The sequence below is a fragment of the Nocardiopsis sp. TRM 82005 genome (assembly GCF_056312425.1).
The window spans coordinates 1-90,349 of sequence record NZ_JBWDTQ010000009.1 but is presented as its reverse complement, the minus strand read 5'-3'; the positions used below and the strand labels follow the sequence as shown (position 1 = coordinate 90,349).

Annotated in this window: 74 protein-coding genes, 1 tRNA gene and 2 pseudogenes; 47 read left to right on the top strand and 30 right to left on the bottom strand. The window is 70.3% G+C overall.

All coding sequences use genetic code 11. The annotated features are described in order from the left end of the window. Positions 1-243 precede the first annotated feature (243 nt). The 5 genes from AC0T5L_RS06530 to AC0T5L_RS06510 form a co-directional block, all read right to left on the bottom strand. Positions 244-1,149 (bottom strand): sugar ABC transporter permease, encoded by a 906-nt coding sequence (locus AC0T5L_RS06530; RefSeq protein ID WP_476164458.1) that lies wholly within the window; start codon positions 1,147-1,149, stop codon positions 244-246. Beyond that, positions 1,149-2,762: an ABC transporter permease subunit gene (locus tag AC0T5L_RS06525; RefSeq protein WP_476164457.1), complete on the bottom strand. Its 1,614-nt coding sequence runs from the start codon at positions 2,760-2,762 to the stop codon at positions 1,149-1,151. The genes AC0T5L_RS06530 and AC0T5L_RS06525 overlap by 1 nt, the downstream gene beginning before the upstream one ends. Positions 2,763-2,764: 2 nt before the next feature. Next, positions 2,765-4,012 carry a sugar ABC transporter substrate-binding protein gene (locus AC0T5L_RS06520; protein ID WP_476164456.1) on the bottom strand — a complete coding sequence of 416 codons (1,248 nt, stop codon included), beginning with the start codon at positions 4,010-4,012 and terminating at the stop codon, positions 2,765-2,767. 262 nt (positions 4,013-4,274) lie between these two features. Beyond that, a complete protein-coding gene (locus tag AC0T5L_RS06515; protein ID WP_476164455.1) occupies positions 4,275-5,150 on the bottom strand; it encodes an extracellular solute-binding protein in 876 nt (291 codons plus the stop codon). 193 nt (positions 5,151-5,343) lie between these two features. Then, positions 5,344-6,945, bottom strand: a complete 1,602-nt coding sequence (locus AC0T5L_RS06510) for a glycoside hydrolase family 13 protein (protein WP_476164454.1) — start codon at positions 6,943-6,945, stop codon at positions 5,344-5,346. Positions 6,946-7,042: 97 nt separating this feature from the next. On the opposite strand from AC0T5L_RS06510, the gene AC0T5L_RS06505 reads away from it, so the two are divergent. Further along, positions 7,043-8,146, top strand: a complete 1,104-nt coding sequence (locus AC0T5L_RS06505; protein ID WP_476164453.1) for a LacI family DNA-binding transcriptional regulator — start codon at positions 7,043-7,045, stop codon at positions 8,144-8,146. Between the two features lie 35 nt (positions 8,147-8,181). Beyond that, positions 8,182-9,414 carry a radical SAM family heme chaperone HemW gene (gene hemW / locus AC0T5L_RS06500; RefSeq protein ID WP_476164452.1) on the top strand — a complete coding sequence of 411 codons (1,233 nt, stop codon included), beginning with the start codon at positions 8,182-8,184 and terminating at the stop codon, positions 9,412-9,414. Positions 9,415-9,483: 69 nt separating this feature from the next. On the opposite strand, the gene AC0T5L_RS06495 is transcribed toward hemW, so the two are convergent. From AC0T5L_RS06495 to AC0T5L_RS06485, 3 genes are all read right to left on the bottom strand, one after another. Next, complete coding sequence (locus AC0T5L_RS06495; RefSeq protein ID WP_476164451.1) at positions 9,484-10,041, bottom strand: DUF4870 domain-containing protein; 558 nt, start codon at positions 10,039-10,041, stop codon at positions 9,484-9,486. 46 nt (positions 10,042-10,087) lie between these two features. Beyond that, entirely contained in the window at positions 10,088-10,417 is a 330-nt protein-coding gene (locus AC0T5L_RS06490) for a DUF4870 domain-containing protein (protein WP_476164471.1), read from the bottom strand. Positions 10,418-11,093: 676 nt separating this feature from the next. Then, positions 11,094-11,969 (bottom strand): DUF3097 domain-containing protein, encoded by an 876-nt coding sequence (locus tag AC0T5L_RS06485; protein WP_476164450.1) that lies wholly within the window; start codon positions 11,967-11,969, stop codon positions 11,094-11,096. 180 nt (positions 11,970-12,149) lie between these two features. On the opposite strand from AC0T5L_RS06485, the gene hrcA reads away from it, so the two are divergent. From hrcA to AC0T5L_RS06470, 3 genes are read left to right on the top strand one after another with little or no spacing between them, the layout of a single operon-like run. Further along, complete coding sequence (gene hrcA, locus AC0T5L_RS06480; RefSeq protein WP_476164470.1) at positions 12,150-13,163, top strand: heat-inducible transcriptional repressor HrcA; 1,014 nt, start codon at positions 12,150-12,152, stop codon at positions 13,161-13,163. A gap of 4 nt (positions 13,164-13,167) precedes the next feature. Beyond that, positions 13,168-14,313: a molecular chaperone DnaJ gene (gene dnaJ / locus AC0T5L_RS06475; RefSeq protein ID WP_476164449.1), complete on the top strand. Its 1,146-nt coding sequence runs from the start codon at positions 13,168-13,170 to the stop codon at positions 14,311-14,313. After that, positions 14,310-15,047 carry a 16S rRNA (uracil(1498)-N(3))-methyltransferase gene (locus AC0T5L_RS06470; protein WP_476164448.1) on the top strand — a complete coding sequence of 246 codons (738 nt, stop codon included), beginning with the start codon at positions 14,310-14,312 and terminating at the stop codon, positions 15,045-15,047. Before dnaJ ends, AC0T5L_RS06470 begins: the two co-directional genes overlap by 4 nt. 103 nt (positions 15,048-15,150) lie before the next feature. On the opposite strand, the gene AC0T5L_RS06465 is transcribed toward AC0T5L_RS06470, so the two are convergent. Together AC0T5L_RS06465 and AC0T5L_RS06460 are read right to left on the bottom strand one after the other, a co-directional pair. Continuing rightward, the gene (locus AC0T5L_RS06465; protein WP_476164447.1) at positions 15,151-15,924 is read right to left on the bottom strand and encodes a hypothetical protein; all 774 of its coding nucleotides are present in this window, start codon (positions 15,922-15,924) and stop codon (positions 15,151-15,153) included. Further along, positions 15,921-16,451, bottom strand: coding sequence for a SigE family RNA polymerase sigma factor (locus tag AC0T5L_RS06460; protein WP_476164469.1), 531 nt, complete (start codon positions 16,449-16,451; stop codon positions 15,921-15,923). Before AC0T5L_RS06460 ends, AC0T5L_RS06465 begins: the two co-directional genes overlap by 4 nt. A gap of 320 nt (positions 16,452-16,771) precedes the next feature. Here AC0T5L_RS06460 and AC0T5L_RS06455 point away from each other — a divergent pair, with 320 nt between their 5' ends. The 7 genes and pseudogenes from AC0T5L_RS06455 (at position 16,772) to era (ending at position 22,887) form a co-directional block, all read left to right on the top strand. Next, on the top strand, positions 16,772-17,122 hold the full coding sequence (locus tag AC0T5L_RS06455; protein WP_476164468.1) for a histidine triad nucleotide-binding protein: 351 nt from the start codon (positions 16,772-16,774) through the stop codon (positions 17,120-17,122). A 241-nt stretch (positions 17,123-17,363) separates the two neighbouring features. Further along, a pseudogene (locus tag AC0T5L_RS06450) lies at positions 17,364-18,062 on the top strand (PhoH family protein); the annotation flags it as partial. Positions 18,063-19,124: 1,062 nt separating this feature from the next. Then, positions 19,125-19,544, top strand: a pseudogene (locus AC0T5L_RS06445) (PhoH family protein); the annotation flags it as partial. Positions 19,545-19,685: 141 nt separating this feature from the next. Then, on the top strand, positions 19,686-20,174 hold the full coding sequence (ybeY, locus tag AC0T5L_RS06440) for an rRNA maturation RNase YbeY (protein ID WP_476164446.1): 489 nt from the start codon (positions 19,686-19,688) through the stop codon (positions 20,172-20,174). Beyond that, positions 20,171-21,568: a hemolysin family protein gene (locus AC0T5L_RS06435; RefSeq protein ID WP_476164445.1), complete on the top strand. Its 1,398-nt coding sequence runs from the start codon at positions 20,171-20,173 to the stop codon at positions 21,566-21,568. Before ybeY ends, AC0T5L_RS06435 begins: the two co-directional genes overlap by 4 nt. Next, positions 21,565-21,909 carry a cytidine deaminase gene (locus tag AC0T5L_RS06430; protein ID WP_476164444.1) on the top strand — a complete coding sequence of 115 codons (345 nt, stop codon included), beginning with the start codon at positions 21,565-21,567 and terminating at the stop codon, positions 21,907-21,909. The genes AC0T5L_RS06435 and AC0T5L_RS06430 overlap by 4 nt, the downstream gene beginning before the upstream one ends. A 9-nt stretch (positions 21,910-21,918) precedes the next feature. Next, a complete protein-coding gene (gene era, locus AC0T5L_RS06425) occupies positions 21,919-22,887 on the top strand; it encodes a GTPase Era (RefSeq protein WP_476164443.1) in 969 nt (322 codons plus the stop codon). A gap of 95 nt (positions 22,888-22,982) precedes the next feature. Here the strand turns inward: era and AC0T5L_RS06420 are convergent, their stop codons facing one another. Continuing rightward, entirely contained in the window at positions 22,983-23,717 is a 735-nt protein-coding gene (locus AC0T5L_RS06420; protein WP_476164467.1) for an IclR family transcriptional regulator, read from the bottom strand. A gap of 282 nt (positions 23,718-23,999) precedes the next feature. Between AC0T5L_RS06420 and AC0T5L_RS06415 the strand changes: the two genes are divergently transcribed. Both AC0T5L_RS06415 and allB read left to right on the top strand, forming a co-directional pair. Then, positions 24,000-25,304 carry a DUF6986 family protein gene (locus AC0T5L_RS06415; RefSeq protein WP_476164442.1) on the top strand — a complete coding sequence of 435 codons (1,305 nt, stop codon included), beginning with the start codon at positions 24,000-24,002 and terminating at the stop codon, positions 25,302-25,304. Then, the gene (gene allB, locus AC0T5L_RS06410; protein WP_476164441.1) at positions 25,301-26,650 is read left to right on the top strand and encodes an allantoinase AllB; all 1,350 of its coding nucleotides are present in this window, start codon (positions 25,301-25,303) and stop codon (positions 26,648-26,650) included. The genes AC0T5L_RS06415 and allB overlap by 4 nt, the downstream gene beginning before the upstream one ends. 107 nt (positions 26,651-26,757) lie before the next feature. On the opposite strand, the gene alc is transcribed toward allB, so the two are convergent. The 6 genes from alc to uraD form a co-directional block, all read right to left on the bottom strand. Continuing rightward, positions 26,758-27,885: an allantoicase gene (gene alc, locus AC0T5L_RS06405; protein ID WP_476164440.1), complete on the bottom strand. Its 1,128-nt coding sequence runs from the start codon at positions 27,883-27,885 to the stop codon at positions 26,758-26,760. Between the two features lie 88 nt (positions 27,886-27,973). Further along, complete coding sequence (locus tag AC0T5L_RS06400) at positions 27,974-28,900, bottom strand: LysR family transcriptional regulator (RefSeq protein ID WP_476164439.1); 927 nt, start codon at positions 28,898-28,900, stop codon at positions 27,974-27,976. 137 nt (positions 28,901-29,037) lie between these two features. Further along, positions 29,038-30,549 carry a nucleobase:cation symporter-2 family protein gene (locus AC0T5L_RS06395; protein WP_476164466.1) on the bottom strand — a complete coding sequence of 504 codons (1,512 nt, stop codon included), beginning with the start codon at positions 30,547-30,549 and terminating at the stop codon, positions 29,038-29,040. Positions 30,550-30,765: 216 nt separating this feature from the next. Next, complete coding sequence (pucL, locus tag AC0T5L_RS06390) at positions 30,766-31,662, bottom strand: factor-independent urate hydroxylase (protein WP_476164465.1); 897 nt, start codon at positions 31,660-31,662, stop codon at positions 30,766-30,768. Between the two features lie 187 nt (positions 31,663-31,849). Continuing rightward, the gene (uraH, locus tag AC0T5L_RS06385) at positions 31,850-32,194 is read right to left on the bottom strand and encodes a hydroxyisourate hydrolase (protein ID WP_476164438.1); all 345 of its coding nucleotides are present in this window, start codon (positions 32,192-32,194) and stop codon (positions 31,850-31,852) included. Beyond that, positions 32,191-32,745: a 2-oxo-4-hydroxy-4-carboxy-5-ureidoimidazoline decarboxylase gene (gene uraD, locus AC0T5L_RS06380; protein ID WP_476164437.1), complete on the bottom strand. Its 555-nt coding sequence runs from the start codon at positions 32,743-32,745 to the stop codon at positions 32,191-32,193. The genes uraH and uraD overlap by 4 nt, the downstream gene beginning before the upstream one ends. Positions 32,746-33,134: 389 nt before the next feature. Here uraD and AC0T5L_RS06375 point away from each other — a divergent pair, with 389 nt between their 5' ends. The 4 genes from AC0T5L_RS06375 (at position 33,135) to AC0T5L_RS06360 (ending at position 37,457) form a co-directional block, all read left to right on the top strand. Then, the gene (locus AC0T5L_RS06375; protein WP_476164436.1) at positions 33,135-33,932 is read left to right on the top strand and encodes a hydroxypyruvate isomerase family protein; all 798 of its coding nucleotides are present in this window, start codon (positions 33,135-33,137) and stop codon (positions 33,930-33,932) included. Positions 33,933-34,034: 102 nt separating this feature from the next. Further along, complete coding sequence (locus tag AC0T5L_RS06370) at positions 34,035-34,916, top strand: 2-hydroxy-3-oxopropionate reductase (RefSeq protein WP_476164435.1); 882 nt, start codon at positions 34,035-34,037, stop codon at positions 34,914-34,916. 237 nt (positions 34,917-35,153) lie between these two features. Then, the gene (gene gcl / locus AC0T5L_RS06365) at positions 35,154-36,869 is read left to right on the top strand and encodes a glyoxylate carboligase (RefSeq protein WP_476164434.1); all 1,716 of its coding nucleotides are present in this window, start codon (positions 35,154-35,156) and stop codon (positions 36,867-36,869) included. A 270-nt stretch (positions 36,870-37,139) separates the two neighbouring features. Then, complete coding sequence (locus AC0T5L_RS06360) at positions 37,140-37,457, top strand: hypothetical protein (protein ID WP_476164433.1); 318 nt, start codon at positions 37,140-37,142, stop codon at positions 37,455-37,457. Here the strand turns inward: AC0T5L_RS06360 and AC0T5L_RS06355 are convergent. Beyond that, a complete protein-coding gene (locus AC0T5L_RS06355) occupies positions 37,400-38,494 on the bottom strand; it encodes a helix-turn-helix domain-containing protein (RefSeq protein ID WP_476164432.1) in 1,095 nt (364 codons plus the stop codon). The two genes, AC0T5L_RS06360 and AC0T5L_RS06355, sit on opposite strands and share 58 nt — an antisense overlap. Before the next feature lie 563 nt (positions 38,495-39,057). On the opposite strand from AC0T5L_RS06355, the gene leuA reads away from it, so the two are divergent. Continuing rightward, on the top strand, positions 39,058-40,728 hold the full coding sequence (leuA, locus tag AC0T5L_RS06350) for a 2-isopropylmalate synthase (RefSeq protein ID WP_476164431.1): 1,671 nt from the start codon (positions 39,058-39,060) through the stop codon (positions 40,726-40,728). A 90-nt stretch (positions 40,729-40,818) separates the two neighbouring features. Here the strand turns inward: leuA and AC0T5L_RS06345 are convergent, their stop codons facing one another. From AC0T5L_RS06345 to AC0T5L_RS06335, 3 genes are all read right to left on the bottom strand, one after another. Next, the gene (locus AC0T5L_RS06345) at positions 40,819-41,529 is read right to left on the bottom strand and encodes a DUF2625 family protein (protein ID WP_476164430.1); all 711 of its coding nucleotides are present in this window, start codon (positions 41,527-41,529) and stop codon (positions 40,819-40,821) included. 45 nt (positions 41,530-41,574) lie between these two features. Further along, a complete protein-coding gene (locus AC0T5L_RS06340; protein ID WP_476164429.1) occupies positions 41,575-41,727 on the bottom strand; it encodes a hypothetical protein in 153 nt (50 codons plus the stop codon). 77 nt (positions 41,728-41,804) lie between these two features. Next, positions 41,805-42,677 carry a CAP domain-containing protein gene (locus AC0T5L_RS06335; protein ID WP_476164428.1) on the bottom strand — a complete coding sequence of 291 codons (873 nt, stop codon included), beginning with the start codon at positions 42,675-42,677 and terminating at the stop codon, positions 41,805-41,807. 325 nt (positions 42,678-43,002) lie between these two features. On the opposite strand from AC0T5L_RS06335, the gene recO reads away from it, so the two are divergent. From recO to AC0T5L_RS06315, 4 genes are all read left to right on the top strand, one after another. Beyond that, positions 43,003-43,734 (top strand): DNA repair protein RecO, encoded by a 732-nt coding sequence (gene recO, locus AC0T5L_RS06330; protein ID WP_476164427.1) that lies wholly within the window; start codon positions 43,003-43,005, stop codon positions 43,732-43,734. Further along, complete coding sequence (locus tag AC0T5L_RS06325; RefSeq protein WP_476164426.1) at positions 43,731-44,552, top strand: isoprenyl transferase; 822 nt, start codon at positions 43,731-43,733, stop codon at positions 44,550-44,552. Before recO ends, AC0T5L_RS06325 begins: the two co-directional genes overlap by 4 nt. Before the next feature lie 38 nt (positions 44,553-44,590). Next, the gene (locus AC0T5L_RS06320; RefSeq protein ID WP_476164464.1) at positions 44,591-45,352 is read left to right on the top strand and encodes an SGNH/GDSL hydrolase family protein; all 762 of its coding nucleotides are present in this window, start codon (positions 44,591-44,593) and stop codon (positions 45,350-45,352) included. Between the two features lie 106 nt (positions 45,353-45,458). After that, positions 45,459-46,262 (top strand): SGNH/GDSL hydrolase family protein, encoded by an 804-nt coding sequence (locus AC0T5L_RS06315; RefSeq protein WP_476164463.1) that lies wholly within the window; start codon positions 45,459-45,461, stop codon positions 46,260-46,262. Positions 46,263-46,372: 110 nt separating this feature from the next. Here AC0T5L_RS06315 and AC0T5L_RS06310 read toward each other — a convergent pair whose 3' ends face one another. The 4 genes from AC0T5L_RS06310 to AC0T5L_RS06295 form a co-directional block, all read right to left on the bottom strand. Then, the gene (locus AC0T5L_RS06310) at positions 46,373-46,744 is read right to left on the bottom strand and encodes a Fur family transcriptional regulator (protein ID WP_476164425.1); all 372 of its coding nucleotides are present in this window, start codon (positions 46,742-46,744) and stop codon (positions 46,373-46,375) included. Continuing rightward, positions 46,741-47,640: a metal ABC transporter permease gene (locus AC0T5L_RS06305; RefSeq protein ID WP_476164424.1), complete on the bottom strand. Its 900-nt coding sequence runs from the start codon at positions 47,638-47,640 to the stop codon at positions 46,741-46,743. The genes AC0T5L_RS06310 and AC0T5L_RS06305 overlap by 4 nt, the downstream gene beginning before the upstream one ends. Next, the gene (locus tag AC0T5L_RS06300; protein ID WP_476164423.1) at positions 47,633-48,472 is read right to left on the bottom strand and encodes a metal ABC transporter ATP-binding protein; all 840 of its coding nucleotides are present in this window, start codon (positions 48,470-48,472) and stop codon (positions 47,633-47,635) included. Before AC0T5L_RS06300 ends, AC0T5L_RS06305 begins: the two co-directional genes overlap by 8 nt. Positions 48,473-48,590: 118 nt before the next feature. After that, positions 48,591-48,962, bottom strand: coding sequence for a DUF6703 family protein (locus AC0T5L_RS06295; RefSeq protein ID WP_476164422.1), 372 nt, complete (start codon positions 48,960-48,962; stop codon positions 48,591-48,593). Between the two features lie 339 nt (positions 48,963-49,301). On the opposite strand from AC0T5L_RS06295, the gene AC0T5L_RS06290 reads away from it, so the two are divergent. The 3 genes from AC0T5L_RS06290 (at position 49,302) to AC0T5L_RS06280 (ending at position 54,959) form a co-directional block, all read left to right on the top strand. Beyond that, complete coding sequence (locus AC0T5L_RS06290; protein WP_476164421.1) at positions 49,302-52,991, top strand: CDP-glycerol glycerophosphotransferase family protein; 3,690 nt, start codon at positions 49,302-49,304, stop codon at positions 52,989-52,991. Positions 52,992-53,090: 99 nt separating this feature from the next. Next, on the top strand, positions 53,091-53,387 hold the full coding sequence (locus AC0T5L_RS06285) for an antibiotic biosynthesis monooxygenase family protein (RefSeq protein ID WP_476164420.1): 297 nt from the start codon (positions 53,091-53,093) through the stop codon (positions 53,385-53,387). A gap of 183 nt (positions 53,388-53,570) precedes the next feature. Beyond that, the gene (locus AC0T5L_RS06280; RefSeq protein ID WP_476164419.1) at positions 53,571-54,959 is read left to right on the top strand and encodes a glycine--tRNA ligase; all 1,389 of its coding nucleotides are present in this window, start codon (positions 53,571-53,573) and stop codon (positions 54,957-54,959) included. A gap of 274 nt (positions 54,960-55,233) precedes the next feature. Here AC0T5L_RS06280 and trhA read toward each other — a convergent pair whose 3' ends face one another. Continuing rightward, positions 55,234-55,953 (bottom strand): PAQR family membrane homeostasis protein TrhA, encoded by a 720-nt coding sequence (gene trhA, locus AC0T5L_RS06275; RefSeq protein ID WP_476164418.1) that lies wholly within the window; start codon positions 55,951-55,953, stop codon positions 55,234-55,236. Between the two features lie 420 nt (positions 55,954-56,373). Here trhA and ppdK point away from each other — a divergent pair, with 420 nt between their 5' ends. The 15 genes from ppdK to mmsB all read left to right on the top strand — a co-directional run bounded on the left by ppdK (position 56,374) and on the right by mmsB (position 76,902). After that, positions 56,374-59,070 (top strand): pyruvate, phosphate dikinase, encoded by a 2,697-nt coding sequence (ppdK, locus tag AC0T5L_RS06270; protein ID WP_476164417.1) that lies wholly within the window; start codon positions 56,374-56,376, stop codon positions 59,068-59,070. Between the two features lie 335 nt (positions 59,071-59,405). Continuing rightward, on the top strand, positions 59,406-60,527 hold the full coding sequence (locus tag AC0T5L_RS06265) for a YdcF family protein (RefSeq protein WP_476164416.1): 1,122 nt from the start codon (positions 59,406-59,408) through the stop codon (positions 60,525-60,527). Between the two features lie 62 nt (positions 60,528-60,589). Beyond that, a complete protein-coding gene (locus AC0T5L_RS06260; RefSeq protein ID WP_476164462.1) occupies positions 60,590-61,840 on the top strand; it encodes a deoxyguanosinetriphosphate triphosphohydrolase in 1,251 nt (416 codons plus the stop codon). Between the two features lie 145 nt (positions 61,841-61,985). Then, positions 61,986-63,002, top strand: coding sequence for a LacI family DNA-binding transcriptional regulator (locus AC0T5L_RS06255; protein ID WP_476164461.1), 1,017 nt, complete (start codon positions 61,986-61,988; stop codon positions 63,000-63,002). Positions 63,003-63,120: 118 nt separating this feature from the next. Beyond that, complete coding sequence (araB, locus tag AC0T5L_RS06250; protein ID WP_476164460.1) at positions 63,121-64,797, top strand: ribulokinase; 1,677 nt, start codon at positions 63,121-63,123, stop codon at positions 64,795-64,797. Next, positions 64,794-65,486 carry an L-ribulose-5-phosphate 4-epimerase gene (locus AC0T5L_RS06245; RefSeq protein WP_476164415.1) on the top strand — a complete coding sequence of 231 codons (693 nt, stop codon included), beginning with the start codon at positions 64,794-64,796 and terminating at the stop codon, positions 65,484-65,486. Before araB ends, AC0T5L_RS06245 begins: the two co-directional genes overlap by 4 nt. Positions 65,487-65,495: 9 nt before the next feature. Beyond that, the gene (locus tag AC0T5L_RS06240; RefSeq protein WP_476164414.1) at positions 65,496-66,932 is read left to right on the top strand and encodes an L-fucose/L-arabinose isomerase family protein; all 1,437 of its coding nucleotides are present in this window, start codon (positions 65,496-65,498) and stop codon (positions 66,930-66,932) included. Positions 66,933-67,022: 90 nt separating this feature from the next. After that, on the top strand, positions 67,023-68,357 hold the full coding sequence (locus tag AC0T5L_RS06235) for an extracellular solute-binding protein (RefSeq protein WP_476164413.1): 1,335 nt from the start codon (positions 67,023-67,025) through the stop codon (positions 68,355-68,357). A gap of 11 nt (positions 68,358-68,368) precedes the next feature. Next, a complete protein-coding gene (locus AC0T5L_RS06230; RefSeq protein WP_476164412.1) occupies positions 68,369-69,316 on the top strand; it encodes a carbohydrate ABC transporter permease in 948 nt (315 codons plus the stop codon). Between the two features lie 2 nt (positions 69,317-69,318). Beyond that, positions 69,319-70,209, top strand: coding sequence for a carbohydrate ABC transporter permease (locus AC0T5L_RS06225; protein WP_476164411.1), 891 nt, complete (start codon positions 69,319-69,321; stop codon positions 70,207-70,209). Positions 70,210-70,266: 57 nt separating this feature from the next. Next, positions 70,267-71,328, top strand: a complete 1,062-nt coding sequence (locus AC0T5L_RS06220; protein WP_476164410.1) for an arabinan endo-1,5-alpha-L-arabinosidase — start codon at positions 70,267-70,269, stop codon at positions 71,326-71,328. A gap of 76 nt (positions 71,329-71,404) precedes the next feature. Continuing rightward, positions 71,405-72,928, top strand: a complete 1,524-nt coding sequence (gene arfA, locus AC0T5L_RS06215) for an arabinosylfuranosidase ArfA (protein WP_476164409.1) — start codon at positions 71,405-71,407, stop codon at positions 72,926-72,928. A gap of 28 nt (positions 72,929-72,956) precedes the next feature. Continuing rightward, a complete protein-coding gene (gene chvE / locus AC0T5L_RS06210) occupies positions 72,957-74,048 on the top strand; it encodes a multiple monosaccharide ABC transporter substrate-binding protein (RefSeq protein ID WP_476164408.1) in 1,092 nt (363 codons plus the stop codon). Beyond that, positions 74,045-75,625, top strand: coding sequence for an ATP-binding cassette domain-containing protein (locus AC0T5L_RS06205; protein ID WP_476164407.1), 1,581 nt, complete (start codon positions 74,045-74,047; stop codon positions 75,623-75,625). The genes chvE and AC0T5L_RS06205 overlap by 4 nt, the downstream gene beginning before the upstream one ends. Further along, positions 75,622-76,902 carry a multiple monosaccharide ABC transporter permease gene (mmsB, locus tag AC0T5L_RS06200; protein ID WP_476164406.1) on the top strand — a complete coding sequence of 427 codons (1,281 nt, stop codon included), beginning with the start codon at positions 75,622-75,624 and terminating at the stop codon, positions 76,900-76,902. Before AC0T5L_RS06205 ends, mmsB begins: the two co-directional genes overlap by 4 nt. Before the next feature lie 40 nt (positions 76,903-76,942). Here mmsB and AC0T5L_RS06195 read toward each other — a convergent pair whose 3' ends face one another. Further along, the gene (locus tag AC0T5L_RS06195; RefSeq protein ID WP_476164405.1) at positions 76,943-78,571 is read right to left on the bottom strand and encodes a substrate-binding domain-containing protein; all 1,629 of its coding nucleotides are present in this window, start codon (positions 78,569-78,571) and stop codon (positions 76,943-76,945) included. A 35-nt stretch (positions 78,572-78,606) separates the two neighbouring features. Next, a complete protein-coding gene (locus AC0T5L_RS06190; protein WP_476164404.1) occupies positions 78,607-79,764 on the bottom strand; it encodes a hypothetical protein in 1,158 nt (385 codons plus the stop codon). A 408-nt stretch (positions 79,765-80,172) separates the two neighbouring features. Here AC0T5L_RS06190 and dnaG point away from each other — a divergent pair, with 408 nt between their 5' ends. From dnaG to AC0T5L_RS06170, 4 genes are all read left to right on the top strand, one after another. After that, entirely contained in the window at positions 80,173-82,998 is a 2,826-nt protein-coding gene (dnaG, locus tag AC0T5L_RS06185; protein ID WP_476164403.1) for a DNA primase, read from the top strand. A gap of 104 nt (positions 82,999-83,102) precedes the next feature. Further along, positions 83,103-84,182: an RNA polymerase sigma factor RpoD gene (gene rpoD, locus AC0T5L_RS06180; RefSeq protein ID WP_476164459.1), complete on the top strand. Its 1,080-nt coding sequence runs from the start codon at positions 83,103-83,105 to the stop codon at positions 84,180-84,182. A gap of 179 nt (positions 84,183-84,361) precedes the next feature. After that, the gene (locus AC0T5L_RS06175; RefSeq protein WP_476164402.1) at positions 84,362-85,687 is read left to right on the top strand and encodes a glycoside hydrolase family 18 protein; all 1,326 of its coding nucleotides are present in this window, start codon (positions 84,362-84,364) and stop codon (positions 85,685-85,687) included. A gap of 68 nt (positions 85,688-85,755) precedes the next feature. Next, the gene (locus AC0T5L_RS06170; RefSeq protein WP_476164401.1) at positions 85,756-88,704 is read left to right on the top strand and encodes an FAD-binding and (Fe-S)-binding domain-containing protein; all 2,949 of its coding nucleotides are present in this window, start codon (positions 85,756-85,758) and stop codon (positions 88,702-88,704) included. 22 nt (positions 88,705-88,726) lie between these two features. On the opposite strand, the gene AC0T5L_RS06165 is transcribed toward AC0T5L_RS06170, so the two are convergent. Together AC0T5L_RS06165 and AC0T5L_RS06160 are read right to left on the bottom strand one after the other, a co-directional pair. Continuing rightward, the gene (locus AC0T5L_RS06165; protein ID WP_476164400.1) at positions 88,727-89,248 is read right to left on the bottom strand and encodes a hypothetical protein; all 522 of its coding nucleotides are present in this window, start codon (positions 89,246-89,248) and stop codon (positions 88,727-88,729) included. After that, complete coding sequence (locus tag AC0T5L_RS06160) at positions 89,248-89,586, bottom strand: hypothetical protein (protein WP_476164399.1); 339 nt, start codon at positions 89,584-89,586, stop codon at positions 89,248-89,250. Before AC0T5L_RS06160 ends, AC0T5L_RS06165 begins: the two co-directional genes overlap by 1 nt. A gap of 157 nt (positions 89,587-89,743) precedes the next feature. Between AC0T5L_RS06160 and AC0T5L_RS06155 the strand changes: the two genes are divergently transcribed. Next, positions 89,744-89,816: transfer RNA gene (locus AC0T5L_RS06155), tRNA-Asn, on the top strand. A 176-nt stretch (positions 89,817-89,992) separates the two neighbouring features. After that, entirely contained in the window at positions 89,993-90,271 is a 279-nt protein-coding gene (locus AC0T5L_RS06150; protein WP_476164398.1) for a hypothetical protein, read from the top strand. The last annotated feature ends 78 nt before the right edge of the window (positions 90,272-90,349 follow it).

Below are 90,349 nucleotides of genomic sequence, written 5' to 3'. Positions count from 1 at the left end.
GGTCGGCCTTTGGCCGTAGCTCTTCACGAAGGGCTCGGTCCGCGAAGAACCGGGACCGGGACCTCAGGAAGCACAGCATCCTCGCCTGCGCCTGAGGTCCGCACCCACGCCGTCGCACTCCACCACCCTCGACGGTTGCGGATCATGTGATTCGAGGCGTTCACGGGCCCGGACCACGACGGGGGAGGGGCGCCCCGGCCGGGGCGCCCCTCCCCCGTTCGTATGACGGCCGTGGCCCGCCGCTCAGCCCTTGACCGCTCCGGCGGTCAGACCCTCGGTGATGTAGCGCTGGAGGAACCAGAACACGATGAGGGTGGGCAGGGACAGCATGATCGCGCCGACCGAGAACATCCCGAAGTTGGAGTTGCGTTGGGAGGCCACGATCTGGTAAAGGCCCAGCCCCAGGGTCTTGGCGTCGGTGTCGCGCAGGAACACGCTCGCCATCAGGAACTCGTTGATGGTCGCGATGAACACCAGCAGTGCCACGATCGCGAGCACCGGCGTGACCAGCGGCAGCATGATCCGGAAGAACACCTGTGCGTGCGAGGCCCCGTCCATCTGCGCGGACTCGTCCAGCTCCTTGGGCACGGTGTCGAAGAAGCCCTTCATCAACCACGTGTTGATGCTCAGCGCGCCGCCCAGGTACACCAGCAGCAGCCCCCACCGCGTGTCGAAGCCGATCACCGGGTAGTACTCGCCGAGGTTGGAGAACATCAGGTAGATCGCCACGATCGCCAGGAACTGCGGGAACATCTGGATGACCAGCAGCCCGGTCAGCCCCACCCGGCGTCCCCGGAAACGCATCCGGCTGAACGCGTACGCCGCCAGTGCTGACAGCAGCACCGTCACGGCGGCGTTGGCCACGGCGAAGAACAGCGAGTTCGCGTACCAGGTCACGAACGGCGTGTCGGCGAACAGGTCCCGGGCGTTGTCCAGGCTGGCCCCGGACGGCCACAGCTGGGCGCTGCTCAGGGTGCCCAGCGGGTTGAGCGCGGCCGAGACCACGAACATCACGGGGAAGAGCGCGAAGCCCGCGACCACCCACATGAGCCCGTGGCGCCAGCCCAGGCGGGTGGCCCACAGCCCGAACCGCGTCCCGGTGCTGCGCCGGTAGGGGGTCCGCGCCGTCCCGACGGTCTCCGCTGCCATCAGCCCACCTCCTTGAGTGCCTTGCTCCGCCACAGGCTGGTCACGGAGATCACCGAGACGATCAGGAAGATCATCACCGACAGAGCCGCCGCGTAGCCGTACTGCGCGGTGGCCTCGTTGAACGCCAGCCGGTAGGTGTAGGTGATGAGCAGGTCGGTGGCACCCGCCGTCGAGTTGTCGGAGAAGAGCGGCCCGCCCCTGGTCAGTAGCCACACCGCGTTGAAGTTGTTGAAGTTGAACGCGAACGTCGCCACCAGGATCGGTGTCATCGCCACCATGAGCAGCGGCAGGGTGACGTGCCGGAAGGACTGCCACGGGTTGGCGCCGTCGATCTGCGCCGCCTGCCCCAGCTCGCGGGGGATCGCCTGGAGTGCGCCGGTGGCGACCAGGAACATGTACGGGTATCCCAGCCACACGTTGGCGAGGATGACCGCGGCCCGAGCGCTCCAGGCGTTGCCGAACCAGTCGATCTGTAGGCCGAGCATCCGGTTGATCAGCCCGAAGTCGGTGTTGAACATGTCCCGCCACAGCAGGTACATGGCCAGTGAGCTCATCGCGTAGGGCAGGACCACCAGGATCCGGTAGAACACCTTGCCCCGCATCCTTGGTACGTGCAGGGTCAGCGCGATGGCGAGCCCGACCACGAACACGAGGCCGGTCACGGCCACCGCGAAGACGATGTTCCACGCCAGGATGCTGAAGAAGGACGCCGCGAACGTCGGGTTGAACAGGAAGCGCGCGAAGTTGTCGGCGCCCACGTTGACCTGCCAGCCCTGCGGGAGCCGCTGCCCCTCCTCGCTGTAGAAGGCGCCGCGCTCGTCGTCGGCGGTGTAGACCTCACCGGACTCGGTGTCGGTCACGCAGTCGCACGACTCGTCGTAGACACGCACCGCGTTGCCCTTGAAGGCGGTGGACAGGCCGCTGGAGCGGATACCCGCACCGCTCTCCGTCGGGACCGCGAACTCCTGGAGCTCGCCGCTGCGCTCGTTGACCTCGGCCGGGGTGAGGATCGTGTACCCGAAGGCGTCGGTGACCTTGCCCGTTTCCGGGTCGACCTCGGCACGGTCCAGGTCGCTCAGCCCCTCCTCGGTGCCCGCGTAGGTGTCGCCCTCGGAGTCGGTGAGCAGGAAGACCAGTTCACCCGTTTCCGGGTCGCCGGTGGTGGCGACCGTGAGGTCGTACTCCTCGGAGTCCGCCGCACGCGTCACGGACATGGACTCGATGGCGGAGACCGCCTGCTCCTTGCTTCCGCGGTGACCGTCGCTCATGTTGGTCACCGAGGTGCTCATCGTGTAGAGCACCGGGAAGATCTGGAAGGCCATCAGGAACAGCACACCCGGGACCAGGTACTTGGCCGGCACGGTGCGCTTGGACAGGTACACGTAGTAGACCAGGCCCACCACGGCGACGACCAGCCCGATGCCGAGCCAGTTGCCCGCGATGTAGAGCGGGAGCACGGCCCATACCCCCAGGGCCGTGAACAGGCCCAGCAGGCCGATCTTGACGATCTGCCCCGCCAGGGAGCCGTCGCGGGTGAAGCGGCCGCCGGGTAGGGGCGGACGGGCGGGCGCCCGCGAGGGGGCGCCCGCGCTGTCGGAACCGGAGACTGACACGACTACTCGCCGATCTGCTCGGAGATCGTCTCCGCGGCGGCCTCCAGGGCCTCACGGGGGTCCGCGCCGCCGATGATGTCGGCCTGCGCGACGCCCAGCGGCTGCCAGGTCTCACCCATCTCCGGGATGGACGGCATCGGCATGCCGTCGGCCCCGGCTTCGGCGACCGCGGCGATGTTGGGGTCGTCGGCCGAGACGGATTCGAGCGCCTCGCTCTGGACGGGCGTGCGCGGGTCGATCTCGTACAGGCTGAGGATGAAGTCGGTGTCGGTGACGTAGTTGGTCACGAACTCCTCGGCCAGGGCGGAGTTCTCGCTGCCCTCGGTCACGAAGAACGACTGGTAGCCGATGTAGGGGCTGGCGGGCTCGCCGTCCTCGAAGCCGGGGAAGGAGCTGATCCCGTAGTCGATGCCGGCCTCGTCGGCGTCGGCGATGTTCCACGGCCCCGCGACGAAGAAGGCGGTGTCCTCGTCGAAGAAGAGCGCGCTGTCGTTCTCGAGGCCGATGGAGCGGCGCAGTACGCCCTCGCCGTCCTCACCGTACTCGGCGACCTTCTCCATGGCCTCGACGGACTCATCGGAGTCCACGCCCAGGTCGGCGGGGTCCCAGGTGCCGTTCTCGTCCTGGCCGAAGAGGTAGCCGCCACCGGACGTGAACAGCAGGTTCATCCGGTAGGGGTCGCCCTCCTGGGTGACGGCCATGGACAGGACCTCGTCGACGTCGCCGTCGTCCTTCAGCCCGGTGCCGGTTTCGACCAGCTCCTCGAAGGTCTCCGGGGCGTCCGGGGCCAGTGCGGTGTTGCGCATCAGGAAGAGGTTCTCCTGCGAGTACGGGACACCGAAGAGCTGGTTGTCGAAGGTCATGGCCTCCAGTGAGGTCTCGTCCAGCAGCGCGGCCCGGTCCTGGGGCAGCTCGATGGGCTGGACGGCGCCGTTGCGCACCAGGTTGCCGGTCCAGTCGTGCGCTCCGATGAAGACGTCGGGCGCGTTTCCGGCCTGGTGGGCGTTGAGCACGTCGCCCTGCATGTCCTCGAAGGCGAGGGTGTCGACGTCGACGTCGATGCCGTTGGCCTCGGAGAACTCCTCGGCGGCGGCCTGGATGGCGTCGGCGCGCTCGGGGTCGGACCAGATGACGAGAGCACCCTCGTTCGAGGCTCCGTCACCCTCGTCGGCGCCACCGCCGCTGCACGCGGTCGCCGTCAGTGCGATCGCGGCGATGCCCGCGACCGCTGGTGCGCTGCGGAATCTCATGGTGTCTTCCTTCCGGGAGGCCGTACTGAGGAGGTCGCGCATGCGTTTCGTCGGTGGCCCCGGGCCGGGCATGCGTGGTGATGTGACGCTAGCAATAACTTGCAATCTTTGAAAGACTTTGCGGAGCTCCTGCGTAAAGATGTGGAAACGTAGTGGGAACGGGGGTGTGACCTTCGGCGGTGTGTAGCGGCACGGTGACATCCGGGTGATCATCCGTGTGATGAACAGGAGTTTAGTAACACCATTGAACACACCGTGACGGCTACTCGAACCCAGCCGTGATCCGCTGCTCGGCCTCGGCCAGCGCCGTCGCCGGGTCCGCACCGCCGATGACGTCCGCGCCGGCCTGCCCGAACGGACCCCACACCGCGTCCATCTCGGGGATCGCGGGCATCGGCGTACCGCCCTCTCCGGCGTGCTGGAAGGCCTCCAGGTCCGGGTCCTGCTCCGCCACCTCATCCAAGGCGGCCAGCAGTGCGGGAACCCGCGGATCGGCGTCGTAGAGGGTCACGGAGAACTCCGGGCCGGCCACGAAGTCGGCCGCGAAGTCTTCGGCCAGCCCAGGGATCGAGGCACCCGAGGAGACGAAGAAGGTCTGCACGCCGATCAGCGGGCGGGCCGGACCGCCGTCGGAGAAGGGCGGGACCGGGCTGATCGCGTACGGCACCCCCGCCTCCTTGGCCGCCGCCACGCTCCACGGCCCGGTGACGAGGAACGGTGCCGCACCCGAGGTGAACAGCGCTGTGGCGTTGGCCGCGTCCGTCTCCCGCGTCAGCACCCCCGATCCGGCCTCTCCCAGCTCGGCGAGCCGTTCGAACGCCTCCACGGACTCCGGCGCCGCCACCCTCAGGTCCGAGGGATCGGGATCGCCCGCCTCGTCCTCACCGAACAGGTAGCCGCCCGCCGAGGTGAACAGCGGATGGAGGTGGTAGGCGTCGCCCTCCTGGCCGACCTGTAGGCTCAGCGCCTGTTCGGACCGGCCCGCGTCCACCAGCGACGTTCCGGTCTCGACCAGCTCTTCGAAGGTCTCGGGAGCCTCTGGGACCAGGTCGGTGTTGCGTATCAGCGCCCCACACGCGGCGGACAGCAGGGGAAGAGGGCGGGAGCGGGGGAGAGGGGGCTGCGGAAGGGACCTCAAAGCACGGCCTCCAGGGGATGCGGCGAGGCCACGGCGTTCTCGGAGACGGGAAGGCGCCGCCGGACTGGCGGGGCGGGAGAACGGGCGGCATCGCCGGGCGGGTCGGGAGAGATCGGGAGAGCGGGGAGGAAGGCGTGGGGCGAGGCGGGTGGGGGCGGTACCGGGCACGCGTCCCGGTACCGCCGGAGCGGGGTCAGCCGCGCAACCACACCGTCGTCTCGGCGGGCAGCGCCAGGGTGCCTTCGACCGGCTCGTCGACCGGACCGCTGGCCACGAGCACCTCGCCCGAAGCCGCGAGCTCCACGGCCTCACCGGTGAGGTTGGCCGCCACCCGCACATCGGGTTCGCGCTCGAAGTGCAGCACGCCCGCGGGCGCGTCCAGCCAGGCCATCGACCCGTCGCCGAGTGCGTCCAGCTCCCGGCGCAGGCCCAGCGCCCTGGTGTACAGCTCCAGGGTCGATCCCTCCACGCCGCGCTGGGCGGCGCGCGACAGGGCGCTCCATCCCTCGGGCATCGGCAGCCATGGGAGGCTGCCCTCGGGGCCGAACCCGTACGGTGCGCTCCCGCCCTCCCACGGCAACGGGACCCGGCAGCCGTCACGCCCGCGCTCGGTGCGGCCCGAACGCTCCCACGTCGGGTCCTGCAACGCGTCCTCGGGCAGGTCGGTGACCTCGGGAAGGCCCAGCTCCTCGCCCTGGTACAGGTACACCGATCCGGGCAGCCCCAGCATCATCAGCGTCGCCGCGCGCGCCCGGCGCAGCCCCTGCTCACCACCGCCGAAGCGGGTCACGTGGCGGGTCACGTCGTGGTTGGACAGCACCCACGTGGTGGTCGCGCCCACCGCGCTGTTGGCGGCCAGGGACCCGTCGATGACCTCGCGCAACCGGCCGGCGTCCCACGGCGCGGTCAGGTACTCGAAGTTGAACGCCTGGTGCAGCTCGTCCGGACGCAGGTAGCGGGCCACCCGGTCGGCGTCCTCCACCCACGCCTCCGCCACCAGGGCGCGGTCGCCCGGGTACCCGGCCGCGATCCGCGCCCAGCGGCGGTAGATCTCGTGCACGCCGTCCTGGTCGAAGTAGGGCAGCGAGGTGCTGCCGTCGAGCAGGTCGGCCTTGGCGTCATCGGAGATGTCGGGCAGCTCGGGGTCCTTGACCATGCCGTGCGCGACGTCGATGCGGAAGCCGTCCACGCCCCGGTCCAGCCAGAAGCGCAGCACGTCGTCGAACTCGTCGTGCACCTCCTGGCTCATCCAGTCGAAGTCGGGCTGTTCGGGGTCGAACAGGTGCAGGTACCACTGTTCGGGGGTGCCTTCGGGCCGCTTGAGCCGGGTCCAGGCCGGGCCGCCGAAGATCGACTTCCAGTTGTTGGGCGGCTCCTCGCCGTCGGGCCCCCGGCCGTCCCGGAAGATGTACCGCGAGCGGACGTGGTCGCCGGGCTCGGCGGCCACGGCCTCGCGGAACCACCGGTGGGCGGAGGAGGAGTGGTTGGGCACGACATCGATGATCAGGCGGATGCCCAGCTCGTGGGCCGTGGCGAGGAGGGCGTCGAAGTCCTCCAGGGTGCCGAAACGAGGATCGACGTCGCGGTAGTCGGCCACGTCGTATCCACCGTCGGCCAGTGGAGAGACGTAGAACGGGGTCAGCCAGATCGCGTCCACGCCGAGCTCGGCCAGGTGGGGGAGACGCTCACGGATACCAGCGAGGTCGCCCTCCCCGTCACCGTTGGAGTCGGCGAAGCTGCGCACGTAGATCTGGTAGATGGCCGCGTCACGCCACCAGTGCGACTGAGGCTCCATCAGCGGGGGTCCTTCCCTATGGGCGACTGCAAGTTCTTGCGCAAGATTACCGCCAACTTTCTGCCTTGTGACGCCGATCTCGACTAGAGTTGCCTTTATGGGTCCACGACTTGCCGACATCGCGCGGCACGCAGGCGTCAGCGAGGCGACCGTCTCGCGAGTGCTCAACGACAAGCCGGGCGTTGGCGGCGACACCCGCAAAGCCGTCCTGACCGCGCTGGACGTGCTCGGCTACGAGCGTCCGGCCAGGCTGCGGCAGCGCTCGGCGGGGTTGGTCGGCATGGTCATCCCCGAACTGGAGAACCCGGTCTTTCCGATGTTCGCCCAGGCGGCCGAGGGGGCGCTCGCCCAGCGCGGGTACACGCCCGTGCTGTGCACCCAGACCCCCGGCGGGATAACCGAGGACGAGTACGTGGAGCTACTCCTGGAGCGCAACGTCTCCGGAATCCTCTTCGTCTCCGGGCGCCACGCCGACACCACCGCCTCCCACGAGCGCTACCAGGCCCTGGTCTCCCGCAGGCTCCCGATCGTGCTCGTCAACGGGTTCGCCGACGCCATCCCCGCCGCGTTCATATCCTGCGACGACCGGGAGTCCGGGCGCCTGGCCGTCAACCACCTGGTCGCCCTCGGCCACACACGCATCGGTTTCACCAGCGGCCCCGACCGCTACGTCCCGGTCCGCCGCAAGCTCGACGGCTACCACCAGGCCCTGGCCCAGCACGGCCTGGACGGCGACGACCTCGTGGAGCTTTCGCTGTTCGGCGTGGAGGGCGGCCACGCCGCCGCCACCACCCTCATGGAGCGTGGCGTCACCGCCATGGTCTGCGGATCGGACATGATGGCCCTGGGCGCCATCCGCGCCGCCCGCCAGCGCGGCCTGCGCGTTCCCCGCGACTTCTCCGTGGTGGGTTTCGACGACTCCCAGCTCATCGCCTTCACCGATCCCCCGCTGACCACCGTCCGCCAGCCCGTCAGCGCCATGGCCCTGGCCGCCGTGCGTACCCTGTGCGACGAGATCGCCGGACACCCCGTCTCCCACACCGAGTACGTCTTCGATCCCGAGCTGATCGTCCGTGGCTCCACCGCCATCGCCCCCTCCAGGAGGCACACCCCCGCCCCCTCCACCATCGCTCCCTCCCCCCACAGGGCCTCCGCGGCCGACACCGCCGTGGACGGCCGTGCCGACCGCCCCCGGGTCTGACCGGGGCACGCCGTTCCGTCGGCGACACTGGGGGTATGCCTTCCGTTGCCCTCGACGGCGATCCCGTACCGCGCACCGGGGAACTGCCCGGGCAGTCCCTCGCCGAGCTCGGCGACCGGCCCCTCGGGTTCTACGTCCACGTGCCCTTCTGCGTCACCCGCTGCGGCTACTGCGACTTCAACACCTATACGGCCGAGGAGCTGGTCTCCCGCGACGGCACCGCCACCGCCTCCCGAGACACCTACGCCGACCAGGCCATCGCCGAGGTGGAGCTGGCGGACCGGGTCCTGACCGGGAAGCGCCCGCCGGTGAGCACCGTGTTCGTCGGCGGGGGCACGCCCACCCTGTTGCCCGCTGAGGACCTGGGCCGGATCATCACCGCCGTCCGCGACCGCTTCGGGCTCACCCCCGACGCGGAGCTGACCACCGAGGCCAACCCCGAGACCGTCACCCCCGCCTACCTCGCGCGGTTGCGCGAGGCCGGGTTCACCCGCGTCTCCTTCGGTATGCAGAGCGCCCGCACCCACGTGCTCAAGGTTCTGGAGCGCGGCCACACGCCCGGACGCCCCGAGCAGTGCGTGGAGTGGGCCCGCCGGGCCGGGTTCGAGCACGTCAACCTGGACCTGATCTACGGCACGCCCGGTGAGGGCGACGACGACTGGCGGGCCTCCCTGGACGCCGCGGTCTCCGCTGGACCCGACCACGTCTCCGCCTACTCGCTCATCGTCGAGGAGGGCACACGCCTGGCGGCCCGGGTCCGCAGGGGCGAGCTCACCGAGCCCGACGACGACGCGATGGCCGACCGTTACCTCATGGCCGACGAGGTCCTCTCCTCGGCCGGTTTCACCGCTTATGAGGTGTCCAACTGGGCGCGCACCACCGAGGGGCGCAGTAGGCACAACCTGCTCTACTGGACCGGCGGACACTGGTGGGGCGTGGGTCCGGGCGCGCACAGCCACGTCGGCGGCACCCGCTGGTGGAACGTCAAGCACCCGGCCGCCCACGCCGCCCGCCTGGCCGCCGGGGACAGCCCCGGCCTGGCCCGCGAGGTGCTCACCGAGGAGGAACGCCGCTTCGAGCGCATCCTGCTGGAGCTGCGCGTGGAGCGGGGCTGCCCGCTGGACCTGCTGGAGCCGCACGGCCGGGAGGCCGCCGCACGGGCCGTCGACGAGGGCCTGCTGGACGCTGGCGCCCACGGGGCGGGTCGTGCGGTCCTCACCCGGCGCGGGCGCCTGCTCGCCGACGCCGTGGTGCGCGACCTGACCTGAGGGGGGTCCGTGCCCGGACACGGCGAAGGGGCCCGCACTGTGCGGGCCCCTCGGATGCCGTACGCGGTGTTACTGGATCCAGCTGACGTTGAACGGGTAGCGGTACCACTCGCCCCGGTTGGCGGCCAGACCGCCCAGGATGCCGAAGACGATGGACACGACCCAGACGATGAACCAGGTCAGGGCTCCGATGATGATGATCATCAGGAGGCTGGAGACCAGGTAGCCGATCAGGAGCAGGAGCTGGAAGTTCAGCGCCTGTGCCGCCTGGTCGCGGATGAACGGCGACTCGTCCTTCTTGACCAGGTAGATGATCAGCGGGACGATCCAGCCGAGGATGCCGCCGCCCAGGTGGGCGAACAGGCCCATCTGCCGCTCGTCGGGGTTGGGCTGGCCGGTCGTGGCCGAGGAGGGGCCGTATCCGAACTGCGGTCCGTATCCGCCCTGCGGGCCGTACCCTCCCTGCGGTCCGTAGCCGCCCTGCTGGTAGCCGGCCGCCTCATAGCCACCGGTCTGCTCGTTGTACCCGGGCTGGCCGGGGGGAGGCGGGTATCCGCCGTGTCCCTCCTGGCCCGGCTGCTGCCCCTGGCCGTAGGGGTCCTCGGGCGGGTTGCTGGGATAGGACATCGTTGGTTCCTTTGTGCGGATGCGCTCGGTCTGAGTGCGGGCGGGATCACTTCAGCAGACGGATACTCACCGGGTACCGGTACCACGTCCCCTTGTTCGCGCCGTTGGCGCCCATGACGCCGAACACGATGGCGACGATCCAGATCAGGGCGACCAGGAGAGAGCCGATCCAGGACAGGTCTTGGAAGAAGATACCCAGACCGATGAAGATAACCCAGGCGAAAAGGTACGGAATCAGCAGGGTGAGCTGGAAGTTCGCCGCCTCCGCCGCGTGGTGGCGCACGAACGGCGACTGGTCGCGCTTGGCGAAGTAGACCGCCAGCGGCGGGATCCAGCCCAGGCAGGCGATCACGAATCCGGACAGGTGGGCGAGCATGGCCACCAGCGTGCCGTCGTCACCGCCGGGCTGCTGCCGGGGCGGGCCCTGTGCCCCCGGCTGCCCGTACCCCGCCGGGGCTCCCGGGTACGGAGGCTGTTGTCCGTACCCCGGCTGTTGGGGCTGCCCGTACTGGGGCTGTTGCCCGTACCCCGGCTGCTGGGGCGGGGCGAAGCCGGGCTGCTGCTGGCCGTAGCCGGGCTGCTGGGGTTGCCCGTGCGGGGGCTGTTGCCCGTACTGGGGCTGTCCGTAGTCCTGGGGCGGTGCGTAACCGGGCTGGCCGCCGTACTGCTGTCCCTGATCGGGCCGCGACGCGTACGGTGACTGCGCTCCGGACTGTTGCCCGTAGCCGGGCTGTTGGGGCTGCCCGTACTGGGGCTGCTGTCCGTACTCCGGCTGCTGGGGCTGGTCGGGGGCGCCGGGCGGGGCGAAGCCGGGCTGCTGCTGGCCGTAGCCGGGCTGCTGCCCCTGTTCCTGCTGCCCGTTGTCCGGCTGCTGCCCCTGGTGGGGGTCCTCCGGGTACGGGGGATTCGTCGGGGTCTCGCTCATGCTCTTCCTTGGCTCCGCTGATGGGGTGGCGGTTCTCGTACTACCGGGCTGTACCGACGACCGCGCAGGGCCGGAGGCGGGGGACCCGCGGTGTCAGCGGCGCCGACACCTCGATCGGGGCAGAATCCTAGGTCCTGCCGCCGTTTCCTTCGTGTGGCGCTTCCTGGGGTTCGTCCTGGTGCGGCCCGGTGACGAAGTCGATCAGCTCCTCCACCCGGCCGAGCAGGGATGGCTCCAGATCAGCATAGGTACGGACCGAGCCCAGGATCCGGCGCCACGCCTCACCCGTCTCCATCCGCCACCCCAGGGCCCGCACGACCCCCTCCTTCCAAGGGAGGCCGCGCGGCACCTCGGGCCAGCCAGCGATACCCACGGCCCGCGGACGCACCGCCTGCCACACGTCGACGTGGGGATGGCCGACCACCAGCACGTGCTCGCCGCACACCCGCTCGGCGATCCGGGTCTCCTTGGATCCCGGGACCAGGTGATCCACCAGGACTCCCAGGCGCCTGCCGGGTCCGGGGGAGAAGTCCGCCACGATCGAGGGCAGGTCGTCGATTCCCTCCAGGAACTCCACGGCCACCCCCTCGACGCGCAGGTCGTGGCCCCAGACCTTCTCCACCAGTTCGGCGTCGTGGACGCCCTCCACGTAGATCCGGCTCTCCCGGGCCGTGCGCGCCCGCGCGTCGGGCACGGCCACCGACCCGGAGGCGCTGCGCAGCGGCCCCCGCGGGGTCGCTGCGGGGCGCACGAGCGTGACCGGTTCGCCGTCGACCAGGAACGCGGCCGGAGCGAGGTCGAACACTCGTCGTCGGCCGTGCCGGTCCTCCAGGGTCACGGTCGCCTTGTCCCAGGCCACCACGGCTCCGCAGAACGTCTCGTCGGCGTCCTCCACGACCAGGTCGCGGGCCAGGGACACCTCGCGCACGACTCTCTTCCTCGGTCTGCGCCAGTCCCCTGCGAGCACGTCACGGCCGTAACGGCTGGTTCCCTTGGTTGCCACGGTCGTGCAGTCTACTGGTGCGGGGCCCGGCCGCTTCGGCGCTGTTGGCGCGCGCCGCCGATCCGCCGGGGAGAAAGGAAGGGGCCGTTCCCCGGCGTTACTACCCACGGGTAGCCAGTCGGGTTTGCGGCTGGGCATAGAATTAGCACTAAGGACCATGGAGTGCCAGGAGGTGGCGAGTTGCTGGACGAGCGCAAGCTCGCGGTCCTGCGTGCCGTCGTTGAGGACTTCGTCAACACCAACGAGCCCGTGGGATCCAAGGCCCTAGCCGACCGGCGCAGGCTCGGTGTCTCCCCGGCGACGATCCGCAACGACATGGTCGCCCTGGAGGAAGACGGTTACATCACCCAGCCGCACACCAGTGCGGGGCGGGTACCCACGGACAAGGGGTACCGGCTCTTCGTCGACCGGCTCTCCTCGGTCAAACCGCTCTCAACCGCGGAGCGGCGCGCCATCGAGTCCTTTCTCACAGGTGCCGTGGACCTGGACGAGATCGTCGCCCGCACGGTGCGGCTCCTCGCCCAGCTCACCCGTCAGGTCGCGATCGTCCAGTACCCCTCGCTGACCCGCTCGTCGGTCCAGCACGTGGAGCTGATCCCCCTCGGGGGACAGCGGGTCATGATGGTCGTGATCACCAACACGGGCCGTGTCGAACAGCGTGTCATCGACGGTCTGGGCATGATCAAGGAAACCACCGTCAACGACCTGCGCGGCATGCTCAACCGGGCTATCGCCGGGCTTCACCTCGGCGACGTGCCCGACGCGGTGGAGGACCTGCCTTCCCAGGTCCCGCCCGAACACCGCCATATGGCGGTTTCGGTCCTCTCCGTCCTACTGGAGAGCCTTGTCGAACGGCATGAGGAGAAGCTCGTCCTCGCCGGGACGGCCAACCTCGCCGCCGTCGACTTCACCGCCAGCCTGCGGGGCGTCCTGGAGGCACTGGAAGAGAACATGGTTCTCATCCGTTTGTTGGGAGAGGCGAAGGACCCGTCGATGCTCACGGTGCGCATCGGCGCGGAGAACTTCCACGAGGGCCTACGGTCCACCTCCGTCGTCTCGGCCGACTACGGTGTGGGAAACCAGTCGCTCGCCAAGATCGGCGTGGTGGGACCCACCCGGATGGACTACCCGGGAACGATGGGAGCAGTACGCGCCGTGGCTCGGTACATCGGACAGATTTTGGCAGGACAGTAACTCAGTGGCCAGAGACTATTACCAGGTTCTCGGGGTGCGTCGGGACGCGTCCAAGGACGAGATCAAGAAGGCCTATCGGAGGCTCGCCCGCGAGCTGCACCCGGATATCAACCCGGACCCCGCTACACAGGAGCGCTTCAAGGAGGTGACCCAGGCCTACGAGGTCCTCTCCGACGAGAGCAAGCGTCGGATGTTCGACATGGGACAGGACCCGTACGCCCCCGGTGGCGGCGGCGGTGCCGGCGGAGGCTTCGGCGGCGCGGGCGGATTCGCCTTCGACGACATCATGAACGCCTTCTTCGGCGGCGGCCAGCCCGGCGGGCGCGGCCCCCGGGAGAGGGTCCGCCGCGGACGCAGCATCAAGATCCGCGTCGAGCTGGACCTGGCGGAGACCGCGTTCGGGGTCAGCAAGGAGATCACCTTCCCCACCGCGATCCTGTGCGATACCTGCCAGGGCGAGGGGACGGCGGCCGGGTCGCACCGCAACACGTGTGACATGTGCCACGGACAGGGGGAGGTCTCCCAGGTCACCAGGTCCTTCCTGGGGCAGGTCATGACCTCCCGTCCCTGCCCGCAGTGCTCAGGCCAGGGGTCGATCATCACCAACCCCTGTGGCGACTGCGCGGGCGAGGGCCGTGTACGCGAGAAGGTCACCCGGACCGTCAAGATCCCCGCGGGCGTCGACGACGGCACCCGCATCCAGCTCGCCGGTGAGGGCGAGGTCGGTCCCAACGGAGGCCCGCGCGGCGACATCATCCTGGAGATCGTCCAGCGCCCGCACTCCACCTTCGAGCGTCGCGGCGACGACCTGCACTGCACGGTGACCGTTCCCATGACGGCTGCCGCGCTGGGCGCGTCGTTCTCCTTCGACACCCTCGACGGGACCGAGAACATCGACCTGCGCCCGGGCACCAACTCCGGGCACGTCATCACCCTCCCCAGCAAGGGGATCAACCACCTCGACGGCGGTGGCCGGGGCGACCTGCGCATCCGCGTCGACGTGGAGACCCCGGGCAAGCTGGACGAGGAGCAGGAGGCGCTGCTGCGCAAGTTCGCCGAACTGCGTGGTGAGGACCAGAACCCGGGTCGCTTCAGCCCCGGGCACGGTGGCTTCTTCTCCAAGATTCGTGACGCCTTCGGCACCAAGTGACGCCGCCGGTCTTCCTGGTCGCGACCGCGGACCTCGCGGCCGACCAGGTGGCGGTGGGCGGCGCTGAGGGCCACCACGCCGCCGTGGTGCGGCGTATACGGGAGGGCGAGGCCGTCGACCTGTCCGACGGCCGGGGCCTGGTCGCCCGCTGCACGGTGACCGCCGTGGCCAAGGACCACATCGTCTGCGCGGTGGTGGAGCGCCGGGAGGAACCGGCGCCCCGCCCCCGCCTGACCGTGGTCCAGGCGCTGCCCAAGGGCGACCGGGGCGAGCTGGCCGTGGAGATGATGACCGAGGCCGGGGCCGATGCGGTCGTGCCCTGGGCGGCGGAGCGCTGCGTCACCCGCTGGAAGGGTGCCCGAGCGGACAAGTCGCTGGCCAAGTGGCGTGCCACCGCACGCGAGGCGGCCAAGCAGGCCCGGCGCGGACGGCTGCCCGAGGTCGCCGACCTCGCGGACCTCTCCACGGTGGCCGGCCTGCTGGCCGCCGCCGAGTTGGGGGTCGTGCTGCACGAGGGCGGGGACAGCCGCCTGTCCGAGCTGGAACCGCCCAGCGGCGACGGCCCGGGAGTCGTCCTCGTGGTCGGCCCCGAGGGCGGTTTCTCCGACGCCGAACTCGAAGCGTTCGCCGGAGCGGGCGCGGTCCGGGCACTGCTGGGACCGAGCGTGCTACGCACGTCCACGGCCGGGGTCGCCGCGCTCTCGGTGCTCCAGGCGCGCACCGGACGCTGGTAGGGGCTGCTTCCCGAGTCCTACGACACGGGCCCCGTGGACGTCAGAGGCGGCCCCCGGACCCTCAACGGGGTCCGGGGGTCGCCTCTGACGCGTGTGAGGGGGCTCAGCCCCCGGTTTCCGACTTACCGCTGGTGTCGCTGTCGGTGGTGTCGGAGCTGTCGTCGTCGCTGCCGGTGTCCTCGCCGCTCTCGCCGTCGCCGGCACCGGTGTCATCACCATCGCGGTCCCCGCCGGTGCCACCGTCGCTCTCGCCGTCGTCTGCGCCGGTGTCATCGTCGCCGCTGCCGCCACCGGTACCCGTACCGGTGCTGGGATCCTCGGCCGGCTCGCAGCCCTCGTCGGCGGACGCGGCGGTCTCCTTCCCGTCCTCAGCGCTGGTCGCCGCGGGGGAGGGCCCCTCCTCGGGAGGCGGGCACGCGGAGGCGGTCTCGAGGTCCTCCTCGGAGGGGGATACCTCCTCCTCGACCTCGGGACTGGGCGAGGTCGCCGTTTCCTCCGGGGGCACCTGCTCCGGTTGGGTGGTGCCGTCGACGGAGTCCGTGGAGGGGTCGGGAGCGGCCACGTCGTCGTCGCTCTGCTCCTGCCCGGCGGGTGCGCCCTCGCGGTCCGCTCCCGCGGGGACGATCTCCAGGACGTGGTCGCGTACCTGGGGACTGGACATGATCACGGACGTGGCGATCAGGGCGGCTCCCGCCACTGCCAGCGCGGGACGTAGCCAGGGCAGGCCGAACCAGGCCGAACCGCGGTGGCGCTCGGTGCGCTCCCGGATCAGGTTCAACGCCTCGGGCGAGGTCTTGACCGTGTCGGCCTCGGTTTTGAGCAGTTGACGGAGCTGCTCTTCGAACGGGTCGTTCGTCGGATCTGTCGGGCTGGTCATGTCGTCTGCTCCAGAACAGAGCGGAGCGCGGTGATACCGCGGGACGTGTGGCTTTTGACCGCGCCCCGGCTGATCCTCATGGCATCCGCTATCTGTGCCTCGGACAGGTCGCCGTAGTACCGGAGCACGATGGCCTCTCGCTGACGGGTGGGTAGTTTGCGCAGAGCGCGGATGACGGCTTCGCGCTCCAACAGGTTCAGTGCGCCGTGTTCGGCGCTGGGTGCGTCAGGCAGGGCCTTGGGAGCGTGCTTCTCCACGACCGCCCTGTGGCGGAGTACGGACCTGGCCTTGTTCACCACGGCCTGACGAAGGTAGGACAGGGCCTTGTTCGGATCGCGCAGGCGGCGCCATGCGCTGTGCATGGCGACGAACGAGTCCTGAACGACCTCCTCCGCGGTCGCGTGGTCGCGGACGAGTAGAGAGGCAAGCCGAACAAGCGGGCGGTAATGCTCTCTGTAGAGCTCCGTCACGGCGTGGTCGGCGTCCCACTCCATCGAGAGCGGAGCCGTGGTGGCCCCGGCCACCATGGTTTCTGTCGTCACGTCAGTTTGACGCACACCCTTGTCGCGGGGTTTACGAAAGGGCATACCTCTTCTTTTCCAGGTAGACGTGCGTTTCAATCCGAACACGCGGGAACTCGGTCGGGGCTGGACGGAGCCGACGACCTGACGCGCATGGGTGGAAAGCCTATCGCGACTGGAACGCGAGCCAATGCAGAACCGGCTTCCAAAAGATCACGAAAAGGCCGTCTTCGGTGCTCCGTCCACGGGTCGCCTGCGGCATCATGGTCCCGGACAGCCCCGAAGCGGTGGCCACCGCGGCGGCCGCACAGACGGAAAGGTTATCGATGGCCCAGGACGACTGCCTCTTCTGCAAGATCGTGAAGGGGGAGGTGCCCGCCGAGATCGTCCGCGAGAGCGAGCGCACGGTGGCCTTTCGCGATATCAACCCCCAAGCGCCCACGCACGTGCTGATCATTCCGCGCGAGCACTATCCCACCGCCGCTGACGCCGCCGCCGCGGACACCGGCCTGATCGACGAGATCGTCCGCGAGGCGCACGAGGTGGCCGCCGCCGAGGACGTCGCCGACTTCGGGTACCGACTGGTGTTCAACACCGGCAGCGGTGCCGGTCAGACGGTCTCCCACCTCCATGTGCACCTGCTCGGCGGCCGTGGCCTGAACTGGCCTCCCGGGTAGTTACCGTGCCTGCGGCGCGGCCCCTCCCCGCCCGGGATAATTGATCGAGGCGGGTACGGATGCCTTGGTAGACTCGGGGTTGTGGGCTTCGAGGGTCTGGTGTGACCGCTGGAAACACCGGGGAGGAGCCCGACCAGGCGCCGTCGTCCGCGGTGCCAGGGACCGTCCACGAGGCGCGCCGCCCGCAGGCGCGGGAAGGCGCCCGATCGAAGGGTAGGGACAGCGGCCGCCAGGCCACACCATGTCCGAGACAACGCACACGCACCAGCCGCGGGACACACAGGTCAAGGTCGTGGTGCCCGACGAGCACACGATGATCAGCCTGCTGGGCTCGGGAGACGAACTCCTCAGGGCGCTGGAGCGGGCCTTCGACAGTGACATCCACGTGCGCGGCAACGAGTTCACCATCAGTGGCACCCCCGAGGAGACCACCGCCGTGGTCCGCCTCGTCGAGGAACTGATCGAACTCGCCAAGAGCGGCACCCACATCACCCCCGACACCATCGAGCGCATGGTCCACATGATGCACTCGTCCGGTTCGGAGCGGCCCGCGGACGTGCTGACCACCAACATCCTGTCCAACCGGGGCAGGACCATCCGGCCCAAGACGCTGAACCAGAAGCGCTACGTCGACACCATCGACCGGCGCACCGTGGTGTTCGGCATCGGTCCCGCGGGCACCGGCAAGACCTATCTGGCCATGGCCAAGGCGGTCAAGGCGCTCCAGGACAAGGAGATCAACCGGATCATCCTGACCCGTCCGGCGGTGGAGGCGGGAGAGCGGCTGGGCTTCCTGCCCGGCAGCCTCTACGACAAGATCGACCCCTACCTGCGTCCGCTGTACGACGCCCTGCACGACATGCTCGACCCCGACTCCATCCCCAAGCTGATGGCGGCCGGGACGATCGAGGTCGCGCCCCTGGCCTACATGCGCGGGCGGGCGCAGCCGGTGCGCACCGACGTCCTGACCCCGGAGGGGTACAGGCCGATCGGCGACCTGGCCGTCGGTGACCTCGTCGTCGGGTCCGACGGCGAGCCGACTCCGGTCCTGGGGGTCTACCCGCAAGGACGCAAGGCGGTCTACCGGGTCACCGCGCAGGACGGGGCCTCCACCCTGTGCTCGGAGGACCACCTCTGGTCCGTGCGCACCCAGGACGGCACCGGGCGGGACGGTCCCCACCAGGTGCTCACGGCGAAGGAGATCCGCGAGAGCGGCCGCCACCACGAGTACGAGCTTCCGTTGCTCAGCCAGCCCGTGGAGTTCCCGGAGCGGGACCTTCCGATGGACCCCTACGCCCTGGGTCTGCTCTTGGGCGACGGCTGCCTCACGGGTTCGACGACGCCGAGCCTCCTCACAGAGGAGCCCGAACTCGCCGAAGCGTTCGAGGCCCTCGTCCCCGGGGCCCGGGCGGACCGGGGGAAGGCGCCGGACCACGCCGTCGACCACCAGGGGCGGCCGGGGAGCGTCACCGCCGTCGCCGACCCGGTGACCGCGATCGTGCGGGACCTGGGCCTGGACGGAACCACTCCGGAAACGAAGTTCGTCCCGGACCCCTACCTGTACAGCTCGGCGGATGCGCGCCTCGCCGTGTTGCAGGGCCTGCTGGACTCGGACGGCGGACCGGCGCCCCAGGACGGCCGTACCGGTCGTATCCGGTACGGCACGGCTTCGGCGGGGCTGAGCCGCGCGGTGAGCTTCCTGGTGCGGTCCCTCGGCGGCGTCGCGTACGCCAGTGCGCGCGGGGCGGAGGGGCAGCCAGGCCGGGCCGAGGGCGGGGAGCCCCGCCGCCAGGGCGAGCACATCCTCAGCCTCCGTCTGCCCGAGGGCATCGCGCCGTTCCGGCTCAAGCGGAAGGCGGACGGGTACCGGGCCACCGGTGAGAGCCGTCCGACGCGCTTCTTCGACTCCATCGAGCCCGCCGGAACCGAGGAGTGCGTCTGCATCCAGGTGGCGGCACAGGACTCCCTCTACGTCACAGAGGACTTCCTGCTCACGCACAACACCCTCAACGACTCCTTCATCATCCTGGACGAGGCTCAGAACACCTCGCCCGAGCAGATGAAGATGTTCCTCACGCGGCTGGGCTTCGGCTCGAAGATCGTGGTCACCGGTGACGTCACCCAGGTCGACCTTCCCGGCGGGCAGACCAGCGGGCTGCGCACCATCGAGAACATCCTGCGTGACATCGACGACATCGCCTTCTGCCGCCTGAGCAGCGACGACGTCGTCCGGCACAAGCTGGTCGGAAAGATCGTGGACGCCTACGGCCGCTACGACGAGGCCCAGGGCGACTCCCGGGGGGACCGCCGGGGCCCCGCCAACGGCGGCCGTTCCCGGGGCGGGGCCGCGCGGCGCGGCCCCGCCGACGCCCCGGCGGAGCCGGACGCCGGCGGCGCCGAGGCCGAGGAGCAGGCAGACTGAGCTAGAGCATTCGAACTGGTGGGCCCCGTCATGTGCGGACCCACCGGTTCGGTTGCCACGGGCGTGCCGTTCGGGTGCGCCGTACCACCGGCCGGGCGTGTCGCCCGGCCGCCGCGACCCCAAGTAAGGCAGCCGTAACCGATGAGTATCGACGTCGCCAACGAGTCCGGCGTCACCGCCCTGGACGAGGAGAGGCTCTCCCGCCTGGCCAGGCACGTGCTCGACGCCATGCGCGTCCACCCGCTGGCCGAGCTGTCCATCGTGCTGGTGGACGAGGAGCCGATGGCCGACCTGCACGTGCGGTGGATGGACGAGCCGGGCCCCACTGATGTGCTCTCCTTCCCCATGGACGAGCTGCGTCCCGGGGGCCCCAGCCGCACGAGCGAGCCGGGGGTCCTCGGTGACGTGATCATCTGCCCGCAGGTCGCCGAGAGCCAGGCTGAGAAGGCCGGACACAGCACTGAGGCAGAGATCGACCTGCTGTGCACCCACGGCATCCTGCACCTGTTGGGCTACGACCACGCCGAGCCCGACGAGCACAAGGAGATGTTCGGCTTGCAGGGCGAGATCCTCGCCGCCTGGCGTGAGCGCGAGGCGGCCGGGGCCGAGGAGGACGAGAACAGCCGATGAGCCCGTCGGAATGGCCCGACGTCGCTCCGCTGACCACGGGGGAGCCCGTCGAGTGGCTCACCGCCTTCGCGGTGGCCTTCGTACTGACCGCCGTCGCGGGCTTCCTGGTGTCGGCGGAGGTGGCCGTCACGCGTGTCATGTCCGTGGGTCTGCCCGAGACAAGCGCTGCCGAGCGTGCTGCCCGGGCCGACCGCCGCTGGGAGCGTGTGGCGGCCGCTCCCACCCGCCACCTCAACGTGCTGCTGTTCCTGCGCGTGGTGTGTGAGGTGTGCGCGGTACTGGCCGCCGCCGTGGGCATGGTGTTCCTGCTCGGGCTGGGCTGGCCGGCGCTGGCGCTGACCGCCGTGGCGATGGTCGTGGTGGAGTCGGTGCTGATCGCGATCGCCCCGCGCATCCTGGGCCGCCAGTTCTCCGGGCAGGTCGCGCGGGTCAGCGCGTCCGTCGTCTACCCGGTCCAGGTCGTGGTGGGTCCGGTCGCCCAGCTGCTCGTGGGGGCGGGCCGGGCGCTCACCCCGCGCGGCAAGGGCGACCGTGAAGGCCCCTTCAGCACCGAGGTGGAGCTGCGTCAGCTGGTCGACCTGGCCGAGCAGGGGGACGTGATCGACCCCGAGGAGCGCGAGATGATCCACTCGGTGTTCAAGCTCGACGACACCTCCGTGCGCGAGGTGATGGTGCCACGCCCCGACATCGTGTTCACCAGCCGTGAGGACGACGCCGACGAGGTGTTGGCCCTGGCGCTGACCAGCGGGTACTCGCGTATCCCGGTGACCGGCGAGGACGAGGACGACGTGGTCGGCATCGTCTACCTCAAGGACCTGGTGGAGCGGCTGCGCGATCGCTGGGCGGCGGCCGCGGGCAGTGAGGGCGACGTGCCGCTCACCGCGGGGGACGTGATGCGCCAGGCGACCTACGTCCCCGACACCAAGCCCATCGACGAGCTGCTGCGCGAGATGCAGAAGCAGCGCAACCACGTCGCCGTGGCCATCGACGAGTACGGGGGGACCGCGGGCCTGGTCACGCTGGAGGACATCGTGGAGGAGATCGTCGGTGAGATCACCGACGAGTACGACCACGAGATCCCACCGGTGGACTGGCTCGACGACGACCGGGTGCGGGTGACCGCGCGCCTGCCGCTGGGTGAGCTGGACGGGCTGTTCCCGGACCGGGACCTGGACGTGCCGGAGGTGGAGACCGTCGGCGGGCTCGTGGCGTTCGTGCTGGGCCGGGTGCCGGCTGGCGGGGCCCAGGCCGAATACGCTGGTCTCAGGCTCACCCTTGAGGGCAAGAGCAGCCGCCGGAACCGGATGACCACGGTCCTGGTGGAGCGCCTGCCCGACGACGCCGAGGAGGCGTCGCAGGCCGAGAACGATGATGTGAGGAGCATGGAACAGTGACGGAGACGATGGAGCTGGGTCCCGAGGACGGCAAGCTCATCACCCTCGCGCGGGCCTCGCGGGCCCGTAACGCGGCGGCGGAGGGCGCGGCGGTACGCGATGAGACCGGGCGCACGTACGTGGCCACGACGGTGTCGCTGCCCTCGCTGGGACTGAGCGCGCTCCAGGCCGCCGTGGCCGCGGCCGTCTCCGGCGAGGCCTCCGCATTGGAGGCCGCGGTGGTCGTTACCGAGGCCACGGAGTTGACCGAGGACGACCGTGCGGTGGCGGACGACCTGAAGACCCAGGTAGTGGTGATCGCCGCCCCCGACGGGGCGCCCGCGAGCATCACCCGGCACTGAGAAGGATCGATGAACGAGCTCGACCTGGAGAAGTTGCGGGTGCCGTTGGAGATGCCCTCCTACCCGGAGGGCTTCCGCAGCGGTTTCGTATGCTTCGTGGGCCGCCCGAACGTGGGCAAGTCCACCCTGATGAACGCGCTGGTCGGGCAGAAGGTGGCGATCACCAGCAACCGGCCGCAGACCACGCGTCGTACGGTGCGCGGGATCGTGCACCGGCCAGACGCGCAGCTGATCATCGTGGACACACCCGGCCTGCACAAACCGCGCACCCTGCTCGGCGAGAGGCTGGACTCGCTGGTGCGGTCCACCCTGGTCGAGGTGGACGTGATCGCGTTCTGTCTGCCCGCCGACGAGCCGATCGGACGGGGAGACACCTACATCGCCAAGGAGTTGGCGGAGCAGACGAACACCCCCGTGGTCGCGCTGGTCACCAAGACCGACCTCGTGGGCAGGGACGCCGTGGGCCGTCAGCTGATGGCGGTCGACGAGCTGGGGGAGTGGGCCGACATCGTCCCGGTCTCCGCCCAGGGCGACTTCCAGCTGGAGACGGTCGCCGACGTGCTGTGCTCGCACCTGCCGGAGGGGCCTCCGCTGTACCCGGACGGCGACCTGACCGACGAGCCGGACGAGATGCTGGTGGCCGAGCTGGTGCGTGAGGCGGCCCTGGAAGGCGTGCGCGACGAGCTGCCGCACTCCATCGCGGTGGTCGTGGACGAGATGTATGAGCGTGAGAACACCCGCCCGGGCAAGGAGCTGGTGGACATCTACGCGTCGCTGTACGTGGAGCGGTCCAGCCAGAAGGCGATCGTGATCGGCTCAAGGGGTTCGCGGCTGCGCGATGTGGGTTCGCGGGCCCGCAAGCAGATCGAGGCCCTGCTGGGCCAGCGGGTGTTCCTGGACCTGCGGGTGCGTGTGGCCAAGGACTGGCAGCGCGACCCCAAGCAGCTGCGCAGACTGGGCTTCGACCAGCAGACGTAGACCTGCCGGAAGCACGGCGGCCGGTACGGGCGTCCCCGTACCGGCCGCGCGCGTGAGCGTTCTGCGGACGCTTTCGCCTGTGCCGGCGAAGCGGCCTAGGTCTGGTTGTTGAGGTCGGTGGCCAGCACGGAGGCACAGCGGCGCACGATGGGGGCGGCGCGGTCGACGAATTCCCAGCTGACCCGGGCCTCGGGGCCCGAGACCGACACCGCCATCCCCGAGGGCGCCCCCATGAGGGGGACGGCCACGCAGCGCACACCGATCTCCTGTTCACCGTCGTCGATGGCGAAGCCGTTGGAGCGGATCCGGTTCAGCTCGGTCATGAACTTGTCGGGGTCGGTGATGGTGCGGTCGGTGGCGGCGGGCATGCCCGTGCGGCGCAGCGTGGCCAGTGCCTCTCCGTTGGTGAGCTGGGACAGCAGGGCCTTGCCCACACCCGCAGAGTGCGGCAGTACGCGCCGTCCCACCTCGGTGAACATGCGCATGGAGTGCTGTGAGGGCACCTGCGCCACGTAGACGACCTTGTCGCCGTCCAGCATCGCCAGGTTCGCCGTCTCTCCCAGGTCTTCCACCAGTTGCGCCAGGTGGGGGCGGGCCCAGGTACCGAGCATCTGCGATGCCTTGTCGCCCAGGCCGATCAGACGCGGTCCCAGCGCGTAGCGGCGCGAGGGAAGCTGGCGTACGTATCCGTTGCCGACCAGGGTCCGGATGATGCGGTGGATCGTCGGCAGCGGCAGGCCGGAGGAGTCGGCCAGCTGGCTCAGCGAGGTCTCGCCGCCCGCGTCCGCCATGATCTCCAGCAGGGAGAAGGCCCGGTCGAGGGACTGCACACCGCTGGGGCGTTCGCGTTTGCCCTGTTCATCGGGGTGTAGAGGGGTCTGTGGGGCTGACAATGATTGCGCTCCCATGCTGAGGGCCGTGGGTTCGGATCCTACCTTCGCGGATGCGAGGGCGGTTCTCGACATCACTTCTTCTATAGCACGTGGGGCGGCGGTGGTTTGGTCGTCCGGGAAGCTCCGTCCCGGTTTCTTGGACGCCCCTGTGCTTCTTGTTATTCCGGATAGCAGAAGTTAGTATCCGCGATAGGAAAAACTAGGGGAGAGGATGCACACGTGGAAGAGGACCGGTCCGAGAACCCGCGCAGGGATCCCGAGTTGGGTCTGGACGTGCTCACCGCCGGACTGGACGCGCGTCTGGCCGACGCCGACGCCCGGCTCGCCCTCGACTACCCCGGGCCTTCCGGCGAACGGCAGCCCGTACACACCGTCTACGTTCCCGCGGACCGGATTCGGCCCGGTCTGGCCCGGGAGTGGGGCCGCGCGGCACTGTCCTGCCTCGACGAGCACGCGCCCGACGCCGCTGCCCTGTCCGCCGCCACCGGTGTGGAGGAGGCCGCCGTCGCCGGGGTCCTCCCCCGCCTGCGGGACAAGCTCCGCCTCGAACCCGTCGAGGACCTGCGCGTGGACCTGGAGGACGGCTACGGCGACCGAGGGGACGATGAGGACCGCGACGTGGTCGCGGCCGCACGGGCCCTGTGCTCCGATCTCGCCGCGGGAGAGGCACCGCCCGGGTTCGGCGTCCGGATGAAGGGCATGGAGGCCGCCGGACGCGCGCGCGGTACCCGCAGCCTCGCCCTGTTCCTGCACACCCTCCTGGAGGAGAACGGGGCCCTTCCCGACGGCCTGGCGATCACCCTGCCCAAGATCACCTCCGTGCAGCAGGTCGAGGCGATGGTGTGGCTCACCGAGGAGCTGGAGCAGCGCCTGGACCTGCCCGAGGGCCGGCTGCGGTTCGAGCTGCAGATCGAGACCCCGCAGTCCGTCCTGCTGCCCGACGGCACGGTCGCCGTCGCCCGCATGATCCACGCCGGCCAGGGCCGTGTCAGCGCCCTGCACTACGGCACCTACGACTACAGCGCCGCATGCGGGATCACCGCCGCCTATCAGAGCATGGCCCACCCGGTCGCCGACCACGCCAAGGCCGTCATGCAGGTGGCCGCCGCCGGAACCGGGGTGTGGCTCTCGGACGGCTCCACCAACGTGCTGCCCGTCGGCGGGGAGGAGGAGGTGCGTGCCGCCTGGCGGCTGCACGCCTCCCTGGTCCGCCGCTCCCTGGAGCGCGGCTTCTACCAGGGCTGGGACCTGCACCCGCACCAGCTGCCCACCCGGTACCTGGCCACCTACGTTTTCTACAGGGAGGCCTTCGAGCCCGCGGCCGCGCGCCTGCGCTCCTATCTCGGCGCCGTCGCCGGGGGAGTGCTGGACGAGCCCGCCACCGCCCAGGCCCTGGCCTCCGCCCTGGTGAGCGGGATACGCTGCGGGGCGCTGGACGAGGCCGAGGTGGCGAAGGCCGCCGGAACCGACACCGGGACGCTCGCCGCCCTGGCCAGCCGACGCGTCGGACAGGAGGACCGATGACACGACACGATCTCGCCGTCCGCGCTCGCCGCGCTGTCACCCCCGAGGGAGAGCGCCCCGTCACCGTCGGAGTGCTCGACGGGCGCGTCGTCAGCGTCCTGGCGGGGAACGACGCCGCCCTCATCGCTCGCCGTGAGATCGTCCTGGCCGACGACGAGGTTCTGTTGCCCGGGCTGGTCGACACCCACGTGCACGTCAACGAGCCGGGCCGCACCCAGTGGGAGGGCTTCGCCTCCGCCACACGCGCCGCCGCCCTGGGCGGGATCACCACCCTGGTGGACATGCCGCTCAACAGCGTGCCACCGACCACCACCGTCGACGGGCTGAACGCCAAGCGCGCCGCCGCCGAGGGCAGGCTCGCCGTGGACGTGGGCTTCTGGGGCGGTGCCGTGCCCGAGAACAGCCGCCCCGGCGCCACCAAGGAGCTCGCCGCGCTCTGGCAGGAGGGGGTGTACGGGTTCAAGTCGTTCCTGTCCCCGTCCGGGGTGGAGGAGTTCGGCCACCTGTCCCCGGAGGAGCTGTTCTCGGCCGCTGAGGCGATCGGGGAGTTCGGCGGACGCCTCATCGTGCACGCCGAGGACCCCGCCGTCCTGGACGGTGCGCCGCCCGCGGCGGGGCGCGACTACGCCGCCTTCCTGGCCTCGCGGCCCGACACCGCCGAGAACGAGGCGATCGCCCGGGTGATCGAGGTGGCCCGGGCCACCGGGACACGGGCGCACGTGCTGCACCTGTCCAGTGCCTCCGCGCTGCCGCTGATCGCCCAGGCCAAGGCGGACAACGTGCCGCTGACGGTGGAGACCTGTCCGCACTACCTCACGCTGGAGGCCGAGGGGGTGCCGGCTGGGGCCACCCAGTACAAGTGCTGCCCGCCCATCCGCGACTCCGCCAACCGCGACCTGCTGTGGCGGGCGCTCGCTGAGGGGCTGATCGACTGCGTGGTCAGCGATCACTCGCCGAGTACCGCCGAGCTCAAGGAGCTGGACACCGGCGACTTCGGTGCCGCCTGGGGCGGGGTGTCCGGGCTCCAGGTCGGTTTCCCGGCGGTGTGGACCGAGGCGCGCAGCCGCGGCATGTCTCTGGAGGACGTGGTGCGGTGGATGGCCGCCGGTCCGGCGCGGGTGGCCGGTCTGCGCGGCAAGGGGGGACTCACCCCCGGCCACGACGCCGACTTCACGGTGGTCGCCCCGGAGGAGTCCTTCCGGGTGGACGTGCGTGAACTCCGGCACCGCAACCCGGTGAGCCCCTACGACGGCGCGAAGCTGTTCGGGCGTGTGCGCCGCACCGTCCTGCGCGGTGAGGACGTCGACCACGGCAGTCCGGCGGGGCGGATGCTGGTCCGGGAGTAGTGAAGCCCGGGGCGTGCTCGTCGAACACGCCCCGGACCCGCGCGTACGGGTGGACCCGGTAACGCGACGACGGGTCGGGCGGAGGGCGCCGTCGCGTTACCCGGGTGTCAGCCGCCGAGGGCGCTCCAGCGGCGCCGCAGGTCGGCGGTGCCGGTCTCGGTCAGCGAGCCGAAGACGTTCAGCCGAGCGATGCCGCCGTCGGGGAAGACGTCGGTGCGCACATGGGTGGCGGTGACCGGGGAGTCCAGGACGAAGCGGTGGGCGCTGTCGGGCTCCAGCGGGGTGCGGCCCACGATCTCGAACCACTCGTCCGGGGTGCTGGAGTGGGCGTCCCTGCCGAGGACGGTCACCCAGCCCGCGGCGTTGCCCTTGTAGTAGGAGGTGTCCAACTCCAGCGCACGGACCGAGGCCTGGGCGGTGAGTCGGAAGCGCACCCAGTCGTGGTCGGTGTCGCGGCGGCGGCGGTTCTCCCAGCCGTCGTCCATCTTGTGGGAGCGTCCGGGGGAGATGATGTTGACCGGAGACGAGTAGAAGCGGTCCGACGCGTCCTCGACCGTACCGCCGTTGGCCAGGGCGGCCACGTCGAAGCCGCCGAGGGCGGTCAGCCAGTCGGGGTCGGGGACGGGTTCGCCGTACACGCGCAGGCGCGCGATGCCGCCGTCGGGGAACTGTTTGAGGCGCAGGTGGGTCCACCGGCGCTCGGTCTCCACCGTGAAGCCGTTGGCGGCGTGCCCGTACACGTGGGTGCGGGGGACGATCTCGGTCCACTCCGCCTTGAGCAGCTCGTCGGTGGTGGGAGTGCCCGCCAGGTGGGTGGCCTCGACGCCGACCTCGCGGGGGTGGTTGCCGCGAAAGTGCGCGGTGTCCACGATGACGCCCCTGACCAGGCCGGGGAGGCCGAGGCGGACCAGGGCCCAGTCGTGGTCGTCGGCGGTCGGGTGCGGCTGCTCCGCGCTTACTCCCCGGCGCCTGCGGGTCTCCCACCCGTCCATGACCTTGCCCTTGTGCCCGAAGGCGTGTGGGTCGAACACGGCCGGGTCGGTCCGCAGCAGGTTCTCTCGGTGGGCGAAGAACTCGTCGTTGGCGGCGACGACACCGGCGCCCAGACGGCGGTCGGCCAGGTCGACCAGGGTCGAGAGGTCGAGCTCGGTACGGCGGTAGTCGGCGTAGGGGTCACCGCCCGTGTAGGGCTGGGCGTTGTAGGCACGTGGGTCGATGGGCTGAGCCCCGCTCATGTCTCTCCTGGGATGTGGATTCATCGGACGTTTCCCAGAGTCCCAAGAGTGAACGGTTACGTCTAGCGAAAGTTTACGATCAGTCTGTTCAGCTGAGGTGAACAATAGTACCGCCCAGCCTGGCAGCCGTGTCCGCCAGGGCACGCAGCACCACGGCGGTCTGGGGCCGCTCGCCCGAGCCGGAACGCACCGCGCAGACCACATGGCGGCGCGGCTGGTCGGAGTGCAGGACCCGCAGGCTGACGCCCGGGGTGTTGTCCGCGGCGGCCAACCGGGGGACCAGCGCGACGCCCATACCCGCCGCGACCATGTCGAGGATCGCCCGCCAGTCCGAGGCCACATGCGCCTGTTCCGGCGCGAAACCTGCCTGGGCGCAGGCGGCGACGGTGATGTCGCGCCAGGGCCCCGACGCCCCGTAGATCCAGGGTTCCTCGGCCAGCTCGCGCAGGCGCAGCGCACGGGAGGAGGACAGGCGGTGGTGGGCGGGCAGGGCCGCGTCCAGGGGGTCGGTGAGCAGTTCACGCCGGTCGTAGCGGCCGTCGTGGCCGTTCGGGGCCTGAGCGGCCAGCGACAGGCCGATGTCGATCTCGCCCGCCGAGAGCAGGTCGTAGACCTCGGCGGCCTCGGCCTGGTGCACCCTCGTGGTGAGGCCGGGGTACTCGCGCCGAAGCGTGTCCAGCGCGGGGACCACGAGGCTGGGGATGGCTGTGGCGAAGGCGCCGACGCGTACGCGCCCGGCCTGGCCCCGGGCGAAGCCGTCCAGTTCGGCCTCGGCCCGCTCCAGCTGGGCGAGCACGATGTCGGTGTGCCGGAGCAGGGCGTGCGCCGCTTCGGTGAGGCGGACCCGCCGCCCCTGCGCCTCCAGCAGCGCGACCCCCACCTGCTGGGAGAGGGAGGAGAGCTGCTGGGACACGGCGGAGGGGGTCATGTTCAGGGCCTCCGCCGTGGCCCTGACGGTCCCGAACTCCTCCAGGGCACGGAGGACGCGTAGCTTGCGCAGATCCCAGTCGGTCACGTTCCCAGGAATACCATTCGGTTTCTCTTGACGGAACACCTGTATTCGCACTGCCTGTGTCGGTGGAACCAGCGGCGCACGCCGACCGGACCCGGGGTGGGCGGCACCCGTATGCCGCCCGCCCCGGGAAGGTGTGGTCAGTGCCGGGGGTTCTCCGGGACGCCGGGGCCGCTGTCCTGGTAGGTCGCCTCCGCTTGGTCGGTGTACTTGGCCTCGCCGGGACCGGCGCTGCCGATCTCCTCGGTGTCGATCGCGTCCGGGGAGGCGGTGTCCCGTCCGCGGCCGATGACGTTGAAGCACACGTTCAGCACGATCGCGACGACGGCCGCGCCGATGATGCCCGAGTGCGCGACCAGCTCGACCGACTCGGGCAGGTAGGAGTAGAAGGTCGGGTAGGCCAGCGGGATGACCGCCACGCCGATGGAGGCCGCCACCAGCACCAGGTTGAGGTTGTTGGTGAAGTCCACCTTGGCCAGGGTCTTGATCCCGCTGGAGGCCACGCTGCCGAACAGGACCAGGCCCGCCCCGCCGAGGACGGGTGTGGGGATGGCCGCCATGACGCCGCCGAGCACCGGGAACAGTCCGAGGGCGACGAGGATGCCCGCGCCGGTGGCGACCACGTACCTGCTGCGCACCTTGGTCAGGGCCAGCAGGCCGATGTTCTGTGCGAACGAGCTGGTGGGGGTAGCGCCGAAGACCGGTCCGATGAGGGAGCCGCTCACGTCGGCGCGCAGGCCCGCGGAGATGCGTTTGGCGTCCACCTTGGAGCCGGTGATCTCACCGACCGCGATGATGTGCGAGGCGCCCTCGGTCAGGACCACGAGCATGATGACGCACATGGTGATGATCGCGGCGAGCTCGAACCTGGGCGCGCCGAAGTAGAACACCGAGGTCGGGTCGAACACGATGTCGGCCTCGCCGACCCGGCTGAAGTCGGCCATACCCATGGGCAGCGCGACCAGGGTGCCGATGAGCAGGCCCAGCAGGATGGACAGCCGCCCCCAGATGCCGGGGAAGAGGCGGGAGCCGACCAGGATGACCCCCAGGGTCACCCCCGCCAGGGCGAGGTTGGCCGGCGGCGCGGCCGGGACGGAGGAGCCGTCCTCCAGGGTGTGGGTGGCGCCGTCCATGATCCACCGTGCGGCCACCGGCATCAGGCTGACGCCGATGACGGTGATGATGGTGCCCGTGACGATCGGGGGGAAGAAGCGGACGAGCTGCCCGAAGAACGGCGTCAGGACCAGAGCGAAGAGCCCGGCGACGAGGGAGGCGCCGAAGGCGACGGGCAGGTTCTCACCGTTCTGCCCGGCGGCGAGCGCGGTGATGGCGCTGACGGGGACGAAGGAGCAGGCCACCACGATCGGCATCTGGGCGCCGACGCGCCGGTGGCCCACGGTCTGTAGGAGCGTGGCGAAGCCCGCCACCAGGAGTGCGCCGCTGACGAGGATGCCCATGGCGGCGGGGTCGTTCGCGAGTCCGGCGGCGGCGCCGACGACGAGGGCCGGTGCCACCGCACCGGCGTACATGGTCAGGATGTGCTGGAGCCCGTAGACGAGCAGCAGCCGCACGGGCAGCTTCTCGTCCTCAGGTCGGGCGGGGGATGAGGCGTTCGTTGTGGCCGAGTCCTTCGCGGACGGACTGTTCGACATGGCCAGTTTCCAGCCTTTGCGCTTGGCGGCCACCCGGGAGGGGGCCGGGTTCTCGGGCACGCGGCCCGGTGGTGTCGCACCGGCCGGGCGGCCCATGGTTCGGGCTCGCCGAGGCCGGGAGAGCCCGCCGTGACGGGCAGGCCGGGGAGGACCCCGGCTGCGGGGAAGAAGGTCCGGGGCCCGGCCACGCACGAGCGGGCCCCGGGGACTGGAGGGCTACACGAAGCCCGGTACGGCTTTCCAGGCGTCCCCGGCGTCGGGGGCGTCATCGCGCTCGACGGTGGCCTCGATCTTGCCGTAGGGCCGGTCGGCGGCGAAGAAGACCTCGTTCGGGTTGTCCAGGCCGAAGGGGGACAGGTCCACCAGGAAGTGGTGGTTGTTCGGCATGGAGAACCGGATCTCGGCGACCTCGGGATGAGCCTCCAGGACGACCCTGCCCATCTCGTAGAGGGACTGTTGCAGGGCCAGGCTGTGCGTTCGGGCGAAGGCCTCCAGGCACAGGGCGCGGATGGAGGCGTAGGCGCTGTCGAAGTCGTGGTCCACGCCGACGTAGCGCCAACGGGCGGTGACGTCGGTGGCCAGGATGCGGTCGGTCGTCTCCGGCAGCGTCGTGTACTTGGTCTTGGGGTAGCCGTGGAACTCCGAGCCGGTGGACTTGAGCACGGACAGGCCCTCGAAGCCGGAGACCACCCACTCCTGGGCGCCGTCCTTGTTGACGACCGTGGTGCGGGTCTCGGCGCCCCGACGGGAGAACGCGTGGTCGTGCGGGCCGTCGGATGTGCTGATGCGGTCCCAGGAGTACTCGTGGACCTCCTGGCGGGCCCCGTGCACGTAGGAGTGCTCGTCCACGAAGTGTCGGGCCAGGTTCAGGGCGAAGTTCTCGACGGTGCCGACGCCGCCCCACTCACGGGCCTTGGCGTAGACGGTGTTCTTCTGGGTGTCGGTCGGTAGGCACGTGCCGTTGTCGCCGACGGTGTGGACCGATTCCAGCTCCCCGCGCAGCTGGGAGGTGACGTTGACGTCCTTGATCCGGTGGACGTCGGTATCGCGGTTGATGTGGACGAGGCGGACCTCGGCCTTGCCGTACTGGTTCTCTCCGAGTCGGATGCCCATCAGGGTGAACTCCATCCGTGTGGATGCGTGAAGTCTCATCGTTCGCGCATGCGCGCCGTGCGTACGAGGGAGGACCGCTGTGGTCATGCGGAAGGACCTGTCGCGCACTCGAAGATTCAGGTGTCACACCTTGGCTGCGAAACCTCTCCTGTCAGCTGCTCCCTTCGATCGTGGCCGCCCGCATGCCCTAGGACCCTCGGTAGGTCGAGTACGCGAACGGGCTCAGCAGCAGCGGGACGTGGTAGTGCGTGTCCTCGTCGGCGAGATCGAACACGATGGCGACCTCGGGGTAGAACCCGCGCTGGCCGGTCGCGTCGAAGTAGGCCGCTGTGTCGAAGACGACCCGGTAGAACCCGGCGGTGAGCTGGTCGGGTCCCAGGTCGGGTACGCGTCCGTCGTCGTTGGTGCGTCCCTCCGCGACGGTCTCCCAGGAACCGCGGCCGCTGCCGGCGGTGGCCTCCAGCCGCACGGGGACGTCACGGGCGGGACGGCCCAGGGCGGCGTCGAGTACGTGGGTGGTCACATGGCTCATGCGTCCTCCAGGAGTTTGACCAGGCGCAGCCCGGCGATCTTGCGCAGCTCGTTGCCGACCACGTGCAGTTCGGTCTCGCGGTCATTGGACAGGCGTCCGACCAGGTCGGCCAGGAGTTCGTGACTGGAGCGGCCGCTGGCGCAGACCAGGTAGATCTGCCCGAACCTGTCCTCGTACTCGCGCTGGGCGTAGGCGAAGACCCGCTGCACACGCGCGGAGGCGTCGTCCGTGTCCGCGGCGAAGGCGGACTGCTCTCCGCGCGACCAGGCGGATTCGGTGTCCTCGCCCGTGGCCTTCTCCCCGATGCGGGGGTGGCGGGCCAGAGCCGTGGCCACCTCCTCGGTGGTGATCGAGCGCGCGTGCCTGTCGGCGGACTCCAACAGGACGGCCCGGTCGGAGAAGGGCGACTCGGAAACGAGGGCCTCGCCCCAGCGGTCCACGTTCAGGCACTGCGCGAGCTGGGCGCGCAGGTCCTCCTCGGGCAGCTTGTTCAGGCGGTCCAGACCCGGATCGGGTCCGTTCGCCCGCTCCTCCGGGGTGGTCTCGGGCATGTGCTCTCCCGTGGCCCGGCGGGCTCCCGCGGTCTTCGGCCCGTAGGCCGGCGAACCGTGGAGGGCCCCCGAGATTTCGTAGATCAGATAAATAATTCCGTATTGCGGATTGGAGGGACTCTAGTTGATAGCAGTGTGACCTTGTCAACACCCTTGGCGCAATCGTCTGGAAGCAAGGGAATCCGTGCCGTCGTACCAGGAAGATCCGTATCTCCGCACCAAGGGCGCGAGGCGTGATCCGCGGTGGATGGTGCCGGCGTGTCGGGCGGATGGCGCCGCGGGGTGCGCGACGGGTGGTTGACAAGCCGGGAGGGCTGGCTCACACTTCATTTATTCCTTAAAGCGAAAACTACTTTCCACAATGCGAAAGTATGAGCTGGAGGCAAGGCATGAGTCACACCCTCGGATACACGGTGAACTGCTCCCTGTTGTTCACCGAATTCCCACTCCACGAGCGCCCCCGGGCAGCACGTGAGGCGGGCTTCGACGCCGTCGAGTTCTGGTGGCCGTTCGAGAGCCCGATCCCGCCCCAGGACGAGATCGACGCCTTCATCAAGGCCCTGGACACCGCCGGAGTCCGCCTCACCGGCCTCAACTTCTTCGCGGGCGTGCTCCCCGGGCCCGACCGGGGCGTGCTCTCACACCCCTCGCGCAGCACGGAGTTCCGGGCCAACATCGACGTCGTGACGCGCATCGCCGAGCGCACGGGCGCCACCGGGTTCAACGCCCTCTACGGGTTGCGCCAGCCCGAGGTCGACCCGGCCGAACAGGACCGGATCGCCCTGGAGCACACCCTCGCGGCCGCCCGGGCCGTGGCCGGGGTCGGCGGCACCGTGCTCATCGAGCCCATCAGCGGGGCCGAGAGCTACCCGCTCACGACGGCCGCGGACGGACTCGCGTTCGTGGCCGAGGCCCGGGAGGCCGGAGTCGACAACGTCGCCCTGCTCGCGGACCTGTACCACCTCGTGGTCAACGGCGACGACGTCGCGGCGGTGGTCCGCGACCACGCCGCCGAGTTCGGGCACATCCAGATCGCCGACACCCCCGGACGCGGGGAGCCCGGAAGCGGGCGCCTGCCGATCGACGAACTCCTCGGCGCCGCCCAGGCCGCGGGCTACGACGGGCTCGTCGGCCTGGAGTACAAGCCGACCGTTCCCAGTGAGAAGAGCTTCGGCTGGCTGAGCTGAGCCCTCGAAGCACTCCTCCCGTGCCGTGAGACAGCCACGCGGTACGAACCAGCCACGCAGTACCGAACAGCCACACGAGCACCAGCCACGAAGGGGGCCGACGTGCCCATCAGGAAAATCGCCTTCATCGGTCTCGGCATCATGGGCCTGCCCATGGCCGTCAACCTCGTCCGTGCCGGTTACACCGTCACCGGACACAACCGCAGCACCGACCGCGTCGACGCCCTGGTCGCCGAGGGCGGTCTGCGCGGGGGAAGCGTCGCGGGGGCCGTCGCGGACGCCGACGCCGTCATCACCATGGTCCCGGACTCCCCGGACGTGCGGGAGGTCATGCTCGGCGAGGGCGGCGTCTACGACAGCGCCAAGCCCGGCACCCTGGTCATCGACATGAGCACCATCCGCCCGGATGTCGCCCGCGCGGTCGCCGGGGCCGGAAGCGAGCGCGGCCTGCGCGTCCTGGACGCCCCCGTCAGCGGCGGCGAGGCCGGTGCGGTCGAGGCCAAGCTCTCCATCATGGTCGGCGGAGACCAGGCCGACTTCGAGGAGGCCCGACCCGTCTTCGACGTCCTGGGCGCCACCCCGATCCTGGTCGGCCCGAGCGGCTCCGGCCAGACGGTCAAGGCCGCCAACCAGCTCATCGTCGCCGGCAACATCCAGCTCCTGGCCGAGGCCCTGGTCTTCCTGGAGGCGCACGGCGTGGACACCGAGTCCGGCCTGGAGGTCCTGGGCGGCGGGCTCGCGGGCAGCACCGTGCTCCAGCGCAAGGGCCAGGCCATGCGCGAGCGCGACTTCGCCCCGGGGTTCCGTATCGCCCTGCACGACAAGGACATGCGCATCGTCACCGACTCCGCGCACGCCGCCGGGGTCTCGATCCCGCTCGGCGCGCAGGTGGCGCAGTCCGTCGCCGCGCTGAGGAACCAGGGCCACGGCTCGCTCGACCACTCCGCGCTGCTGAAGATCATCGAGCAGCTCTCCGGCCGGTAGCGGCCCGGGCGGACACGGCCTCGCGTCGACGTCCCCGGTGTTGGCCGCACCCGGGACACCGCAGGCGCGGCCGTCCAGACCTCAGCACCCCTAGCACTGTTCTTTCTCCGGGGCTCCGCTCGCCGCACCCCGTGTCCGGGCGCCCGAAGGCGTCGAAGGTCTCCGTCCTCGGGCGCCCGGACGACACCCGGGCCAGGCGAGCCCTCAGGGGCCCCAGTACCGAAGGGTTCACTTCCCATGACACAGATGCCCGCGATGAACGCGGTCGTGGAGGTCCTCAAGGACGAGGGCGTCGACACCGCCTTCGGCTGCCCCGGGGCAGCCATCCTGCCGCTCTACAAAGCGATGGAACAGGTCGGCGGTATCGAGCACCTGACCGTCCGCCACGAAGAGGGCGCCACCCACATGGCCGACGGCTGGTCCCGCACCACCGGCAAGGTCGGTGTGGCCATCGGCACCTCCGGCCCCGCCGGGACCAACATGATCACCGGTCTGTACACGGCCATCGCGGACTCCGTCCCGATCGTGTGCATCACCGGCCAGCAGCGCACCGACCTGCTGAACAAGGAGGGTTTCCAGGCGGTCGACATCGTCGAGATCGCCAAGCCCGTCACCAAGTGGGCCGTCCAGGTCAAGGAGGCCGCCACCGCGCCCTGGATCTTCCGTGAGGCGTTCCGCGTCGCGCGGGAGGGGCGCCCCGGACCGGTGCTGGTGGACATTCCGCTGGACGTCGCCCAGAAGATGATCGACTACGACTCCTCCATCGACGCCCCGCTGAAGGTCAACACGGTCGAGCCGCACCCTCCGCGGGTCGAACGCGCGCTGGACATGCTGCTGGAGGCCGAGCGCCCGCTGATCCTCGCCGGAGGCGGCGTGATCCTGGCCGAGGCCTCCGAGGAGCTGCGTGAGCTGGCCGACCACCTCCAGGTGCCGGTGCAGGTCACGCTCATGGGCAAGGGCTCCTTCGACGAGGACTCGCCCCTGTACTCCGGGATGACCGGCGTGCAGACCTCCCAGCGCTACGGCAACGCCTCGTTCCTGGAGTCGGACCTGGTCCTGGCCGTGGGCGCGAGGTTCGCCGACCGCCACACCGGCCAGATCGACGTCTACCGAGGCGAGCGCCGGTTCGTCCACGTCGACATCGAGGCCACCCAGATCGGCCGGGTCTTCGAGCCCGACCTGGGAGTGGTCTCCGACGCCAAGGTGTTCCTCCGCGAACTGCTGGCCGCCGCCAGACGCCGCGACGCGACTGCGGCCGTGCGGCCCTGGATCGACCGGATCGACGAGCTCAAGACCACCCTGACCCGCAGGGAGGACTTCGACACGGTCCCGGTCAAGGCCCCGCGCGTGTACAAGGAGATCAACGAGGTCTTCGACGAGGACACCTACTTCGTCACCGCGATCGGTCTCTACCAGATCTGGGGCGGCCAGCACCAGAAGGCCCACAAGCCGCGCCACTACCAGATCTGCGGCCAGGCGGGTCCGCTCGGCTGGGAGATCCCCGCCGCCATCGGCGTCAAGAAGGCCCTGAAGGACACCGATCCGGACGCCGAGGTCGTGGGCATCGTCGGCGACTACGGTTTCCAGTACATGGTCGAGGAACTGGCCGTGGCCGCCCAGTACGACGTGCCCTACGTGGTCATCATGCTCAACAACGAGTACCTGGGCCTGATCCGCCAGGCATCGATCCCCTTCGACATGAACTACCAGGTGGACGTCCACTACGACGAGTACGGCACCGACAACGTCAAGCTCATGGAGGCCTACGGCTGCTCCGGGCGCCGCGTCTGGGAACCCGGTGAGATCCGCGAGTCCCTGGAATGGGCCCGAAAGCAGGCCCAGGCCACCTCGCGTCCGGTGCTCGTCGAAGTCATGATCGAGCGCGAGGCCAACACCCCGCACGGCCCCGCGATCGACGCGGTGAAGGAGTTCGAGCCGGTCCCCGGCGCCTGATCCCCTCCCCGCGGAGGGCCCCGGGCGGGAGGCGGCCGCCGACACGGATCGCCCGGGGCCCGCGTGACACCGGTGAAATCCCCGTTACGGGGTTGTGTCCGGAGTGTGTCGTGACGTGCGTTTTCTCCAGGTCACCCCTGGGGAAACGTGGGAAGCACGTGGACGACGGGGTCGCCGTGTCAGGGAGCGGATGAACGCAACGGGTCCGTCGTCGGCACTTTCGGAAGTTGGAAAAGCATGTTCCCCCACGCGCGTTTCCTCTCTGCGGTCGTGGTTACGGCCGCTGCGCTCATCTCCTCGGCCTGTTCCCCCGAGGGCGGAACCGAGGAGGAGTTCCAGCGACTGCTGGTGGAGAGCGGGCTCCCCGGCGAGGAACTCAGGATCACGGCCCCGGACTCCAACGGGTTCTGGTGGGCCACCTATGACGCCGACGACGACTGCCAGTTGCAGTTCAAGTGGGACGGCGGCGACTCTGTCGTGCTCTACGGCGCCCAGGCCGACGGTTATCTCCAGGAGGCTCCCGAGGAGACCTACGTGGAGGACCTTGGCGCCGAGGACGTCCAGCGGGCCTGCGAGGGGGAGTTCTGACCGGCGGTCGGCCACGGTCCCCGTGGCAGGCCGCCGTGTGGGTCAGCGGCTCTCAGCGGGCTCGGGCACGGGGTGCAGGGCCCAGCCGACCGCCTCCGGCAGCGGAACACCGCGGCCCACCACCGGTCGAAGGTGTCGGTACCGACCAGGCCGCGCGCCGTGGCGGAGATTCGCTCCACGTCGAACCGCTCGCCGGGAGGCAGCGGCGCACCGGTGTCCTCTCGGGCACGCGCCGCCGCGCCCAGCAGCCGGGCCGCCCGCGCGCCCCCGCCCTCCAGGGCCTCGACACCGGCCACCCCCTCCAGGGCCTGCTCCACCGCACGGGGATCGCTGGTCTGCCGCGCGTACTCCAGCCCTTCCAGGTGCAGGCCGCGGGCGGTGACGGCGTCCCCGCGCTGCTCAGCGCAGAACCCCGTCTCGGCCAGGGCGAACGCCAGACCCGGCCGGTACCCGTCGACCCGGTGGGCACTCAGCACCTCCCGCAGGTGCTCCTCCGCCTCGGTGGGGTCGCCCCGGCGGCGGGCCGCCATCCCCAGCCCCGCGCGGGCGAACCGGCCGCTGAGGCTGAACGCCTGTTCCCGCGCCACGCGCAGCGCCCGCCGGTTGTACTCGTCGGAGGCGTCGAGGTCACCGGTGAGCATGGACATCCGCGCCAGCCGGGAGAGCTCGTCCACCACGGTGGGCCACAGGCCGATCCGCTCGGCGTACTCCAACGACCTCCGGTGCAGACGGGCCGACTCCGGGTAGGAGCCCTCGACCCCCGCCAGGATGCCGAGCAGGCCGTGCACCCGGGCCAGCCCCCACGGCTCCCGGGCCGGGGCGAGCAGGTCGAGGCCGTGCCTGGCGTCGCGCAAGGCCGCACCCTCGGCCCGCGCGGTCTCGCGGGCCGCGAGGGCGTCGTTGTAGGCCACGCGGGAGCACCCGAACGCCCTGGCCAGCTGGATGCGCTGGTCTGGGTCCGGGTACACGCGACAGTTGAACCGCAGCTGCACACCGCTGACAGTAGAGGCGGGGTAGGACAGCACGTGACCGGCCAAGGACACACGGGAGTCTCAGAGCCGATTCACCTCCGGACCGAAGGCCGGAGCACTCTCGGATAAAACCGGTAGCCCCGGCGGGCCGATCAGGGAAGGGGCCCAGCGGCCCGGACCGGGCGGAAACGAGAAATCCCGCCGACGGTACCGGCCCGGCCGCCAGCGCGCTGTGCGGCGCGCTCGGCGGCGGCCTCGGGTGTTGGCCGCACCCTGGGTCCCGTCGGCGGGATCTGCAACAACCCCCCTAGCACTGAAGGGTTCACTGAAATGGTACAGACTTGCCGGGGATCTCTTGAAATCGAGGTACCTGTAGCGGCGCAGTCGACGGTGTCCCGTCTCACAGTGCGGTGAAGATCCAGTTCAGGCGGCATTCGTCCCACTATGCGGACACCAAGTACCAGAATTTCGCGTCGGTCTGCTAGCGTGTTGATCACTATGCTGCGCGAGCTGCTTCTCCTTAGTGGCCGCGGCGGGGGTCGTTAAAAGGTCGACTCCCTCGCCGCGGGACTTCGGCTTGCCCTGGTCGACCGTGACCACGCGCCAGAACCACCCGAGGAGCCACCGAGATGGTGCCGCAGCAAAAGCCCAGCAACATGCCCTTCCGCCGTTACAAGCCCTTCGCGCCGGTGGATCTGCCCGATCGCACCTGGCCGTCGAAGACCATCGACGAGGCGCCGCGGTGGCTGTCCACGGACCTGCGGGACGGTAACCAGGCTCTGATCGAGCCCATGGACCCCGCCCGCAAGCACGAGATGTTCGACCTGCTGGTCCGGATGGGCTACAAGGAGATCGAGGTCGGCTTCCCCTCCGCCAGCCAGACCGACTTCGACTTCGTCCGGTCCCTGATCGAGGACGACCTGATCCCCGACGACGTGCAGATCTCGGTGCTGACCCAGGCCCGCGAGGACCTGATCGAGCGCACCGTGCAGAGCCTGGTGGGGGCCAAGCGCGCCACCGTGCACCTGTACAACGCCACCGCGCCCACCTTCCGCCGCGTCGTCTTCCGCGTGGACCGCGAGGCCTGCAAGGAGATCGCCGTCGAGGGCACCCGCCACGTCGTGCGCTTCGCCGAGCAGTACCTGGAGGGGACCGAGTACTTCGGCTACGAGTACTCGCCCGAGATCTTCATCGACACCGAGCTGGACTTCGCCCTGGAGGTCTGCGAGGCCGTCATGGACGTCTGGCGGCCCGGCCCGGGCCGGGAGATCGTCCTGAACCTGCCCGCCACCGTGGAGCGCTCCACGCCCAACGTCTACGCCGACCAGATCGAGTGGATGAGCCGCAACCTGTCGCGGCGCGAGCACGTGGTGCTGTCGGTGCACCCGCACAACGACCGCGGCACCGGAGTGGCCTCGGCCGAGCTGGCCGTCATGGCCGGGGCCGACCGCGTCGAGGGCTGCCTGTTCGGGCACGGCGAGCGCACCGGCAACGTCTGCCTGGTCACCCTGGGGATGAACCTGTTCAGTCAGGGCGTGGACCCCAAGATCGACTTCTCTGACATCGACGAGATCCGCCGCACGGTCGAGCACTGCACCCAGCTGCCGGTCGCCCCGCGCCACCCCTACGGCGGCGACCTGGTCTACACCGCCTTCTCCGGATCGCACCAGGACGCCATCAAGAAGGGCCTCACCGCGCAGGAGGAGGAGCACGCCTGGGACGTGCCCTACCTGCCCATCGACCCCAAGGACGTGGGCCGCAACTACGAGGCCGTCATCCGGGTCAACAGCCAGTCCGGAAAAGGCGGCGTCTCCTACATCATGCAGCGCGACCACTCGCTGGACCTGCCGCGCCGCCTCCAGATCGAGTTCTCCCAGGTCATCCAGCAGTTCACCGACGCCGAGGGCGGCGAGTTCGCGGCAGAGCGCATCTGGGAGATCTTCTCCACCACCTACCTGGCCGAGAGCGGCCCGGTCGCTGTGCTGGCCCACCGCTCCACCACGGACGGCGAGGGCACCTACCGGATCGAGGCCGACGCCCGCGTCAACGGCGAGATCCGCGAACTGACCGGTACCGGCAACGGTCCGATCTCCGCGTTCTGCGACGCCCTGACCGACGTCGACGTCAAGGTCCGCGTGATGGACTACGTGGAGCACTCGATGGGCGGGGACGGCGAGGCCCGTGCCGCCGCCTACGTGGAGGCCGAGATCGACGGCCGCGTGGTGTGGGGCGTGGGCATCCACAGCAGCATCACCACGGCCTCGCTGAAGGCCCTGTGCAGCGCCATCGGCCGCCGCTGACACATCCGCGCCGACGTACGCCACCGGGGCCCGGACCCACCGCCGCCAGGCGCGGGGTCGCGGGCCCCGGCCCGCTTGCGCCAGGCGTGGTCAGAGCAGGCCGAAGGACCCCGGGTCGGGCAACCCGAGGGTCGCGCAGAACCCCCGGTGCGCAGCGGTCAGCTCGCCGAGCGCGACCGGCCCGCGTGAGGTCGCGGCCAGGTCCTTCCGCGCCTCGGCCGTCCAGGGGAAGGGGTAGAGAGACAGTCCCCGCGCGGTGTCCAGCTCCTCGACCTCCCCGCGCCAGCCCGGCCAGCGCAGGTCCCGGTAGAAGTCCTCCAGGCGGCCCTCCAGCATCCACAGCATCCAGCCGGAGTAGGTGGCCTCCAGCGGTTCCCACTCCAGGGAGTCGGGTGCGAAGTAGACCACCTCGCCAGGCCTGCCGGGATGCTCCCCGCCCTCGGAGCCCGGCCCGTTGAGGGCGAACACCCCGCCCAGTACGTCGTGGGCGACCACCAGCCGCAGCGGCGGACCGTAGACCACCGCCGCGCTCAGGTCGTTGACCTCGCCCAGTCCGCGCAGCCGGGGCCCTCCGCCGCCGTGCACCCGCAGCCAGCCGTCGTCGAGGAGCAGGCCGCCGGACTCCAGCGCCATCGCGCCCAGAAAGGACCGGGCGGTCACCTGGAGCCGGTGCAGGCAGGTCCGTCCCCGTCCGGGGGCGGCGGGCAGCGCGCGTACGGGGACCGCGCTTTGGGCCAGGTGTTCGGACAGCACCGGCCAGGCGGGCTCCTCCACCTCGACCAGCTCACTCAGTTCACGCATGGGAACCTTCCGTCGGGCCGCGGAAGACCGCGGCGGCGAACCAGGTTACCGGTCGATGACGACGTACTCGCGGGACCCGTCGGGGCAGGGGGCGAAACCGCAGGAGCGGTAGAAGGCGTGCACGTGGAAGTCGTCGGCGGCCAACAGCTGGACCTTGCGGCAGCCGGTGCCGCGGGCCAGCCGTTCCGTGCGGCGCATCACCGGCCGCCCCCCGGACCGGAGGGGCTCGCCCAGGCCCTGCCGGACGGCCCCGTGAGGACGGTGCGTCCTCCCGCCTACCTCCAGCCAAACATCTGGGTCCACGCGTTGCCGGACTCGCCGACACCGATCGAGACCAGACCGCAGTTGAGGATGTTCTCGCGGTGACCCTCGCTGTTCATCCACGCCTCCATCACCTGCTCGGGGCTGCTCTGCCCCTTGGCGACGTTCTCCGCTCCCCAGGTGTCGTAGCCGTGGCGGCGGGCGCGGTCCCCGGGGTCCTCACCATCGGGGTTCCGGTGGCTCATGTAGTCGCGCCGGTCCATGTCCTCGCTGTGCGCCTGGGCGGCGGCGGTCAGCTGTGAGTCCACCCGTAGCGGGTCGCACCCGGCCTCCGCGCGCTCTCTGTTGGCCAGGGTCACGACCTCGTCGGCCACCGAGCTGGCGGAGGGGCCGGAACCGCCGCCGCCTCCGCCGCCTCCGCCTTCCCCACCGGACTCGCTTCCGCCTCCTTCGGAGCCGCCCGCGTCGTCATCGGGCTCACTCTCCTGACCACCGCTGCCGTCCTCCTCGCTCTCGGAGTCCTCCGGAACCGAGGAGGCCGTCGCGTCCGCGCTCTGCGGCTCGCTGTCGCCGGAGGACGTCGGCTCCTGTTCCGGAGCCGTGGTGGACGGGGCGAAGAAGTCATCGTCCTCGGACGCCTCGGGCACGAAGGAGTCGTCGAGCGCGGCGTCGCCCACCTGTCCCGGTACCTGGCTGTCCGCCGTGTTCTGGAAGGGGTTGAGGTCCTCGCCCGCCCCGGTGGCCAGCAGCGCGCCCGCCAGGGCCAGGCCGACCGGGACCGCGGCCAGGGAGACCGCGAGCGGTACCCCGCGGCGTTGACGCACACGGCGGTCCGAGCGGTGCCCGCGAGCGCTCGTCCTGCGCTTGCCTCGACGACCACGCGCCATATCGCTCTCCTTGGGATGGGGTCGGTCGGATACACCGCGGACGGGTCGGCCGTCCGCGATGGGAGGAGGCGTGCTCCCCTCAGCCCGTGTTGCTCGTGCCCATGGCCACGCGGGTTCTCCGGCAGCCGGCGTCGGGGGTGTGCGCGCAGCGGCGACAGGGCGCCGCGGGGCAAGGGCGGCGGGTCCGACGTGGGGCTCCCTAGCGCGTGAGAGTAGAGCAAATATTCCGAAAAGGGAAACCAAACTGTGATAAAGCTGGTCAAGATAGGGCTTGTGGGGTCAACCGTCCGCGCGGACGGTCCGCGGCATCCGCGATAATGGGGGAGTGAGTCTCTACCGCGACGAGGGTGTCGTCCTGCGCAACCAGAAACTGGGCGAGGCCGACCGCATCATCACCCTCCTGACCCGGAGGACGGGCCTGGTCCGCGCCGTCGGCAAGGGGGTGCGCCGCACCAAGTCCCGCTTCGGCGCCCGGCTGGAGCCGTGCACCCACGTCGACCTGCAACTGCACACCGGCCGGTCCCTGGACGTCATCACGCAGGCCGAGACGGTGCGCTCCTACGGCGAGGCGGTCGTGGCCGACTACGCCCGCTACACCGCCGCGACCGCGATGCTGGAGACCGCCGAGAAGGTCGTCGTCGTGGAGAAGGACCCCGCGCTGCGCCAGTTCCTCCTGCTCATCGGCGCCCTGCGTACCCTGGGGGAGGGCAGCCACGACGCCCGGCTGGTCCTGGACGCCTACCTGCTCCGCTCACTCGCCGTCGCCGGGTACGCCCCGGCGCTGACCGAGTGCGCCCGCTGCGGCAGCCGCGGAGGGCACCGCGCGTTCGCGGTCCACGCCGGAGGTATGGTCTGCTCCGTGTGCCGTCCCCACGGCTCCGTGCACCCTTCCCCGGACACGATCCGACTGATGTCGGCCCTGCTCGGAGGGGACTGGGACGGCGCGGACGCCAGCGAGGACAAGCGCCGCTCCGAGTGCAGCGGGTTGGTCGCGGCCTATCTGCAATGGCACCTGGAGAACGGAATCCGATCACTGCGCCACGTGGAGCGTTCTTGAGCCTGTTCAGCTTCGACACCGGTAAGCGGCGGGAGTACGCCGCGCCCGTCCCGCACCCCAGCGGCGCGCGTCCCCCCGAACTCCCCGCCGCCCTGGTGCCCCGGCACGTGGCCGTGGTCATGGACGGCAACGGCCGCTGGGCCAAGGAGCGCGGACTGGCGCGCACCGAGGGGCACAAGGCAGGGGAGTCCTCGCTCTTCGACGTGATCGAGGGCGCCCTGGAGATGGGCGTCTCCAACCTGTCCGCCTACGCCTTCTCCACCGAGAACTGGAAGCGTTCCCCGGACGAGGTGCGCTTCCTGCTGGGCTTCAACCGCGACACCATCCGCAGGCGCCGCGACGCGCTGCACGCGCGCGGGGTCCGCGTCAAGTGGTCCGGTCGCGCGGGACGGCTGTGGAAGAGCGTCATCAGGGAGCTTCAGGACGCCGAGGAGATGACCAAGGACAACACTGGTCTCACCCTCCAGTTCTGCGTGAACTACGGCGGTCAGGCCGAGATCGTCGACGCCGCCCGCGAGCTGGCCCGCAAGGCCGCCGCGGGGCAGATCTCCCCGGACAAGATCACCGAGGACACCCTCGCCCGGAACCTGTACTCCCCCGACGTTCCCCCCGTGGACCTGTTCGTGCGCTCCTCCGGTGAGCAGCGCACGTCCAACTTCCTCCTCTGGCAGTCCGCCTACGCCGAGTTCGTGTTCCTGGACACACTCTGGCCAGACTTCGACCGCCGCGACCTGTGGCGGGCCTGTGAGATCTACGCGAGCCGGGACCGCCGCTACGGCGGTGCCGTGCCCAACGCCGTACCGGAGGAGAAGAAGTGAAGTCAGGTTCGCAGGACGGCCCGGTGCTCAGGCCGGGGATGTCGCTCGTGTCGGTGGGGGACAGCTTCACCGAGGGCGTGGGGGACCCCCATCCGGACCCGGGAGCGGGCTTCCGCGGCTGGGCGGATCGGTTGGCCGAGCACCTGGCCGCCCACCTGGGAGAAATCGAGTACGCGAACCTGGCGGTGCGCGGCAAGCTGATGCGTCAGATCGTCACAGACCAGGTACCGCCCGCCCTGGCGATGTCCCCGGACCTGGTCACCCTGAGCGCGGGCGGCAACGACCTGCTGCGCCCGGGCGGAGACCCCGAGCGGATGGTCCGGATCCTGGACAACACGGTCAGGCGTCTGCGGGACGCGGGGAGCCAGGTCGTGCTGTTCACCGGTGTCAACGTCGCCACGGGCTACATGCGCGGCACCATCGGCCTGTTCGCGCGCTACTACATGCACGTGCGCGCTGTCGCTGACAAGTACGACTGCTTCCTGGTGGACCAGTGGCCGATGAAGGTGCTCACCGACCCCCGGGCCTGGGACGAGGACAGGCTGCACATGTCCCCGGAGGGGCACCGACGCCTGGCCCTGCGCGTGGCCGAGGTGCTGGGCGTGCCGGTGGTGGAGCGCTGGGACGAGCCGTGGCCGGAGCAGGAGCCGCTCAGCTGGTCCCGGGCGCGCCGAGACGACCTGACCTGGGTGCGGGAGTCGCTCGGACCGTGGATCGGACGTCGCCTGACGGGGCGCTCGTCCGGGGACTCGGTCACGGCCAAGCGCCCGGAGCTGACCCGAATCACCAGGGAGCACTGAACCGTTCCCGGTGTGAGGTGGCACCCAAAAGCCGGGGGAGCATCAACCTACTGTCGCGTAACCCAGGCCTGAAGTTGCATCATCGTTGACTATGAGCGGTTTTGGGATGGACTCGGTGCACCAGGACATTGTGTCCTACGTCGCCCTCGGTGACAGCTTCACCGAGGGCATGAGCGACCCCTACCCGGACAGCGACAGCGTGCCCAAGGGCCGTTACCGGGGTTGGGCCGACCGGGTGGCCGAGCACCTCGCCGACCATGTCGCCGAGGTGCGCTACGCCAACCTGGCCGTGCGGGGAAAGCTCATCGACCAGGTCATCGCCGAGCAGGTCCCCCGGGCCGTCGAGCTCGCACCGGACCTGATCACGCTGTGCGCGGGCGGTAACGACATCATCCGCCCCGGCAGCGACCCCGACGCCACGGCGGTGGCCTTCGCCGGAGCCGTGGAGGAGCTCCGCCGGACCGGCGCACGCGTCGTCGTCTTCACCGGGTTCGACACCAACTGGCAACCGGTGATGCGCCACATGCGCGGCAGGATCGCCACGTACAACATGCACCTGCGGGCCATCGCCGACCGCTACGGCTGCGACGTGGTCGACGGGTGGAGTATGCGGATCCTCGACGACGCCCGCGCCTGGAGCGATGACCGCCTGCACCTGTCCGCGGAGGGGCACCGCCGTATGGCCCTGCGCGTGTGCGAGGTGCTCGGGGTGCCGGTGGAGGGCACCTGGAACCAGCCGTGGCCGCCCGCGGAGCCCCGTGACTGGCGGGCCGCCCGCCAGGAGGACTTGTACTGGGCGCGCGAGTTCCTGGTGCCGTGGATCGGCCGCCGCCTCACCGGCCGCTCCTCGGGAGACAACGTGCTCCCCAAACGTCCCAGCCTGGAACCGTTGCGCCTGCACCGGGACTGATCCCGGCCAGGGCCGCGCCCGCAGGCCTCCGCTGAGGGTGGGGCTCAGTCCAAGGGGGCGCCGTCCGGGCGCCCGCGAACGGGGCGAAGCGGAGCGGAGCCCCGAAGGGATCAGACGCAGTCGGCGCAGGTTCCGAAGACCTCGACGGTGTGCGTCACGCCGGTGAACCCGTGCTTGGCACCCATCTCGGCGGCCCACTTCTCCACGGCCGGGCCCTCGATCTCCACGGCGGTCGCGCACACCCGGCACACGATGTGGTGGTGGTGGTTCTCGGTGTCGCACGCCCGGTAGACGGCCTCGCCGTCACCTGTGCGCAGCACGTCCACCTCGCCGGAGTCGCTCAGCGCCTGCAACGCCCGGTAGACGGTGGTCAGCCCGATCTTGGACCCCTCGGCGCGCAGGTCCGCGTACAGGTCCTGGGCGCTGCGGAAACCGGAGTACCCGCCCAGAGCCTGGCGTACCGCTTCACGTCGTGTACTCATGTCACCCTCCCCCGATCAGTCTGGGGCATCGTATCGGCCACACTCTCCCCCACGGGCTGGAGGGTGGCCGAGGACCGGCGTCCGGAGACGCGGCGCAGCACACCACCGACCACCACCGACACGCAGAAGACGGCCAGAGCCAGCATGACGATCGTCGCTCCCGGCGAGAGCTCAGCGTAGAAGGACGTGGTCAGGCCGCCGACAGAGGACAGCAGCCCGATCGCCACAGCCAGGAGCATCGTCACTCGGAAACTCTTGGTGAGCTGCTGAGCGGAGGCGACCGGGACGATCATCAGGGCGCTCACCATGAGCACACCCACCACCCGCATCGCGATCACCACCGTCAGCGCGGCGGTCACCGCCAACAGCACGCTCAGGAAGCGCACAGGTAGCCCGTGGGCCCGCGCCACCTCCTCGTCTTGGCACAGCACGAACAGTTCGCGGCCGAACACCGCCACCACCGCGAACACCCCGGCGGCGAGCACGCCCACCACCCACAGGTCGGACTCCTCCACCGTGCTCACCGATCCGAACAGGTAGGAGACCAATGTGGCGTTGCTCGCTCCGGGCGTGAGGCCGATGAGCAGCACGCCTCCCGCGATGCCGCCGTAGAACAGCAGCGCCAGGGCCACGTCCCCGCTGGTGCGGGTGCGTACCCGCACCAGTTCGATGAGGACGGCGCCCAGCGTGGCCACCACGGCCGCGGTGAGCACCGGGGAGGTGCTGGTGAGCAGGCCCAGCGCCACCCCGGTCAGGGCGACGTGGCCGATCCCGTCGCCCAGCAGGGCCAGGCGACGCTGGACGAGGTAGGTGCCGATGACCGGGGTCACCAGGCCCACGAGCACGGCGGCGATCAGCGCACGGCGCATGAACTCGTAGTCGAGCAGCTCAGTCACGGCCGGGTACCTCGAGTCGGATCATCTCCGCGGCCGTGGTGGTGCCCGCGGTGTCGGGAGCGTTGGGGTCGGGATGCGGGTGTTGGTGCTCGTGCCCGGGGCGCGCGCACTCGCCGGTGGGCTCGGGCGCGGTTCCGTCGTGCGCGACGCGGCCCGAACCCAGCACCACGGCGCGTTCGATCACGTTCTCCAGCGGGCCCAGCTCGTGCAGGACCAGTACCACGGTGCAGCCGCGCTCGCGCAGGCCGGCGATGGTGCGGGCCAGCGCACGCTGGTTCTCGGCGTCCACACCGGCCATGGGCTCGTCCATGACGAAGGTGTCGGGCCGTCCGGCCAGCGCACGGGCGATGAGTACGCGCTGCTGCTGTCCGCCGGACAGCTCGCGCACCGAGTCACGGCCCCGGTCGGCCAGATCGACGGTCTCCAGGGCCTCGTCGACGGCGGCCCGGTCGGCGCGGGTGGGCAGGGACAGGCGGCGGCGCGAGGCGACCTGTCCGGAGGCGACGATCTCGCGGACGGTGGCGGGGACGGCGCCCCCGGCGGTGAGCCGCTGGGGCACGTAGCCGATCCGGCGCCAGGCGCGGAACCGCCGCAACGGGGTGCCGTGCACGAGGACCTGGCCGGAGGTGAGGGGTGCGATGCCCATCATCGCGCGCATCAGGGTCGACTTGCCCGAGCCGTTGGGGCCGAGGACGGCCATGGTCTGGCCCGCGGGTACGTCGACGTCCACACCGTCGAGCACGGGGACTCCGTCGTAGGCGACGCGTGCGTCGACGATTTGGAAGGCGGGCGGTGCGTCGCTCCCGACGCCGCCCGTGAACTGGTCAGACACTGTCCCATTATCACGAAAACGAAAACGGTTGTCAAAATATGGCGAATCCGCGATCGGACCGGATCGGGGCACGGGACGACCCGGCCGGGACCCCTCCGGCCTCTGGTGGAACCGTGGGTCAGTAGCCCAGGACGCGGGCCACCGCCAGCACCAGTACGATCACCGTCATGAGCACACGGGGGACCCTCTGCTGCGCGGTCAGGGAGGGCCATGTCAGGAACGCCAGCCACGTCAGGAACACCGCGACCAGCAGCAGGCACAGTGCCCCGACGGGGTCGGGTGCCATCAGTCCCGCGACGAACAGGACGCCCAACACCAGCGGGGCCAGCCACCGGGGGCGCTGGTGCAGCCACACCAGGGGTACCGCGCTGCGCTCCTCCACCGCCCGGCGCAGTCTCCCGGCCCTCTCCGCCCCGGAGGGGCCCTCCTCCGGGGCGGAACGCCCCTGGTCTCGCCGCCGCTTCTCGTCACCGTGCTCGGGAGGGGCCATGCTGTCCGTATCCGCCTCTGGTTCCTGTGCCGCCGCCGGGTGGGCCCGCCGGTCTGACGCGCCCATTCCAGACGATGAGCGGCAGGGCCCGCCGGGCCTGTGGTACTCGTGTCTTCCGAACCTTAGTGCAGGGCCCTGGCGCGCCGCCGGGCACCGACGCGGCCCCTCCCGCCGTGCACCTCTCCCGCTCCCCATGGCGGGCGATCCGTCAGTGCCCTTTTCACTTGGAGTAGCAAGAATCTCACTTTAGGCTGTCAGTGGTCCGGTAAACGCGGCCAGCGCCCATGGTTATCCGCACGTTGCCCGTCGCAACGAACCCTTCGGAGGATGTCAACTTCCGTGCCCGAAGCCACTATCATCGTGACGTTCGACGTCACTGAGCCGCACTTGCAGAACTGCCTCGACTCCCTGGTCCGCCAGCGCGACGGCGGCCGGGACGGGGCCCGGGAGACCGAGCCCGGGATCCCCGCCGAGGTCGTTCTCGCCCCGGTCCGCTACGGTGCCGACCGGCCCCGCACCGCCGATTCCGCGACCGCACCCGGGGAAGCGGATCCCGACCCCCACGGTGACGACGACACCGCGGAGGGCTCTGGAACCCACACCCGTGCCGAGGAGGACGACCAGGAGGACGAGGCCGTCGAGTCCGCCCGCGAGGACGCGCTCGCCACCGCCGCGGCGTTCGCCGCGTCCCCGTCCCACGGCCTCACGGTCACCCTCCTGTCCGGCGGTCCCGCCCCCGACCGGCCCACCGCGCGCGCACGTGCCACCGCCGCCGCCCACGGCACCCACCTGCTCTTCCTGGAGGGCTCCGACGCCCTCACCGCCTACTCCCTGGCCTACCTCCTGCGCAGCGCGGCCGACACCCGCTCGGACCTGGTGGTCGGCAACGTGTACAAGTTCAACGAGCTGGGCGCCTCCCCCTCCAAGGCGCACCGCAGGTACGGCGGCAGGTACCGCATGGCCGAGGAACCCAGCGGACTCCCCGTCCTGGCCGCCGACGGCACCTTGGGCAACAAACTCTGGCGCAGGGGGTTCTGGGAGTCCCTGGCCGAACGCTCCCTCGCCCCGGAGGACGCCGACCTCGGCCTGCGGCGGGCCGCCCTGTCCGCACGCGCGGTCGACGTCCTGCCCGCGCCGGTACTGCTCATGCGCGAGCGCGAGGCCGTCCGGCTCCCTCTGGACAAGGCCACCCTCACCCGCCGTCTCACCGCCATGGGCGAACTCGCCGACAGCCTGCCCGGCGCCGACCGCGAACTGTGGGACCGCACCCTCCTCCAGGGAGAGCTCCACCAACTCCTCCTACGCCTGGACGAGGCCGACGAGGAGGCCCGGGCGGTCGCCGTGGACCTGGTCAACGCCTATCTCGACCACGTGCCCACGCGGCTCCTGCACAGCCTCAACGTCCTCGCCCGCCTCCTGTACCACCTGGTGCGCAAGCGGCGCGTGTCCGACGTCCTGGAGGCCGCGACCTTCGCCAAGAGCGTCGAGATGAAGAAGGCCACCGTCGTGCGGCGCGGTCTCGGCTACTACGTCCGCTACCCCTTCTTCGAGTCCGAGGACCCGGCCAAGGCGGTGCCCCGCGAGGTGTACCGGCTGGACGAGGAGATCCGGGTCCGCCAGAAGACCGAGGAGATCCGCTGGGAGCACGGCCGCCTGCACGTCAGCGGCCGGATCGGCATCCGCCACCTGCGTGCACGCAAACGCTGGCAGCAACACGTGGTGGCGTTCGCCGTCAACACCGCCACCCGCCGCAGGGTCCGCGTGCCCGTGCGCATCCGGCTCGCCGCCGAGTACCGGCTGCCCGACGTCGCCGACGCCGCCCGCCACGACTACGGCGGCTTCACCGCGGTCCTCGACCCGAACAGGCTGCGGGTCTCCGGCGCCTGGGAGCCCGGTGACTGGAAGCTGGAACTGATCGTCCTCAACCGGGGGATCACCCGGCGCAAGTTCGTCTCCGGCCCCGTGGCCGGCCCACCCGAGCGGCCCGGATACCACCAGGTGGACGAGGACGTGTGGGTGCGGCCGCACTGGAACAGGGACCGCCAGCTGGTGGTCAGCGTCGAGCCGACCCGCGCCCGCGTTACCGGCCACAGCTTCGACGCCCGCACCAGGGAGCTGGAGCTGGAGGGCGAGGCGGTGTCCGCGCCCGCCACCCAGGCCACCGAGCTGCGCCTGGCCCGCCGGCCCGGTACCACCGCGCTCACGTACCCGCTATCCGTCCACGGCGACCGCTTCGTCGTGCGCGTGCGTGCCGATGAGCTCTTCGACCGCAGCGTCACCGAGTGCGGCGGTGTGATCCGTCAGGAGGAGTGGGACGCCCATCTGGTCACCCCGGACAAGCAGACCACCGCGCTGGTCCTGCCCGACGAGGTGGCCACCGTCGCCTACGAGGCCGAGAGCACCCACCAGGAACTGGCCGTGCAGCGCGATGCGACCGGCCACTTCGGGCTGCGCGCCGGGCACGCCCGGCCCACGGTCGACAGGGCCCGCTGGCAGGGCCGCGTCCTGCTGCTGGAGGGTGAGTTCCTCGGTGACGCCGAGCTGCGCCTGGTCGCCAGGGCGCGCGGCCGCGACGAGGAGCACGCCCTGGATGTGGAGCGCTCCGGCCGCCGTTTCACGGCCCGGTTCGCCCCGGCTGACATCGCCACACTGTCGGGCGCCCTGTCCCTGTCCGCGGGCACCTACCAGCTGTGGGGCCGGGTCAACGGCTCCGCGGCCGAGGACGGCTCGGCGGACGTGGGCGTGGAGTTCTCCGACGCGCTCATTCCCGGAGTGCCACTGGAGATCCGGGCCAGAGAGCGCACCTACACCCTCTCCTACCAGGGGCGGGGTGTCCCCGTGCTCCAGGTCGGCAGCGATCTGCGCCCCTCGGAGCGCGGCGCCTTCGCCCAGCGCGAGCTGCGCGAGCACTACTACCCGGCCCAGCGCCGGGAGCCCGTCACCGAGGGGATCCTCTTCGACACCTACACCGGCCGCCAGTACTCCGACAGCCCGCAGAGCGTCTACGCGGAGCTGCGAGGGCGGGAGCGCTGGGCGGACTACCCGATGTCGTGGCTGGTCGCCGACGGCCAGGTGCGACTGCCCGAGGACCTCGCCCCGGTGCGCCACCGGGGCCGGGAGTACTACGAGTCCCTGGCCCGCAGCCGCTACCTGGTCACCAACTCACGCCAGCCCGCCTGGTTCCACCGCCGCCCCGACCAGGTGGTCGTGCAGACCTGGCACGGGTCGATGCTCAAGCGGATCGGCTTCGACGTGGAGAACATCCGCGGCAAGTCGCGCGACTACTTCGACAAGCTCGCCTGGGAGACCCGGCAGTGGGACTACCTGGTCTCGCCGAGCCCGTGGGCGACCCCGATCCTGCGCAGTGCCTTCCGCTTCGAGGGCGAGATCCTGGAGACCGGCTATCCGCGCAACGACATCTTCTTCTCGCCCCACCGCGAGGCGATCGCCGAGCGTACCCGCGGGCTGCTCGGTCTGCCCGAGGGCAAGAAGGTGGTGCTGTACGCGCCGACCTGGCGCGACGACAAGTACTACACGCGTGGCAAGCACAAGCTCGACCTGCACCTGGACCTGCGGCGGATGTACGACGAGCTCGGTGACGACCACGTACTGCTCGTGCGTCGCCACCCCCGTGTGGTGGACAGCGTGCCGATCGTGGGGGAGGACTTCGTCTACGACGTGTCCCGGTACCCGGAGATCATGGAGCTGTTCCTGATCACCGACGTGCTCGTCACGGACTACTCGTCGATGATGTTCGACTTCGCCAACACCGGTCGTCCGATGCTCTTCTTCACCTACGACCTGGAGAGCTACCGGGACAATCTGCGCGGGTTCTACTTCGACTTCGAGGAGACCGCTCCGGGGCCGCTGCTGACCGAGTCCGACGAGGTCATCGCCGCCCTGCTGAACATCGACGAGGTGGCCGCCGGAGGCGAGGCCTCCTACCGGGCCTTCGTCGAGCGGTTCTGTCCGCTCGACGACGGCCACGCGGCGGCACGCGTCGTCGACCGGGTCTTCGGCCGGGACTGACACGGGGCCCGGCGGCGCGGAGGCCCAGGGGAGGACCTCCCCTGGGCCTCCGCGCGGACAAGCGCCCGCGCACCTCCGGGATGGGCCACAATGAACCCCGTGATCGTCATCACCCGTTACTCCGTGCCCGAGGCCGACACCGAGGCCTTCCAGACCGACGCCGCAGCAGCGGTCGAGGTGCTCTCCCACCGTCCCGGTTTCCGGGGCCACAGGGTGGGCCGTGCCGCCGACGACCCCTGCCTGTGGACAGTGGTCACCGAGTGGGAGGGCGCTGGTTTCTACCGCCGGGCCCTGTCCGACTTCGACGTCAAGGTCAACGCCGTGCCACTGCTCTCACGCGCTATCGACGAACCCACCGCGTTCGAGGTCGTGACCGCCGGCGGGGCTCCGGTCTGAGCCGCACGGCCCCTCTCCGCCGCGCAAACCGTGTGTGCGCGGTTGCCGGGTGCTCTAGCCTGGGTGGATGCGGTCGTCCGCCGGTGCCGCTCCCGAGTTCCGGCGCACGCTCACCGCCTCACACGACAACCGATGTATCGCGCACCGCGATCCACCGACACCCAGCCGGATGGAGAGTCACCCATGGCCGCCAAGTCAGAGGCAATGGACGCACTGGTCAACCTCGCCAAACGCCGAGGTCTGGTCTACCCCTCCAGCGAGATCTACGGGGGTCTGCGCGCCGCCTGGGACTACGGCCCCCTCGGCGTCGAGCTCAAGAACAACGTCAAGCGCCAGTGGTGGCGTGCCATGGTGCAGGAGCGCGAGGAGATCGTCGGCCTGGACTCCAGTGTCATCCTGGCCCGCGAGGTCTGGGAGGCCTCCGGCCACGTGAACGCGTTCGTCGACCCCCTCACCGAGTGCCAGTCCTGCCACAAGCGCTTTCGCGCGGACCACCTCATCGAGGCCTACGAGGCCAAGCACGGCCACGAGCCCGCCGAGGGCCTGGCCGCGATCGCCTGCCCCAACTGCGGCGCCAAGGACTCCTTCACCGAGCCGCGTATGTTCAACGGCCTGCTGCGCACCTACCTGGGCCCGGTCCAGGACGAGAAGGGCCTGGCCTACCTGCGTCCGGAGACCGCTCAGGGCATCTTCGTCAACTACAAGAACGTCGAGCAGAGCGCCCGCCGCAAGGTGCCCTTCGGCATCGGCCAGATCGGCAAGTCGTTCCGCAACGAGATCACCCCGGGCAACTTCATCTTCCGCACCCGCGAGTTCGAGCAGATGGAGATGGAGTTCTTCGTCAAGCCCGGCAGCGACGAGGAGTGGCACCAGTACTGGATCGACGCCCGCCACCAGTGGTACCTCGACCTGGGCATCGCCAAGGACAACCTGCGCCTGTACGAGCACCCGCAGGAGAAGCTGTCCCACTACTCCAAGCGCACTGTCGACCTTGAATACCGTTTCAACTTCCAGGGCTCCGAGTGGGGCGAGCTGGAGGGGGTCGCCAACCGCACCGACTACGACCTCAGGACACACGCCGAGGCCTCCGGTGCGGACCTGTCCTACTTCGACCAGGAGAACAACGAGCGCTACATCCCCTACGTCATCGAGCCCGCGGCCGGTGTCGACAGGGCGGTGCTCACGTTCATGCTGGACGCCTACAACGTGGACGAGGCGCCCAACGCCAAGGGCAAGATGGAAAAGCGCGCCGTCATGCGCCTGGACCCGCGCCTGTCCCCGGTCAAGATCGCGGTGCTGCCGCTGTCGCGCAACACCGACCTGTCGCCCAAGGCCCGCGACCTGGCCGCCGCCCTGCGCAGGCGCTGGAACGTGGAGTTCGACGACGCCGGCGCGATCGGCCGCCGTTACCGCCGCCAGGACGAGATCGGCACCCCGTTCTGCGTGACGGTGGACTTCGACACCCTGGAGGACAACGCGGTGACCGTGCGAGAGCGCGACACCATGTCCCAGGATCGCGTGTCCCTCGACCAGGTGGAGATGTACCTGGTGGAGCGCCTCCCCGGCTGCTAGACACCGCACACGACAACGGCGCCTCCCACTCCGCCAGGGGTGGGAGGCGCCGCGTGTCCGGGGCCCGTGGGGACGAGGCGGCCGGACCCGGGGGGATGGTCTCCGGCCGCCTCGTCGGCGTTCCCGGCCGCACACGGCCGGGAACGCCGGTTCTCAAGGTAGCGTCAGGCCGAAGGAGATGAGAGGGTATTTCACCCTGTTTGCCCTATCGTGTAAGCCAATCGTGATACCGGGGCCGGATAAGGTCGGCGCGGCCGCGGTGCCTGGGGGCGGCTCAGACGGTGTAGACCACGAAGGAGACCGCCACGTAGTGGCAGACGAAGGCCGCGATGGTCAGCGAGTGGAAGATCTCGTGGAAGCCGAACCAGCGCGGTGCCGGGTTGGGCCACTTGAGTCCGTAGACCACGGCGCCGACGCTGTAGAGCACCCCTCCCACCAGGATGAGGATCCACGTCGCCGGATGGGTGCCGCCGACCAGGTCCGGGATGAACAGCACCGCCACCCAGCCGATGGCCAGATACAGGGCGGTGGACAGCCAGCGCGGCGCGCTGAGCCACAGCAGCTTGAAGGCCACACCGGCGACCGCCCCGCCCCAGACCAGCGCCAGCATGGCGGTGCGCAGCGGATCCTCCAGGACCAGCAGAACGAACGGCGTGTAGGTACCCGCGATGATGAGGTAGATGTTCGAGTGGTCCATGCGGCGCAGCACCTTCTGCGCCCGCGGCGACCAGCGGCCCACGTGGTAGATCGCCGAGGTGCTGAACAGCAGCACCGAGCTGAGCGCGTACACGACGCTGGCGGCCACCGCGGGCAGGGTGGGGGACAGGACCACCAGGACGATGCCCGCGGCCAGGGCCAACGGTGCGGTCCCCAGGTGCAGCCAGCCGCGTAGCCGCGGCTTGACCGCGTCCAGCAGGTCCCCGGCCGCGGACGCGGCCTTCTCCGTGCCTCCGGTCCTTCGCGCCTTCTCCTCCGACACGCTGCACTCCTCCATCCCGCGGTCCGCCCCGCTGCGGGCCTTCTGGCAGCCTAACCTACGGGCCCGTAGGTTACCCATTGGTAGCTCTGTGTTTCACGGCACAGGGTGCACCGGGGGGAGGTTGTGGCGCGGGATTGGTCGGGCCCGTTCCCGGGCCGGTGCTCCCCGGGTTCGAGTATGCCCGTGAGGGTCGGACACCTACCTGACCAGTGCCGTCGTGGCCATGGGGGGCCTGCCTCCCAGGTTCGGCGCATGGAGAGGGTATATCTTTGCTGGACCATTGGTATAGACCTCTTTGACGGCTCTGAGCTGGGAATACGTACAAAGAATGGAGATCATGAAGGGGTGGCATCGCAGAGTGCGGATAGAGTCGCGCCCATCCGGGCACAGGCGCCGACCCAGCGCTGAGTCGTCGACGAACGAGGGAGCACCCCCGTGGCCAAGTACGTCTACAAGTTCACCGAGGGAAACAAGGATCTGAAGGATCTTCTCGGCGGTAAGGGGGCCAACCTCGCCGAGATGACCAACCTCGGTCTGCCGGTCCCCCCTGGGTTCACCATCACCACCGAGGCGTGCCGCCACTATCTCTCCAACGGCAGCGTGCCCGCCGGACTCGACACCGAGATCGAGGTGAACCTCAAGGAGTTGGAGAAGGCCATGGGCCGCCGCCTCGGCCAACCCGACGACCCGCTCCTGGTCAGCGTGCGCTCGGGCGCTAGATTCTCCATGCCCGGCATGATGGAGACCGTCCTCAACATCGGCCTCAACGACGAGTCCGTCGTCGGCCTGGCCGTCCGGGGCGGCGACGAGCGCTTCGCCTGGGACTCCTACCGGCGCCTCATCCAGATGTTCGGCAAGACAGTGCAGGACATCGACGGCGAGCTCTTCGAGGGCGCCATCGACGAGGTCAAGGCCGCCAAGGGCGTCGCCAGCGACCTGGACCTGGACGCCGCCGACCTGCGCCGGCTCGTCGACCGCTTCAAGGAGGTCGTGCTGGAGCAGACCGGCAGTCCCTTCCCCAGCGACCCCCGCGAGCAGATGGCCCTCGCCGTCAAGGCGGTCTTCGACTCCTGGAACGCCCCCCGCGCCGCCCTGTACCGGCGCCAGGAGCGCATCCCCGCCGACCTCGGCACGGCCGTCAACGTCTGCTCCATGGTCTTCGGCAATCTCGGCATGGACTCGGGCACCGGCGTCGCCTTCACCCGTGACCCCGCCTCCGGACAGCCCGGCGTCTACGGCGACTACCTCCAGAACGCCCAGGGCGAGGACGTGGTGGCCGGTATCCGCAACACCGTGCCCCTGGCCGACCTGGAGGGTATCGACGCCCGCAGCTACGGAGAGCTGATGGGCATCATGGACACCCTGGAGAACCACTACCGGGACCTGTGCGACATCGAGTTCACGATCGAGCGCGGCAAGCTGTGGATGCTCCAGACCCGTGTGGGCAAGCGCACGGCCGCCGCCGCGTTCCGCATCGCCGACCAGCTCGTCGACCAGGGCATGATCACCCTGGACGAGGCGGTCCAGCGAGTCACCGGCGACCAGCTCGCCCAGCTGATGTTCCCGCGCTTCGACGAGGACGCCGCCTCCGGCACGGACGTCCACCGCATCGGCCGCGGCATGAACGCCTCGCCCGGCGCCGCCGTCGGCAAGGCCGTCTTCGACTCCTACACCGCCGTCAAGTGGTCGCGCAGCGGTGAACGGGTCATCCTGTGCCGCCGGGAGACCAACCCCGACGACCTGGAGGGCATGATCGCCGCCGAGGGCATCCTCACCAGCCGTGGCGGCAAAACCTCACACGCCGCCGTGGTCGCCCGCGGCATGGGCAAGACCTGCGTGTGCGGGGCCGAGGAGCTCGACATCGACACCAAGAACCGGCGCATGACCGCGCCCGGCGGCGAAGTGGTCGAGGAGGGCGACGTCGTCTCGATCGACGGCGCCAGCGGCGAGGTCTTCCTCGGCGAGGTACCCGTGGTGGACTCACCCATCGTGCGTTACTTCGAGGGCGAGATCGATCCCGCCTCCGACCAGGCAGACGACCTCGTGCACGCCGTGGACCGGCTCATGCACTACGTCGACGCGGCCCGCCGCATGCGCGTGCGCGCCAACGCCGACACCCGCGAGGACGCCGCCCGCGCCCGCCGTATGGGAGCGCAGGGCATCGGGCTGTGCCGGACCGAGCACATGTTCCTGGGCGACCGCCGCCAGCTGGTGGAGCGGCTCATCCTCGCCGACACCGGGGAGGAGCAGGCACAGGCCCTCGACGAGCTGCTGCCCCTGCAACGCGAGGACTTCGGCGGCATCCTGGAGGCCATGGACGGCCTGCCGGTGACCGTGCGCCTGCTCGACCCCCCGCTGCACGAGTTCCTGCCCGACATCACCGAGCTGTCGGTGCGTGTGGCCGTGGCTGAGGCGCGCGGCGAGAGCCACGAGAACGACCTGCGGGTGCTCCAGGCCGTGCACAAGCTGCACGAGCAGAACCCGATGCTGGGCCTGCGCGGCGTCCGCCTGGGCCTGGTCGTGCCCGGTCTGTTCACCATGCAGGTGCGCGCCATCGCCCAGGCCGCCGTGGACCGGATCAACGCGGGCGGTCGTCCCTGCCCCGAGATCATGATTCCGCTGGTCGGCACCGTGCAGGAGCTGGAGATCATCCGCGAGGACGCGCAGCGCGTGCTGCGCGAGGTGGGGCAGGAACACGGCGTGGAACTCGACTTCCCCGTCGGCACGATGATCGAGCTGCCCCGTGCCGCCCTGACCGCCGGGCAGATCGCCGAGAACGCCGAGTTCTTCTCCTTCGGTACCAACGACCTCACCCAGACGGTGTGGGGGTTCTCCCGCGACGACGTGGAGGCCTCCTTCTTCTCCGCCTACCTGGAGAAGGGTGTGTTCGGGGTGTCGCCCTTCGAGTCCTTGGACGTGGACGGCGTCGGCCGTCTCGTCCGCATCGCCGCCGAGGAGGGAAGGGCGGCCCGCCCGGGTATCAAGCTCGGAGTGTGCGGGGAACACGGAGGCGATCCCGCGTCGGTGCACTTCTTCCACGGGGTGGGCCTGGACTACGTGTCCTGCTCACCCTTCCGGGTACCCGTCGCACGTCTGGAGGCGGGCCGGGCGGCCGGCCACCCCGCATCCTGACGGCCCCGGACGCGGATCGGATGCGGTGGGTCCAGGCCCTCGCCTCCGATCCGCACAAGGGCACGCATACGGGGAAGACCGCACCGGAAACGCCCTAGACTCATCCCGGTCGGCGGTCACAAGCACGAGGACGAGTCGTGATCTTTTCGTGATATATTCTGGCCTCCAGCAAGGTCACCGTTCTCCGCCTACTTTCCCATAAGCGGTAGCGGAGGCGCGCCGACACCATCCTCCGCCACGGTCTCTGGCCGAAGCCGCTGCGAACCAGGGGCGGGCGGGGGCCGTCCCAGCGGGAGTGCACGTCCCCGACCGAAGATTTGTGCGGAGGTGAGCCGGTGCGAACGGCGAACGACGGTCGTGGCGATGAACCGTGGGAGACCCCGACCACTGCCCCCGCGTCCGACGGCGAGGCCACCCGGGTCTTTTCCCGTGAGGCCCTCACCCCCGACTTCGCGCCCTCCGGCGCAGACGGCACCCGTGAGTTCTCCCGAGGCCCGGACGACGAGACCACCCGGCGGTTCCGGCGCGAGGATTATCCGGCGCACGTCCCGTCCGCCTCACCTGACACGGTCGGAACACGGGAGACCGTCCAGGCCGACCAGACCAGCGTCATCGGTGCCCAGGACGCCGACTCACAAGGCACCGGCGCCCGGGACGCGTCCGGCGGCACCTCCTTCACCCGGCGTTTCGTCCGCGGCCGGCCCCCCGGCCGCGGACGTGCCCCGCGCCCCACGGCACCGGACCCGCCGGAGGACGAGCCCCGGCACTCTCCTGAACCCGAGCCCCACGACCGCGGATCCGGGCCGCAGCGACCGCACGAACAGCGCCGCCGCGGGCGGCGCCGCTTCCGTCTGCGCTGGCTGGTCGCCCTTCTGCTGCTCATCACCCTGTCCCTGCCCTTCGCCACCTGGGGCTGGGTCTGGTACACCGCCCGCCAGGACGACCGCGTCCCCTCCGACGCCATCGTCGTGCTCGGTGCCAGCCAGTACAACGGTGTCCCCTCACCCGTCTTCGAAGCCCGGCTGCGACACGCCCAGGTCCTCTACCTGGAGGGTGTCGCCCCCGTCATCGTCACCGTCGGCGGCAAGCAGCCCGGCGACAACTTCACCGAGGCGGCGTCGGGGCGCAACTGGCTGATCGAGGTGGGCGTCCCCGCTGACCAGATCATCGCCGTGGAGGAGGGCAGTGACACGCTCCAGAGCATCGGGGCCGTCTCGCTCGTCTTCGAGGAGCACTCCTGGGGCAGCGCCACCCTCGTCTCCGACCCCTGGCACAGCCTGCGCTCCAAGCAGATGGCCGCCGACCACGGCATCGAGGCGGGCACCTCGCCCGCGCGTTCGGGCCCCGCGGTCATCGAGCGCCGCACCCAGCTCTGGTACATCACCAGGGAGACCGCCTCGCTCTGGTACTACTGGATCTTCAACGACAGCAGCGACATCCGCGTCAACGCCGCCTGAACAGCACAGACAATACGTACTGTCGCTGTCGGGAAGTAGGGTCGCAAGCGATGACGAAAGCGATGACGGACAACCCCCGCGAGGGCGGAGCCCCCGGCTACACGGCGCAGGACACCGAGCGCGCGGCGCGCGAGGACCGTAAGAGCCGGGCCCGCGATCCCTTCGAGCGCGACCGCGCCCGGGTCCTGCACAGCTCGGCCCTGCGCCGCCTGGCCGCCAAGACCCAGGTGGTCCAGCCCGGCGTGAGCGACTTCCCGCGCACCCGCCTCACCCACTCCCTGGAGTGCGCCCAGATCGGCCGTGAACTCGGTCAGGCCCTGGGCTGTGACCCTGATCTGGTGGAGGCCGCCTGCCTCTCCCACGACCTCGGCCATCCGCCCTTCGGCCACAACGGCGAACGCGCCCTGGACGAGGCCGCCGCGGACTGTGGCGGGTTCGAGGGCAACGCCCAGAGCCTGCGCCTGCTCGTGCGCCTGGAGGGCAAGGTCATCGACCCGGACGGGCGCAGCGCCGGGCTCAACCTCACCCGCGCCACCCTCGACGCCACCGTCAAGTACCCCTGGCGCCGGGGGGAGGGCGGTCCCACCCACAAGTTCAACTGCTACCCCGACGACACCGGGGTGTTCACCTGGCTGCGCCAGGGCGCCCCCCGGGGCCTTACCTGCTTCGAGGCCCAGGTCATGGACTGGGCCGACGACGTCGCCTACTCCGTCCACGACGTTGAGGACGCCCTGTACGCCGGGTTGGTGAACCCCTCCGCCCTGCGCGGTGCCGCCGAGCGCGCCGAGATCGTTCGGATCGCCGCCGCCCACTACTGCGACGCCGAGGCCGCCGAACTCGACGAGGTGTTCACCGGACTGGTCGCCGACCCCGTCTGGCCCCGCGAGTTCACCGGCGACCTGTCCTCCCTCGCGGCCCTCAAGAACCTCACCAGCGAACTCATCGGCCGTTTCTGCCGTGCTGCCGAGGACGCCACCCGCGAGGCGTACGGTCCCGAGCGGCTCACCCGCTACGGCGCCGACCTCATCGTGCCCCGCCGCCCCCTGCTGGAGTGCGCCCTGCTCAAGGCGGTCGCCGCCCACTTCGTGCTCTCCCGCGAGGAGGCCCTGGCCTACCAGGCCGAGGAGCGGCGCCTGATCACCGAACTGGTCGAGGCCCTGTGGAAGAGCGCCCCCGAGGGTCTGGACCCGCAGTCCCGCGCCGCCCTCGCCGAGGCCGACGGTGACGCAGCCGCGCTGCGCGTGGTGATCGACCGGGTCGCCTCACTCACCGACACCTCCGCGACCTCCCTGCACGCCCGCTTGGTGGGCTGACACGGCACCAACCTCTCCCGTTGTGGGAAGAGGGGGTTGACTTCCTCCATGTGAGCGCTAACAATGTTGCGCACATCACAAGTGTTTCCCCCTGTGGTCCGGAGGTGTCGTTCAGGTGAATCCACCAGGTGGCCGTACCCCCGTCATGGCGGACGTGGCCCAGTTGGCCGGCGTCTCCCACCAGACGGTCTCCCGGGTCATCAACGGCCACCCCAACGTCCGCGAGGAGACGGTGCTCCGGGTGCGGCACGCGATCGACGAGCTCGGATACCACCGCAACTCCACCGCGCGCGCCCTGGTCACCCGCCGCACCAACGTGCTCGGCGTCATCGCCTTCGACACCACGCTCTTCGGTCCGGCCCAGACCCTGTCGGGGATCGAGCGCGCGGCGCGCGAAGCGGGCTACTTCCTGAGCATGGTCAGCCTCGACGACGTGTCGCCGGACGGGATCGTCGCGGCCGCCGAGTACCTGGTCCAGCAGTCGGTCGAGGGCTGCGTCGCGATAGCCCCCCAGCGCAGCCTGGTCGAGGCGCTGGCCGCGCTGCCCGGGCCGCATCCCCTGGTCGCGGTCGAGGGCGGTGAGGGCTCGGGGCTTCCCGTCGTCTGCGTCGACCAGGTCCAGGGCGCCCACGACGCCGTCCGGTACCTGCTGGAACTCGGTCACACGACCGTCCACCACATCGAGGGCGATCCCCTGTGGCTGGAATCGGAGGCCCGTGTGGTCGGTTGGCGCCGGGCGCTGGAGGAGGCCGGTCTGCCGGTCCCCGAACCGCTCCAGGGCGACTGGAGCCCCCGGTCGGGCTACGAGCTGGGGCGCTCACTGGTGGACAGACGGGCCTCGGGGGAGCGCGTCACGGCGATCTTCGTGGGCAACGACCAGATGGCCATAGGGGTGCTGCGCGCCCTGCACGAGGCGGGGTTGAACGTGCCCGGGGACATCAGCGTGGTCGGCTTCGACGACGTGCCCGAGGCGGAGTTCCTCACCCCCTCCCTGACCACCGTCTTCCAGGACTTCGCCCAGGTGGGCAAGGAGAGCCTGGCACTGCTGCTCGGCGAGATCGGAACCGAGCGGAACGGCTCGGCGGGCACCTCCGAGGCCGCACGCAGGGTCGTTCCGGCACGGTTGCGTGTTCGGGGCAGCAGCGGCCCTCCGCCCCCGTGACCCCCTGACCCCCCATCCGCCCCCCACCCCGTCCCCACGTCCCCCGCCCGCCCCCTCGTGGAAGGACTCTCTCTTGGACCAGAATGTGAGCGCTAACATTTCATCTCTGTCCGACTCGGTGGTCATCGGAGTCGACTTCGGAACCCTCTCAGGCCGCGCCGTCGTGGTCCGGGCCGGTGACGGCGCCGAACTCGGCTCCGCGGCCCACACCTACCGGCACGGCGTCATCACGGCCCACCTGCCCGAATCCGGCGACCCCCTGGAGCCGGAGACCGCGCTCCAGCACCCCGAGGACTACCGCGAGGTCCTGCGCACCGCCGTCCCCGAGGCACTGCGGATCTCTGGCTCCTCCCCCGAGCAGGTCATCGGTATCGGCACCGACTTCACCGCGTGCACGGTCATGCCGGTGACTGAGAACGGCACCCCCCTGTGCGAGCTTCCCGACCTGGCCGCGCGCCCGCACGCCTGGCCCAAACTGTGGCGCCACCACGCCTCCCAGCCCGAGGCCGACGAGATCAACGCCCTGGCCGCCGAGCGCGGGGAGAAGTGGCTGGCTCGCTACGGAGGAAAGATCTCCTCCGAGTGGGAGTTCGCCAAGGCCCTACAGGTCCTGCGCGACGACCCCGGCGTGTACGAGCGCACCGACCGCTGGATCGAGGGCGCCGACTGGATCGTGTGGCAGCTGTGCGGCACCGAGACCCGCAACATCGCCACCGCCGGGTACAAGGGCATCCACCAGGACGGCGCATGGCCCTCGACGGACTTCCTGGCCGCGCTCGACCCCCGCTTCGCCGGCTTCGCGCAGGACAAGCTCGCCCACCCCCTGTCCCAGCTCGGTGAACGCGCGGGCTCCCTCACCGCCGAGGCCGCGAGCTGGACCGGCCTGCCCGAGGGCGTCCCCGTCGCCGTCGGCAACATCGACGCACACGTCACCGCCGCCACCGCCCAGACCACCGGCCCCGGGCGGATGCTCGCCATCATGGGCACCAGTACCTGCCACGTCATGAACTCCGACGTCCTGGCAGAGGTCCCCGGCATGTGCGGCCTGGCCTATGGCGGCATCACCCCCGGGACGTGGGGATACGAGGCGGGACAGAGCGGCGTCGGCGACATCTTCGGCTGGTTCGCCGACTCCTACGCGCCCCCCGACTACCACGACGAGGCCCGCGAGCGCGGTCTGACCCTCCATGAACTGCTCTCCGCCAAGGCCGCCGAGGCGGCGGTGGGCGAGCACGGCCTCGTCGCCCTGGACTGGCACAGCGGTAACCGCTCTGTCCTGGTCGACCACGACCTGTCCGGCGTGCTCGTCGGCATGACCCTGGCCACCAGGCCCGAGGAGGTCTACCGGGCCCTGGTCGAGGCCACCGCCTTCGGTACCCGCACCATCATCGAGGCCTTCGCTGCCTCCGGTGTGCCGGTGGAGGACCTCACCGTCGGCGGCGGCATGGTCCGCAACCCCTTCGTCCTCCAGGTCTACGCCGACGTGCTCGACCGGCCCCTGCGGATCGTGGCCTCCGAACACGGCTGCGCGGTCGGGTCCGCCATCCACGCCGCCGTCGCCGCGGGCGCCTATCCCGACATCCACGCCGCCTCGGCCGCCATGGGCCGGGTCCGTGAGGAGACCGTCCACCCCGACCCCGCGAGGACCGCGGCGTACGACGAGCTCTACGCGGTCTACACCGAACTCCACGACCACTTCGGCCGGGGCGGCAGCCGGAGCCTGTACCGCCTGCGATCCCTGCGCAACTCCGTCCTGACAAGCACCCAGAGCGGTACCGAGAAGGGAGACCGATGACCACCCACGCCCCCCAGGCAGTCCCCGAACGGCATCGCGGGGAGGTGGAGCGCCTGCGCGCCCAGGTGTGCGACCTGCACGCCGAGCTTCCCCGATGGAACCTGGTCACCTGGACCAGCGGCAACGTCTCCGCCCGCGTGCCCGGCGCCGACCTGATGGTGATCAAGCCCAGCGGTGTCTCCTACGACGACCTCTCCCCGGAGGACATGGTCGTCTGCGACCTGGACGGCCGGGTCGTCGAGGGGCGCCACAAGCCCTCCAGCGACACCGACGCCCACGCCCACGTCTACCGCGCCCGTCCCGACGTCGGCGGTGTCGCGCACACGCACAGCCCCTACGCCACGGCATGGGCCGCGCGCGGCGAGGCCATCCCCTGTGCCATCACCGCGATGGCCGACGAGTTCGGCGGTGACATCCCCGTCGGCCCGTTCGCCCTCATCGGCGGCGACGACATCGGCAGGGGAGTGGTCGCCACCCTCGACGGCCACCGGTCACCTGCCGTCCTCATGCGCGGACACGGCGTCTTCACCGTCGGCGGAAGCGCCAAGGCCGCGGTCAAGGCCGCGGTGATGTGCGAGGACGTCGCCCACACAGTCCACATCGCCCGCCAGGGCGGCCCCCTCCAGCGCCTTCCCCAGGAGCACATCGACGCACTCCACGACCGCTACCAGAACGTCTACGGCCAGTAAGGAAGCACAGTGCCCGTACCCACACCCCCGGCCACCGAGCATCCGCCCGTACAGCCCCGCAAACCACGCATCGGGCTGCTCGGCATCATGCAGCCGCTCTACGACGACATGATCCCCGGCATCACCGAGCACCAGGCGGCCTACGCCTCCCGGGTCGCCGAGAAGCTCTCCGGCGTCGCCGAGTGGACCGTCAGCCCGCCGGTACGCGGCCGCGCCGACGCCGAGAGGGCGATGCGCGGCTTCGAGGCCGACGACCTCGACGGGGTCCTCGTCGTCATGCTCACCTACGGCCCCTCCCTGCGCGTCACCCGGATGTTCAGCCAGATGCGGCTGCCCGTCGCGCTGGCCAACATCCAACCCGACCCCGCGGTCAGCCCGTCCTGGGACATGGACGACATGACCTACAACCAGGGCATCCACGGAGCCCAGGACACCGCCAACGCCATGGTGCGCGCCGGCCTGTCCTTCGACGTCATCACCGGCGAGTGGCAGAGCCCGGAGTTCGCCGAGCGCGTGGACCGCTGGGCCCGGGCGGCCCGCGCGGTCACCGCGCTGCGTACGCTCCGGGTCGGCGTGTTCGGTTACCCGATGAACGGCATGGGCGACGCCCGGGTGGACGAGGGCGCCCTGATGCGCAAGCTCGGACCCGAGGTCCACGTCATCGCTCCGGGCGCCCTGCACCGGACGATGGCCGACCTGCCGGAGGAGACGGTCCGCGCCCTCATGGACTGGGAGGACGCGGCCCTGGAGGTGGACGGACGCCTGTCCAAGGAGGAGCGCGTCGACCACGCCCGCATGCAGCTGGGCATCGAACGGCTACTGGAGGAGGCGGGGTGCGGCGCCTACTCCACCCACTTCGACGCGATCGGGGAGGACGGCCGCTTCGCCCGACTGCCGATGGCCGCCGCCTCCACCCTGATGGCCAAGGGGTACGGGTTCGCGGGAGAGGGCGATGTCATGGCCGCCTCGGCCGTCTACGCGGGCCACCAGCTCGCCGGAGACGGCCACTTCACCGAGATGTACGCGATGGACTTCCCCAGCGACTCCATCCTCATGAGCCACATGGGCGAGGGAAACTGGCGGGTCGCGCGTGAGGACGAACCCGTCCGGCTCATCAAGCGTCCACTGGGCATCGGCGGCCTGGACGACCCGCCCACCATCGTGTTCCGCTACCGGCCCGGACCGGCCACGCTCGCCTCCCTGGTCGCCCTCGGAGGAGAGGAGTTCCGGCTGGTCGTGGCCGAGGGCGAGGTCGTCGACGCACCCGAGCTGCCGTCCCTGGAGATGCCCTACGGGCAGTTCCACCCCGAGACGGGCGTGCGGGGGTGCATGGACGCCTGGCTCCGCGCGGGCGGCACCCACCACATGGTCATGAACACCGGCGCCCGCGCCGAGGACTGGCGAGTCCTGTGCGAGCTCTCCGGCATCGAGTACGTCCGGGTCTGACCCGAAGCACCAGGCGCCCCGGCGCACTGCTACCCCCCACCGAAGGGCTCCGGGGAGCCCTTCACCCCCCATCAGCGCAAGGAGAACACCATGCGCGACGCTTCACCGGCATCACACGCACCGACCCCACCGCCGGTCCCCTCCGGTCCGGGCCGGAGGGCCTTCGTCACCGGTGCACTGACCGTGGCGGGACTGGCCGCCACGGGCTGCGCCCCGCCCGACGCCCTCATCAGCGGACGCACCAGGCTGCGCCAGTGGAACCTGTTCGCGGGTGGCGACGGCACGCGGATGATCGAGATGCACGACGCCTACCAGGCCGAGCACCCCAATACGGACTTTCGCGCGACCACCTTCACCTGGGGCGCGCCGTTCTACACCAAGGTGGCCATGGGCGCGGCCGGGGGCCGGGGCGCTGACATCGCCACAGTGCACGTGTCCCGGCTGGAGAGCCTGGCACCCGGGCGGCTGCTGGACCCGATCGACCCGGCGATGCTGGCCGAGGCGGGCATCGACGACACCGTGGTACTGCCCAACATCTGGGAGAAGTGCTTCTTCGACGGCCAGCTGTACGCCATCCCCCTCGACACCCACGTGCTGATCCAGTACTACCACCTGGACGTGTGCCGCCAGGCGGGCCTGCTGGACGCCGACGACCGGCTCGTGGAGGTCTCCGGGATGGACGGCTACTTCGACATGCTCCGCGAGATCCAGGCCGTCACCGGAAACTACGGCGTGTCCATCGACACCTGGGGCCCCTGGTCCAACTTCTGGGCGCTCTACCGCCAGCAGGACGGCGAACTCGTCCTCGGCGAGGACGACTACGAGATGGACGACGACAAGGCCCTGGCCGCGATGGAGGTGCTCTACCGGCTCTCCGAGGAGGGGCTGGCTCCCCGCCACTCCAGGGACGCCGACACCGCCGCCAACCTGGCCAACGGCCAGGCCGGGCTGATGATCCACGGCAACTGGGAGATCCCCACGCTGGAGGCCACCGGGGTCGGGTTCTCCGCCACGCAGTTCCCGGCCGTGTTCGGCAACCACCGCACTCGCGGCGACTCCCACTGCTACGTGTTCCCGCACCAGCGCGACCGCGACCCCGAGCGCACCCGGGCCGCCGTCGAGTACGCCGCGTGGATGCTGCGCAACAGCCTCACATGGGCGAGGGGCGGGCACATCCCCGCCTACCAGCCGGTCGTGGAGAGCACCGAGTACGACGAGCTGCATCCTCAGGCCGAGTACCGCGAGGCCGCCGAGAACGTCCAGTTCGAGCCGCAGGCCTGGTTCAGCGGCTCGGCGGGGCGCCTCCAGGAGGAGGCCACCGGCGCGCTGACCACCCTGCACCAGGGCACCCAGACCCCGGAGCAGGCGCTCGCACAGCTCAAACGGACCATCCGCGATCTGCTGACCGTGCCGTCACCGGTGTAGGGAGCCCCACCATGACCAGCCAGACCCGCGCTCCCGCGCCGCGCACGTCCCCCGGCGCCTCCCCGAGCGCAGCCCGCGGCCTCGTCGACGTGCGCCGCGGACGGACCACGTGGACCGGCCTGTGGTTCGTCCTGCCCTTCCTCGCCTTCTACGCCCTCTTCCTGCTGTGGCCCGCCGTCGTCGGCTTCGGTTACGCCTTCACCGACCGCAGTCTGGCCGGCGGCCCGATCTCCTTCGTCGGCGCGGACAACTGGCGGGAGAGCCTGACCGACCCCGCCCTGTACGACTCCCTGTGGAACACGCTGTGGTTCACGGTCCTGAGCGTGCCCATAATGGTCCTGCTCGCGCTCGTCCTGGCCCTGCTGACCGATCACGCCCGCCGGCTCGGGTGGTTCCTGAGGCTGTCGTTCTTCGCGCCGTTCGTACTTCCCGTCGCGGTGATGACCCTCATCTGGAGCTGGATGTACAACCCGAGCCTGGGCCTGTTCAACGGCACCCTGGCCCGGTTCGGCATCCAGGGACCCGAATGGCTCTTCAGCGAGGACACGGCGATGTTCTCCGTGGTCATCGCCACCGCCTGGTGGCAGGTCGGCTTCAACTACCTGCTGTACCTGGCCGCCATGCAGGCCATCCCCAAGGACGTCTACGAGGCGGCGTCCATCGACGGGGCGGGAGCCTGGCAGCGCATCGGCCGGATCACCCTGCCGCTGCTGGCGCGTACCACCGCGCTCATCACCGTCCTCCAGCTCATCGGGTCCCTGCGTGTGTTCGAGCAGATTTACCTGATGACCATGGGCGGCCCGAACTTCGCCACCCGCACCGTCATCCAGTACATCTACGACTCCGGGTTCGTGGGGCTGCGCGTGGGCCTGGCCTCGTCCATGGCCTACATCTTCATGGTCCTGATCATCGCCGCGTCCATCGCCCAGTTCCGCCTGTTCTCCCGGAAGGAGGCCTGACCATGGTCACCTCCGCATCCCGGCCCACCGCGCCGGCCGCGGCGTCCGCACCCGCGCGTCCCCTCCGGCGACGTCGCGTCACGGTGGGCTCCACCGCCCTGTACACGGTCGCCGTCCTGGCCGCCCTGCTCTGGCTCGTCCCACTGCTGTGGGCCTTCGCCACCTCGGTCAAACCCGCGGGCGAGACGACCGTCATGCCGCCCGTCTGGTTCACCCCCAACGCCACCTTCGAGGCCTACGCGCAGGTCCTGGGGCGCGGGGACATCATCCGGTGGACCATGAACTCGCTGGTCACCACCTCGATCGTCACCGTGCTCACCCTGGTGGTGTGCGTGCTGGCCGCCTACGGCTTCTCCCGGTTCGACTTCAGGGGCCGTCCCTGGCTGTTCGCACTGGTCATCGGCGGCATCCTCATCCCGCCGCAGACCCTGATCGTGCCGCAGTTCGTCCTGATGACCCAGCTCGGTCTGGTGGACACCTACTGGGGGATCGCGCTCCCGCAGGTGGTCGCCCCGGTCTTCGTGTTCATCCTCAAGCGGTTCTTCGACGCCATCCCGCGCGACTACGAGGACGCGGCCAGGATCGACGGCGCCGGGCCCCTGCGCGTGCTGTGGAGCGTCATTCTGCCGTTGTCCCGGCCCATTCTCACCGCCGTCGGTATTTTCACCTTTATCGGCGCCTGGAACAATTTCCTGTGGCCGTTCATCGTGACCAACGATCCGGAAATGATGACCCTCCCCGTCGGACTGGGCACCGTCATGGGGCAGTACGGAATCCAGTACGCCCAGGTCATGGCCTCCGCCGTGCTGGGCGCCATCCCCCTGCTCATCGTCTTCCTGCTGTTCCAACGGCACATCGTCACGGGTGTGGCGGGTGCCGGAATCAAGGGCTGAACCGCTCCCACGACCTTCGCTGAACCGCTCCCACGACCCCCCCCAGGAGCCACTCCCATGCGACGACAACCCCTCATCCGGATCGCGGCGGTCCTGGTCGCCGCGGCGCTGACCACCGCCCTGTCCGCCCCGGCCTCCGCGGCGCACGCCGACTGGGACGTGCCCCCCAACAACCCCGGCCTGCCGGTCCTCGGATACCAGCCCGACGACATCCATCCCTTCGCCGGAGGCCTCCGCGTCCACGACCCGGGCCTGTACCGGGGCGGCGACGGTGAGGACTGGTACGTCTTCGGCACCGGCAACGCCGAGATCGGCGACGGCAACATCCAGATCCGCAGCTCCCCGAACGGACGCCACTGGACCCACACCGGCACCGTCTGGGACACCAAGCCCGCCTGGCTCGCGGAGGCGGTCCCCGGCGTGGAGACCCTCTGGGCACCTGAGATCCTCCACACCGACGGCACCTACCGCCTGTACTACGCGGCGTCCACGTTCGGCTCGAACCGCTCGGTCATCGCCCTGGCCACCAACACCACCCTGGACCCCGACGACCCCGGCTACGAGTGGGTCGACCAGGGCCCGGTGTTCGAGTCCTTCGAGGGCGACCCCTACAACGCCATCGACCCCGGGATCGTCGCCGACGCCGGGGGCCGCCACTGGATGACCTTCGGATCCTTCTGGTCCGGCGTCCACATGGTCGAACTCGAACCGTCCAGCGGCAAGGTCGCCGACGGCGCCCGGACCGTGCACCTGGCCGACCGCCAGGAGCCGCCCAACGCCGTCGAGGCGCCCCACATCGTGCACCGCGACGGCTACTACTACCTCTTCGTCTCCTTCGACCACTGCTGCCGCGTCGGCAGCGACTACAAGATCGCCGTCGGCCGGTCCGCCGACGTCACCGGACCGTACGTCGACGCCGACGGCGTCCCGATGCTCCAGGGCGGCGGCACCGTGATCGTCGCCGACCAGGGCACCATCACCGGCTCGGGCGGTCAGTCCGTCTCCGGAGGACTGCTCGCCTACACCTACTACGACACCGACCTGGGCCCGGACTTCGACTTCCGGATGGCGATCCGTCGACTGCACTGGACCGCCGACGGCTGGCCCCACGTGAGATAGGGCCGGCACCAGACCACGCCACGCAAGGACCCGGCCCGCTCAGGGGCCGGGCCCGTCCACCCCACTGAGGAGTCCCATGCTCAACGCCTCGCTCCGCGTCGACGCGGCCACCCCCCTCGCCCCGGTCCACCGCCGCACGTTCGGCTCCTTCGTCGAACACATGGGGCGCTGCGTCTACACCGGCATCTACGAGCCCGAACACCCCACCGCCGACGCCGACGGATTCCGGGGAGACGTCGCCGAACTGGTCCGTGAACTGGGCGTGACGACCGTGCGCTACCCCGGCGGCAACTTCGTCTCCGGGTATCGCTGGGAGGACGGGATCGGCCCCAAGGACCAGCGGCCGGTCCGCCGCGACCTGGCCTGGCACAGCATCGAGACCAACCAGTTCGGGCTCAACGAGTTCGCGACCTGGTGCCAGCGCCTGGGCATCGAACCGATGATGGCGGCCAACCTCGGCACCCGTGGGCTCCAGGAGGCCCTGGACCTGCTGGAGTACGCCAACCACCCCAGCGGCACCCACCTGTCGGACCTGCGCGCGGCCCACGGCCATCCCGAACCCCACAACATCCGCATGTGGTGCCTGGGAAACGAGATGGACGGCCCCTGGCAGATCGGCCACCTCGACGCCCGCTCCTACGGGCGCAAGGCCGCCCAGACGGCCCGAGCCATGAAGATGGCCGACCGCGACCTGGAACTGGTCGTATGCGGCAGCTCCGGATCGGCCATGCCCACCTTCGGCGAGTGGGAGGCCACCGTCCTGGAGGAGACCTACGACGCCGTCGACCACATCTCGCTGCACGCCTACTACGAGGAGCACGACGGCGACCTGGCCAGCTTCCTCGGCGCGGTCACGGACATGGACCACTTCATCGACTCGGTGGTCGCCACCGCCGACGCCGTCGGCGCCAGGCTCCGTGACCCCAAGCGCATCCAGCTGTCCTTCGACGAGTGGAACGTGTGGTACCTGAGCCGCCACCAGGAGCAGGCCGCCGTGCAGCCCACCGACGACTGGCAGGTCGCGCCCCGCGTCATCGAGGACCGGTACAACGTGGCCGACGCCGTCGTGGTCGGCAACATGCTCATCAGCCTGCTCCGGCACAGCGACCGGGTCACCGCAGCCAGCCAGGCCCAGCTCGCCAACGTCATCGCGCCGATCATGACCGAGCCGGGCGGTCCCGCCTGGCGCCAGACCATCTTCCACCCCTTCGCCCTCACCGCGGCCTCCGCCTCCGGCCACGTGCTGCGGACGGAGGTCGACGCCCCCGTCCAGGACACCGCCAAGTACGGCGAGGTCCCCGTCGTCGACACCGTCATCACCCGTGACGAGGAGACCGGCGAGGCCGCGCTGTTCGCCGTCAACCGCTCCGTCGACCAGCCGCTCACCCTGGAGGCCGACCTGCGCGGCCTCGACCCGACCGGTGTGGCCCGGGCACTCACCCTCGCCGACGACGACGTGTACGCCGCCAACACCATGAACGACCCCGACCGGGTCGTCCCCAAGGACAACAAGTCCGCCCAGTTGGAGGCGGGACGGCTCACCGTGACCCTGCCCCCGGTCTCCTGGACCGTCCTCACCCTGACCACCGGTGGCCGCTGAGCCGACCCGGAAGAGAAAGGACACGCACATGCGACACCACTACCGGAAGGCGGCCGCCCCGGCACTGCTCGGGACGAGCCTGCTGCTCACCGCCTGCGGCGGCGTCGGCGACGCCGCCCAGTCCTCCGGGGAGGCGGGCACCATCGGTATCGCCATGCCCACCCAGTCCTCGGAGCGCTGGATCAACGACGGCGACAACATGGTCACCGAGTTCGAGGAGCGCGGCTTTGGCACCGACCTCCAGTTCGCCGAGGACGTCGTGGAGGACCAGGTCGCCCAGATCGAGAACATGATCACCCGGGGCGCCGACGTCCTGGTCATCGCCTCCATCGACGGCGAGGCCCTCGGCGACGTGCTCGACATGGCCGCCTCCAGCGACATCCCGGTCATCGCCTACGACCGCCTCATCCGCGGCAGCGAGAACGTCGACTACTACGCCACCTTCGACAACTTCCAGGTGGGCGTTCTCCAGGGCGAGTACATCGTGGACTCCCTCGACCTGGAAAGCGGCGACGGGCCGTTCAACATCGAGGTGTTCGGCGGATCGCCCGACGACAACAACGCCTACTTCTTCAACGACGGGGCGATGTCGGTGCTCCAGCCCCACATCGACGACGGAACCCTCGAGGTCCGCAGCGACCAGACCTCCATGGAGCAGATCGCCACCCAGCGCTGGTCCGGATCCCTCGCCCAGGACCGCATGGACAACCTGCTCAGCGCCCACTACTCCGACGAGGACGTGCACGCGGTCCTGTCGCCCTACGACGGCATCAGCCTCGGCGTGGTCGAGTCCCTGCGCGCGGTCGGCTACGGCACCGAGGAAAAGCCGTTGCCCGTCATCACCGGCCAGGACGCCGAAGCCGCTTCGATCAAGTCGATCATCGCCGGGGAGCAGACACAGACCGTCTTCAAGGACACCCGGGCCCTGGCGACCCAGACGGTCGACATGGTCGAGGCGCTGTTGGCGGACGAGGAGGTTCCGGTCAACGACACCGAGAGCTACGACAACGGGATCAAGATCGTCCCCTCCTACCTGCTCGACCCCGTCTCGGTCGACGTCGACAACTACCACGAGGTCCTGATCGGCAGCGGTTACTACGAGGAGTCTGAACTCGAATGAGACAGGAGGAGAGGCGGCCCGCCTCCCGGGGCGGGCCGCTCCTTTCGATGCGCGACATCCGCAAGGACTTCCCCGGGGTGCGGGCTCTGGACGGGGTGTCGCTGAGCGTCGGACACGGTCGTGTCCACGCACTGATGGGAGAGAACGGCGCCGGCAAGTCCACGCTGATGAAGGTGCTCAGCGGGGTCCACCCGGCGGGCTCCTACACCGGTGAGATCCTCGTCGACGGCGAACCCAGCGCCTTCTCCGGGGTCGCCGACAGTGAACGCGCCGGGATCGCCATCATCCACCAGGAACTGGCCCTCATCCCGCAGCTGTCGATCAGCGAGAACATCTTCCTCGGTCACGAACAGGCCCGGTACGGCGTCGTCGACTGGGGCGCCACACACGCCCGTGCCCGCGAACTCCTGCGCAGGGTGGGGCTGGAGGAGAACCCGGCCACGCTCGTCTCGGCCCTGAGCGTGGGTGCGAGACAGCTCGTGGAGATCGCCAAGGCCCTGGCCAAACGGGTACGGCTGCTCATCCTGGACGAGCCGACCTCGGCGCTGAACGAGGTGGAGAGCACCCGGCTGCTCGAACTGCTCCTGGACCTGCGGGACCAGGGCGTGACGTGCATCCTCATCTCGCACAAGCTCGGCGAGGTGATGCGCGTCTGCGACGAGATCACCATCCTGCGGGACGGCCGCGCCATCGAGACCCTCGCCGTGGAGCGCGACGCCGACGGGACCCCCTCCATCGACGAGGACCGCATCATCCGCGGGATGGTCGGCCGTGAACTGGACCAGCGCCACCCCGAGCGGACCGGTGAGATCGGCGAGGTGCGCTTCGAGGTACGCGACTGGACGGTGGACCACCCGGACCAGGCCGGACGGCGCGTGGTGGACGGGGCCCACCTCACCCTGCGCGCCGGGGAGGTCGTGGGTATGGCGGGACTCATGGGCGCCGGGCGCACCGAGTTCGCGATGAGCCTCTTCGGCCGCTCCTACGGGCGCTACGTCCGCGGCAGCCTGTTCAAGGACGGTGCCGAGCTGGCGACCGGGAGCGTCACCGAGGCCGTCCGGGGCGGGATCGCCTACGTACCCGAGGACCGAAAGACACTCGGCCTGGTGCTCGACGACGACATCCGCCACAACACCACGCTGGCGGCACTGGGCCGTGTGTCCTCGCGCGGGGTCCTCGACACGGGCCTCGAAGCCGTGGAGGCCGCGCGGATGAGCGAGCGCATGCGGGTCAGGAGCCACGGCACCACCCAGACCGCGCGCACCCTGAGCGGGGGCAACCAGCAGAAGGTCGTGCTCGGCAAGTGGATGTTCACCCGGCCCGAACTACTGATCCTCGATGAACCCACCCGGGGCATCGACGTCGGCGCCAAGTACGAGATCTACCTGATCGTGCGCCAGCTCGCCGCCGAGGGCGCCTGCGTACTGCTGATCTCCTCCGAGCTCCCCGAGATCCTCGGCATGTGCGATCGGGTCTACACGATGTGCGAAGGGCGCATCACCGGCGAGGTCCCCGGTGAGGGGGCCGACCAGGAAACCCTCATGAGACTGATGACGCGAACCGGGGGACACCCGTGAAAGATCCCACCACCTCCCGCCTCTCACGGCTCGGCGGCGCGCTGATGCGTGGAAACTCCCGCCAGTACGGCATGGCCATCGCCCTGGTGGCCATCATCGTGCTGTTCCAGGTCCTCACCGGAGGGCTGCTCCTCACACCGCTCAACGTCACCAACCTGATCATGCAGAACTCCTACATCCTGATCCTGGCGATCGGGATGATGCTGGTCATCGTCACCGGACACATCGACCTGTCGGTCGGCTCGGTGGTGGCGTTCACCGGCGCGGTGTCGGCGATCATGCTCACCTCGTGGGGGCTGCCGACAGTCGTGGTCGTGCCCCTCGCCCTGCTCCTCGGCGCGCTCATCGGCGCCTGGCAGGGCTTCTGGGTCGCCTACGTGCGTGTCCCCGCGTTCATCGTCACCCTCGCCGGGATGCTCGTCTTCCGCGGTGCGACCCTGGCGGTCCTGGGCGGCGAGTCCGTCGCCCCGCTTCCCCAGGCCCTGCGCGACATCGCCAGCGGCTTCCTGCCGGGACGGGGCGGTGACGGCCCGCACGTGCTGACCCTGCTGCTGGGCGTAGCCGGGGCCGCCTCGATCGTGTGGATCCAGTGGCGCTCACGGGCCCGCTCCCGCAGGTACGGGCTGCCGGTCCCGCCCACCGCGGTCACCGCCGCCGCCTCGGCCGTCACCGTCGCGGTCGTCCTGGCGTTCGCCTACGTGCTGGCCGACTACAACGGGTTGCCCATCGTGGGCGTGCTGCTCGTCGCGCTCATCGCGGGGTATTCGTTCGTGATGCGCTCCACGACCATGGGCAGGCGCGTCTACGCCGTCGGCGGCAGTGAACAGGCCGCGGCGCTGTCCGGGATCAGGACCCAGCGCACCACGTTCTGGGTGTTCGTCAACATGGGCGTGCTCTCGTCCCTGGCCGGAGTCGTCTTCACGGCACGGCTCAACGCGGCCACGCCCGGCGCCGGGACCATGTTCGAGCTCGACGCGATCGCGGCGGCCTTCATCGGCGGCGCGTCCGCCGCCGGGGGAGTGGGCACCGTCGTCGGAGCCGTCATCGGCGCACTGGTCATGGGCGTCCTGAACAACGGCATGTCGCTGATCGGGCTGGGCGTGGACTGGCAGCAGCTCATCAAGGGACTGGTGCTGCTGCTCGCTGTGGCCTTCGACATCTACAACAAGCGCCGCGCCAACACCAGGCCCGTGTCCTCACCAGCCTTCGGCCCGCGCCGGGACGGGGCCGGCAGCGGATCGCCGCCCCTCACGGGCAGTGCCCGGGCGACCCCCTGACCACCGCTTCCGGCCGCCCCGGCCCTGCACCGCCGGGGCGTCACTGGTAGCCCCTGATCTCCCGGAAGACCTGTTCCAGGTCCTGTTCCCGGGCGTCGAACACCCGGCCGCCCGTCAGGTCCGCCAGCTCGGTCATCTCCGGCACGTCCGACTCGCCGAACAGCACGGTGAACACCGGCGCCCCCGCCACCGCGTCCGGCCGCGCCGACAGCGAGTCACCGAACCCCTCCAGGCCGACGCCCCAGTTCACCACGCCGTCGGTCATCAGCACCACGGACATCAGGCGATCGTCGTCCGGGCCCGTGTAGCCCTCCTCCAACAGCCCGTACGCCCGCACCAGGGCGTCGTATGCGGCGGTGTCGCCCTCGGCCTCCAACCCGGCCACCGCGTCGGCCAGCTCCGAGCCGGTCTCGTCCGCCGACCCCGGCTCCATCACGAAGGTGCGCGGGTCGGCGGGCTCGGTGGCGAAAGCCAGCAGCGTCACCTCCTCCCTCTCCTGGAAGGACCGCGTGCTGCTGGTCATGGAACCGTCGTCCGTGCCGGTCAGCGCGCTCAGGGCCGACTGGAGCTCCCGGAGCCGGTCACCCTCCATAGACCCCGACACGTCCAGCACGTACACGGTGCGCGCCGGGCGGCGCAGTGTGGCGAAGTAGTCCGCCACCAGCCCGTCGACGACCTCCCCGCCGGTCGGGAAAGGCAGCTCCACCAGCGGGGGCACAGACGGGGACAGCGCGGCCTCGGCCGAGACCGGGCGCCGGTGCGTCCGGTCGGCGATCCGCTGCTGCGTCTCCGCCGACACCAGGTCCTCCACCAACAGCTCATAGCCTTCCAGGGCCTCCTCGGAGGGGTCCGACAGCAGAGTCAGCGGGTAGTCGGCGGTCACCATGCCGTCGGCCGGGTACACGACCGTCAGCGGCTCCTCCAGGGCGCCGGAGGCGTTCAGGGACAGGAGCAACGACTCGTAGTTGACCAGCCCGTCCACCGGCCTTCCCTGCTCCGAGCGCCGTACGAACGCGTCCGCCAGCCAGCCTGAGGACCCGGCCGTCACCTCCTGCCCCTCAAAGAACTCCGACAACTGCGGCCCCACCCGCTCCACGTCCTCCGAGCGCAGCGCCGAGCCCGTGTCGGCCATCGCCGAGGCCACCCCGATCAGTGCTGAAAAGCCCGAGTTGGAGGCGCCGGGGTTGGTCATCCCGTACGTCAGGTCCTCCTCCACGACCGCCCGGTGCACGTCCGACCAGGTCACATCGGCGCCGTCGGCCCACCCCAGCTCCCGCGCACGGTCGGCGGCCACGCCCAGGACCACGGGGGAGACCATGACCGGTGTCTCGGCGTGCACCGCCGACCGCCCCGCGTCGTCCAGGGTGAGGTAGCGGTTGGAGGCGAACCACACCGCGTCATAGGCTCCGCCCTCGCCCTCGCGGTCCCCGGCGGCGATTCGGGCCATACCGTCCAGCGTGCCCGTGTACTCCAGCTCCACCGCGACCCCGGTCCGCTCGGTCACCTCCTCCAGCAACGGCTCCAGGTCGGCGATCTCGCTCCCGGCCAGGACCCGCAGCGTCACGTCGGGGCCCGGTTCGGGGACGGAGCAGCCCGTCGCCACCAGGGCCGCCGTGAGCGCCGAGGCGCACACGCCGCGGATCCCTCCACGCTTCGTTCCAGAGGCCATTCCCGCTCCGCTTTCCTGATCCGGTGTCCGTGCCACTAGGCGCCTCCACGAGCCGCCTCCTCCGGGGCGGGCGGACGCATCCCGCTGCTGCCGTAGGCGTCCTCGATCCCCGTCAGCAAGGTCTCCAGGACCTCGTAGGCGGGCGTGTTCACGACGTCGTCGACCCGGACGCGCACCGGCAGCCCGTGTTCGTCCACCAGATCGTCGAAGTGGGCGCCGCCCTCGGTGCGGAACCCGTGCGCCGCGGCGAGCCTCTGGAGGTCCGGGTCCTGGGTGAGCAGCTGCCCGACCGCGTCTCCCTCCTCCGTGAACGGGACGACGGTGTGCACCGCGTACACGGTCGGCCCCGGGTAGAGCAGCACCGCGTCCTGGTCCAGGGCGGGCCCGTTGACCATCGCGTCCACGTACTGCGACTCGTAGGCCCACAGCAGCGGCGTGTGCCCCATCCCCAGGTCGCGGAACTGGTTGAACGGCTGCTGGGAGGACTCCGGCGGCTGCCCCTGGGCGAGGAAGAGGCGCGACAGCGTCTGGGTGAGGTCGTCGTCCACCTTGCCGGGCACCACCACCTCCTCGCCGTTGAGCAGGTAGGACAGGGCGGCCACGTGCATCGCCGCGGAGTTGGACGTGCGCGGGTCGGTGGTACGCACCAGCACCTCGTTGCGGTTGCTGGTGCCCACCGCGTCGCCGGGCAGTTCGCGCCAGCGGGTGCGCTCCGCCGTCAACTCCAGGTAGGCGGCCAGGTCGAAGGACCAGGTGCCGTCCTCGGCCCGTTCGGCGACCCCTGCCTCCTCCAGCGCGTCCACCATGGGCTGGTAGCTGAGCAGGACCATCGGGGTGCTGAAGGGCCGGTACTCGGTCGAGGCCCCGTGCAACTGCCTCACATGTTCCGACGCGGGGTTGGATCCGGGGGAGACGAAGTCGGCGCCCTCGGCGTCCTCGGCCATCAGCCGCGAGCCCCGGGTGCGTACCCGCACCTCGTACCCGAGCTCGGAGAACCGTTCCACGACCTGCTCGTCCCTGAACAGCTCGGCCTTCTCCGAGCCGACCACACCGTCCACGAGGACCAGGGAGCGACCGCTCAGGCGGTCCAGAACGACGAAGCCGAGTGCGACGGCCAGGACCACTGCGACGGCCGACGCGACCAGCACGAACCAGAACGCGCCCCGGCCGGACGTGTGGGGGAATCCACGCACCTGTGCCGATCCTCCTCGAAGCCGTCCAGTGGGACCCCCACGCTGGCAGGGCGAATCGGCACCGAGCCGACCGGAAGATGGCCGCCCGGTAGCGGAGCGGGGAAGCTCAGGCGAGCGCGGGACCCGTCCCGCGCGGAGGGGCCTGGCCCTGCCCCCTGTGGTGACCGGACAGCGCCGGAAAACCCCGCTCCCCCCACCCCCTTCGGCGCACCACCCGCACACGTGCACGGGCGCGCGGCCGGGCACCCCTGCACGCTCCACCAACCCCCGTGGGGCAGGCGTGGCCTGTGGGTTTCTTTGATGGTGCTGATGACCAGGCTGCGCTTTGCGATCCGGCTGACCGGCGGTCTCTCCTCAGGCCTGTGGACGGCGGTCGGAAGGGCGGCGGGGAGAACTACCCTGGAGACTGTGGCAGGCCGGATCAGAGACGAAGACATCGCACTCGTACGCGAGCGCACCCCCATCGCGGACGTGATCGGCGAGTACCTCCAGCTCCGCAACGCCGGGGGCGGCTCGCTGAAGGGACTGTGCCCCTTCCACGACGAGAAGTCGCCCTCCTTCAACGTCACCCCCTCCAAAAATCTTTGGTACTGTTTGGCCGGGGAGACACGGGTCCTCACCCGTGACGGTGTGCGGCCGATCCGAGAACTGGCGGGCGGCAGGCACACGATCCTCACCAGGCGCGCCCGATGGGTGGAGGCACCGTTCTACTCGTTTGGCGTGCAGCGGTTGATGCGCGTGACCCTGGGCCGCAATGGCCAGCGCAAGGAGATATACGCCACCCCGGAGCACCGCTGGTTCGTGCAGGCGGGAAAGGACCGGTCGAAGCTCCGTGAGGTCACCACACGGCACCTGAAACCGGATCACAGGCTCGGCTATGTCTTTCCGGCAAAGAAGGTCACCCAGACCACTCCGTCACCTTTCGGTATAGCGCACGGCATCACTTTTGGTGACGGATCCCGTCTGGGGCGGGGCAGTTTGGCGGAGCTCGACGCGGAGAAGGACCCCGCCCTCCTCAAGTGGTTCCCGAACAGCGAGACCTCGCAGCGTGGAAGCCGACAGATCCTCGTGCACCACCTGCCGGGATTCTTCAAGGACCTGCCGTCCCTGGATGAGTCCCCCTCCTACCTGTACGGCTGGCTCGCTGGGTACTTCGCAGCCGACGGACACGTCGCCAAGGACGGAACGGTCATGCTCAACTGCGCTGACCGTTCCGTGCTGGAGCACGTCCGGATGGTCGGCACACGGCTGGGCATCGGTACCTACGGCATCACCGAGCAGGTACGCGAGGGTTTCCCCGGCCGGGAGCCCTCCTCGCTTTTTCGGGTGCACTTCGTCGATGACGATCTCACCGAGGAGTTCTTCCTCCACGACGAACACCGCATCCGGTTCTCCGGTGCGGAGAAGAAGTTCGCGCGCCGGGACTGGACCGTGCACTCGGTGGAGGATACCGACCGCGTCGAGGAGGTCTTCTGCGCGGTCGTCGATGACGGGCACGCGTTCGTCCTGGAGGACAACATCCTCACGGGCAACTGCTTCGGTTGCGGGGAAGGCGGCGACACCCTCTCCTTCGTGCAGAGGATGGAGAGCCTCAGCTTCGCCGAGGCGGTCGAGACGCTGGCTCGCCAGGTCGGTGTCACCCTGCGCTACGAGGAGGGCGGCCGCAGCACCGCCAGGCACGACTCGGGCAAGCGCCAGCGGCTGCTGGACGCCCACCGTGCGGCCGCCGAGTTCTACGCCGAGCAGATCCTGTCACCCGGCGCGATCACCGCCCGGCGCTTCCTGGGCGAGCGCGGGTTCAACAGGACCCACGCCGAGCGCTTCGGCCTCGGCTACGCGCCGGCCGGGTGGGAGAACCTCACCGCCCACCTGCGCCGCAAGGGCTTCACCGACCAGGAACTGGTCGAGGGCGGCCTGGCCACCCAGGGGCGGCGCGGTGCCTACGACCGCTTCCGCAACCGGCTGCTGTGGCCCATCCGAGAGGTCACCGGCGAGGTGGTCGGCTTCGGCGCCCGCAAGCTCGATTCCGGTGAGGACGGGCCCAAGTACCTCAACTCCCCCGAGAGCCCCATCTTCCACAAGGGACGGCTGCTCTACGGGCTCGACCTCGCCAAGCGGGACATCTCCCGGGAGGGCAAGGCGGTCGTCGTCGAGGGCTACACCGACGTGATGGCGTGCCATGACGCCGGGGTGACCACCGCCGTGGCCACCTGCGGTACCTCCTTCGGCGAGGACCACGTGAAGATCCTGCGCCGGATGCTGCTCGGGCGCACCAACCAGGGCGGCAAGGTCGTCTTCACCTTCGACGGCGACAAGGCCGGGCAGAAGGCGGCCGTGCGCGCCTTCGCCGAGGAGCACGGTTTCACCTCCGAGACCTACGTCGCCGTGCAGCCCGACGGTCTGGACCCCTGCGACCTGCGCTTCCAACAGGGGCCCCAGGCCGTGGTCGACCTCGTCGACGACGCCGTCCGGCTGTACGAGTTCATGATCCGCAACGTCATGGAGGGGCACGACCTCTCCTCCCCGGAGGGGCGGATGGCCGCCCTCGACGCGGCCGCCCCGATCGTCGCGAGCATCCGTGACGAGGGCGTGAGGCGCAACTACGGGCAGGAACTCGACCGTTGGATCGGCATCCTGGACGAGGCCTTCGTGCTACGCAGGGTCAACCAGCACCTGCGACGGGGCGCGGGCCGGGGTACCCGTCAGCAGGCGCCCGTCCGGCCCGCGCCCGACCCGGACGCCCGCGAGGCCCCCTACGACCTCAACGATCCCTCCGTGCGGCGTGAGCGCCAAGCACTCAAGGTCGCTGTGCAGTCCCCTTGGCTGGCCGTCGGGTTCGACGCGTTCACCGAGGAGGACTTCACCGTCCCCCAGCATCGGGCGGTGCTCAGGCTCATCACCGATATGGGAGGCGTGGCCGCCGCGTCCGACCCCGCGGCGTGGGTGAACGGTCTGCGCGAAGCCGCACCCAATGACACGCAGCGTGATTTCCTCACACGTTTGGCGGTCGAACAGCTGGAGTTCTATGGAGAACTTGACGAGCATTACGCCCGGCAAATACTGAGCACAGTAAAGACTCATTCCATCAATCGGCGCGAGTCAAACCTGAAGTCGCAGCTCTCTCGGCTCGACGCGGCCTCCCAGGCGGAGGAGCACAGTCGGGTATTCGCCGAACTCATGGCGCTCCAACAGCAAAAACGTGCTCTTCAGGAGGAGCGTGCGGGCACTATGTAGCGCCGAAGTGACAATAGTAGTCCTCCCTTTCCCGGTACCCGGGCAGGCACAATGGGTGGGTGGCTCCCACAGTTGTGACCAACGAAACTCCTCCCATTCGCCAGGTGGTCCGGCTGCTCCCCGACTCGGGCCGGGTCAGCCGCGGCGAGGTCGCCTCGGCCCTGGACCGGCTGGACGCGCCCCCGGACCACCTGGACCAGACGGTCGCCCGCCTCGCCCGGATCGGTGTGGATGTCGCCGAGTCCGAGGAGTCCGGCCCCCTCGCTGACGGCGGCAGGTACTCCGGATCGGACCTGGTGCGTCTCTACCTGCGTGAGATCGGCCGTGTGCCTCTGCTGACCGCCGAGCAGGAGGTGAACCTGGCCAAGGCGGTCGAGGCCGGCCTGTACGCGCAGCACTGCCAGCCCGGCGAGGGCCTGCGCACGGCGGAGGAGCTCAACACGCTGGCCGAGGAGGGCGAGCGGGCCAAACGGCGCCTGATCGAAGCCAATCTGCGACTCGTCGTGTCCATCGCCAAACGGTATATGGGGCGGGGCCTGCTTTTCCTCGACCTCATTCAGGAGGGCAACCTCGGCCTGATCCGCGGCGTGGAGAAGTTCGATTACCGCAAGGGATTCAAATTCTCCACCTACGCGACATGGTGGATTCGGCAGGCCATCACACGGGCGATCGCGGACCAGGCGCGTACGATTCGTATTCCCGTGCACATGGTCGAGACGATCAACAGGATCGTCCGTGTTCAGCACCAACTGCACCAGCAGCTCGGCCGCGAACCCAGCATCGCGGAGATATCCTCGGCCGCCGGATTCGGTGGGGAACGCGTCCTGGAAATCCAGCGGATCGCACGGGAACCCGTTTCGCTCCAGTTGCCTATCGGCGAGGAGGAGTCCGACTTCGGTGACTTCATCGAGGACTCCGACGCGGCCGTCCCGGTCGAGGCGGCGTCATTCACCGTCCTTCAGGAACAGTTGGGCCGCATCCTCGCCGCACTGTCCGACCGGGAGAGGCGCATCATCCGACTGCGCTTCGGGATGGCCGACGGCCACCCCCACACCCTGGAGGAGGTGGGGCGCGAGTTCGGGGTGACCCGCGAGCGCATTCGCCAGATCGAGGCCAAGACACTGGCCAAACTCCGCCACCCCTCGCGAGCCGGGGCCCTGCGCGACTTCCTCACCGGCGGCTGAGCGGTCCGGCCCGAACGGTCACGCGTCCGCACCGCCCATGCCGGTCGCGCCACGCCGGAAACCGGACGGACCCGCCCACGAACAACGTGTGAGCGCCCCCACGGGTTCCGGAGCGGCCTGATGTGGCCGACCTGCCGGTAGTCCCCGGTTTTTCGGCACCTGACCCCTAGGGTCGAAGGGTGAACGCCTCCCCATCCGCACCGAGAACTGGGTCTTTCCTCCGACGGCGTCCACTGCTCGTTCTGGGCGCGGTCGCGGCCGTCATGGTACTGATCACGGGGGTCTTCGTGGTAGTGAACGCAAGGAACCCAGAGCGCATCGGGTACTTCGCCGACTGGAACGTGGCCAACCGCGACTTCACCGTCAAGGAACTGGACGACAACGGTGCCGCCGAGCACCTGACCCGCCTGATGTGGGCGTTCGGCGACGTCAGTCCGGAAGGGCTGTGCCATATCCCGGGAACCCACGACCAGCCCTGGGAGCTCTACCAGCGCCGCTACGACGCGGACGAGAGCGTCGACGGGCAGGCCGACGACTACGAGCAGGAACTCGCGGGCAGCCTCCACCAGTTGCGCCTGCTCCAGGAGAAGTACCCCGACCTGCGGGCCAGCCTGTCCCTGGGCGGCTGGAACTGGTCCACGCACTTTTCCACCGCGGCCCGCACCGAGGAGTCGAGGGAGGCGTTCGTGGCCTCCTGCCTGGACCTGTGGCTGCGCGGTGACCTGCCGGTGTTCGACGACGAACCGCAGGGCGGCGACGGCGCGGCCGCCGGGATCTTCGACGGCATCGACCTGGACTGGGAGTGGCCCGGGGGAGGGGGGCACCCGGACAACGTGGAGCACCCCGACGACGCGGCCAACTTCACCCTCCTGGTGGCCGAGTTCCGCCGTCAGCTCGACGAGCTGTCCCGGGAGACCGACGAGGACTACGTCCTGTCCGTGTCACTGCCCGGAGGGACGACGGCCAGCGGGGCCTACGACGACGAGATCTTCGAACACGTGGACTTCGCCACCGTGCAGGGCTACGACTTCGCCGGGCCGTGGAACGAGGAGACCGCTCACCACTCGAACCTGTACGCTCCCGGGTTCAACCCCGACGCCAACAGCGTCGACCAGGCGGTTCAGCGCTACCTGGACACGGGCGCGCCGTCGGAGAAGCTGATGGTGGGCGTCCCCGCGTTCGGGCGGGGCTGGCAGGGGGTGGACCCCGCCGACTCCGGCCGCGGACAAGCCGCGGACGGGCCCGCCGACGACGCCTACGACGGTCCGACCATGGCCTTCTCCGACCTACAGGAGCGCGAGGGCCGCCGCTTCCTGGACGAGGATGCGGGCGCCTACTGGCTCTACGACGGTGACGAGTGGTGGACCTACGACAACCCCGAGGTCATCCGCCTCAAGGGCGAGTACGTGCGTGAGCGGGACCTGGGCGGGCTCATGGTGTGGAGCCTGGACATGGACCCCGACGGCGAGCTGGTCCGGGCCATGGACGAGTCCCTCGAGGGCTGAGCCCGCACGGCCGGGTGGGCCGCGCGGCACGCTTGCGGCGCCACGGCCCACCCGCCACGCTGTGCATCATGGCCGACCCGCACAGCATCACAGACCGAACCGACGTAGCCGCCCTGCGCCGCGACCTGGAGAGCCGTATCCGGGGCACGGTCGCCTTCGACGCGGGGACACGCGCCCTCTATACCTCCGACGCCTCCAACTACCGACGTGTGCCGCTCGCCGTGGTCATCCCCGAGACCGTCGATGACTGTGTGGCGGCGGTCCGTGCCTGTGCCGGACACGGCGTACCGGTCGTTCCCCGGGGCGGGGGCACCTCGATCGCGGGCAACTCCATCGGCACGGGCGTGGTCATCGACACCTCCCGCCACCTGCGCGCCATCGAGCGCATCGACCCCGAGGCCCGCACCGCCACCGTGCAGCCCGGCGTCATCCTGGACGAGCTGCGCAAGGCCACGGCCGAGCACGGGCTCACCTTCGCCCCCGACCCCTCCACCCACAGCCGCTGCACCGTCGGCGGCATGGTCGGCAACAACGCTTGCGGCTCCCACTCGGTGGCCTGGGGCACCACCGCGGACAACGTCGTCTCCCTCGACCTGCTGCTCAGCGACGGCACCAGGCTCACCGTGGGTTCCTGCGACAGCGACGAGGAGCTGCGGGCCATGGCACGCCGTCCCGGCCGCGAGGGCGAGATCCACGCGGCCCTGGCCCGCCTCGTGGACACCTACCGCGCCGAGCTGCGTACGGCCATGCCGGACTTTCGCCGCCGGGTGTCCGGCTACGCCCTGGACCGGCTGCTGCCGGAGAAGGGCCGCAACGTCGCAGCGGCCCTGGTGGGCACCGAGGGCACCTGCGCGTTCGTACTCGGCGCCACCGTGCGCCTGGTCCGGACGCCGCCCGCCCGCGCGCTGGCCGTCCTCGGCTATCCGGACGCCCCCGCGGCCGCCGACGCCGTTCCCGACCTGCTCGGCCACCGGCCGCTCACGGTCGAGGGCATCAACCAGCGCATGGTCGCCTCCCTGGACCGCGCCGGCTCCGGCTCCCGCGTGCCGCTGCCCGAGGGCGGTGCCTGGCTCCTGGTGGAGATCGAGGGGCAGGATCCGGACCGGGCCGCCGATGCGGCCGAGACCATGCTCGCCGGGCTTCCCGACGCCTCACGTCCACAGGACGCCCTCGTCGTCGCCGACCCCGTCCACCAGAAGGCGCTCTGGCGTATCCGTGAGGAGGGCGCCGGGCTCACCCAGCGCACGCCCGCGGGCGCCGAGGCCTGGTCCGGCTGGGAGGACGCCGCCGTGCCGCCCGAGAACCTGGGCGGCTACCTGCGTGACTTCGACCGGCTCATGGAGCGCCACGGCCGTTTCGGCGTGGTCTACGGCCACTTCGGCGACGGATGCCTGCACGTGCGCATCGACTTCGAGCTCACGCACGAACGGGGCCGCCGCGAGTACCGGGAGTTCATGGAGGAGGCCGCGGGGATCGTCGTCAGGCACGGCGGTTCCCTCTCGGGTGAGCACGGTGACGGCCAGGCTCGCTCCGAACTCCTCACCCGCATGTATCCCGAACGCCTCATCCGGGCCTTCGGCGAGTTCAAGCGGATCTGGGACCCCGGCAACCTCATGAACCCCGGCATCATCGTCGATCCGCTCCCGCTCGACGCCGACATACGGGTGGACACCGAAACACGCCCGCCCGTGGGCCCTCAGCGGACGCCTTCGACGCAGTCTCCTCCTCTGCTGCCGCTGTTGTCGGACGTCACCATGGCCTACGGCGAGGACGACGGCGACTTCGCCAAGACGCTGCGCCGCTGCACCGGTGTCGGCAAGTGCCGCCGCCAGGAGGGGCCGGGCGTCATGTGCCCCAGCTACCAGGTCACCCAGGAGGAGAAGCACTCCACCCGGGGACGCGCCCACCTGCTGTTCGAGATGGCCAAGGGCGAGGTCATCACCGACGGCTGGCGCTCGCAGGAGGTGCACGAGAGCCTGGACCTGTGCCTGTCCTGCAAGGGCTGCCTGAGCGACTGCCCGGCCGACGTGGACATGGCCAGCTACAAGGCCGAGTTCCTGCACCAGCACTACCGGGGCCGGGTGCGCCCGGCCGCCCACTACTCGATGGGCTGGCTGCCGGTCTGGGCGCGCCTGGCCTCGCTCGCCCCCGCCGAGGCCAACCGGGCCGCCAAGCTGCCGGGGGTCTCGCGCCTGGCCAAGAAGGTCGCCGGGGTGGCCGTGCAGCGCGACCTGCCCTCGTTCGCGCGCACCACCTTCACCCGGGCGTTCCGGCGCCGTGCCGCGCGCGGCGGGGCCCGTACCGACGGGCCGAGGGTGGTGCTGTGGCCGGACACCTTCGGCAACCACCTCAACCCGAACGTGCCCGCCTCCGCCGTGCGCGTGCTGGAGGACGCCGGGTTCACCGTCGTACTGCCCGAGGGGCAGGTGTGCTGCGGTCTGACGTGGGTCTCCACCGGACAGCTGGACGTGGCCCGAGCGGTGATGCGCCGCGCGGTGCGGGCCCTGACGCCGCTGGTGGAGGAGGGACTGCCCGTGGTGGGGCTGGAGCCCAGCTGCACCGCCGCGCTGCGCCATGACCTGGTGGAACTGCTCCCGGGACCGGAGAGCGAGAGGGTGGCCGCTTCCGTGCACACACTGGCGGGCTTCCTCGGCGAGTACGCCCCCGACTGGCAGCCGCCCCGGATCCCGGCCTCGGCGATGGCCCAGGTGCACTGCCACCAGCACGCGGTGATCGGGTTCGACGCCGACCGGGAGCTGATCGCCCGCGCGGGCATCGACGGCGAGGTGCTCGACTCGGGCTGCTGCGGGCTGGCGGGCGACTTCGGGTTCACCGAGGGCCACTACGAGGTGTCCGAGGCCATCGGTGAGCGCGATCTGCTGCCCCGGGTGCGCGAGGCCTCCCCGGACACCCTGGTGCTCGCCGACGGCTACAGCTGCCGCACCCAGATCGGCCAGGGCACGGGGCGCCGCGCCCTGCACCTGGCCGAGGTCCTCGCGCGGGGGCTGCGGGACTGAGAGGAGGCGGGCCGGGAGGAGCTCAGACGCCCATCTGGTCGTGGAGGGTGTCCAGGGCCCGTGAGACGGCGTCGGGCAGGCGCTGGTCCTCCTGGTCCACGCCCTCGCCCAGGTGGACACGCCAGGCCACGTCGGTGCCGCCTGGCGGACGACGCGCCACCAGCCGGAACCCGGTGGTGGAGTCGGCGCCGGGGAAGGGCACGAACCGGTTGACCAGGATCGTCGCGGTGACGCGCTCGGAGACGGTCTCGGCCAGGCGGCGGTAGTCCACGCCGTCGGCGTCCGGATCCGAACGCAGGCGTACGGTGTGCTCGCCCGCCCCCTCCTCCAGGAACGTGAGGGTCTCGGGGGTCCAGCGGGCCTGGTCGATGTCCTGCCAGGGCACGGTGCGGCCGTCGGGCAGGTGCAGGGCGCGTGTGGTGGCGACCAGGACCGGTGTATCCGCCCCGGCCGGGGCGGCGACGGGCGCGTGTGCCAGTACGCGCTCGCCCCGCTCCAGCCGGGCGCGCACCGCGGCGGGCACGCCCCTGGCGAACAGGGCCACTAGCGCTCTCCGCTGCCGGGCGTGCCCTTGTCGCCCGGTGGCTGGGTGCCGTTGGAGCTACGGCTCTCCCACTCGACGAGCTCGGCCTCCTCGTCGGTGGGCCGGGCCATGAAGTCGCGCAGCGACGTGACCGGCATCGTGTCCATGGCCTTGTCGTAGACGGTGCGGCCCGCGTTGCTGACCTGGGCGCCGACGAGTCCGGCGACCTCCTGGACGACGGGGCTGTCGGCCACCTTGCGGGCGGTACGGGCGAGCTGCTCGTAGCGTGCCCTGCCCGCCTTCGCCCCCAGGACGTAACCGATGGCGAGTCCGGCGGCGAACGTGATCCGGTAGCGCATGGGGTACCTCTTCACCCTTGGAGACGATCGGCGTGATCCTGCCCCGACGTTACCCCGAAGGAGACCGGCCACACACTCCGACACCGGTCACGAGCACTCCGCGGGAACGCTAAGCTAGGTTGTGTCGCCGCGGCCCGCAAGGGCGCGGGCTGCGCCATCCCGCGTAGCTCAATCGGCAGAGCAGCCGGCTGTTAACCGGCAGGTTACTGGTTCGAGTCCAGTCGCGGGAGCAGCAGGGACAGGGTCCCTCCCCAGCAGGGGAGGGGCCCTGTCCGCGTTTCGGGGTCGGGGACGGATGGCGGGCCTCCGCGCCGGTACCCGGTCCGCCGTGCTTCTGCCGTTCTTCCGGCCATCCTGGTCCGAAACATTCCGGAACTTCGCCCTGCGGAAGGAGACCTACGCCCAGGTGCGTGCGGCCGGTGTCGGTTCGCAGGCGGCGCAGCACGTCATCAAGAAGGTCGCTGACGCCTACACCGCGTTCAACACCAATCTCAAGGCCGGGAACTACGGCGCGAAGGGCTCCACGCGACGGCGCAAGGTCGGGTCCACGCCGATCACCTTCCGACCGGACGCCGCGCAGCCCTACGCCCAGCGGAACCTTTCCTCCGCGCTCGACGCCTGGACCGTGGCGCTGTGGACCCTGACCGGCCGTCTCAAGGACCTACCGTTCGTCTGCTCGCCCTAGGCGCTGCGGCGGGCGAACACATCCATCACCACTGCCAGGTACAACCACCCCTCGTCCGTGGGCACGTAGGTGAGCTCA

Coding starts and splice junctions, on each gene's coding strand:
- AC0T5L_RS06460 (WP_476164469.1), bottom strand. CDS start 16,451: ATGGTGGCCGGGGCCACCACGGCTCCGCTCTCGATGGAGTGGGACGCC.
- AC0T5L_RS06455 (WP_476164468.1), top strand. CDS start 16,772: ATGGCCCAGGACGACTGCCTCTTCTGCAAGATCGTGAAGGGGGAGGTG.
- AC0T5L_RS06160 (WP_476164399.1), bottom strand. CDS start 89,586: ATGCGCTACCGGATCACGTTCGCCGCCGGACTCGCCATCGGTTACGTC.
- AC0T5L_RS06335 (WP_476164428.1), bottom strand. CDS start 42,677: ATGGCGCGTGGTCGTCGAGGCAAGCGCAGGACGAGCGCTCGCGGGCAC.
- trhA (WP_476164418.1), bottom strand. CDS start 55,953: ATGGAGGAGTGCAGCGTGTCGGAGGAGAAGGCGCGAAGGACCGGAGGC.
- pucL (WP_476164465.1), bottom strand. CDS start 31,662: ATGGGCATCCGACTCGGAGAGAACCAGTACGGCAAGGCCGAGGTCCGC.
- AC0T5L_RS06245 (WP_476164415.1), top strand. CDS start 64,794: ATGACCACCCACGCCCCCCAGGCAGTCCCCGAACGGCATCGCGGGGAG.
- AC0T5L_RS06495 (WP_476164451.1), bottom strand. CDS start 10,041: ATGTCCTATCCCAGCAACCCGCCCGAGGACCCCTACGGCCAGGGGCAG.
- AC0T5L_RS06255 (WP_476164461.1), top strand. CDS start 61,986: ATGGCGGACGTGGCCCAGTTGGCCGGCGTCTCCCACCAGACGGTCTCC.
- arfA (WP_476164409.1), top strand. CDS start 71,405: ATGCTCAACGCCTCGCTCCGCGTCGACGCGGCCACCCCCCTCGCCCCG.
- AC0T5L_RS06260 (WP_476164462.1), top strand. CDS start 60,590: ATGACGGACAACCCCCGCGAGGGCGGAGCCCCCGGCTACACGGCGCAG.
- AC0T5L_RS06505 (WP_476164453.1), top strand. CDS start 7,043: ATGGGTCCACGACTTGCCGACATCGCGCGGCACGCAGGCGTCAGCGAG.
- uraH (WP_476164438.1), bottom strand. CDS start 32,194: ATGAGCCATGTGACCACCCACGTACTCGACGCCGCCCTGGGCCGTCCC.
- AC0T5L_RS06520 (WP_476164456.1), bottom strand. CDS start 4,012: ATGAGATTCCGCAGCGCACCAGCGGTCGCGGGCATCGCCGCGATCGCA.
- hemW (WP_476164452.1), top strand. CDS start 8,182: ATGCCTTCCGTTGCCCTCGACGGCGATCCCGTACCGCGCACCGGGGAA.
- AC0T5L_RS06230 (WP_476164412.1), top strand. CDS start 68,369: ATGACCAGCCAGACCCGCGCTCCCGCGCCGCGCACGTCCCCCGGCGCC.
- AC0T5L_RS06195 (WP_476164405.1), bottom strand. CDS start 78,571: ATGGCCTCTGGAACGAAGCGTGGAGGGATCCGCGGCGTGTGCGCCTCG.
- AC0T5L_RS06220 (WP_476164410.1), top strand. CDS start 70,267: ATGCGACGACAACCCCTCATCCGGATCGCGGCGGTCCTGGTCGCCGCG.
- uraD (WP_476164437.1), bottom strand. CDS start 32,745: ATGCCCGAGACCACCCCGGAGGAGCGGGCGAACGGACCCGATCCGGGT.
- AC0T5L_RS06225 (WP_476164411.1), top strand. CDS start 69,319: ATGGTCACCTCCGCATCCCGGCCCACCGCGCCGGCCGCGGCGTCCGCA.
- AC0T5L_RS06170 (WP_476164401.1), top strand. CDS start 85,756: ATGGCCGACCCGCACAGCATCACAGACCGAACCGACGTAGCCGCCCTG.
- gcl (WP_476164434.1), top strand. CDS start 35,154: ATGACACAGATGCCCGCGATGAACGCGGTCGTGGAGGTCCTCAAGGAC.
- AC0T5L_RS06530 (WP_476164458.1), bottom strand. CDS start 1,149: ATGGCAGCGGAGACCGTCGGGACGGCGCGGACCCCCTACCGGCGCAGC.
- ybeY (WP_476164446.1), top strand. CDS start 19,686: ATGAGTATCGACGTCGCCAACGAGTCCGGCGTCACCGCCCTGGACGAG.
- AC0T5L_RS06295 (WP_476164422.1), bottom strand. CDS start 48,962: ATGGCCCCTCCCGAGCACGGTGACGAGAAGCGGCGGCGAGACCAGGGG.
- AC0T5L_RS06375 (WP_476164436.1), top strand. CDS start 33,135: ATGAGTCACACCCTCGGATACACGGTGAACTGCTCCCTGTTGTTCACC.
- AC0T5L_RS06280 (WP_476164419.1), top strand. CDS start 53,571: ATGGCCGCCAAGTCAGAGGCAATGGACGCACTGGTCAACCTCGCCAAA.
- AC0T5L_RS06490 (WP_476164471.1), bottom strand. CDS start 10,417: ATGCTCGCCCACCTGTCCGGATTCGTGATCGCCTGCCTGGGCTGGATC.
- AC0T5L_RS06340 (WP_476164429.1), bottom strand. CDS start 41,727: ATGCGCCGCACGGAACGGCTGGCCCGCGGCACCGGCTGCCGCAAGGTC.
- allB (WP_476164441.1), top strand. CDS start 25,301: ATGACACGACACGATCTCGCCGTCCGCGCTCGCCGCGCTGTCACCCCC.
- era (WP_476164443.1), top strand. CDS start 21,919: ATGAACGAGCTCGACCTGGAGAAGTTGCGGGTGCCGTTGGAGATGCCC.
- AC0T5L_RS06345 (WP_476164430.1), bottom strand. CDS start 41,529: ATGCGTGAACTGAGTGAGCTGGTCGAGGTGGAGGAGCCCGCCTGGCCG.
- AC0T5L_RS06310 (WP_476164425.1), bottom strand. CDS start 46,744: ATGAGTACACGACGTGAAGCGGTACGCCAGGCTCTGGGCGGGTACTCC.
- chvE (WP_476164408.1), top strand. CDS start 72,957: ATGCGACACCACTACCGGAAGGCGGCCGCCCCGGCACTGCTCGGGACG.
- AC0T5L_RS06235 (WP_476164413.1), top strand. CDS start 67,023: ATGCGCGACGCTTCACCGGCATCACACGCACCGACCCCACCGCCGGTC.
- AC0T5L_RS06510 (WP_476164454.1), bottom strand. CDS start 6,945: ATGGAGCCTCAGTCGCACTGGTGGCGTGACGCGGCCATCTACCAGATC.
- leuA (WP_476164431.1), top strand. CDS start 39,058: ATGGTGCCGCAGCAAAAGCCCAGCAACATGCCCTTCCGCCGTTACAAG.
- AC0T5L_RS06395 (WP_476164466.1), bottom strand. CDS start 30,549: ATGTCGAACAGTCCGTCCGCGAAGGACTCGGCCACAACGAACGCCTCA.
- AC0T5L_RS06315 (WP_476164463.1), top strand. CDS start 45,459: ATGGACTCGGTGCACCAGGACATTGTGTCCTACGTCGCCCTCGGTGAC.
- AC0T5L_RS06205 (WP_476164407.1), top strand. CDS start 74,045: ATGAGACAGGAGGAGAGGCGGCCCGCCTCCCGGGGCGGGCCGCTCCTT.
- AC0T5L_RS06465 (WP_476164447.1), bottom strand. CDS start 15,924: ATGACCAGCCCGACAGATCCGACGAACGACCCGTTCGAAGAGCAGCTC.
- AC0T5L_RS06320 (WP_476164464.1), top strand. CDS start 44,591: ATGTCGCTCGTGTCGGTGGGGGACAGCTTCACCGAGGGCGTGGGGGAC.
- alc (WP_476164440.1), bottom strand. CDS start 27,885: ATGAGCGGGGCTCAGCCCATCGACCCACGTGCCTACAACGCCCAGCCC.
- AC0T5L_RS06435 (WP_476164445.1), top strand. CDS start 20,171: ATGAGCCCGTCGGAATGGCCCGACGTCGCTCCGCTGACCACGGGGGAG.